The organism is Amycolatopsis kentuckyensis, assembly GCF_041679295.1.
In the GTDB taxonomy this organism is placed as follows: domain Bacteria; phylum Actinomycetota; class Actinomycetes; order Mycobacteriales; family Pseudonocardiaceae; genus Amycolatopsis; species Amycolatopsis kentuckyensis_A.
In genome coordinates this window covers 56,052-166,516 of record NZ_JBGDMD010000006.1, presented here as the reverse complement: position 1 = coordinate 166,516, position 110,465 = coordinate 56,052, and the positions used below count along the sequence as shown (strand labels likewise).

The window sequence follows — 110,465 nt, the reverse complement described above, 5'->3', positions numbered from 1 at the left end:
GTGGGCGGCGCCCACGACCCGGCGACGCCGCTGTCCTGGGCCCGCGGCCTGGCGGCGAGCATCGACGGCGCGGCCCTGCTCACCCGTACGGACGACGGTCACACGGGGCTGTTCAACTCCGCCTGCGCCCGGGAAGCCGAGGTGAACTACCTGGTGAGCGGGCTCACACCGGGTTTCCGCCAACTGTGCCGGCGAACCCGGGAACAAGAACCCGGACCGCCTCGTTAGGCTGGGTACAAAGGTTGAGCGCAGTCGACTCAAGTCCAGCTTGACGAGATGCGTGAAGGCCGGATAGAACTTGCCAGAGCCCCGCTCAAGGTGGGGACGAACGTGCAGGTCACGAACATAGCAGGCTTACACAGGAGGAAAGCACCATGGCGCGAGCGGTCGGCATCGACCTCGGCACGACCAACTCGGTCGTCGCCGTCCTTGAGGGCGGCGAGCCGACGGTCATCGCCAACTCGGAAGGCTCCCGGACCACCCCTTCGATCGTCGCCTTCGCCAAGAACGGTGAAGTGCTGACCGGTCAGCCGGCGAAGAACCAGGCCGTGACGAACGTCGACCGGACGATCCGGTCCGTGAAGCGGCACATCGGCACCGACTGGAAGACCGAGATCGACGGCAAGAACTACACGTCGCAGGAGATCAGCGCCCGGGTGCTGATGAAGCTCAAGCGTGACGCCGAGGCGTACCTGGGCGAGACCATCACCGACGCGGTGATCACCGTCCCGGCGTACTTCGAGGACGCGCAGCGGCAGGCCACCAAGGAGGCCGGGCAGATCGCCGGCCTGAACGTGCTCCGCATCGTCAACGAGCCGACCGCCGCCGCGCTGGCGTACGGCCTGGACAAGGGCGAGAAGGAGCAGACCATCCTGGTCTTCGACCTCGGTGGTGGCACTTTCGACGTCTCGCTGCTGGAGATCGGCGAGGGCGTCGTGGAGGTCCGCGCGACCTCCGGTGACAACCACCTCGGTGGTGACGACTGGGACGAGCGCATCGTCAAGTGGCTGGTCGACAAGTTCAAGGCCACGAACGGCATCGACCTGACCAAGGACAAGATGGCGCTGCAGCGCATCCGCGAGGCGGCGGAGAAGGCCAAGATCGAGCTGTCCAGCTCGAACTCGGCCGGCATCAACCTGCCGTACATCACCGTGGACGCGGACAAGAACCCGCTGTTCCTCGACGAGCAGCTTTCGCGCGCCGAGTTCCAGAAGATCACCTCGGACCTGCTCGACCGCACCAAGGCGCCGTTCAACAACGTCATCCGGGACGCGGGCATCTCCGTCGGCGACATCGACCACGTCGTGCTCGTCGGTGGTTCCACCCGCATGCCGGCCGTCGCCGAGCTGGTCAAGGAGCTGACCGGCGGCCGCGAGCCGAACAAGGGCGTGAACCCGGACGAGGTCGTCGCCGTCGGCGCCGCGCTGCAGGCCGGTGTCCTTAAGGGCGAGGTCAAGGACGTCCTGCTGCTGGACGTGACCCCGCTGTCGCTGGGCATCGAGACCAAGGGCGGCGTGTTCACCAAGCTCATCGAGCGCAACACCACGATCCCGACCAAGCGCTCGGAGATCTTCTCCACCGCGGACGACAACCAGCCGTCGGTGCAGATCCAGGTGTTCCAGGGTGAGCGCGAGATCGCCGCGCACAACAAGAAGCTCGGCATGTTCGAGCTGACCGGTCTCCCGCCCGCCCCGCGTGGCGTGCCGCAGATCGAGGTCACCTTCGACATCGACGCCAACGGCATCGTGCACGTGACCGCGAAGGACCTGGGCACGAACAAGGAGCAGTCGATGACGATCACCGGTGGCTCCGCGCTGCCGAAGGACGACATCGAGCGCATGGTCAAGGACGCCGAGGCGCACGCCGAGGAGGACAAGACCCGCCGCGAAGAGGCCGAGACCCGCAACCAGGCCGAGACGCTGGTCTACCAGACCGAGAAGTTCCTCAAGGACAACGACGACAAGCTGCCCGAGGACCTCAAGGGCAAGGTCAAGTCCGCGATCGACGAGTCGAACGAGGCGCTCAAGGGCACCGACTCGGCGAAGATCCGCGAGTCGATCGAGAAGCTGAACACCGCTTCGCAGGAGCTGGGCACGGCCCTGTACGCCAACGCGAACGCCGCTCAGCCGGGTGCCGAGGGTGCCGCGGGCGCGGGTGCGGCCGGGGACGCCGGTGCGGCCGGCGGCCAGGCCAAGGCCGATGACGTGGTGGACGCCGAGATCGTCGAAGAGGACGAGAAGAAGTGACCCACAGCTACGACGAATCCGAGAACCAGGGCCGAGGCCCCGAGGAGCCGGTGGTCGTGCGGGATCGGCGGCGGGTGGACCCCCAGACCGGGCAGGTCCGCCCGCCCGGTCCGGCCCACGCCGCGCCGGACCCCGACGAGGCGCCCGTGGAGCACGCGGGCCCCTCGCTCGGCGAGTCCATTGTGGACGAGTCGGTGTCGGTCGTCTCCGACGTCGAGAAGGAGCTGGCCGAGCGCACCGCCGACCTCCAGCGCCTGCAGGCGGAGTACGCCAACTACCGCAAGCGGGTCGAGCGCGACCGCGAGGCGGTCGTCCTCGGCGCGAAGGCGACCGTGGTGAACGATCTGCTGCCGCTGCTGGACGACCTCGAGCGGGCCGAGCAGCACGGTGACCTCACCGGCGCGTTCAAGGCGGTCGGCGACAAGCTGATCAGCGGCCTGCAGCGTGCGGGACTCGAGTCGTTCGGCACCGAGGGCGAGGCCTTCGACCCGAGCGTGCACGAGGCCGTGCAGCACAACACCTCGCCGGACGTGGCGGGCCCGACGGTCACCGTGGTCATGCGCCGCGGCTACCGCTTCGGGGACCGCGTACTGCGGGCGGCGCTGGTCGGCGTGACCGACCACGAGCCCGGTGCGGCCCCGGTGGACCCGTCCGTCGGTGGCGAGCTGCCACTCGACGGCGGAGTCGATGAACAGCACCAGTAGGAAAAACCAGGTGGGAGGAGGAGACGCCCGATGAGCGCACGGGAATGGATCGGTAAGGACTTCTACCGTGAGCTGGGCGTCTCCTCCGACGCCACGGCGGACGAGATCAAGAAGGCCTACCGCAAGCTGGCCAAGGAGAACCACCCGGACGCGAACGCCGGCAACGCGCAGGCGGAGCAGAAGTTCAAGGCGGTCTCCGAGGCCTACGGCGTGCTCTCCGACGCGAGCAAGCGCAAGGAGTACGACGAGGCGCGGCGCCTGTTCGGCGGCGGGGGCGGGTTCAACTTCCCCGGTGGCGGCGGTACCGGCGGCTTCGACATGGGCGACATCTTCGGCCAGGCCGGGGCCGGCCAGCAGGGCGGCTTCGGCGGGCTCGGCGACATCCTCGGCGGGCTGTTCGGCCGCGGCCGGACGACGGCTGGCGCGACGGCCAACCGGCCGCAGCGCGGCGCCGACGTCGAGACGGACGTCCGGATCGACTTCGTCGAGGCGGTCAAGGGCGCGACCCTGCCGTTGCGGCTGTCGAGCCCGGCGACCTGTTCGACGTGCGGCGGCAACGGCGCGAAGCCGGGCACGTCTCCGCGGACCTGCCCGACCTGTTCCGGGTCGGGGCTGGTCAGCCGCAGCCAGGGCGCCTTCGCCTTCTCCGAGCCGTGCCGCGACTGCCGCGGCCGCGGGACGATCATCGACGACCCGTGCCCGGAGTGCGGCGGCGAGGGCGTCAGCACGCGGACCCGCACGCTGACCGTCCGGATCCCGCCGGGCGTCGACGACGACCAGCGGATCCGGCTGGCGGGCCAGGGCGAGCCGGGCCGGGGTGGCGCGCAGGCGGGCGACCTGTACGTCCGGGTGCACGTGGCCCCGCACGCGCTGTTCGGCCGCAAGCCGAAGTCGCTCGACCTGACGCTCACCGTGCCGGTGGACTTCACCGAGCTGACGCTCGGCACCACGATCACGGTGCCGACGCTGGACGGCAAGGTCTCGCTCAAGGTGCCGCCGGGCACCGCGAGCGGGCGGGTGCTGCGCGTGCGCGGCAAGGGCATCGCGAAGCGCGACGGTTCGCAAGGTGACCTGCTCGTCACCCTCCAGGCGGCGATCCCCGCCAAACTGGACGACAAGGCGCGCGAGGCACTGCAGGCGTACGCCGAGGCGATGGCCGGGCACGACCCCCGGCCCGAGATCACTGAGCTGCTCGAAGGCAGGTGAGTGTGGTGTTCGGCGGGATTCCGCAGGAGGGCGACGAAGAGACGCCGGTGTTCGTCATCTCGGTGGCGGCCCAGCTTGCGGGGATGCACGCGCAGACGCTGCGCACGTACGACCGGCAGGGCCTGGTGTCGCCGGGCCGCACGGCCGGCGGCGGGCGGCGCTACTCGATGCGGGACATCGCGCTGCTGCGGGAGGTGCAACGTCTGTCGCAAGAGGACGGTGTGAACCTGGCGGGCATCAAGCGCATCATCGAGCTGGAGAACCAGGTCGACGCGCTGCGGGCCCGGCTTTCGGAGATCACGGAGGAACTGGCGGCGGCATACGCGGCGGCAGAACAGGCCGCGGCGGCGGCGCACGCGTCCTACCGGCGGGACCTGGTCCCGCTCAACCAGCAGACCGCGCTGGTGGTCTGGCGGCCCAAGCGCCGCTGACCACTGGAACGAAGAGGGCCTCCCCGGGCGACCGGGGAGGCCCTCTTGCGTGGGACGATCTGCGGGCCGGGCGGGCCCCTGCCGCCGGGCGACCTCAGAGCTCCAACCGGGGCCAGGCAGCCAGATCCGCCAGCATCCGGCGGTCGTGCGTTGCCACCACCACCGCGGCCGGGGTCGTCAGCAACGCCTCCGTCAGCTCCTCGACCAGCGTTGCCGACAGGTGGTTGGTCGGCTCGTCGAACACCAGCAAGTCCGGGCGTCCCGCCAGGCGCACCGCCAAATCCAGCCGGCGCTGCTGGCCCTGGGACATCCGGCCCACCGGCGTCCGCACCGCCTCCGCGTCGAGCAAGCCCATGGCCGAGAACGGAACTCCCTCGCGCTCGAACAGCCGGCGCGCCGTCCACTCCTCCGGCCACGCCGGGACTTCCTGCCCCACCAACGCGATCCGCGCGTCGCGAGCCCGGCGGACCGTGCCGCTCGTCGGGGTCAGCTCGCCGGTCAGGGCCGACAGGAACGTCGACTTGCCGGTGCCGTTGCCGCCCGTCACGAGCAGCCTGTCGCCGCGGGCGATGGTCAGGGTGATCGGCTTTCGGAGGCGGCCGGCCACCGATACCTCGTGCACGTCGACCAAAGGCCGGCGCGGTCCCGCGCCGAAATCGGGCCAGCGCAACGACAATGGTGGCTCCGGCACCGTCACGAGGTGTGCCTCCAGTGCCGCGCGCTCGCGGTTCAGCGCCTGGACCGCGCCGGGTGCGCGCGACTGGCGCTGGTGGCGTCCGGTGCCCTTGTCCGGCCGCCAGCCCGTGCTGAGCCGGTCGCGGGCCTGCGTCACCGCGAGCGTCAGCCGGCGGTGCGTGTCCTGCTGCTCCTCGAACTCCTGCAGCCAGCGCTCGCGGTCGCGGCGACGACCGTCCAGCCAGGCCTGGTAGCCGCCCGCATACACGCGCGGGCGGCCGTCCTGGCTGGGGTCGAGGTCGAGGTACTCCGCGGCGACGTCGGCGAGCAGCGCACGGTCGTGGCTGACCAGCGCGACGCCGCCGTCGTGCCCGCGCAGGCGGGCGGTGAGGAACGCGAGGCCGTCGGCGTCGAGGTGGTTGCCCGGCTCGTCGAGCAGCAGGAAGTCGTGCCGCGCGCCGAGCAGGCAGGCCAGGCGCACGCGGTAGCGCTGCCCCACCGAGAGCGTGCTCAGTTCGCGGGTCCGGTCGGTGCACGCGGCGAGGGCTTCGAGGGCGATGTCAACGCGGCGCTCGGCGTCCCACGCGTCGAGGCGTGTGGCCGCTTCGAGCGCCGTGGCGTAGTGGTCTTCGTCGAAGTCGAGAGCCGCCGCGTCGAGTGCGCGCAACGCTTCGTGGGACTCGCGCAGGGCTTCGGTGGTCAGCGTGCCGACGGTTTCGCCGGACCGGAACGGCAGCGCCTGCCGGGCGACGCCGACCGTGCCCGTCCGGTGGACGGTGCCGTGGTCGGGCTCCCGCAGCCCGGCGAGGACGTGCAGCAAGGTGGTCTTGCCGCGCCCGTTCTCGCCGACGATCGCCAGCCGGGACCGGGCCGACACGGTGACGCTCACGTCGTGCAGGACGCGGCGGGAGCCGAGCGTGACGCCGACGCCTTCCGCGCGCAGGTGGGCGTGTTCGGTCGCAAGGGGATTCAAAGGATGCTCCGCAGCTCTGGTGGGAGCCGGGCAGCACAAGAAGGGCCGCCCGGCGATGGCCGGAACGGCGGGCAGGGAAAAGGTTCGGTGCGCCGCCGCTAGCGGCGGTTGCGCAACCTCGCGAAGACGGCGAAGGAGAACATCATGATCGCGAGGCTAGCGCGCGGCGACGGGCGCGGCCAAGCGAATTAGGGGCGGCGGAGCGGGGCGGCTTGCGGGCAGGTGGGCGGGTGCCGGCCGAGGTGGGGTGGGCGGCCGGCGCGAGCAGGCAAGCGCGTGGCCGCGCCGGCACGGCGGCGCGCCGGGGTGGCGAACGGGCCGGTACGGCGGCGAACTCGCCAGCACGGCAGCGGGCGGCGGGGCGGCGAATGGACAGCAAGGCAGCGGGCGGCGAGGCGGCGAGGCGGCGAATGGACAGCAAGGCAGGTGGCGCGCGCGACAGCGGCGGGCGCCGCGATTGCGGCTGGGCGAAGCGGGTGGCGCGGGGCGACTGCGGCGGCCAGCCCAGCAGCGACTCGCCGCAAGCGCGACCGGCCGCGAGCAGCCGGGCAGGGGGCTGCTCGCGGCCGGCACTCCAGCGCCGCGGGGACGTCACACCTTGAAGTTCAGCAGCTGCTTCACCTCGGCGGTCCGCGACTCGATCACCCGGCGGGCCAGAGCACGGACCTGGGCGTTGACCCCGCCGTTCGCCGAGTTCTCCGTCTGGGCCAGCTCGACCGCTCCCTGCTGCTGGCCGGTCAGCACGTCGAGGAACTTGCGGGGGAACTCGGCGGCCGGGGCCGTGCGGAGTGCTCCCACCACGTCCGGCGACGTCATCTTCATGCCTCCGTGACCCGCGTGCGCCTGCGGGTTCATGTCCATCGTCTCCGGCTGGGACCAGGCGCGGAGCCAGTTCCGCATGTCGGCGATCTCCGTCTGCTGGGTCGACTCGATCGCCGCCGCCAGCTCCTTCAGCGCCGGCGGCAACGGACGGTCCGCCGCCAGCCGGACGATGTCGATGCCCTGCTGGTTCTGGGGGATCAGCATCTGCAGGAACATCACGTCGGCCGCGTTGTACGCGGGTGGAGCCGCCGTCGCGCTGCAACCCGTCAGCAGCAGCGCGACAGCGGCGAGCCATACCCTCACTGGCGCTGCCAGAGCGCCGGGGTGTTCGGCGGCTCCCAGCCCGCGATCGCCGTGTGCGGCTGGATGCAGCGGTAGCTCACCCCGTTGTAGGTGACCACGTCACCGACCTTGTACGCCGTCCCGGCCGCCCACGTGCCGCTCGACGGCGGCGTTGTCGGCGTGGTGGTCGGCGGGCGGGTCGTGGTCGGGGGCGCGGTCGTCGTGGTCGGCGGTGGGGTCGTGGTGCCACCTCCGCCGATCTGGAGGTCGACGCAGCTGTAGAACGCGTTGGCCGTGTCGGAGATGTTCCAGATCGCCAGCACCTTCACGCGGCCCGAATAACCGGCCAGGTTCACCGTGTGCGAGACGGTCGCCGGGGGCTGCTGGTTGTTGCCCGCGATGTTGGCGACGCGCGTGCCGCCGATGTAGTACTCGTAGCTCGCGGTGGCGTGCCGGGCGGTGAACACCCAGTTGAACGTCACCGTCGTGCCGACCGACTTGGCCGGCCACGGCTTCGACTCGTCGGCCAGCTCGGCGAACTGCCCCAGCCCGGCGTTGCAGCTGCGCAGGCCCTTGGGACCTTCGACGCTCTGGGGTTCGTAGACGATCTGACCGCAGTTCGGGACCTTCCCGGCCGCGCAGTTGGCCTGCCGGCTGGGCGGGTCGGAGATGTATCCGTGGGCGCTCGCGGTGGTGGCGGGGAGGACGACGACCAGCACCGGGGCGAGCAGGACACCGGCAGCGGCCGCGAAAAGCTTTCTGTTCCAGGTCATTTCGGCTCCTCGAGGGGGAACAGCTCTGTTCCAGGGGGAGGACGAACGAGCACATCCGGGGAAGATGTGGTCTAGACCATAAGTCGATTCGGGCACAACGGTCAACTGTGAGGCTTATTCAGCCGTCGGCCGGCGCAAGCTTCAGTTGGGCGCTGACCTGCGGTTTCGCGGCGCCGGCCTAACCAGAATAAGCCTCAAACTACAGCCGTTCGGCGAGATCGCTAGCCCGCTCGGCTCAGTGCGAAGGTCGGGCCGGTTGCTGCAGGTGTTCGCCGAAGAACGCCGTCACCCGGCGCCACGCGTCCTCGGACGCTTCGTGGTGGTAGGTGAACCCGACGACCTTGAGCAGCAGGTTCAGCGGCGCCGCCACCTCGATCTTGTTGGCGAACCCGTGGCTCGCGCCAGCGTACTCCTTGATGTCGTGCGGGATTTCACGCTCGGTGAGCGCCGTCTCCAGCTTCGCCGCCGCGCCGCGCAGCGAGAAGTCCTTCTTGCCGAAGCTCGCGACGATCGGGCACGCGTCGTCGAGCACCGACAGGTTCTTCGGCAGCTGCCCGTAGTAGGGCGCCGACGCCTCGAAGCCGCGTGACGCCGCCACCAGCGCGAAGCCGCCGCCCATGCAGAACCCGGCGATGCCGATCCGGCCCGACGCGTCCGGCCGGGCGGCCAGGAGCGCGCGCGAGGCCTCGATGTCGTCGAACGTCCGGCCCTGGTTCGCGAACATGTCCGAGAACACGCGACGCACGCAGCGGCGCATCCCGCCGCGCGAGTACAGGTCCGGGCTGAGCGCGAGGTAGCCCTCCGCGGCGAAGCGGTCGGTGATGTTCTTCGTGTCCTGGCTCAGCCCGAACGCGTCGTGGATGAGCACCACGCCCGGGTGCGGTCCCGCGCCGGCGGGCTCCGCCAGGTAGCCGCCGATCGTGCCGTCCGAAACCGGAATAGTCATCTCCATATCGGCGAAGATAGCGAGAATCGACGCCGGCCGCGCAGCCGGCTGAGAGCCGGCTCAGTCCATGGTGAACGGGTCGAACCGGATGCGCTCGAGCTCGACGCCGGCGGTCAGCAGCTTCGCGATCGTCGCCCGGATCATCTCGGGCGAGCCGGAGACGAGGACGTCGTGGTCTTTCCACGCGCCGCGCTGCGTCACCGCGTGGGCGAGGGTGCCGCGGTCGCCGCCGAGCACCGCGCCCTCCTCGGTGACCGGGGTGACCGTCAGCCACTTCGACACCGCGGTCAGCCGCCGGAGGTCGTCGAGCGCGTAGAGGTCCTCCGGTCTTCGGCCGCCGAAGAACAGGTGCACCGGCGGGTTGCGCTTCCAGTGCGCGAGGTCGTCGAGGATCGACACGAACGGCGTGACGCCGGTGCCGCCGGCGATCATCAGCAGCCGGTTCCGCGTCGCGGTCGGACGCACGTTGAGCGCGCCCATCGCCGGCCCGAGCCGCCAGACGTCCCCCGGCTTGGTGTGGTTGACGATGGTGCCGCTGACCCAGCCGCCGGGCACCGCGCGCACGTGGAACGTCATCTGGCCGTCGCCGCGCGGCGCGCTCGCCGGCGAGAGGTAGCGCCACATCCGCGGCCGCTGCGGCACCTCCACGCTCACGTAGCTGCCGGCCCGGTAGGGCAGCAGCCCTTCGGTCTGCACCCGCACCATCGCGACGTCCCGGGACAGCCGGCGGTGGTCGAGCACCCGCGCCGCCCAGGACGCCGGCCCGGTCTCGGCCTGCGCGGCCTCGCGCATGGTCTTGGCGATGAGCCCGTACGCCGTCGTCCACGCGCACTCCACCTCGTGCGTCCACTTCTGCTTGAGGAACCGTTTCAACGCGGCCAGCAGCGCGATCCCGACGGCGTCGTAGTGGCGGGTGACGACGGCGAACTTGCGGTGGTCGCGGCCCAGCTGCGCGAGGAAGGTGACCAGCTCGTCGGGCCGGTCGACCATCTGCACGACGTACACCAGCGCGCGCAGCAACCGGCTCCGCTGGCTCGCCATGGTGACCGGGAACATGTCGCGGCAATCGGGCGCGATGACGAACAACGCGCCGTAGAAGTACTGCGCGAGTTCGTCGGCTTTCGGTTCGATCTCCGCAAAACTTTCACGAATAAGACGGGCGAGTTCACGGCCTTCCACGGCCGAAACGGGAACGGTCGGGGGCACCGGGGAGACCTTCAGTGATTCGGCGTTCATCGGGAACGGTGTTCTCCAGTCGTGCAAAGGCTTTTTCATGCCGTGTGTGCGGCCTCGCCGTGCGGTGCCGCCCCCGAGGGTTCCCGACTGTAGGCGAATTCCCGTGCAGATGCGCGTGATTCCGCGCGGTCCGCTCGAACGGAGCAATTTCGCCACACGCGGTCAACCCCGTCTGGCGCAGCGTAAAAACGATCACCCGGACGGTTTACGCGAGATGCGTAACAATTCTCGTCGTTCGTTCGATTTGTGCGTCGGACCGGTGTGTCCGCAATTGTGGTGCTAGTCGATCGTGAACGGGTCGTACTGGATCTGGTCCAGCGCGCTGCCCGCGACCAGCATGCGCGACACCGTCGCGCGGATCATCGCCGGCGAACCGGAGACGAGGATGTCGTGGTTCGGCCAGGCGCCGTACCGCGTGACCGCCTCGGCCAGCGTGCCCTGCTCGAACCCGGGGACCTCGCCGCCGCGCTCGACGACCGGCGTCACGGTCAGCCAGGGGTTGACCGACGCGAGCGCGCGCAGCTCCTCGAGGTCGTACAGGTCTTCGCGGGCCGGGCCGCCGTAGAAGAGGTGCGTCTTCGGGTTCTCGCCCCAGAGCGCGAGGTGGTCGAGGATCGACCGCAGCGGGGCGACGCCCGTCCCGCCCGCGACCATCAAGACGCCCCGTGACGCTTCGCGGTCGACCGTCATCCGGCCGAGTGGCGGACCGAGCCGCCAGACGTCGCCCGGCTGGGTGTGGCTGACGATGGCGCGGGAGACCCAGCCGCCGTCGATCGCGCGGACGTGGAACTCGATGCCGCCGTCCTCGCGCGGCGCGTTCGCCGGGGAGAGGTAGCGCCACAGCCGCGGCCGCTGCGGGACTTCGACGCTGACGTACTGGCCCGGGTGGTAGGGCACCGGCTGGTCCGGCACGAGCCGGACGAGGGCGAGGTCCCAGGTCAGCCGCCGGTGCTCGACGACGGTGGCCGACCACGACGGCGGGTTGGTGTCCGCGGCGGCGGCGTCCTGCATGGCCCGCGCGGCGATGGTGAACGCCTCGGCCCACGCGCGCTCGACCTCGGGCGTCCACTCCCGGCCGAGGTGGTTCTTCAGCGACGCGAGCAGCGCCGTGCCGACGGCTTCGTAGTGCCGCGGGACCACGCCGAACTTGCGGTGGTCGCGCCCCAGCTGCCGCAGGAACGGCGCGAGGTCGTCGGGCCGGTCGACCATCTGCACGATGTGCACCAGCGCCCGCACCAGCCGGCCGCGCTGGATCTCCATGTTGATCGGGAAGAAGTCGCGGGTGGTCGGCGCGAGGGTGAACAGCATCCCGTAGAAGAACTGGGAGATTTCGGCGATGTAGGGCTCCGACTTGGCCCAGCTGTCCCGGATGAGCCGGACCATCGCGGTGACGGCCGCGGGGGCCTCACGCGGGGCCGAAGACCTGGGGAACGGGCTGACCGAGTCGGCGGTCATGGGTTGCGGCCGCCTCCTGGATCCATCGCCACTGCTGCACCTCATCACTCGACCGCGCCGCGCGCGCGGTCCGTCCGCAGGGTAGCCGCCGGGCGCCCTTTTGCTCGCATTGTTGCTCCGACCGGGTGTATTGCGGCCGGTGACGGCGTGGGCGACCTCACCGGACGGATCCTTGCTCGCGCAAGCGATCGGCAATAAACTTGTATTGCACAAGTATTACAGGGAGGGCCTGATGGGCTTCGACGACACCGACGACGACGTCCGGGTCGAGCTCATGCGTGAGCTGAAGACCGCGTCGCAGCTCCAGCACGCCTGGATCATGCAGGCCTGGCAGGACGAGCCGGGGTTGCACCCCGCGGCGGCGATGCTGCTGTCGGACCTCGCCAAGAACGGCGAAGCCAGGCCCTCCGAGCTGGCCAAGCGCCGGTTCGTCGACCTGTCCGTGGTCAGCAGGCAGATCACGCAGCTGTCCGCCGCCGGGCTGGTGGACCGCCGTCCCGCGCCCGAGGACGGCCGGGCCTCCCTGGTCAGCGTCTCCGAGAAGGGCCGGGCCGAGCTCGCGCGCTGGCGGGTCAACTACCTCGAGTTCATGGAAAAGGCGCTCGGCGGCTGGGACGACGAGCGCGTCACCGACCTCACCGGACGGCTCGCCGAGATGAACGCCGACCTCCGGCGGGCGCTCGGCAGCGCCGCCTGCCTGGCTGACACGAACAAGTGACGTCAGTGCCCGTGCAGTCGCACCGGCAGTTGCATTTCGCAAGGCGGAAAGTCTCCGTTCGGTCCTGACCCGGCGGTGTGTCGCAGAGTTAACGTCGGTGGGTGACGCGTAGCCGGGTCGCACTGCTGTGCGCGCTGGGGATCGACAACTTCGGCTCAGGTCTGTTCCTCCCGTTGGCGCTGGTCTACGTGACGCAGGTGGTCGGCGTGCCGCTCGCGATGGCGGGCACGGCCGTCACCCTCGGTACCATCGGCGGGCTGCTCGTGCCGCCGCTGGCCGGCCGGCTCGTCGACCGCGTCGGGCCGCGGACCGTCGTCATCGGCGCTCAGCTCCTGCAGGCCGCCGGCGCGGGCGCGTACCTGTTCGCGGACGCCGCCGGTCCGGTCGTGGCCGCCGCGGTGCTGCTCTCCACCGGGCAGCAGCTCTTCTACAGCTCCCTGTTCGTGCTCATCGCCGACGTCGCGGGCGACGTCCCGAAGGATCGGCCGTTCGCCGAGGTGGGGATGGTGCGGGCCGGCTGCTTCGGCCTCGGTGGACTCGTCGCGGGCGCGCTGCTGACCTGGCTCGGGACGGGCGGGTACCGGATCGCGCTCGTCCTCGACGCCCTGACGTTCTTCGTGGCCGCGTCGATCCTCGCCCTGTTCGTCCGGCTCGCGCGGCCGCACCAGCAGCAGTGCGAACGGTCGGTCAAGGTGCTGCGCGACCGGCCGTACCTGGCCTTGATCCTCTTCAGCGGGCTCTTCGGGCTCTCGCTCGACTTCTTCCTCATCGGCACGCCGGTGTTCGTGCTCGACCGGCTGCACGGCCCGGCCTGGCTGCCCGGCGCGATCCTCGCCCTGCTGACCGTGCTGACCAGCGTCGGTGGCACGCTCGCGCTGCGGCTCACCGCCGGGCTGACCCGGATCGCGGCGATGCGCGCGGGCTCGGCGCTGTTCGCCGCGTGGTGCCTGGTCACCCTCGGCGTGCTGCTCGTGCCGGACGGCTGGCAGGTGGCGTACCTGCTGGTGTCGACGCTCATCTTCGCCGCCGGTGACCTGGTCTTCGGCCCCCGTTCGGGTGCGCTCGCCGAAGCCGCGGCACCTCCGGTCGCCCGCGGCCGTTATCTGGCTGCGTACCAGTACGCGTTCACCGTGGCGCAGGTCCTCGCGCCCGCCGTGGTGGCGTTGTTCGCGGTCGCGGACTGGTTACCCTGGGTGCTGGTCGGGGCGTGTGCCGGCCTCGCCGTGGCCGGGCTCGGCACGCTGGGCTCCCGGTTGCCGGCGGGTGCCGTCGCCCCTGGTCAGAGTTGAGCGGAACAGACTCAAGTTTTCGTGCGTTAAGGATAGTGACGGGTCTCGGTCAGGCCTGTCACCAGGACTTTGAAGTACCGAGCATGAGGTGAGGGATGGACGCTTTCAACCCGACCACGAAGACCCAGCAGGCGATCTCGTCCGCGGCGCAGGCGGCCACCATGGCCGGCAACCCGCACGTGTCGGCCGCCCATCTGCTGGGCGCCCTGCTGGCGCAGGGTGAAGGGCTGACCGCACCGCTGCTGACCGCGGTCGGGGCCGACCCGGGGGTGGTGCACAAGGAGCTCGAGCCGCTGATCGCGGCGCTGCCGTCCGCGACCGGCGCGACGGTGTCGAGCCCGCAGTTCGACACCTATGCCGTGAAGTCGCTGACGCGCGCGCAGAAGCTGGCCACCGAGCTGGGCGACGAGTACGTCTCGACCGAGCACCTGCTCGTCGGGCTCGCCACCGAAGGCGGCCAGGTGGCCGACCTGCTCAAGCGCCACGGCGCGACGCCGGACGCGCTGCAGGAGGCGTTCGTCAAGGTCCGCGGCTCGGCCCGGATCACCAGCGAGGACCCGGAGAGCACGTTCAAGGCGCTGGAGAAGTACGGCGTCGACCTGACCGAACGCGCCCGGGGCGGCGAGCTGGACCCGGTGATCGGACGTGACACCGAGATCCGCCGCGTCGTGCAGGTGCTGTCGCGGCGCACGAAGAACAACCCGGTCCTGATCGGCGAGCCGGGCGTCGGCAAGACGGCCATCGTCGAGGGCCTGGCCCAGCGCATCGTCGCCGGGGACGTGCCCGAGTCGCTGCGCGGCAAGCGCGTCGTCGCCCTCGACCTCGGGTCGATGGTGGCCGGCGCGAAGTTCCGCGGCGAGTTCGAGGAGCGGCTGAAGGCCGTGCTCAAGGAGATCACCGACTCCGCGGGCGAGGTCATTACCTTCATCGACGAGCTGCACACGATCGTCGGCGCCGGCGCGACCGGCGAGGGCGCGATGGACGCGGGCAACATGATCAAGCCGATGCTCGCCCGCGGCGAGCTGCGGATGGTCGGCGCGACCACCCTCGACGAGTACCGCCAGCACATCGAGAAGGACGCCGCCCTGGAGCGGCGCTTCCAGCAGGTGCTCGTCGGCGAGCCCTCACCGGAGGACACGATCGCGATCCTGCGCGGGCTCAAGGAGCGCTACGAGGTGCACCACGGTGTCCGGATCACGGACGCTGCCCTGGTCGCCGCCGCGACGCTGTCCGACCGCTACATCACCGCGCGCTTCCTGCCGGACAAGGCCATCGACCTGGTCGACGAGGCCGCGTCCAAGCTGCGCATGGAGATCGACTCGCGGCCGGTGGAGATCGACGAGGTCGAGCGCGCTGTGCGTCGTCTCGAGATCGAGGAGATGGCGCTCGCGAAGGAGAGCGACGCCGCTTCTCGCGATCGTCTGGCGGCATTGCGTGCGGAGCTGGCGGAGAAGCGCGAGACGCTGACCGCGTTGACCGCGCGCTGGCAGAACGAGAAGGGCTCGATCGAGAAGGTCCGCGAGCTCAAGGAGCAGCTGGAGCAGCTGCGCGGCGAGTCCGAACGCGCCGAGCGCGACGGTGACCTGGGCAAGGCCGCCGAGCTGCGCTACGGCCGGATCCCGGCGCTGGAGAAGGAGTTCGAAGCGGCCACCGCGGCGAGCGAGGTCAGCCAGCAGAACGTGATGCTCAAGGAAGAGGTCGGCGCGGACGACGTCGCCGACGTCGTGAGCGCGTGGACCGGGATCCCGGCGGGCCGGCTGCTCGAGGGCGAGACCGGCAAGCTGCTCCGGATGGAGGAGGAGCTCGGCCGGCGGGTCATCGGGCAGGCCGAGGCCGTGCAGGTCGTCGCGGACGCGGTGCGCCGCAGCCGGGCCGGCGTCGCCGACCCCGACCGTCCGACCGGTTCGTTCCTGTTCCTCGGCCCGACCGGCGTCGGCAAGACCGAGCTGGCCAAGGCGCTGGCGGAGTTCCTGTTCGACGACGAGCGCGCGATGCAGCGCATCGACATGAGCGAGTACGCCGAGAAGCACTCGGTGGCGCGCCTGGTCGGTGCCCCGCCGGGGTACGTCGGCTACGACCAGGGCGGCCAGCTGACCGAGGCCGTCCGGCGGCGCCCGTACTCGGTGGTGCTGCTCGACGAGGTGGAGAAGGCTCACCCGGACGTCTTCGACGTGCTGCTGCAGGTCCTCGACGACGGGCGGCTGACCGACGGCCAGGGCCGGACGGTGGACTTCCGCAACACCATCCTGATCCTGACCTCGAACCTCGGGTCGCAGGCCATCGCCGACCCTTCGCTGGACGAACGCCAGCGGCGGGACGCGGTGCTGAACGTGGTGCAGCGGCAGTTCAAGCCGGAGTTCCTCAACCGGCTCGACGACATCGTCGTGTTCCACTCGCTCGGCACCGAGCAGCTGACGTCCATTGTGGACATCCAGATCGCCCGGCTGGCCAAGCGGCTGGAACAGCGGCGGCTGAACCTGGACGTCACCGACGGCGCCCGCGAGTGGCTGGCGCTGAACGGCTTCGACCCGATCTACGGCGCCCGCCCGCTGCGGCGCCTGGTCCAGTCGGCGATCGGCGACAAGCTGGCGAAGGCACTGCTGTCGGGCGACATCCGCGACGGCGACACGGTGCGCGTCGACATCCCGGAGCTGGAAGCCGGTGACTCGCTGACCGTCGAGCGCGTCTGAGGTTCGTGAAGGCCACCTTGAGTTCTCAAGGTGGCCTTCACGGCGTTTCGCGGGCGTCCACAGTGGTGCGTTGTGGCGATTTGTCGACCCGGGGACGGGGAATTGGTCCGAACGGGCCTGGCGACACGGGTACCGGCGATCATCTCTTCGGCGTAGCAGGCGATACCCTGCACGTCGTGGGTATTCCGGCGTGGATCTGGTTCGTCATCGCGGCCGTCGCCCTGGTGGCGGGCCTCGGGCTGCTCGCTGCCGACCGGGCGAAGGAGGGCTCGCGCAACCGCGAGCGCATGCGCTGGGCCCAGTTGCGCGGCTGGCAGTTCGTCGAAGAGGACGAACGGCTGCCGCAGCAGTGGTCCGGTGGGGCCATCGGCTACTTCGGCGCGGACGCCGCCGTGAACGTCGTCGCGGGGTCGACCTTCACCTCCGACGGCCGCCGGCCGGTGTTCATCTTCGACATCGAGTCCGAGGGGCAGATCCCGGCCGTCGTCGTCGCCGTGCGCTGCAACAAGAAGCACCGGATCCCCATCGAGATGTGGCTGTCCAGCGTGCCGTTCCAGCGCGCCGACATGCCCGAGATGCTCGGCCCGATCGGCTCCCGCTACGCCTTCGCGGACGACGCCGACGGCGCCCGCGTGGTCATCACCCAGGAGCTCGTCGACGCCGCGGACCAGCTCGGCGGCGACGTCGGCGTGGCCTGGCTGGAGGCCGAGTGGGTGCTCGCCAGCGTGGTCCCGACCGCCGGCCCGTCGCGGCTCGAGCGGCTGCTGCGCGACCTCGGCGAGATCGCGGACATCGTCGACCCGTTCGACGAGGACTACGACGCGGGCCGCCACCAGGCGAGCGCGCCGATCCCGTCCATCGGCGGCAACCCGCCGACCCCCGCCGCCGGGACGCCGATCCCGCCGCCCGCGGAGCCGCAGGACTAGAGCACCGGCTGGTCGAGCACGCTGGCCGCCAGCGTGCCGCGCAACGACGTCACGCCGCCCTGGACGTGGACCACGTGGTCGACCCCGAGGTCGCCGCTGAAGGAGCCCGACGTCGTCTTGACCAGGCCGGACGCCGGTCCGAGCTGACCGCCGAGCTCGTGCGCCTGCCCCACGTCGAGGTCACCCGCGAAGCTGCCGATCGCGTGCACTTCGGACGTCGTGCCGACCGCGCCCAGCTGACCGAGGTCCACGGCCTGCCCGGACGACCGCCGCAGGGCGGCCCCGCCCGTCAGGTCTCCGGTGAAGAGCCCGGCGTCGAGCTGCTCGGCGTTCTCGCTCAGGACGTCGACGCCGTGACCCAGCCAGACGCCCTGGCGGGCCCGCTCGACCGCACCCGCGCGGTCGCCCCTCGTGGCGACCGCCTCCGCCAGGTCGGACGCGACCCGGGCGTCGCCGAGCTGCTTGCCGACGAAGTCGCGGCGGCTCGCCGACAGCGTTTCGCCGTCGTTGTCGAGCGTCGTGGTGTGCCGGTGGTCGAGGGGCAGGGTCAGGTCGGCCGGGGACGCGAACGCCGTCGCGGGGGCCGCGAACAGGAGGGCCACGGGTGCGGCGACCTTGGGCAGGTAGCCGCTCTTGCGCCTGCTGTGCTTACCCATGCGCGGACGATAGCCCGACGCCGAAACGGCTGCACCCGGAGGCTCTGACCTGTGGGTATCGTTCACCCACATGACCACCACCGCTCTCATAACCGGTGCCACCGCGGGTATCGGCGCGCAGTTCGCGCGCACGCTCGCCGCCGAAAAGTACGACCTGGTGCTCGTCGCGCGCGACACCGCGCGGCTGGAGGCCTACGCCGCTGAGCTGCGGGAACAGCACGGGGTCGCCGTCGAGGTGCTCCCCGCCGATCTGTCCGAAGTGGACGGCCGGACGGCGGTCGAGGAGCGGCTCGCCGCCGGGCCGGTCGACCTGCTGGTGAACAACGCCGGGTTCGGGCTCAACGGCGACTTCTGGACCATCCCGCCGGACGCGCTGCAGCGCCAGCTCGACGTCAACGTCACCGCCGTCCTGCGGCTGACCCGGGCCGTGCTGCCCGGCATGATCCAGCGCGGCCGCGGCGACATCATCCAGGTCAGCAGCGTCGCGGGGTTCTTCAGCGGCCGCGGTTCGACGTACACGGCCAGCAAGAACTGGGTCACCTCGTTCACCGAAGGCATCGCCGCGTCGCTGCCCGACGGCGTCCGGATGATGGCGCTCTGCCCCGGTTTCACCGCGACGGAGTTCCACCAGCGGGCCGGTATCGGGAAGCCGGGCCCGAAAATCGCCTGGCTGGGTGTCGAACAGGTGGTCGGCGAGGCGCTCGCGGACCTGCGCCGCGGCAAGGTGATCTCGGTGCCGAGCCTGCAGTACAAGGCGGTCGTCGCGATCGGCGGCCTGCTGCCGCGCGCGGTGCTGCGCCGGATCAGCGGCGGCTTCGGCGGCAAGGGCCGCACCTGAGTAGGGCTGTCCCTACCCGGAAGACGCACGTGCGCACCAGGGTGATCCAGGGGCTGCCTCAATAGCGTTTCCGCATGACGAATGAGGCGGTGCGGCTCGAGGCCGTGCGCAAGGAGTACGGCGGCGTGGTCGCGCTGGACGGGGTTTCGATCTCGTTCCCGCGCGGCGGGTTCACGGCGGTGATGGGCCCGTCCGGGTCGGGCAAGAGCACGTTCCTGCACTGCGCGGCCGGGCTCGACCGGCCGACGTCGGGCCGGGTCGTGCTCGACGGCCAGGACCTCGACGGCAAGAACGAGACCTACCTGACGAAGCTGCGGCGCGACCGCGTCGGCTTCGTCTTCCAGGCGTTCAACCTGCTCCCGGCGCTGACGGTCGAGCAGAACGTCGTGCTGCCGCTGCAGCTGGCCGGCAAACGACCGGACAAGCGGCTGGTCGCGCGGATCCTCGCGCACGTCGGCCTCGACGGGCGCCGCAAGCACCTGCCCGGCCAGCTCTCCGGCGGGCAAGCGCAGCGCGTCGCGATCGCCCGGGCCCTGGTCACCGACCCGGCCGTGCTGTTCGCCGACGAGCCGACCGGCGCGCTCGACACCCGCACCGCCGCCGACGTGCTCGGCCTGCTGCGCGACTCCGTCCGGTCGTCCGGGCAGACGGTAATCATGGTGACGCACGACCCGGTCGCCGCGTCCTACGCCGACCAGGTCGTCTTCCTGGCCGACGGCCGGATCGCCGGCCGCCTGGAGCGGCCGACCGCGGAAGCCGTCGCCGAGCGGATGACCCACCTGGGCGCGTGGGGCCGGGTGGAGGCCTGATGTTCACGCTCGCGCTCCGGACGCTGCGCCTGCGCAAGGGCGCCTTCCTGGCGACGTTCGTCGCCGTGTTCTTCGGCGCGCTGATCGTCTCGGCGTGCGGTGGCCTGATGGAAACGGGCATCCGGTCGGAGACGCCGGTGCAGCGGCTGGCCGCGGCGCCGATCGTCGTCGGCGGGCAGCAAACGCTTGCGGTGCCCGAGGACGACCCGGCGACCCTCGACCCCGAGGACAAGCACAAGTACAAGAACGCGACCCTGCCCGAGCGCGTCCGGGTCGACGCGGGGCTGGCCGACCGCCTGCGCACAGTCCCCGGCGTGACGAACGTCGTCGGCGAAGTCAGCTTCCCGGTGCAGCTCGGCACGGCGAGCGCGCTCGGGCACGCGTGGGATTCCGCCGCGTTGACGCCGTACGCGCTGACGGGCGAAGCACCGAAGCCGGGTGAAGTGGTCGTTGACGCCGACATGGGGATCGCCGCCGGGACCACTCTGCCCGTCGCGGCCCACGGCACCGTGGGTCAGTACCGCGTTTCCGGCGTCGCGAAGGCGCCCCAGTCCATGCGGGACCCGGCGCTGTTCTTCGCGGCTTCGGACGCGGAAAGGCTGTCGGGACACCCCGGGCAGTTCGACGCGATCGGTGTCTTCGGCGGGGACGCGGCCGCGGTGTCGGCGGTCGTCGGCGACGACGGCGTCGTGCTGACCGGCGCCGACCGCGGTGCCCTGGAGTTCCCCGAGGTGGGCAAGAGCGGCGAGAACCTGATCGTGCTCGCCGCCGTCTCGGGTGGGTTGTCGGCGATGGTCATGGTGTTCGTCGTCGCGGGCACGCTCACCCTGTCGACGCAGCAGCGCCAGCGCGAACTCGCGCTGCTGCGCGCGATCGGCACGACCCCGCGGCAGCTGCGGCGGATGGTGCTGGGCGAGGCGCTCGTCGTCGGGCTGCTCGCGGTCGCCGCCGCGGTCGTGCTCGGGCCGGTGCTGGGGAACTGGCTGTTCGACCAGCTCGCGGCGAACCACGTCGTGCCGGACGTGCTGCGGTTCGAGCAGGGCTGGCTCCCGGCGATCGTCGCCGCGGGCGCGTCGCTGCTGGCCGTCTTCGCCGCGTCCTTCGTGGCCGGACGGCGGGCTTCGAAGGTCCGCCCGACCGAGGCGCTCGCCGAGGCCGCCGTCGAACGGCGCTGGCTGACGCCGATCCGGCTGATCACCGCGATCCTCTGCTTCGCGGGCGGGACGGCATTGGCGATCGTCACGGTCGCCGTCATGACCGGCCCGGTGGCGGCCAGCACGGCCGGCCCGGCGGTGATGCTGTGGGCGTTCGGCCTGGCGGCGCTCAGTCCGGGCGTCACCAAGGTGATGGCGATGCTGCTGCGCTGGCCGGTGCAGGCGCTGAGCGGCGTCACCGGCCGGGTCGCGCTGCGCAACACCCGCGTCGGCGCGGTGCGGACGGCGGGCGCGGTCACCCCGATCATGCTCGCGGTCGGCATCGCGACCGCCAACATCTACCTGCAGACGACCCAGGAAGCCGTCTCGAACCAGGCGTACACCGAGGACCTGCGCGCGGACGCCGTCGTGGCCGGCCCGGGCGGCTTGGACCCGTCGGTGCTGGGCCGCGTGCGCGCGACTCCCGGTGTCGCGAGTGCCTCGGAGTACGTCACGAGCACGGTGTTCATCGAGAAGCCGTTCGACTCGAACCACGACGAAGACGGCTGGCCCGCGCTCGGCGTCAGCGAGCTGGCCGGGAACGCGATCGAGGTGCCGGACACGCTCGGCCGCCACGTCGGCGACACGCTGTCGCTGCGGCTCGGCGACGGCTCGCCGGTGGACGTGCGGGTGGCCGCCGTCGTGAAGCAGCGCGCCGGGTTCGAGAAGCTCGTGCTGCCGGCCGGGCTGCTCGCGCCGCACACGACGGCCGGGCTCGCGCCGCAGCTGCTGGTGCGCGCGGCCGACGGCGTCGACAGTGCGACGTTGACTTCGCGGCTTCGCGAGGCGACAGCGGGATTGCCGGTCGTCATCGGTGACCGGGACGCGCTGATCGCGGCGCACGCGAAGGGCAACGAGGTCGGCGCGTGGGTCAACTACCTGCTCGTCGGGATGATCATCGCGTACACGGTGATCTCGGTGGTGAACACGCTGGTGATGGCGACGTCGCGGCGGCGGCGCGAGTTCGGGCTGCAGCGGCTGAGCGGGTTCACCCGCGGCCAGGTGCTGCGGATGGCCGGCGTCGAAGGCGGGCTGATCGCGACCATCGCGGTGCTGCTCGGGACGCTCGTCGCGGCGGGGTCGATAGTGCCGTTCTGCCTGGTGGTCAGCGGATCGGTGCTGCCGTCGGGGCCGCTCGCGATCTACCTGGTGGTGCTCGCGATCGCCGTGGTGCTCTCGCTCGTCGCGATCCTGGTCCCGGCCTGGGCGGCGACGCGCGGGCGTGCGGTCGACGCCACATCCATCGGGGAGTGAGGCGGGGCGTGTGTAAGACTCTCGGCCGTGGCGAACCCCGGGTTGGATCAAGCGGCGAAACTCGAACTGGCCAGGCTGGTCACCGATCTTTCCGTGGTGCACGGAAAAGTGACCTTGGCGTCCGGCAAGGAAGCCGACTACTACATCGATCTCCGGCGCGCGACGCTGCACCACGCGGCCGCGCCGCTGATCGGCAAGCTGCTGCGCCAGCTGACGGCGGACTGGGACTACGTGGCGGCCGGCGGCCTGACGCTCGGCGCCGACCCGGTAGCCCTGGCGATGCTGCACTCGGCGGCGACCGACGGCGTGGTGCTGGACGCGTTCGTCGTCCGGAAGTCCGTGAAGGAACACGGCATGCAGCGCCGCATCGAGGGCATGGAGGTCCGCGGCCAGCGGGTGCTGGCGGTCGAGGACACGTCGACGACGGGCGGCAGCGTGCTGGAGGCGGTCAAGGCCCTGCGCGAAGCGGGCGCGAACGTGATCGGTGTGGTGACGGTGGTCGATCGCGACACCGGGGCGCGGGAGGCCATCGAGAAGGAAGGCCTGGAGTACCGGTACATCCTGGGTAAGGACGACCTCGGCCTGGACTGACGCACCGGGGCCGGGGACCCGCGGGTCCCCGGCCCGCGCGGCTCATTTCTTGAACAGGTCCTTCGCGGCGTCCTTGACGTTCTCGACCGCGCCCTTCAGCCCGGCTTTCGCCTGATCGGCCTGGCCTTCGGCCCGCAGCTGCTCGTCGCCGGTGGCGGCCCCGGCCGTCTCCTTCGCCTTGCCGCCCAGCTCTTCGGCCTTGTTGCTGATCTTGTCGCCCAGCGACATCGCGCACCTCCCGTTCGGCCGGCGCCCCGGCGGGGCACCCTCGTGTCGGAAGGACCACCGGGGCGCGTGATCGTCACGGAGTCGCCGCGGTGACCCAGGTCACCGACAATCACCCCGTGACGTTTCCCGCCCGCCGGTGTCCTCCTCGCGAGGAGGTGCCGTGACGACCACCGCAACGCCGCTCGACGACGTGACCCTCGTCGGGCGCGCCAAGGACGGCGATGTCCGGGCCTACGAGCAGCTCGTGCTGCGCTACCAGGGCCCGATGTTCCGGCTCGCCGCGAAGATGCTCGCGCACCGCGGGGACGCCGAGGACGTCGTGCAGGAGGTGTTCCTCAACGCCTGGCGCAAGCTCGGCCAGCTCGGGGACGACGCCGCCTTCGTGGGCTGGCTCTACCGGGCCACCACGAACCGCTGCCTCAACACGATCCGCGCGCGCAAGCCGCAGGCCGACGTCGACCTCGACACCGCCGAGTCGCCGCGGACGGACCTGCAGCCCGAGCGGGCCGCGCAGGTGAGCGGCCAGCTCGCGGCGTTGAACGCGGCCTTGGCACAGCTGACGCCCGAACAACGGGCGTGCTGGCTGCTGCGGGAAGTGCACGGCCGGTCCTACGAAGAGATCGGCGAAGCCGTCGGCGCGAACGCGACCGCGGTGCGCGGCCGGATCGCGCGGGCCCGGGCTCAGCTGGCGGAGGTGATGAAGCCATGGCGGTGACGGACTACGAACTGCCCTGCGAACGCGACGTCGAGCAGGTGTGGGAACGGCTCGACGCGGTCGGCGCCGGGCTGGCCGACGAGCACGAGCTGACCTGCCCGCACTGCCGCGCCGCCCGGGAAAGCCTGCTGGCGCTGCGCGAAGCGACGTCGGAACTGGTGGCCGAGGACGACGTGCCGCCCGCCCTGTTCGGCCGGATCATGTCCGCCGTGCGGGCCGAGGTGCGGCGCGGCTCGATGGTGGCGCTGCCGACCCCGGAACCCGGGTTCGTCGAGATCAGCGAGCAGGCCGTCGCGGCCGTGCTGCGGTACGCGGCGGACACGGTCGACGGCGTCCGGGCCCGGCGCTGCCGGCTCCGCACCCTCGGCGAAGGCAGGGTCGAAGTCGAACTCACCCTCGCGGTGAGTCTCCGGAACGCTACCGGCGGTGAAGCGTTGGCGTTGGTGCGGGAGCGGGTGACCGCGGCGGCCGCGGCCCGGGTGGGACTGGCGCTGGCGAAGCTCGACCTGCTGGTCGACGACGTCTACGGGGAGTCAGAAGAATGAACGTCGAGTACGTCATCGCCGATCCGGTGATCGCCAGCGTGGCGGCGAAGGCGGCGATCACGACACCCGGCGTCGTGCGGCTCGAGCCGGGCCTGCGCGGCCTGGTGACGGCGTGGACGCGCGCCGCCCGCCAGCGCTGGAAGGGGCTCGACCCGGCGCCGGCCGACGGCGTCCGGGTCCGCACGGCCGATGGCCGGGTGAGCGTCGAGGTCGACCTGGTGACGTCGGCGGCCGACCAGGCCGCGGCGGTCGGCCGGGCGGTCCAGCGCTCGGTCGGCCGCTTCGTGACCGAGCAGACCGGCCTGGCCGTCGACGGCGTTTCGGTGTCCATCCTGGACATCGAGCCCCGGTGACCGGCGCCGAAGCCGTCGAGAAGATCGTCGGCGCCCTCGAAACCGTGGCCGGTCTCCGCCCCGCGACCCTGCTCTCCCCCGGAACGCCGTGGCTGCCGGTGGACCGGGCCGTCGATCTCTCGGCGGAGATCGTCGAGATCCGGCTCATCGCCACGCGGCTGCCGCTCCCGCCGCTGCTGGAGCAGGCCGCGGCGGCGGTGCGCCCGGTGCTGGCCGGGACGGAGTGGGAAGGCGCGCGGCTGCGGCTGGTCGTCACCGACCTCGACGGCGCGGCCTTCGGGAGACCCACGTCACAGTGATCACCTCCCGCCCCCGGGGTCCTTGTCTACGAAGGGATCGAGACATCCAGGGAGGACCACGATGACCGCGACGGCCGAGAAGACCGAGACCACCGCCCTCGTCACCAAGCAGGGCACCACCACGATCGCCGACACCGTCGTGCAGAAGATCGCCGGGCTCGCCGCGCGCGAGGTCAGCGGCGTGCACGACCTCGGCGGCGGCGCCGCGCGGGCGTTCGGCGCGCTGCGCGACCGCATCCCGGGCGCGTCGGCCAGTGCCGGCCAGGGCGTCTCGGTCGAGGTCGGCGAGAAGCAGGCCGCCGTCGACCTGCAGATCCTCGTCGACTACGGCGTCGCCATCGCCGACCTCGCGCGGTCGGTGCGCCGCAACGTCGTCACCTCGATCGAGCAGATGACCGGGCTGCAGGTCGTCGAGGTGAACATCAACGTCAGCGACGTCCACCTGCCCGGCGACGAGGCACCCGCGCCATCCGACCGGGTCAGCTGATCCGGCGTACCGTCGAGGGGGTGGAAGAGCCGTCGAAGCCCGACGAGCCGCCGGACCGGCCCGGGCACCAGCCGCCGTGGAAGAAGCCGCACCCGTACCCGCGCGAGGAGCCGACGCAGTACCCCGCGAAGCGCCCGCCGGAGTTCCCACCGGGCGTAACGCCTCCATCACCGCCCAGGTGAACGGGTTGCTCCGCTGGGTTAAACATCACACAGCCGGGCACTCTAGGGGGCGGCCGAATCCGATCAGCGGAGTAAAGTCGCTGGTAGGGGGTTCGGTGAAGGGGGCGTGTGGTGGCGAAGTTCCTGGCGGACGTGACCGTCGCGGTACACATCCTGGCCCTGCTGCTCATCGGTTTCGGCGGTTTCCTCGCTTGGCGCTGGCCCAAGCTGATCTTCGTGCACCTGCTGGGCGTGGCCTGGGGTGTCCTGGTCAACGTGGCGCCGGTGCCGTGCCCGTTCACCGCGCTGGAGAACTTCTTCCGGCACCAGCAGGGGCTCGGTGACCTGCCCGGCGGGTTCAACGCCTACTACCTCTACGACACGGTGTTCCCGAGGTCGTGGCTGCCGGTGATCGGCGTCGTCGCGATCGCGGTGGTCGTCTACTCCTACGTCGGCGTGTACCACCGCTGGCGCCACCGCGACCACGCCGAGGACGCCCGGACGCACCGGGTCCGGCTGGGCTGAGCGACAATCGGGAGGTGAGCACCTCCCCGGACGCCGGACCCACCGAGTGGGTCAGCCGCGAAGAGGTCGGCGTCGGCCCGTGGGCGGGTGAGTGGCCGTCGGACGAGCGGTACGACCCGGACCTGCTGCGCGACGGCGACCGCCGCAACGTCGTCGACGCCTACCGCTACTGGCGCCGCGAGGCGATCGTGTCCGATGTGGACGCCCGGCGGCACCCGTTCCACGTGGCGATCGAGAACTTCCAGCACGACCACAACATCGGCACGGTGGTCCGCACGGCGAACGCCTTCGCGGCGGCGGAGGTGCACATCGTCGGCCGCCGCCGCTGGAACCGCCGCGGCGCGATGGTGACCGACCGCTACCAGCACCTCCGCCACCACGACGACGTCTCCGGGCTGGTGTCGTTCGCCGCCGCGCAGGACTTGGCGGTGGTCGCGGTCGACAACACCCCGGGGTCCGAGCCGGTCGAGACGGCGTCGCTGCCGCGGTCGTGCGTGCTGGTGTTCGGCCAGGAGGGGCCGGGGCTGTCCGAGGCCACGCGGGACGCGGCGGCCCTGACGGTGTCGATCGCCCAGTTCGGCACGACCCGCTCGATCAACGCGGGCGTCGCGGCGGGGATCGTCATGCACGCGTGGATCCGGCAGCACGCCGACTTGTCGGCAGCCTGGTAGCTACGCCGGGGCGACCTCGACCGGGATGCCGTTCAGCACCGAGGTCCCCGACGGCACGTCGAGCAGCGTCTCGTCCGCGACCAGGTTCGAGTTGACGCCCGGGTTCGCGCTCGCGACGCGGGTCCGCGCGCCGTCGACGTCGTGGCCCCAGCCGTGCGGGATGCTCACTACGCCCGGCCGGACCTCGTCCGTCACCTCCACCGGCACCTCCAGCTTGCCGGCGCGCGAGGTCACCGACGCCAGCGCGCCGTCGGTGAGGCCCAGGCGCGTCGCGTCGGCCGGGTGCACCAGGACCGTGCAGCGGTTGCCGCCGCGGATCAGCGGCGCGAGGTTGTGCATCCACGAGTTGTTCGAGCTCAGGTGGCGACGGCCGATCAGCAGCAGGCCATCGTCCTGCTTCGCCAGGTCCTCGCGCAGCCGGGGGACGTCCGCGACGATCGTTCCGGGTGCCAGCTCGATCCGGCCGGACGCGGTGCACAGCACTTCCGGCATCCGCGGCTTGAGCGGCCCGAAGTCCATCCCGTGCGGCGCGGCTTCGAGGTCGGCGAGCGTGACGTCGTACGGTCCGGCGCGCAGCAGCAGGTCGACCAGCCGCGCGGGCCCGGTGCGGTCGTGGGTCACCTCGAGCTTGTTCCGGCGCGCGGTCTCGGCGGCGACGAAGTCGTCCAGCGCCGCGACGTCCGCTTCGGGGCCCTGACCGGTCACGATGCCGGTGAGCCGCAGCATCGTCTCCCACTCCTGCGGCAGCTCCGACGGCAGCGTCGCCGGCGTCCAGTTGGCGACGTTGCGCACCGAGAGCTGGTAGAACGCCAGGTCGAAGTGCGGCCGCTCGAGCGGCGACGGGCCGGGCAGGATGACGTCGGCCCGGCGGGACGTCTCGTTGAGGTAGACGTCGACCGAGACCATGAAGTCGAGGTTCTCGAGCGCCGCGGCCAGCCGCCCGGCGTTCGGCGTGCTCAAGCAGGGGTTGCCGCTGACCGTGATCAGCGCGCGGACCTGGCCGTCGCCCGGCGTCTCGATCTCGTCGGCGAGCGTCGCGACCGGCAGTTCGCCGACGACCTCGGGGTAGCCGCGCACGCGGCTGTGCCAGCGTCCGACCGCGAACGGCCGCCGGTTCCCGGTCGGCTGGCACGCGGCCAGCGGGAACATCGCGCCGCCGGGTGCGTCGAGGTTGCCGGTGAGCACGTTGAGGACGTCGACGAGCCAGCTCGCGACCGTGCCGAACGTCTGCGTGGTGGTGCCGATCCGGCCGTAGACGACGGCGTTTTCCGCTTCGGCCAGCTCTCGCGCGAGCCGTCGGATCTCCTCGGCGTCGATGCCGGTGCGCGGGGCGACGGCTTCGGGGGTGAACGGCTCGGCCAGCTCGCGGACGTCGTCGAGGCCGTTGAGGTGGTCTGCCAGCCGTCCGGGGGCGACGCGGTTTTCCGCGAACAGGACGTTGACCAGCGCGAACAGCAGCAGCGCGTCGGTGCCGGGCCGGATGGCGTGGTGCTCGTCGGCGAACGCGGCGGTGCGCGTGCGGCGCGGGTCGACGACCACGATCTTGCCGCCGCGCACGCGGATCCCGCGCAGCCGGCCGCGGATGTCCGGCGCGGTCATCAGGCTGCCGTTGGAGACGAGCGGGTTGGCGCCGAGGATCAGCAGGTGGCGCGTGCGGTCGAGGTCCGGGACCGGGATGGCGAGCGGGTCGCCGAACATCGTGCCGGCCGAGTAGTGCTTCGGCATCTGGTCGACCGAGGTCGCGCTGTAGAAGTTCTTGGTGCCCAACGCTTTGTAGAGCACGCGGCCGTAGAGCGTCAGCGCGATGTTGTGCACGCCGGGGTTGCCCGCGTACACGGCGACGGCGTCCCGGCCGTGCTCCTCGAGGATCGGCGGGAGGCGGCGGTCGATCTCGTCGTAGGCCTCCTGCCAGCTGACCTCGACGAACTCGCCGTCGCGCTTGAGCAGGGGCGCGGTCAGCCGGTCGGGGTCGTGGTGCAGCGCCCCGAGCGATGCGCCCTTCGGGCAGATGTAGCCCTTCGAGAAGACGTCGTCCTGGTCGCCCGTCACGCGCGTGACCTGCTGGTTCGCGTCGAGCGTCACGTCGAGGCCGCAGGTGGCTTCGCACAGCGGGCAGGTCACGTGTGCGGTCGTCATGGGCACCTCGCAGGCCATCGGGGTCCTTCAACATACCGAGCGGTATGTCGATGGGCAAGGCAGGATTGCGCCATGGACGTCTCGGCCGCCGAACGCGCGGTGACCTCGCGGCACCTGCGCCGCGTCTGGGGCCTGCCCGGCACGGTCCTGGGCCGCAGCGGCTGGCCGCCGTCGCCCGGGCAGCGGCTGCACTGGCACTGGAACTACTGGTGGCAGGCACACTTGCTGGACACTTTGGTCGACGCTCAGCTGCGTTCGCCGACTTCGGCACGGCTGGCCCTGATCCGCGCGTTCGCGCGCTCGGTGCGGCTGCGCAACTTCGGTCGCTGGACCAACGACTACTACGACGACATCGCGTGGCTCGGCCTTGCGCTGCAACGGGTCCAGTCCCTCGGCATCGACTTCGGCCCGGCGCTCGCGGCGATCGACACGCAGCTGCTGTCGGGCTGGACGCCGGCGGCGGGCGGCGGTATCTGGTGGCGCCGCGGCGACGACTTCAAGAACGCCCCGGCCAACGGCCCGGCGGCGATCTTCCACGCGCGGTCGGGGAACCTCTCCCGTGCCCGTGCGATGACGGACTGGCTGACGTCCACTTTGGTCGATCCGGCTTCCGGCTTGGTGTGGGACGGCATCCGCGCGGACACGGGCGAGCTGGTCAAGCACATTTACACGTACTGCCAAGGCGTTTACCTGGGCGCGTGCCTGGAACTGTCCTCAATGGAGAACGCGGCCCGGACGGTCCGCGCGGTGGCCGCACATTGCGCCCCGGACGGGGTGATCCGCGGCCAGGGCGGCGGCGACGGCGGCTTGTTCGGCGCGATCCTGGCGCGGTACCTGGCGTTGGCGGCCCGCGCGTTGCCCGGCCCGGAGGCCGCGATGGCCCGTTCCCTGGTGCTCGACTCGGCGGCGGCGTGCTGGTCGGGAGCGGCCGAAGGGCCGGTGTTCAGCGCGTACTGGAACCGCCCGGCGCCCTGGCCGTTGCCGGAAGACGCCCCGGAGCGGGACATGTCGGTGCAGGTGGGCGGCTGGATGCTCCTGGAGGCGGCGGCGACGCTGTCACCAGACGTCGCCGGCCCGCCAGTCGGCGGTTAGCTCCCCGTCCAGGTCGAGCGGGGCCTGGCCGGGGAAGACGTAGACACCGCCGTCGTCGTCCTCGGTGCGCTGGACGCCGGACGGCGTCAAGGCGAAGGTCGGCCCACGCCACAGCTGCCAGCCACGGCCCGCGTACAGCGGCGCCCCGGCCTTGGTCGCGCTCAGCGCGCCCACTTCGTACCCCGGCAGCAAGTCCTCCATCGCCGCCATCAACGCACTCGCGACCCCGCGCCGCCGGTGGTCCGGGTGCACCGCGACACCCTCGACGTAGCCCGTGTTCAGCACGCGGTCGCCGTGCAGCAGCCGGCGTTGCACGAGCGAGGCGTGGCCGATCAGCTCGGCGCCGTCGAAGCTGAGGGCGTGCATGCCACCGAGGGTGTTTTCCCAGCCCGGCGGATCGAAGTCCGCGAACGCGCCTTCGAGCAGAGCCCGGACGGCGAGCAGGTCGGCGGCCGGCAGCTGGGCGGTGTGCGCGAGTCTGACCATGGTGAGGATTGTCCGGTCCGGCGTCGAACCACGACAGGCGCACCGCCATGGTGGCGGTGCGCCTGTCTTCGGGTCCGGTGCGCTTCGCGGCTAGTTCGTCGGGTCGTCACGGAGCGCGGAATCGTCTTCGGTCTCGTCCTCCTTCGGTGTGTCGTCCGCGCGCTTCGGCTCGGTGTCCGGGCGGTCGGTGCCGTTCTGGATCGCGCGGATGATCGCCGCCGTTCCCGCGAGCACCGGCGGGACGCCGGCCAGCAGCCACGGGCTGGCACTGGCGAACAGCAGGATCGTGAACACCAGCGCCACCGCGACCGCGGCCGTGACCGGCACATTGTTTCGGCTTTCTCCCATGTCTGATTTCTACCGCGTGAAACCGCGGTGGAGAAATTTGGTACCTGAACACCCTTGGCAAGCGTCAAACGTGAACATGTCCAGGTCATTCGTCGATCCTCAGTCGGCGGGTGCAATACCTGGAACCTGGACGAATGGTGTCGATCATGAATTCCGGGTAACGGCGCGCAAGGTGCGGTACAGGTTGCGCAGGTCCTCTCGTGATCCTTTTCTGCCTTCGCGGTGCGGTGGCCGGGAGAAGTAGGGGAACTTGTCGTTGAGCTCTTTGACGAGGTCGCGGACGGCGCGGGCGCTGCTCTCGACGAACGACGTCTCGGCGCGGCCTCGCTCCGGTTCGGGCAGTGTCTTCAGCAACGGCGGGCGGGCGTCGAGCTCGCCCTCGAGCACGAGCACGAGGTGGTTCATCCCGGGCCGTTGCGGCAGTGGTCGGTACATCGCCTTGTACTTGGGATCCTCGTAGAGCAGGCGCCGTTGGTCGATGAACTCCTTGATCTCGTGCGCCTGGCCGATCGTGGTGATCCCCCAGAGCGACAGCTGGGCCCGCAGGTAGTCGAGAGACGCGCTGAGCTGGTCCTTCTTCGGCTGCGCGCCGGGCCGGTAGACCTCGAACAGGTCCACGGCGTCGAGGTCGCCGATCTCGGCGGCTTCGTGTGTGGCGCAAGCGTTTTCCAGGGCGAACTGGACACTCCGCTCCGCCAGGGCGTCGCCGGGGTGGACGACCTGCAGGACCCCCGCCGCGTACCACCTTCCCGTTCGCGAGTTCAACAGCTGCCGGCCGCTCGGGCGCTGCTGCCGGTACGCCTGGACGAGCTCCGTGATCTTGCGGTCCGTGGTGCGGAACCGGTGGAACGCCGCCGCCGTCGGCACCACGAGGACCAGGGACGGGAACATGCCGAGATCCCTGGCGACGACCTCGTCGATGGGGAGCAGCTGCGGGCGCACACCTCGCATCTGGCAGCGCAGGGCGATGGCGCGTCCCAGTTCCTCGCACTTCGGACCGTGGCCGTACACGATCAGCCAGGGCACCGCCAGATCGCCGGCCGTGGTCAGCCAGCTTGCGTCGGCGTGTTTCCCGGCAATGGCCGGCCGCTGCTCGACGCCGCCATTTCCGGTGTTGCTGCGCTGGACCCTCTCAGCGCCGACGCCGTCAATTTCGGTCATGCGGGCAATGATACGTAATCGTGCAACTACGGATTCGTAGTCGATCATTAATGACGTGTCGAATGCCTGATTCAGGATTGCCGGGTCATGTTCATGATTGACGAATAAGGAGCTGTGTTCATGAATAGGTGTTGTCATCGGCGTCCGGGGAGGCAACCATTGCGCCGTGGCCGATCAGATTATGACTCGCTTCGGTGCTCTCGATCGGGAGCTCGCGGAAGCGGTGCTGCACACGATGATCCTGGTCGCACGCGATGGCGTCCAGGCACTCGACGATGTGCACCACCGCCTGGAACACGCCGCCGTACCGGACGAACCGATCCGGCCGGGGCCGCCCGGTGAGCGGTGGCGAGTGCTGCTGGGGGAACTGTTCCGGACGAGGGTGCGCTACTCCGACTTGTCGGCGGCCGTCGCCGGTCGCCCACCCGACGTCGCGGACGACGAGCGGAGTGCCGAGGTGGTCGGCAGGCTGGTGGGCGCGGCCGGCGCGTTCCTCACCGCCGAATCGCTGGGGTTCGAGGAACGGCTGGAGCAGCACGCGCCCCCCGGCTTCCGGGATGTGATCGAGCAGGACGCCTCGGACTCCGAGACGGTCAGGTTGCGGCTCCTGGTCGACCAGGCGGCCACCGCCGCCGACGAAGTCCTCGACCACGCAGGCCCGCAGGGGTGGCCTGTCCTGCTCGAACGCTACCTGGTGCCGGTGCAGAGCCGTGCGGACTCGGGCCTTCCCGCTCCGGTCGGCTCGCCGTCGCCACCCGGGAGTCCGGTGCCGGGCACCCGGGCGGAGTTCCCGGTGGTGGTCCTCGCCGACCACGCGGGGCTCGGGGAGGTTGCGCTCGTCGTGCACCGGCAGATCCTGAAGCTCCGCGAACGCCACCGCGACCTGGACCTCGACGTGCGGTTCCGCTCGGCCCAGCACCTGTGCGAAGTGCTCGACGCCGCTCGTGACCGGGTGTGGGGCGATCTGGACGACCGGATCAGGTTTCGATGCGCCGCGGACAGCGAACCGGCCGAGCACCCCGGCACCCCGTGCCACCCGGTCACCGTGCAGTTCCGGCAATTGGTGCAGGACGACCGGCCACCGCGTCCCGGGCACCTCATCATCATCACGGACTGGGCGGGGGTGGTCCCGGATGCCACCCCCGCGGACCAGCAGCTGGCGGTGCTCGACCTCGACGCGCAGGACCTGCTGCCGGATCTCGACGACTGGACGGTCACGTGCGTCGGACCCGGCTCCGGTGCCTCGAACGACTGGCGGACGGGTTACCTCCGTGCGCTGTGCCTGGCGGGGGGCGCCCGCTCCTTCGAGTACGTGGCGGGGGTGCAGCCGCGTCTGCCGCAGCCCGGGCGCGTTCGTGAGCGAGCCGCGGATCCCGGCACCCACACCCCTTGTGAACAGCGCGGACTGCTCGGGAAGCGGCGGCGTGCCCAGCCCCCGCCCCGGGCGGTGACCGAGCCGGTCCGGGAACCCGCACCGCCGCGGGAGAACCCCGTCGCGGCCGGCCTCGTCCAGTCGCTCAGCACCCGGATCCGCTCCCTGCGCCAACAGTCGGCGCAGGTGCTGGAGGCCCACGTCGTCGGTCCGCACGGGCAGAACCTGACGGTGCGGGAAGCGCAGGCCAGAGCCGACCTCCTGGACGGCCGGATCGAGCTGGACCAGGTCCGGGGCAGCCTGCGCCACCGCCGGGTCTCCCGGTTGACGCGCGCGCTCGTCCTGCTGACGGTGACCCTCCTCGACCTCCCGATCGTGCTTTGGCTGACGATGTCCGGCATCAGCGGGGCGGTGGACGCTCCGACGTGGCTGGCCGGTACCGCCGGGACGCTGGTGGCGTTGTTCATCACCGGTGGCACGGCCGCCGGCCTGCACCAGCTGGGCCGCAACCAGCGGCAGCACAAGAACTTCCGCCGTCAGCTCGTTTGGGCGACCATGCCGGCGACGACCAAGGGCTTGCTGTGCGGCGTTTCCGTGCTGGCCACCTCGTTCGGGACGATCGCGGCCGCGAGGATCCACACCGACCTGGCCCGCTCCGGATTGGCGGCGGTGGGGGGATTGCTCGCCGGCCTGGCCGGCGCGGCCCTGATCGCGTCGGCCGTGCTCGTGTTCTGGGTGGCGTTCCGGGACGGTTCGCTCGAACACGACGATCTCCGCCACTACAGCGACTGCGTTCGTCCGCTGCTGCTGCAGAAAGCGCGGTACGACCGCGAAGAGTACGAGCTGCGGTGCGAGTACCGGCGGCTCGCCGAAACCGGGTCGTCTTCCGGCGATCCGGAGACCTCCCTCGATGATCTCCGAAGGCAAGCGGGTGACCCCACCGACGCGCAGCTGATGAACCGGAGTCTCGACGAGAACGGCGCGAGCCCGGTGCTCTTGGCCTACGCGGAGCAGTGCCGTCGGACGGATGCCGGTCAGCAGTTGCTCACGATGGTCCGCGACGCATCCGTGCAGGCCGTGCAGAACGTGCTCGCCGAGCACCAGCGGAGCCGGGTGTCCGGCCGGCGCCCGGTGTTGCCGACGGTCGACGGCCAGGTAACCGCTCATTCGGAATGAGTCAGCAGCCGCAAGAAGCTCCGTGCAGGAAGCGCGGGGTCAGTGACACCGATTCCGGCGGCCGGTCCGGGTCCGCCATCCGCGACAGCAGCAGCTGCACCGCCCGGCGCCCGAGGTCCGCGACCGGCTGGGCCAGCGTCGTGACCGCCGGGCTCACCCGGCGGGCCCACTCCATGTCGCCGTACCCGACCACCGCCAGCTCCGAGCCGATGCGGATGCCGCGCCGGTGGGCCTCGTACTGGACCCCGACCAGCATCGACTCGTCCGCGACGACCAGCGCCGTCGGGGACGGCCAGCCGTCCAGGAGCTTCGCCGTCGCGCGGGCCGCGCCGCCCGGGGTCGACAGGCCGCACTCCACCAGCTCGCGGTTGAACCGCAGCCCCGCCTGCTCCAGCCCCAGCCGGTAGCCGCGGACGCGCTCGCGGCTGGTCTCCAGGCCTTCGTCGCCCGAGATGAAGCCGATCTTCCGGTGCCGGCGCTCGGTCAGGTGGCGGACCAGCGACGCCACCGCGTGCACGTTCTCCGTGCCCACCTGGTCGACGTCGTTGCGGGCCGCCACCCGGTCGACCAGCACCGTCGGGACGCCCATCCGAACCAGGCCGTTGATCACCGCTTCGGCGCCCGCCGACGGCACCAGCAGCACGCCGTCCACGAGGTCCGCCCTCAGGGCGCGGACGACCGCCGCCTCGTCGCTGACCGTGTCGCCGGTGTCGGCGAGGGTGACGTCGCAGCCCGACTGGGCCGCGGCTGCCCTGATCGAGCGCAGCAGCTCACCCGAGTAGGGGTTCGCGTTCGTCCCCATCGCGACGCCGATCCGGTAGGTGACCGGGGGGTCCCACAACCGGAGCTCCGGCGATAGTGCGGTCATAAGCCCTCGCAGACGCTCAGCCGAAACGTATCCGCTGAACCTCCACGCCGTGCCGGTAAAACTGCAGAATCACTGATGTGAGTGAACCGACGGGCAGCCGCAGGACTCGCGGTGACGCAGAGTGGGTGCCAGGCGGACCGTTTCGGCTTTGCGCGCCGGGTCGTTGATCCGGGCCAGCAGCAGCCGGACCGCCTGCCGGCCGATCTCCTCGATCGGCTGCGCCATCGTCGTCAGCGGTGGGTCGACCAGGTCCGCCCACTCGACGTCGTCGTACACCACAACCGGCAGGTCACGGCCGATGCGCAGCCCGCGCCGCCGGGCTTCGTGCAGCACGCCGACCATCATGCTGTCGTTCCCGACGACCAGCGCCGTCGGCGGCTCGGGCAGCGCCAGCAGCGTGCTCAACGCCAGCGACCCGCCCTCGTGCGACGAGTTCCCGCAGGCCACGAGCTCGGACGACCACGTCAGCCCGGCCCGGCCGAGCCCCAGCCGATAGCCCAGCACGCGCTCCTCGCTCGTCGACAGCCCGGGCGCGCCGCTGATCATCCCGATCCGCCGGTGCCCGAGCGTCCCGAGGTGCGCGGTCAGCGCCGAGGTCGCCTGGATGTTCTCCGTGCCCACCTGGTCGACGTCGGTCCGGGTGGTCAGCCGGTCGATCAGCACCGTCGGTACGTCCAGCGACACGAGCTCGCCGATCACCGGGCCGTCGCCGGGCGCCGGGGTGATCAGCAGGCCGTCGACGCGACGGGAGCGCAGCGCCCGCACGGTGTCACGTTCCGTGTCCGCGGTGTCGTGCGTGTCGGCCAGCAGGACGGTGTACCCGTGCGCCGACGCCTCCCGCTCGATCGCCTGCATCAGCGTCGCGAAGTACGGGTTGGCGACCAGCGAGATCGCCATCCCGATCGACCGCGTCCCGCCGGTGACCAGCGACCGGGCGATCGCGTCGCCGGTGTAGCCGGTCGTCTCGATCGCCCGCAGGACGGCCGCCTTGGTGTCCTCCGCGACCGCCCGCGTCCCGTTGACGACGTGCGAGACGGTCGTGATCGAGACGCCGGCGAGCTCGGCGATGTCCCGCTGGGTCGGCCGCGATGATCTCGGCTGGGGCATGCCAATCCTTTCCGGCAAGCGTTTGCGCAAACGCTTGCGTCCACGGTGCAGTCTGTCTACCTTCCCGACCATCGGCAAGCTTCGACACGAACAAAGGGTGGGAACCCATGAGACAGCGAAGTCTCACCGCAGTCGTGCTGGCCGCCGTCCTCGCCGCGACGACCGGCTGCACGGTCGAACGCCACTGGGGCGGCAACACCAACACCGGCGGGAGCGGCAAGGCCAAGGTCGGCCTGGTCACGAAGACCGACACCAATCCCTACTTCGTCGAACTGCGCAACGCCGCGAGAGCGGCCGCGCAGGCCAACGGCGCCGACTTCAGCGCGCTCGCCGGCCAGTTCGACGGCGACAACGACGGCCAGGTCCGCGCCATCGAAAACCTGCGGCAGCAGGGCGCGAACACCATCCTCATCACGCCCAGCTCGTCGACCGGCGTGCTCAAGGCGATCAAGGACGCCCGCGACGCCGGCGTCCTGGTCATCGCCCTCGACACGGCCACCGAACCGGCCGACGCCGTCGACGCCACCTTCGCCACCGACAACTTCGCGGCGGGCGAGCAGCAGGGCACCTACGTCAAGGCCGCGCTGAACGGCACCCCGCCCAAGCTGCTGATGGTCGACGGCACGGCGGGCAGCACGGTCGACACCCAGCGCCACGGCGGTTTCCTCAAGGGCATCGGGCTGACCGACGGCTCGCCGGAGATCAAGGGCCACACCGCGGCCAACGGCGACCAGAGCCTCGCCCAGCAGGGCATGGAGAACCTGCTCCAGCGCAGCACCGACATCAACGCCGTCTACTCGATGAACGAGCCGATGGGCCGCGGCGCGTACGCGGCGCTCAAGGCCCGCGGGCTGAACGGGCAGATCGTGATGGGTTCGATCGACGGCGGCTGCGAAGGCGTCCAGAACGTCAAGGACGGCCAGTTCGCCGCCACCGTCATGCAGTTCCCGAAGAAGATGGCCGAGCAGGGGGTGCTCGCCGCCGTCGAGTACGCCAAGACCGGCAAGAAGCCGTCTGGCTTCGTGAACACCGGGTCCGCCGTGATCACCGACAAGCCCCTGCCCGGCATCGAGAGCCACGACTCCGCCTGGGGCCTGCAGAACTGCTGGGGAGGAAACAAATGACCACGGCGACCGCGTCCACCAGGGAGCGTGAGTCGCTCGGCGACTTCCTCCTCCGCGCCCCCGCGGTCGGCCCGGCGCTCGCGCTGGTCGTCGCGATCGTGGTGTTCTCGCTGGCCACGGACACGTTCTTCGACCTCGACAACCTGTCCACAGTGGTCCAGCAGTCGCTCGTCGTCGGAACGCTCGCATTAGGACAGACGCTCGTCATCCTCATCGCGGGCATCGACCTGTCGAACGCGGCCTCGATGGTCGTCGCGACGCTGATCATGGCGAAGCTCGCCGCGGCCGGCACGAACGGTTTCGTCGCGCTGCTCGCCGGCGTCGTGCTGACGATCATCGTCGGCATCTTCATCGGCGGGCTCGCCACGCGGATCAAGCTGCCGGCGTTCATCATCACGCTCGGCACGTTCACCATGCTGACCGCGGTGTCGAAGCTGATCGCCGGCGGCCAGGCCGTCCCGGTGACCGACGGGCTGCTGCAGTGGCTCGGCACCAAGCGCTACCTCTTCGGCGGCATCCCGATCACCTACGGCATGACGCTGGCGCTGCTGATGTACCTCGGCGTCTGGTACGCGCTCACGAAAACCGCGTGGGGCAAGCACGTCTACGCGGTCGGCAACGCGCCCGAGTCCGCGCGGCTGTCCGGCATCAAGGTCAACCGCACGGTGCTGTCGGTGTACATCGTGGCCGGCCTCACTTTCGGCATCGCGGCCTGGCAAGCGCTCGGCCGGACGCCGAACGCCGACCCGAACCAGTTCCAGCTCGGCAACCTCGACTCGATCACCGCCGTCGTCCTCGGCGGGACGAGCCTGTTCGGCGGCCGCGGCTCGGTGCTCGGGACGCTGATGGGTGCGCTGGTCGTGGCGGTGCTGCGGTCGGGGCTGACGCAGATGAACGTCGACGGCAACTACCAGGACCTCGCCACCGGTGCCCTGCTCATCGCCGCCGTCGTGGTGGACCGGATCGCGAGGAGGCAGCAGCAGTCATGACCGAACCGATCCTCCAGGCCCGCGGCCTGGTCAAGCGCTACGGCCGGGTGACCGCCATCGACGGCGCCGACTTCGACCTGCTCCCCGGCGAGGTGCTCGCCGTGGTCGGGGACAACGGCGCCGGGAAGTCGTCGCTCATCAAAGCTCTGTCCGGGGCGGTGATCCCGGACGAGGGAGAGATCAAAGTGGACGGTAAGACCGTCCACTTCAAGTCCCCTTTGGACGCTCGCCACTACGGCATCGAGACGGTGTACCAGGACCTCGCCGTCGCGCCCGCGCTCGACATCGCGTCGAACATGTTCCTGGGCCGGGAAAAGCGGCTCAAGGGCCCGTTCGGGCTGTTCCGCAAGCTCGACACCGCCACCATGCGGTCGGAGGCGCAGCGGATCCTCGACGAGCTGGGCATCAACATCAAGTCGATCTCCCAGCCCGTCGAGACGCTCTCTGGTGGTCAGCGCCAGGGTGTCGCCGTGGCCCGCGCGGCCGCGTTCGGCACCAAGGCCGTGATCATGGACGAGCCCACCGCCGCGCTCGGCGTCGCCGAGTCCGGCAAGGTGCTCGACCTGATCGGCCGGATCCGCGACCGCGGCCTGCCGGTGGTGCTGATCAGCCACAACATGCCGCACGTCTTCGACATCGCCGACCGCATCCACGTGCACCGCCTCGGCAAGCGCGTCGCGGTCGTCTCACCGAAGACGCACTCGATGAACCAGGTCGTCGGTCTGCTCACGGGTGCGTTGCGGCTCAACGAAAACGGTGAAGTCGAAGAAGCGGCTGCGGCGACCCATGTGGCCGGCTTGAAGTGAAAGTGCTGCTGGCGGGCTTGTGCACCGTGGACGTCGTCCAGCGGGTCGGCGAGCTCCCGGCACCGGGCGAGAAGGTGCAGTCGCTGCGGGTGGACGTCGCGGCCGGGGGGCCCGCGACGAACGCCGCGGTGACGGCCGCCGCGCTCGGCGCCGAGGCGACCCTGCTGACCGTCCTCGGTGCACACCCGCTGGCCGCGCTCGCCCGCGCCGACCTCGAAGCCTGCGGCGTCCGGCTGATCGACCTCGCGCCTTCGCTCGATGAGCCACCGCCGGTCAGCGCGGTCGCCGTCCGAGACCGCGACGGCGAGCGCACGGTCGTCTCCCGCAACGCCGGAGAGCGGCACTTTCACGTGAAAGCGGCGCTTCCGGAAGCTGATGTCGTTTTGCTCGATGGGCACTATCCGGAGCTGGCGCTGGCGGTGGCGAGAGGCGCGCAGGCGCCGGTCGTGCTCGACGCCGGGAGCTGGAAACCCGTGCTCGACGAGCTGCTGCCGCTGGTCGACGTCGCCGCCTGCTCCGCGCACTTCACCGCACCGGAGCCGGGGCTGCATGCGCGCGGCGTCCCCACCGTCATCACCACCGCGGGCCCCGGGCCGGTGCGGTGGTCCACTGCGGACGGCGGCTCGGGTGAGGTGCCTGTCGCGGACGTGGAAGCGCGGGACACACTAGGTGCGGGCGACGTCTGGCACGGCGCCTTCGCCGTCGCCGTGGCCCGCGAACCGACGGTGACGGACCGGATCCGCTTCGCCAACGAGGTGGCCGCCGAACGGGTGCGGCATGTGGGACCGCGGTCGTGGACGACCGCGATCGCAGGAAGGAACAGGACATGACGGCGTTCGACGACTTGCTGGCCAGGGCCGAGGGCCTGACCGTGCGTGGGCAGCGCAACGTGCTGGGCATCATCGGCGCGCCCGCGTCCGGCAAGACCACGCTCGCGTGGGCGCTGGCCAACGCGCTCGGCTCGCGCGCCGCGGTGGTCGGCATGGACGGCTTCCACCTCGCGCAGGTCGAGCTGCGCCGGCTGGAGCGCACCGAGCGCAAGGGCGCGCCCGACACGTTCGACGCGGCCGGCTACTTCCACATGATCAAGCGGCTCGCCGAAGGCCGCGAGACGGTCTACGCGCCGGAGTTCCGCCGCGAGATCGAGGAGCCGATCGCCGGCGCGGTGGCCGTGCCGCCGGAGGTCCAGCTGGTGATCACGGAGGGCAACTACCTGCTGCTGCCGGACGACCCGTGGAGCGGCATCCGGCCGCTGCTGACCGAGGCGTGGTTCCTCGCACCGGACGAGCCCGAGCGGATCGAACGGCTGGTGTCCCGCCACCGCCGCTACGGCCGTTCCCTGGTCGAGGCCCGCCGCCGCGCGCTCGGCTCGGACCAGCGCAACGCCGACCTGATCTCGCAGACCCGTGACCGCGCCGACCTGGTGCTGGAGAACCTGCCGCTGGCGAACTTCGCGATTTGACCCTCATCGTCACGGGTGGCAGCCGCGGGATCGGCGCGGCCGTCTGCACGCTGGCGGCTTCGCGCGGCTACGACGTCGTCGTGAACTACTCGGGCGATCCGGCCCCCGCGGAGGAGGTCGCTTCGCAGGTGCGGTCGCACGGTCGTCAGGCGCTGGCGGTGCGCGCGGACGTCTCGGTGGAGGACGACGTCCGCGCGCTGTTCGACGCGGCCGCGGAGCTGGGACCGGTGACCGCGCTGGTCAACAACGCGGCGATCGTCGGCAACACCCCCGGGCGGCTCGACTCCTACGACGTCGAGGTCGTCCGGCGCACGCTCGACGTCAACGTGACCGGGGTGTTCCTGTGCTGCCGCGAGGCGGTCCGCCGCATGTCGACCCGCTACGGCGGCGAGGGCGGCGCGATCGTCAACATCTCCTCGACGGCGGCGCGCACGGGGTCGGCCGGGGAGTGGGTGCACTACGCGGCGTCGAAGGCCGCCGTCGACACGTTGACGTTCGGGCTGGCCCAGGAGGTCGCGGGCGAGGGCGTGCGGATCAACGCGGTCGCGCCGGGGATGATCCACACCGGCCTGCACGCGGCCGCCGGCCTGCCGGACCGGATGGCGAAGTACGCGCCGCAGATCCCGATGGGGCGCGCGGGTGAGCCGGCCGAGATCGCCGAAGCGGTGTTGTTCCTGCTGTCGCCGGCGTCGTCCTTCACGACGGGAGCCGTGCTCGACGTCGGTGGCGGCCGCTGATCCTTGTGAACCGGCATTTCCCGGCTTTCGTGTGGTGAGCGTTCCCGAAACCGCGCGAAAGGTGAACAACCATGCGTACGTTCGAGCTGCCCTCTTCGGTAGGTGCGACGACAGCCGATCGAGTACTGGGCAGGCAACTGGTCCGGACCTGGGAGGACGACGGGATCTTCCAGGTCGCCGCCACGGCCGAGCAGGCCCGCGTCACCGAGAAAGCGCTCGCTGAAAGCCGCCGGTTCTTCGCGAGATCCTTGCCGGAGAAGAGCAAGTTCGTCAGCGACCTGACCTACAGCGGGTACATCGCCTCGGGTGAAGAGGTGACCGCGGGCGAAGCCGACTTCTCCGAGATCTTCACCGTCTGCCCGGACGTCCCGCTCACCGACCCCCGCGTCACGGGCGGCTGGCCGTGCCACGGACCGGTGCCGTGGCCGGACGAGGACTACCGGACGGCGATGACGGCCCACCTCCGCGAGGTCGGGGACATCGGCGAAAAGCTGCTGCAGCTCGTCGCGCTCGGGCTGGGCGTGGAGATCGACCGGCTGACCCGGCTCACCCGCGAAGGCTGGCACCACATGCGCGTGCTGCGGTTCCCCGCCCGGTCCACGACCACCGAACGCGGGATCGGCGCGCACACCGACTACGGACTGCTCGTGATCGCCGCGCAGGACGACGTCGGTGGCCTTTTGATCCGGCCGCCGGTGCCCGGCGAGGCCCGCAACCGCAACTGGCTGCCGGAGGAGAGCACGGCCGGGATGTACCAGGACGACGAGCCCTGGCACTTCGTCGAACCGGAGCCGGGCGTGTTCACCGTCTTTCCCGGTGACATCCTGCAGTTCCTCACCGGCGGCCGGCTCCTGTCGACACCGCACAAGGTCCGCCTCGCCACGCGCGAGCGGTACACGCTGGCGTACTTCCACGAGCCGTCGTTCGGCACCACCGTCCGGCCCCTGGCGGGTGGCGCGGAGGCCATCCACTACGGGACGCACTTCACGAACATGTTCACCCGCTGTTACCCGGATCGGGTGACGACCCGGCGCATCGAGCGCGAAGGCCGCCTGGCCGTCCTGGACCGCATTCGTAACCCATCGTAAGAAGTCAACTGCGCTCCGTGGGTTTTGTCCGCCTGCTGGGACACCGGGAGACGGCGAGATCACGATCGGACGCGGACTTGGTCACCTCGGTTTCGGCCGGCGAACGCTGTGCAACTCTGGGGAGCCGCCACCCGAAAGGACGGCTTCGGAAGCCATGGCAAAACTCATGTCCGTGCACCACCTCGCGCTCACCGTGACCGACGTGGACCGCAGCGTGCCCTGGTACGTGCGCGTCCTCGACCTCGAGGAGGTCACCCGGCGCGAAGAGCCGGACACGGGGCTGCGGAAGGTCGTCCTCCGGTCCGCCGGGGACGAGTTCTCCGTGGTGCTGGTCCAGCACGCGGACACCGGCAGACGCGGGTTCGACGAGCGCCGGACCGGGCTCGACCACGTCGCCTTCCGGGTGCAGTCGACCGCCGAGCTGGCCGAATGGGAGTGCCGCCTCGCGGAGTTCGGGGTGTCGTACCTGCCCGCCGCGCCGTCGCGGACCTTCGAGGGGTCGAAGGTCGTCGTGTTCCGCGATCCGGACGGCATCCAGCTCGAAATCTGGACCGACCCGGAGCTCTGACTCAGGCGCGGGCGTCGTCGCGTTCGTCGACCGGGCGGCGCATCTCCTGGCGGTAGCGCAGCACACCGTACCCGGTGCCGACCACGAAGAACGCGATGCTGATCCACAGCGCCGCCGTCTTCAGCCACGGCAGGGCGTCCAGCAGCCCGGCGCCGTAGTAGCCGAGCAGCACCAGCGTCGGAACCCACAGGAGCCCGCCCAACGCCGTCGCCGCCATGAAGCGGCGCGGGTCCATCCGGGCCGCGCCCGCGATCAGCGGGGCCAGCGTGCGGATCCACGGGATCCACCGGGCCGCCACGATCGCGAAGAACCCCTTGCGGTCCAAGAACCGCTGCGCGCGCTCCAGCGCCTGCCGGTTCAGCACCTTGCCGTCGCGCCTCGCGATCAGCTTGGTGCCGCTCGTGCGGCCGATGTAGTAGCCGATCTGGTTGCCGAGCACGGCGACGATCAGCGCGGCCCCCGACAGGAACCACGCGTTCGCGTCCGAACCGTGCTGGGCCAGCACCACGCCGGCCCCGAACAGCAGCGAATCACCGGGCAGGAACAACCCGATGATCAGCGCGCATTCGACCAGCACGAAGCTCAGCACGATCACCCAGACGAGCAGGGGCCCGGCGGTGTCCAGCCAGCTCACGCCGACGCCCGCGGCCTCGATGCTCACGACGTTCACACCGGAAGCCTACGTGGCCGAGGTGAACACCCCACGGCGAACGGTCGAATCGAGCTGTCCGAAATATTCAGGTTCTACGAACGGTGAAGGCCCCCTCACCAGCGGTGAGAGGGCCTTCCCGTACTAATGCGTCAGAACTGCGGCAGCGACTCGCCCTGCACCGCTTCGACGTCCAGCTCGACCTTCACGGTCGTGCCGACCGCCGCGACGCCGGCGCGGACCATCGCGCTGTAGTTGATCGCGAAGTCGTTCCGGTGCAGCGTCGTCTCGGCGTGGAACGCCACGCGCACGCCGCCCCACGGGTCCGGGCCCCAGCCGCCGTACGTCAGCTCCAGCTCGATCTCGCGGCGCTCGCCGTGCAGCGTCAGGTCGCCCACCAGCGTCCACGAGTCGACGCCGCGCTGGCGCAGCCCGGTGCTCGTGAACGTGATGACCGGGTGGACGTCGACGTCGAGGAAGTCCGGCGAGCGCAGGTGGTCGTCGCGCATCTTGATGTTCGTGTCGATGCTCGCCGCCTTGATCTCGGCGTGCACCGACGACCGCTCGGCCGGGCGGCCGATCTCGATCCGGCCGGACACGTCCGGGAACCGGGCCTTGATGCTCGCGATGCCCAGGTGCCGCGCGGTCGCGACCACCGACGAGTGCATCGGGTCGATCACCCACGGCCCGGCGGGCGGCAGGTCGATCGCCTCGGCGACCGGGGCCAGCACGACGTCGCCGAGCGAGCCGGAGCCGTCCGAAGCGATCTGGACCATCCGGGCGACCGGGGTGAACCCGGCCGCCGTGACGACGGCGGTGTAGGTGCCCGCCGGGAGGGCGTCGGTGACGACCTCCCCGCGGACGTCGGCGGCCTGCCGGGCGACCTGCCGCCCGGCCGGGTCGGTCACGGTGAGCACCGCGTGCTCCACCGCCCACCCCTCGGCCGTGCGGAAGGTCGCGCGCAGGCCGGTCATGACCGGTCGACCAGCTCGTCGAGGGCCTGGTCGTAGCTCAGCCGGACGTCGTGGCCCGCTTCGCCGCCGGTCAGCTCCACCTGGCTGGTCGCCGGCGGGTAGCCGCTCGCGACCACGGTGTACGCGCCCGCGGGCAGGTCGCTGACCAGGTACCGGCCTTCGGCGTCGGTCCGCGCCACAGCGGCGACGTTGCCCTCGGCGTCGAGCACGGTGATCCGCGCGTCCGGGACGACCCGGTCGCCCTCGGTCCGCGCGACGCCGCTGAGCTGCACCGAGCTGGCCAGCTCGAGGTCGTGGCGGAGCACGCCGCTGTCGGGCACGGTCAGCGTCACCGCGACGGGCCGGTGACCCGCGCCGCTGGCGACCAGGGTGTAGGCCCCGGCGCCGACCCCGACGAAGGCGTAGGTGCCGTCCGTGGTCGTGATGAACGCGCCGTTCACCTCGCCACGGCTGTCGGTCAGCGTGACCGTGACGTTCGCCAGCGGGGAGCCGGTGGCGGCCGCCCGGACGGTGCCGGTCAGCTCGCCGGACCCGGTGAGCGTGACGTCGACCGTCGTCGGCCCGTTGCTGATCACGACGCTGGAGGCCTGCGGCTGGTGGCCGTGGGCCGACACGATGAGGACGTAGGCGCCCGGGCCCTGGCTGGGCACCGAGTAGCTGCCGTCCGCCGCGCCGGTGGCCCGCGCGACCTGGCGGCCGCGCTGGTCGATCAGGGTCAGCGCCGCGCCGGAGACGTGGCTGCCGTCCTGCCGGCGGACGTGGCCGGTCACCGGCACGCCACCCGCGCCGACCGGGGTGTCCAGCTCGGCGTCGGAGACGGAGTTCGTGATCGGCAGCGCACCCGAGACGGCCTGGTAGTCACCGTGCCCGTTCGTGCTCAGCGCGTGCTTCCCGCCGCCGACCAGGGCCGGCTCGCGGTCGACCGGCTTGACCGGCTCGACGATCTCGGTCGGCGCGTCCGCGAGGCTGTCCTCCTCGAGCAGCGCCTCACCGCCCTCCATGGCCGCCGCGGCCGGGGCCGCGTTGGTCAGCGGGATCTCCTTCATGAACAGCAGCACGATCGTGGCCAGCAGCGCCACGCCACCCGCGATGTAGAAGACCGTCGTGATCGACTCGGTGAAGCCGATCAGCACCGGGGTCCGGATCGCCTCGGGCAGGTTCTGGATGCCGCTGGTGTTCTCCGACAGGTTGCCGATGCCCGCCCCGGCGCCGGCCGGGAGCTGGCCGCCGAACGCCTTGGTGATGTTCGGCAGCAGCGTGTTGAACAGGACCGTCAGGAAGATCGCGACACCGGCGGTACCACCGATCTGGCGGAAGAACGTCGCCGCCGCGGTCGAGACGCCCATGTCGCTGCGCGGGCCCGCGTTCTGCACCGCGATGATCAGCGTCTGCATGCACTGGCCGAGGCCGAGGCCGATGATGGCGGCCGCGACCAGCGGGTGCCACAGCGGCGAGTCGTACTTGACCTGCGCGAAGAAGAACGCGCCACCGGCGATCAGGATGGTGCCGATGATCGGGAAGATCTTGTAGCGCCCGGTCTTCCCGGTGAGCCGGCCGGAGACGATCGAGCTGGTCATGATGCCCGCCATCAGCGGCAGCATCAGCAGCCCGGACTGGGTCGGCGTGTAGCCCTGCACGACCTGCATGAACTGCGGGATCATCGTGATCGCGCCGAACATCGCGACACCGACGATGATGCCGCCGATGATCGCCACGGTGAACGTCGAGTTCTTGAACAGCCGCAGCGGGATCAGCGCGGCGTCCTTCATCAGCTTCTCGACCACGATGAACGCGATCACGCCGACGCCGCCGATGACGTAGCACCAGATGGCCTTCTGATCGCCCCAGCCCCACTTCTGGCCCTGCTCGGCGACGACCAGGAACGGCACGACCGCGACGACCAGCGTCAGCGCGCCCCACCAGTCGATCTTGTGCTTGTGCGGGGTGTGCGGCACGTTCAGGACCTTCGCCACGACGAACAGCGCGACGACGCCGATCGGGACGTTGATCAGGAAGACCCAGCGCCAGCCGGAGATGCCGGCCAGGGTGTCGAAGCCGGCGAAGAGGCCGCCCAGGACCGGGCCGAGCACGGTGGAGAGGCCGAAGACGGCCAGGATGTAACCCTGGTACTTCGCGCGTTCACGCGGCGGCACGATGTCGCCGAGGATGGTCATGGCCAGCGACATCAGACCGCCGGCGCCGAGCCCCTGCACCGCGCGGAACGCGGCGAGCTCGTACATCGACTGCGAGAACGTCGAGGCCAGCGAACCGGCGACGAAGATCGTGATCGCGGCCAGGTAGAACGGCTTGCGGCCGTAGATGTCGGAGAGCTTGCCGTAGATCGGCGTGACGATCGTCGAGGTGATCAGGTACGCCGTGGTCGCCCACGCCTGCAGGTCGAAGCCGTGCAGGTCGTTGGCGATCTTGACGATCGACGTGCCGACGATCGTCTGGTCGAGCGCGGCGAGGAACATGCCGCACATCAGGCCGCTCAGGATCGTGACGATCTGGCGGTGGCTCAGCCGTGGTGGTTCCTTCGCCACGGGTTGAGCCGCTTCGGTGGTGGTGCTCATGCGTTGGCCCCCTTGGCCGGTGCAGCGGCGGACGCCTGGGCGTCGGCCAGCTGTGGAGAGTGGTTCTCGATACCTGTGTTGAGCCGGCCGAACAGCGTGTTCAGGGTCTGGATCTCCCCTTCGGTCCAGTCCCCGAGCACTTCGGCCAGCCACTGGTTGCGCTGCTTGCGGTTCTCTTCGAACACCCGCATGCCCTCGGAGGTCGGGGCGAGCAGGCAGGCCCGGCCGTCTTCGGGATCGGCCTGGCGCTCGACCAGGCCGTGCTGGACGAGCGAGCTCGACTGCCTGCTGATCGTGGAGATCTCGGAGTGGAGCGACTCGGCGAGCCGGCTGGTGCGCTGCGGGCCCTCGTGGATGAGGGTGAAGAGGATCGCGTAGGCCGCCCGCTCGATGCCGTCGGGACCCTGCTTGGACACCTGGGACTTCGCCTTGTTGATCAGGCGGACCAGGCGCACGAGCTCGTGCCCGAGCTGGTCGGCGAGGTCCAGTTCGGCTTTGGGCCGGGTGGCGGAGTTGTTCGGTGCCATGGATGGGGTTCCTTCACGGCGTTGGTTGGCGGCTGCAACTAGTTGCCTCAGGCAAGGATGTGCCTTCACCACCGGTTATGCAAGCGGGAGCCGGGTCGATGTGTCGGAACCCACTTTAGTTGTCACACGCAAGCAGTTTCCCGGCGGCCCGCGGAACAAACGCGGCGGCACCCGGTTGGTACAGCTATGACGGACGACACAGCGCTGAAGGACTTCCTCGCCACGCGCCGCCACGGCGTGCTGGCCACGATCCGCCGCGACGGGCGGCCCCAGCTGTCCACGATCACGCACCTCTACGACGCGGGGACGAACACGATCACCGCGTCGATCACCGAGACCCGCGCGAAGACGAAGAACATGCGCCGCGACCCGCGGGTGACCTACCACGTGGGCAGCGAAGACGGCTGGAGCTACGTCGTCGCCGAGGGGACGGCGTCGCTCACGGCGCCGGCGGCTTCGCCGGACGACGAGACCGTCGAAGCGCTCGTCGACTACTACCGCCACGCGGCCGGCGAGCACCCCGACTGGGCCGAGTACCGCGCCGCGATGGTGAGCGACCAGCGCGTCCTGCTCCGCGTGCACGTGGACAAGCTGCTGGGACTGGTCCGGTAGGGGCGGTTTTGAAATAGAAGTTCCGCAGTGCGGAGTATTCGGGCTTACCATGAAAGCCATGAGCGACGAAGCTTTGGTCACCCGGCTGCGCGACCTGCTCGGCAAGAGCGCGGTGCTCACCGACACCGACGTCACGGCGTCGTACGCGCGCGACATGATGCCGCTGGCGCCCTCGGGGCGGCCCCTGGCGGTGGTGCTGCCCGCGAACGTCGAGGAGGTGCAGGCGGTCGTCAAGGCGTGCGCCGAGGCGGGGGTGCCGATCGTGCCGCGCGGGGCGGGCAGCGGCCTGTCCGGCGCGGCGAACGCCATCGACGGCTGCGTGACGCTGTCGCTGACCAAGCTGAACGAGATCGTCGAGATCGACCCGGGCAACCGGCTGGCGGTCGTCCAGCCGGGCGTGGTCAACCTGGACTTCCGCAACGCGGTGGAGAAGCACGGGCTGTTCTACCCACCGGACCCGTCGAGCTACGACTGGTGCACGATCGGTGGCAACCTGTCGACCAACGCGGGCGGCCTGTGCTGCGTGAAGTACGGCGTCACGACGGACTCGGTGCTGGGCCTGGAGGTCGTCCTGGCGGACGGGTCCCTGCTGAAGACGGGCCGCCGCACGGTGAAGGGCGTGGCGGGCTACGACCTGGCGCGGCTGTTCGTCGGCAGCGAGGGCACGCTGGGCGTGATCACGCAGGCGACGGTCCAGCTGAAGCCGCTGCCCCAGGCCCCGGCAACGCTGGTCGCGGGCTTCTCGACGACCGAGGCGGCCGGCGAGGCCGTGGCGCGGGTCGTGCGGGAGGGGCTGGTGCCGTCCCTGCTGGAGATCATGGACGCGTCGTCGATCAAGGCGTCCGAGACGTACTTGAAGACGGACTTGGGTGCCGGCTCGGACTGCCAGGCGTTGCTGCTGGGGCAGTCCGACGCGGGCGGCGAGGTCGCGCGCCGCGAGCTGGCGGCGCTGGAGCAGATCTGCGTGGACTGCGGGGCCGACCTGGCTTACACGACCGAGGACCTCGAAGAGGGGCGGATGCTGCTGCAGGCCCGTCGGGTGGTGCTGACGGCTTTGGAGACGTACGGGCAGTGGTTGACCGATGACGTCTGCGTGCCGCGGACGCGGATCGCCGAGCTGATCCGCGGGTGCGAGAAGATCAGCTCCGAGGTGGGGCTGCGAATCGCGGTGGTGGGGCACGCGGGCGACGGCAACATGCACCCGACGATCGTTTACCAGCCCGATGACGCCGACGAGTTCGCCCGTGCCCGGCGGGCGTTCGACGAGATCCTCGAGGTCGGGCTGTCCCTCGGTGGGACGGTGACCGGCGAGCACGGGGTCGGGAAGATCAAGCGCGAGTGGCTGGAGCGGGAGATCGGCCCGGTGGGAATGCGGGTGCACCGGCAGATCAAGGCGGCTTTGGACCCGGGGAACCTGTTCAACCCGGGGTCGATGTTCTCGATGACCTGAGCCGACCTGGGCCGACCTGAGCTGACCCCGAGCTGACCGCAGGGGTCCCCGCCCAGGGGACCCCTGTTTTCACGTTACCGCGGGGGTCCGACGAAAACGGCTGGTCGCGGGTCTGGCCGGCTCGCCGAACGACGTGAATGACTCATTCATGTCACCTGGCGACATGAATGACTCATTCATGTCGTGTGGCGACTGGGTCTCGGCGAAGGCGGGTCGGAGTGGCCGGTCTGGCGGCTGGCAACGTCATGAACGAGTCGTTCATCTCGCCGGATGCGGTGAACGGGTCGTTCATGACCGCCGAGACCCGGGGTCTCGGCGGAACGCCCGGTCGGCCTGGCGTCACTCGGCTGGCCGGGCCTCGGTGGTGGGGCCGCGTCCGTGAGCCGCCCCGCCTCACGTCGCCGGAGCCCGGTAACCAAACGACGTGAATGACTCATTCACGTCACCAGACGACATGAATGAGTCATTCACGTCATCGCAGCAGCGGCCGAAACGGAAAGGGCCCCACCGCCGACCGGTGGGGCCCTTCAAGTCCAGTACGTCAGTCCCGCACCCGCGGAATCCGCTGCGTGACCTCGGGGTCGGTCTCGGCGGGAGCCGACTTCTTCTCGCGCCGCGCCTTCAGGTACTCCAACACGATCGGCACCACCGACACGAGCACGATGAGCACGAAGATCGCGTCGACGTTGTTCGCGATGAACGACACCCCGCCGAGCAGCGATCCGAGCACCGTGATGCCCGCGGCCCACAGGATGCCGCCGATCACCGTGTACGTGAAGTAGCGCTTCGGGTCCATGCGGCCGATGCCCGCGATCCACGTGATGAACGTCCGGACGAACGGCACGAACCGGGCCAGCACCACCGCCTTGGGCCCGTGCTTCTCCAGGAACTCGTGCGTCTTGTCGACGTACTCCTTCTTGAAGAACTTCGAGTCCGGGCGGCTGAACAGCTTCGGCCCGACGAAGTAGCCGATGTAGTAACCGACCACGTTGCCGAGCAGCGCCGCGACCGTCACCAGCACGCAGACCAGCCACAACGGCGCGTCGAGAGTGCCGTTCGCGATGAACAGGCCCGCCGTGAACAGCAGGGAGTCACCGGGCAGCACCGGGAAGATGCTGCTCTCGATGAAGATGATCAGGCACAGCACCGCGATGACCGGCGTCGTCAGGCCGCTCAGCAGGTGCTGCGGGTCCAGCCATGACGGCAGCAGCGACATCGTGTTGACCGTGCTCTGGGCGAGAATCACCCCAAAAACGGTACAGGGTCACCCTGAGTCGTTACTGAGACCCGGTCAGACCAGCGTCAGCAGGCCCACCACGGACCCCGCGGCGAGGCCCAGCAGCACCGCCAGCAGCAGGATCCAGTACGCGGGCAGCTGCGCCGACTGGCGCGGCGGGGGCGGCGGTGGCGGTGAGTACGCCGTGGGCGCCTCGGAGGCCGCGTCCAGCGCCGCCCGCTCGCGCTCCAGCGAGTCCGCGCTCGCGCCCGAGAGCAGGCCGTACGCCGATGGCAGCTCGTTGGGCGCGACGGCGTCCTTCTCCTTCTCCCGCGACGGCGACGGCGACTGCGACGGCGACTGGGGCGGCGACGCCGAAGGGGCGAAGACGGCTTGCGCGCGAAGGGCGTCCGCCAGCAACTGCTCGGGGTCCTTCGGCTCGCTCATCTCCGCCCGTCTCCTCGAAGTCTCAGGTACTCAAGGTAGCCGTACCCACCTCGGCGACCCACTCACCCCGGCGCAGCACCTTCGCGGGCCGCAGGTCCTGGTCGAGGACGACGATGTCGGCCACGTACCCGGGGCACAGCATCCCCGTGCGGTCGGCGATGCCGAGCAGCTCCGCGGGCCGTTGCGACGTCGCGTGCACCGCGTCGAGGATGCCGAGTTTCGCACCCCCGACCAGATTGCGGAAGGCGGTGTCCATCGTCAGGGTGCTGCCGGCCAGCGAGCCGTTGTCGGCCAGCGTGGCGACGCCGTCGTGGACGTCGACCTCGAGGCGGCCCAGCGTGTAGCGGCCGTCGGCGGCGTCGGTGGCCGACATCGCGTCGGTGATCAGCACCGTCCGGTTGCGGCCCGCGTGCTTCGCGGCCAGCCGGACGACGGTCGGGTGCAGGTGGACGAGGTCGCAGATGAGCTCGATCGTGATGCGCTCGTCATCGAGCAGTGCCCCGACCGGCCCCGGCTCGCGGTGGTGCAGCGGCCGCATGCCGTTGAACAGGTGCGTCGCCACGGAAGCGCCCGCGTCGATGGCCGGCAGCAGCTGCTCCTCGACGCCGTCGGTGTGCCCGATGGCGGCGATGACGCCCGACTCGGCGAGCTGCCGGACGGCCTTGATGCCGCCGTGCAGCTCCGGGGCGATGGTGACCATCCGGATCGCGCCCTGGCCGGCGCGCAGGAGCTTGTCGACCGTGCCGGTGTCCGGCTCCAGGAGCGTCTCCGGGTCGTGCGCCCCGCAGCGGGCCTTCGAGATGAACGGCCCCTCCAGGTGGATGCCCGCGACCTCGCCGTCCTGGACGAGCTCACGCAGCGCCGCGACCTGGTCACGCAGGATGTCCACCGGGTCGGACACCAGGCTGGCGAGCATGGTCGTGGTGCCGTGACGGCGGTGCGCTCGCACCGCCGTCAGGAGTTCTTCGGGATCGAGGGAGGTGAAGGAAGCACCTCCCCCGCCGTGGCAGTGGGTGTCGATGAACCCGGGCACGACCAGTGCCCCACCGACGTCGACGTGCTCGCCCGACGGCGGGGTCCCGGAACCCACGCCGGCGATCCGCCCGTCGGAGACGGCTACCCAGCCGTCGTCGAGTACACGGTCCGGGGCAGCGACCCGGCCGCCCATGATCACGAAATCTCCGGCGCCTCTCACGCACCCCAGCATATATTGGTCTGGACCAAGCATGGTGATACGACTCAGTGATCGGAATGGTCCACCCGGGTCACTGTGGGGCCTGCATGGCCTTCTGTAGTGCCTCGAGCGCCCGGCTGGCGGTCGACTTAACGGTACCCTTGGAAATGCCTGCGGCCTCAGAGATTTCGGCTTCGCTCAGCCCACCGTAGTAACGCAGCACCAGCACTTCGCGCTGGCGGGGCGGCAGCTTGGACAACGCGCTGACCACCGCCTGGTGCTCGCTGGACAGCATCGCGAGGCTCTCCGCGGACCGCGCGTTGACCGCGTGCGGCGGCACGTACTCGCGGGCGGTCTTGCGGCGGCGCAGCACGCTGCGCGACCCGTTGACCACGGCCGTGCGCAGGTAGCCGACGGCGGCCGCCGCGTCCCGGAGCCGCCCCCAGTTGCGATGCAGGCCGGTGAAGGCCTCCTGGACGACGTCTTCCGCCGTCGCGGGCTCGTCGACCAGCAGAATCGCCAGCCGGACCAGCCGCATCCGGTGCTGGCGGTAGAGGTCTTCGAGGGTCAGCGGCGCGGCTGTCTGCGCCGGGGCCGGACCGTCCATGACCCGCAGGTGGCCGAGGGTCGCCTCGACGCTGCGTTCCGCATTGCCCTCGAGCATGAACCCCTGCCTGTCCTCGACCCCGGTTTGCACGGTGTGTCGCGTCAGCAGGTTCACGGTATTCACAGCGCTCACACAGGTACTGACGCACGCCCAGCCTATCGGGTTGGCTTGCCGTCGCCACAGATCGCCCGCCACGACACGGGTAGGTTCGGACGCGTACCGCCCGCCCGACCCCGGAGAGCCCCATGGCCTGGTTCCTCGTCGAAATCACCTACGTCCAGGAGAAGATGCCGGAGGTCCGGCCGCGGCACCGCGAGTTCCTGAGCAAGCTGGCCGGAGAAGGCCGCGTCGCGGTCGCCGGCCCGCTGGGCGACGGCACCGGCGGCCTCACGCTCTACCAGGCCGACGACGAGGCGCACCTCAAGGAGACGATCGACCGGGACCCGTACTTCCTGGAGGGCGTCGTCGCCGAGCGCAGCGTCCGCGAGTTCAAGCCGGTGATCGGCGCCTGGCTGCCCGCGGAGTCATAGGTCGAGCGCGGTGGTGCCGCGGTCGACGCAGATCCGCATCGACCCGCCGCCGGCCGTCGGCACCGCGCACGTCCCGCAGAAGCCCTGGCGGCACGAGTAGGGCGTGGCCGGGCGCGCTTCGAGGAGCACGTCCAACGCCGATCGGTCGCTTGGAACGTGCAGCACCTGCCCTGACCTGCGCAAAGTCAGCTCGAACGGCTCGCCGTCGACGATCGGCGGCGGGGCGAACCGTTCGAAGTGGACGGCTTCCGCGCGGGTCAGCGCCAAGTCGACGCGGACGCCGGTGATCATCGGCACCGGGCCGCAGCAGTACACCGCCGCCCCTTCGGGCAGATCTTCCAGCAGTTCCGCGCCGGACGCCGGGACGCCGTACTCGGTGTCCGGCCGGATCCGGACGCGGTCGTCGCCCTCCAGTGCGTCCAGGAACGGCATCGACTCCCGGCTGCGGCCGGTGTAGACCAGCCGCCAGTCCGCGCCTTTCGCCGCGGCCGCGCGGACCATCGGCAGGATCGGCGTGATCCCGATGCCGCCGGCGATGAAGAGGAACGGTCCGCCGCCGACGAAGGGGAACGCGGTGCGCGGGCCCCGGACGGTCACCCGCGTGCCCGGCTGCAGTGCGTGGACCTCGGCCGACGCGACGCCGATCTTCCGCACGGCAATGCGGTAATGATCCTTTTCGGACGGATCGCCGCAGAGGGAGTACTGCCGCACCAGGCCCGACGGCAGCACCAGGTCGAGGTGCGCCCCCGGCCGCCAGCCCGGCAACACCGACCCATTCCCGAGGCGCAGGCTGACCACGCCTTCGGCCTCAGGTTCGACGGCTTCGACGACCAGCGGCAGGTTCCGGTCGACTTCGCGCACGGGCGGCCGGCGGCGGCCGCTGAATCGCGACATCCGGCGGTAAACGCCCACGACACCGACCAAAGTGGACATCAGGTGGTCGGTCCGGCCGCTGCCGTCCAGCCGGGCGGGCCGGCCGAGCGTCACCCGGCCGCCCGGGCCGCCGGGGAACTCGCCAGGTACGCCACCGCCTGCTCGGTGTTCCCCGTCTCCGTCGGGTGGTACGACTTCCGGAAATACGGCCGGATCTCCCGCAGCAGCTGACGCCCGCTCGGCAGCAGGCCTCGGCGAGCGGCCCGGCGGTAACCCCGCAGCGACGCGCGTCCCGGGTGCGTCGGATCGTTATGCATCAGATATCGCGTGCCGCGGGCGAAGACCCACGCCAGCACCGGCGTCACCGCCGCCATGCTGCGCACGCGGCGCGTGTAGCGCCCGTCGAGGTGCATGAACAAGTCGAACGCGACCGACCGGTGCTCGACCTCCTCGGCGCCGTGCCAGCGCAGCAGGTCGAGCATCACCGGGTCGGCGCCCGCCTCCTCCAGGGGCGCGTCGAGCACCCACTGGCCGAGGAACGCCGTGTAGTGCTCGATCGCGGCGACGATCCCGAGCCGTTCGACCAGCCACTCCTCGGCCGCGCGCCCGGTCAGGTCGCGGTCGCCGAGCAGCTTCCGGAACAGCCACTCCATCTGCGCGACGAACGGCCGCACCGGGACGCCGGCGGCCTCGAGGTGCGCGGCCGCACCGTCGTGGGCCTCGGCGTGCACCGCCTCCTGGCCGATGAACCCCAGGACGTCGGCCTTGAGCCGCTCGTCGCGGATCAGTGGCACCGCCTGCTTGAACACCTCGACGAACCAGCGCTCACCCTCGGGCAGCGCCAGGTGCAGGACGTTGATGGTGTGCGTGGCCTGCGGTTCACCGGGGACCCAGTGCATCGGCAGCGCCGCCCAGTCGAACTTCACGTCCCGGGCGTGCAGCACCAGCTGCTCGTCCGGGGAGGTCACGACGCCCGGCCGGACAGCTCGTAGTCCGCGGGGTCGACCTTGCGCGTCTCCAGCCAGTAGCGCCAGGTGAAGCCGGGCCAGATCGTCCGGTTGACGCCCTTGGCGTCGAGGTACCAGCTCTTGCAGCCGCCCTGCGTCCAGACGCCCTTGACCAGCTTGTCCTGGATCTCCTGCTGGAACTTGTCCTGCACGCTCGGCCGGACGTCGAGCGCGGCGGCGTCCCGGGAGTCGGCGAGCTTGATCGCGTCGACGACGTACCGCGACTGCGACTCGATCATGAACACGACGGAGTTGTGGCCCAGCGCGGTGTTCGGGCCGAGCAGGAAGAAGAGGTTCGGGAAGCCGGAGACGCTGATGCCCTTGTGCGTCTGCATCCCTTCGGTGGCCCATTCCTTCGCGAGGTTGCGGCCGTCGACGCCGGTGATGTCGAGGTACTCCAGCGCGTCGGTGACCTTGAAGCCGGTGCCGTAGATGATCGCGTCGACTTCGTGCTCCACGCCCGCGGAGTCGACGATCGAGTGCGCCTTGACCTCCTTGATCCCGGAGGTGTTCACGTCGACGTTCGGCCGGTTCAGCGCCGGGTAGTAGTCGTTGGAGATCAGGACGCGCTTGCAGCCCATCGTGTAGTCCGGCGTGACCTTCTTGCGCAGCGCGCGGTCCTCGATGCCCTTGGCGATGTTGCGCTTCGCGATCAGCTCGCCGGCCTTCATGATCGCCGGGTGGCCGTTGAAGCCGATGGCTCGCGCTTCGAGCAGCCAGTACAGCGCGTTGCGGTAGAGGCGCTGAGTGCCGGCGACGCGCTTGAACAGCGTCTGCGCCCACGACGGCATCGCGTGGTCGGGCTTCGGCATGATCCACGGCGGCGTGCGCTGGAAGAGCGTCAGCTCGGCGACGTCGGGGGCGATCTTCGGGACGAACTGGACGGCGCTGGCGCCGGTCCCGACCACGGCGACCTTCTTGCCGCGCAGGTCGTATTCGTGGTTCCACTGCGCGGAGTGCCAGGTCTGGCCCTTGAACTTCGCGATCCCGGGCAGCTCGGGGACCTGCGGGATGTGCAGGCCGCCGACGCCGGAGACGAGGAACTGCGCGACGAACTCGCGGCCGTCCTTCGTGGTCGCCGTCCAGCGGCGTTCGCCCTCGTCCCAGTGCGCGCCGGTGAGCTCGACGCCGAACCGGATCTTCTCGCGCAGCCGGTACTTGTCCGCGACGCCCTTCAGGTAGCCGAAGATCTCCGGCTGCGGCGAGAACGACCGCGACCAATCGGGGTTCTGCTCGTACGAGAACGAGTACATGTGCGACTGCACGTCGCACGCGCACCCGGGGTAGGAGTTGTCGCGCCAGGTGCCGCCCACTTCGTCGGCCTTCTCCAGGATCACGTAGTCCCGGATGCCGGCCTTTTCGAGCTGGATCGCCTGGCCGAGCCCGGAGAACCCGGTGCCCACGATCACGACCTTGAACCGCTCGGTCATCTGTCGGCCTCCGCTGCTTCGAGGATGCTGCCCAGATGACGTTACCTCAGGTAACAGTTACTTGGAAGTACTCCCTACCGATCAGTACGTCCCACCGAGCTTGGTGTGGTCCCAGCTGACGATCTTCGTCGGGCGGAAGACCAGCCCGACGCGTTTCGGAGCCTGACCTGCGATGAAGCCCTTGAGTTCGGCGGGGACGGGGTCGCCGGGCTTGGCGCCGGCGTACCGCTGCATGAGCGTGATCCCCATCCGGGTGACTTCCTCGGTGTCCTCGATGATCTCGACGTCGGCTTCGAGCGAGACGCCGCGGAGCTTCTCGTAGCTGTCGCCGTCCTCGATGAGCACGGTCGCCTCCGGCAGACGGCGGAGGTTCTTCGCCTTCTGCGAAGTGCCGTACGTCCAGGTCGCGACGCCGCCGTCGTCATGGGGGTAGTACCAGAGCGGCGCGAGGTGCGGGCGGCCGTTGGGGCCGATGCTGGCGACGTTGATGACCTTCTGCTCGGCGAAGTACGCGCGCACCTCGTCGTCGGTCATCCGGATCTGGTCACGACGGGACATCTTCACCCCTTGGTGGCGGCCCGGCCGCCGTGGCCGGTGACCGCCGACTCGAACGCGCCGCGGGCCTCGATGTCGGCGAGCGCGGCCTTGTCCGCCGAAGGTACCCGGCTGCGGGAGCCGATTTCGATGATCGGCGGGAGGAACGCGCGGAGCAGCTTGAGCCCGCCGACCCAGCGCGGCACGTGGATGGTCCGGGCGCGCTTGAGGATGCCGGCTTCGAGGTCGTCGAGGGCGACGTCGAGCGGGTAGGTCTTGCCGATCAGGCCGGGCATCGACGCGCGGAGCTTGCCGAAGACGGGGTGCGCGTCGGCGCTTTCGACGAGGTCGGTGCGGATCCACGTCGGGTGCGCGACGCCGACCTTGACGCCCAGGTGGGCGACCTCGGCGCGGAGGCTGTTGGAGAAGGCTTCGACGCCGGCCTTGGCGGCGGCGTAGTTCGCCATGCCCGGCGCGTGCGTGATCGCGGCGAGGCTGGAGATGGCGAGCAGGTAGCCCTTGCGCTCGATGACGTGCGGGAGCGTGACGCGGAACGTGCGCCAGACGCCGAGCAGGTCGACCTCGATCACCTTCTCGAACGCGGCGCGGTCGACCGAGCGGACGAAGCCCGCGGTCGCGATGCCGGCGTTGGCGATGACGATGTCGATGCCGCCGAAGTGCTCGACGACGCCCTTCGTGGCTTTTTCGAGGGCGTCCCAGCTGGTGACGTCGGCTTCCCAGGCGTGCGCGTTGGGTCCGATGCGGTCGGCGACCTTCTTCTGCTCGTCGGCTTCGAGGCCGACGAGCGCGACCTTCGCGCCGCGCGCGGCGAGCCGTTCGGCCAGGCCGGCGCCGATGCCGCGGGCGGCGCCGGTGATCAGCACGACCTTGCCGTCGACCTTCTTGGTGCCGCTCAGCAGCGAAAACGGGTTGGCCACGGTGCCCTCCTAGACGTCACTTGAGGGCACCGTACCTCAACTTACCCGCAGTAAGCTACCTCGCAGTAAGTTAGCTTTCGCGGGAAAGCGCGGCCAGTTCGTCCGGGGTCAGCGTCAGGTCGACCGACGCGATGAGGTCGGTGAGCTGCTCGGTCGTGCGGGCGCTGGCGATCGGGGCGGCGACCGTCGGCTGCTGCCGCAGCCAGGCGAGCGAGACCGCGGCGACCGAGGTCTTGTGCGCTTCGGCGACTTCGTCCAGCTTCGCGAGCACGCGCTCGCCGCGTTCGTCCAAATAGGACTCGGCACGGGCGGCGCGCGGGCTGTCGACGCCGTGGTCCTTCGTGCGGTACTTGCCGGTCAGGAAGCCCTTCGCGAGCGCGAAGAAGGGCAGCGTGGCCAGGCCTTCGCGCTCGACGAGCGGGGCGAGGTCGCGCTCGTAGTCCCGCTCGACGAGGTTGTAGTGCGGCTGCAGCACGGCGTACCGCGCGAGGCCGTTCTGGTCCGAAATGGACAGTGCTGCGGCGAGCCGCTCGGCGCTGTAGTTGGACGCGCCGAGGTGGCGGACCTTGCCGGCGCGGACCAGCGCGTCGAAGGCGGTCAGCGTCTCCTCGAGCGGGGTGTCCGGGTCGTCCCGGTGCGCGTAGTAGAGGTCGATGTGGTCGGTTTTGAGGCGGCGCAACGAGTCCTCGGCCGCGGCCTGGATGTTCTTCGCGGAGAGGCCCGGCCGGCCGTCCCACATGCCGACCTTGGTCGCGACGACGACGTCGTCCCGGTTGCCGCGCGCGGCCAGCCAGTTGCCGAGGATCTCCTCGGAGCCGCCTCCGCCGCCGTAGAGGTCGGCGGTGTCCACGAAGTTGCCACCGGCCGCGGTGTACGCGTCGAGCACGGCGAAGGACTGCGGCTCGTCGGCCGTCCAGCCGAAGACGTTGCCGCCGAGGTTGAGCCCGTACACGTCGAGGTCGGTGTTTCCCAGCTTGGTCATGCCTTCGACAGTAATTCGCCGGACCCGGGAGGAAAATCGCCGTCTCACGCGTTGGAGTGTTCCATGGCAATCGAACTGGGCAAGATCGGTATCTGGCGGCACTACGCGCAGGTCGACGCGAGCTTCGCGGCCGAGGCGGAGAAGCTCGGCTACACCGCGATCTGGCTGGGCGGCTCACCCGGCGGCGACCTCGAATACGTCGACGACCTGCTCGGCGCGACGGACTCCCTGGTCGTCGCGACCGGCATCGTGAACATCTGGCAGGACGAACCGGCCTCGATCGCGAAGGCGTACGAGCGCATCGCCGGGAAGTACCCGGACCGCTTCCTGCTCGGCATCGGCGCGGGCCACCCCGAGCACACGCAGGAGTTCAAGAAGCCCTACGCGGCGATCGTCGAATACCTGGACGGCCTGGACGCGGCGGGCGTCCCGGTGGCCGGCCGCGCGCTGGCGGCCCTCGGGCCCAAGGTCGTCAAGCTGTCCGCCGACCGCACCGCGGGCGCACACCCCTACCTCGTGACGGCGGAGCACACGCGCGACGCCCGGGAGATCCTCGGCGCGGGCAAGCTGCTGGCGCCGGAGCACAAGGTCGTCCTGGGGACCGACGCCGCTGAGGCCCGCGCCATCGGCCGCAAGACCGTCAAGTTCTACCTGGGTCTGTCGAACTACGTCGCCAACCTGCGGAAACTCGGCTTCACCGACGAAGACCTCGCGGGCGAGGGCAGCGACCGCCTGGTGGACGCGCTGGCCCTGCACGGCGACGCGGCGACAATCGCGACCGGCCTGCGGGCGCACTTCGAGGCGGGGGCGGACCACGTCAACATCCAGGTGCTCAACGAGGACCCGTGGCCGGCCTACCGCGCGCTGGCCGCCGAGCTGCTGTGATCTCCGTCCGGCCGCCGGTTCCCCCCGGCGGCCGGACACACCTCCTTCTGAACCGATTCCACGTGCGGAAGAGTTTCTTCCCGGGGACCGGTGTGCGGCGGCGGTCCACCTCGTACGATGCGGTCGGGACCACCCTGTGCCAAGGAGGAGTAACGATGCCCATCGCCACCCCCGAGGTCTACGCGGAGATGCTCGACCGGGCCAAGGCGAACGAGTTCGCCTACCCGGCCATCAACGTGACCTCGTCCGAGACCGTGAACGCCGCCATCCGCGGGTTCGCCGAGGCGGAGAGCGACGGCATCATCCAGTTCTCCACCGGCGGCGCGGAGTTCGCGTCGGGCCAGAAGGTCAAGGACATGGTGACCGGCGCGACCGCGCTCGCGGAGTTCGCGCAGGTCGTCGCCGCGAAGTACGACGTCAACGTCGCGCTGCACACCGACCACTGCCCGAAGGACAAGCTGGACGGCTTCGTCCGCCCGCTGATCGAGATCTCGGCGGAGCGCGTCAAGAACGGCCAGAACCCGCTGTTCCAGTCCCACATGTGGGACGGCTCGGCGATCGACCTCGACGAGAACCTCGAGATCGCCGCGGAACTGCTCGCCAAGACGGCGGCCGCGAAGATCATCCTCGAGGTCGAGATCGGCGTCGTCGGCGGCGAAGAGGACGGCGTCGAGGCGGAGATCAACGAGAAGCTGTACACCGCCGAAGGCGACTTCCTGAAGACGATCGACGCGCTGGGTGCGGGCGACCGCGGCCGCTACCTGCTGGCGGCGACGTTCGGCAACGTCCACGGCGTGTACAAGCCGGGCAACGTGAAGCTGCGCCCGGACGTGCTCAAGGGCGGCCAGGAGGCGGCGGCGAAGAAGCTGGGCCTGTCCGAGGGTGCGAAGCCGTTCGAGCTGGTCTTCCACGGCGGCTCGGGTTCGCTGCCGGAGGAGATCCGCGAGGCGGTGTCGTACGGCGTGGTGAAGATGAACGTCGACACGGACACGCAGTACGCGTTCACGCGCCCGATCGTGGACCACTTCTTCAAGAACTACGACGGCGTGCTGAAGATCGACGGCGAGGTCGGCAACAAGAAGGTCTACGACCCGCGGTCGTACCTGAAGGCCGCTGAGGCCGGGATGGCGCAGCGGGTCGTCGAGGCCTGCCAGGCGCTGGGTTCGGCGGGGACGAAGCTCAAGTAGGACAACACGAAGGCCGCCACGAACTCTCGTGGCGGCCTTCGTCGTGTTCAGACCTCGACGACTTCCAGCAGGCTTTCGAGGCCTTTGAAGTCCTTCGCATTGCGGGTGTACAACGGCAAGCCGTGCACGGACGCGATCGCGGCGATCATCAGGTCCATTTTGCGTGGTCGCGGATCGCGCTTCGCCGCCACGGTGAGTGCTGCCAACGAGCCGAACCGTGTGGCGGCATCAGCGTCGAACGGTAGCGGCAGGTAGTCCACGATTGCCGCCGCAACGTCTTCCGTGCGCGCGGCTTTGGTGGCCGGGTTTTTCGCCAACACGACGCCCTGGTGGAGTTCGGCCATCGTGATTGTCGTGATCTGGTGGACAACCGGGAGGTTCGCCGGATCCAGGTCGACGAGGTCGAGGTAGACGCAGGTGTCGAGGACGCCCAGTTCGTGCCGGTCAGCCACGTGACCGTTCCCAGGGGTTGTCGTCATCGGTAAGGCGATCTTCACCGAAGAACTCGTCTGCGTCACGGCGCAACTCGGCCGCATTCACACGAGGCAAGCGCCGACGCCGGGCTATTATTTCCTCGGTGGTGAGCTGCCGCCGCTGGGTCAGCGGCCGCAGCTCGGCGATCTCCACGCCGTTGCGGGTGATGTGGAAGGTCTCGCCGGCTTCGACGGCGTCCATGACCGCCGCGGAGCCGTTGCGGAGTTCCCGCTGGCTGATGATCTTCACGGACCAAGTGTAGCGCGAGGTGCTACACCGAGACCTCGCCGAGCGGTCCACCTCTGGGTGAAGGGCCCCGCTGCCCAGAGGGCGAACACCCCCACCAGCACCACCAACGCCGTCCAGTACGCCACCGGCGGGGCCGACTCCGTGTGCGTGTCACCCAGCACCCACGGCCGGAACTGCGACTGCACCCACAACGCCCCGAAGCCGAACGCCGTCACCAGGAGCGCGCCCGCGCCGGCCTGTACGAAACCGGCCCCGACCGCGAACGCCAAGTCCACCGCCAAGCCGACGAACAGCAGGTAGAACGGCACCGTCGACACCGGGAACCCCAGCCCCAGCAGCAGCGGCCACATCACCGACCGGTAGGCCACGTACGCGAGTGCCACCGCGGAAGCCGCCCAGCGGAAACCCAACGTCCTGCGCGCCAGGACCAGGATCAACGCCATCACCCCGATGCCCCACAGCGGGTACACCCACTCCGGGATCGGCATCGTGAAGTGCATGACCGCGGTCCGGTCGACCGGGTGCCCGATCTGGTTCGCCGCGAAGTCCAGCAGCGACGGCTCGGCCTCCGGCGTCCCGCGCTCCCACGCGCGCAGGCCCAGGATCCCGTACTCCTGCTGGCCGTTCGGGAAGAACGTGTTCTCCAGGAAGAACGCCCACAGCGCCAGCAGCACGCCGGTCCGGAAGCGGCCCGGCGGGGACAGCCGGAGCCAGCCCAGCAGCACGCCCGCCTGCATGATGCCCGTGCCCAGGTACAACATCATGTGGGACGGGCTCCACGCGGTCAGGTCCAGGCCGTTGACGCGGTGGTTGATCACGTCCAGCGGCGCCGCCACCAGGAACACCAGCAGGCCGGCCTGCATCAGGCGCAGCGACGTCTTGTCCGCACCCAGGCCCGTGTAGCTGTGGATCGCCACCAGCACGACGATGATCACCGTGCCGACCGTGTTGATCAGGTGCGGCGGAGCCAGGTCGTCGCGCAGCCACATGAAGTGCCACGACATGTCCCACGACGAGCCCAGCAGCTTGAACGCGAACGCCGCCAGCCACATCCCGTAGCAGAACCGGAGCACCCAGTCCGGGGTCGGCTGGCCGGGGGCGCCGCGGTGCCAGTGCCGCGTGAAGAACAGCCGCGTCTTGCCGATCGGGCTGCGCGGGATCACGTCCACCGGGACGTCGACTGCCTTGGCCATGCCGGACATCATGGCCGGTCATGGTCACGAGTGGGTCAGGACAGTGGCAAAGACCGCCAAAATCGGGATTCACCCCTAAGGGTGGACGACTTGCTTTCGGCGTGCGCGGGTTGGCATGGTGTCGCGCCATGATGCCGAAACGAGTTGTGGCCGCCGTCCTCGTCGGTGCCCTGGTCCTGGCCGGTGGTGGGGTTCTCGCGGGCCTGTTCTTCTGACCCGCGTGCAGAATGGGCGGCATGACGCACAACCTGCTCGGCCCCGAGCCGACGCTGCTGCCCGAGCACACCGCCGCCCAGGCCGCGCTCGACGCCGGGACCGACCCGGCCGCCGTCGCGGCCGAACACCCCGACTACAGCGAGGCGTGGGCCTCGCTGGCCGAGAAGGCCCTGGAGGCGGGCGAGACCGTCGCCGCGTACGCGTACGCCCGCACCGGCTACCACCGGGGTCTCGACCAGCTGCGCCGCGCCGGCTGGAAGGGCTTCGGCCCGGTGCCGTGGTCCCACCGCCCCAACCAGGGGTTCCTGCGCGCCCTCGCCGTCCTCGGCAAGGCCGCCGGGAAGATCGGCGAGACCGAGGAGTACGACCGCTGCCGCACGTTCCTCGCCGACTCCGACCCCGCCGCCGCGGAAGCCACCGGCCTCAAGTGACCCACCGGTCGTGAGTGAGAAACAGTGTTCTAACCCTGTTTCTCACTCACGACCGAGCTGCGGCAGACCTCAGAACAGGCCGCAGTTGCTCAGAGCGGGGAGGCCGGCGAAGCGGCCTTCCAGCCACGCGAACGCCTCCGGGAACGCGCGCACCGCGGTGAGCACGTGCGTGGGCACCAGTGACGTGCTGAACTGCACCTTCACGCCCTTGCCGCACCACGTCCGGCCCAGGTCGCGGTCCTGCGCGTAGGGCACGATGTCGTCGAGCGCGCTGTGGACGATCAGCACCGGCACCGACGGCTTCAACGTTCCGATCTTCTGCTCCGCCACCCGCGACGCGTACGGCTCCTCACCGAGGTACGCGGTGAGCGAGCGGCCATCGGTCGTCAACGTCGACGACTGCGTGAACGCGTGCGCCGCGATCGCCTCCACCGTGCACTCGGTCCGGACCTGCTCGAACAGCTGCTTGCCACGCGCGTTGAGCAGCGCCGGGATGTTCAGCTCCGGGTACGCGTAGTTCATGCTCACCAGCGCGAAGCCGAGGAAGCCGACCGCGTAGTGGCCGTCGAGGTTTTTCGCCACCGAAGCGAGGTCCGCCGGCACCGCGCCCGCGTACGCGCCCTTCAGCTTCAGCTCGGGTGCGTAGCTCGGCTGCAGCTCCGCCGCCGCGGCCGACGCGCCGCCGCCCTGGGAGTAGCCCGCGATCGCGACCGGGCCGTCGTCCGGCAGCCCCGCCTCCGGCAGCCGCTGCGCCGCGCGGATCGCGTCGAGCACCGCGTGCCCCTCGGCGGCCCGGTTGACGTACGTGTGGTCGCCCGGCGTGCCGAGCCCTTCGTAGTCGGTGACGACGACGCCGTAGCCCCGCGTCAGCAGCCCCGCGATGAACGGGCCCTCGTACTCGAACCCGGCGGCAAGCGCTTTCGACGGCGCGCAGTCGTCACCCTCGCCCTGCGTGCCGACGGCGTAGGAAACGATCGGGCGCACGCCGGCGCCGTGCCACGCCGAGCGCGGGGTCAGCACCGTGCCGGTGACGGCGATCGGTGAACCGTGCGTGTCGGTGCTGCGGTACATGATCCGCTGCACGCTCGCGTCGGCCTTGATCAGCTTGACCGGGTCGATGTAGAACGTCGACGTCTCGTGCCGGATGACGTCGCCGTTGCTCCCGGCCGGCAGGGGTGAAGGGGGATCGTAGAAGGACGCGGCGGAGGCGCCGGGTGCCACCAGGACCAGGACGGAAACCGTGGCGACCGCCGCGCACAGGGCGCGGCGAGAGAAGATACGCATGCTTGCTCCTCGTTGAGCAGGTCGAGTGCGCGGGGAACACCTTTTTGGACAGAGGTGTCGGAAAAAGAGTCACGTGAGGTGGACCACATGTCAAGCCCGGCTCCGCGCGGGCGGCCGCGCAAGCTCCCGGTCGGGGAGCAGCGCGCCCGCGTCCTGCACGCGACGGCGAAGGTCGTCGCGCAGCACGGGATGCAGGGCGCGACGATCGAGCAGATCGCGCGCGAAGCCGGCGTTTCCCGCCAGGCCGTCTACGAGCAGTTCGGTGACCGCGCGACGCTGTTTTCCGAGGTCGTGGCCGTGACGGAGGAGCAGGCGTTCGCCGCCATCGCGGGCCCGTCGGTGACCGACCCGCAGCCCGGCCTGCGGGCCTGGGCGCGGGCCAACTACGCCAACATGGTGACCTTCGTCGCGGACAGCCCGGAGGCCTACGGCGTGCTCCGCGCGGCCGAGCGCGCGGGCGACCCCGCCCTCACCCGGTTGAGGGAGAGGCTGGCCGTCGTCTACGCCGGCGCGGCCCGCAAGCGGTGGGCGGCCCACGGCATCGACTCCGGCCGCGCCGACCGCGCGCTCGTCACGCTCTTCTTCGCGATGACGGAGTCACTGGTGCAGGCGACGTGGGACGGCGAGCCACCCGACCAGGAAGCCCTGATCGACCTGCTCACCGAATTCACGGTCGGCGGCGTCGCCCGCCTCCAGACGAAGGCGAGCGACGTCATCGACCGGCTGCGCTAAGCCGCGGCGAGGGCCGCTTCCGCGGACCCCACCACCCGATTTCGCCCGCCGTGCTTGGCCGCGTACACGGCCGCGTCGGCGGACGCCATCACTTCCTCGATCGACGACCCGTCGAGCGGGTAGGCGGCGACGCCGATCGACGCCGTCTGGCGTTGGATGTCGACGGCGGCGCCTTCGTTGGTCTTCGTGCTGATGATCAGCTCGCTGACCCGTTGCCGGATCCGTTCCGCGGTCACGATCGCGTCCTCTTTGGACGTCGCGGGCAGCAGCGCGACGAACTCCTCGCCGCCGAACCGGCCGACCAGGTCGTGCGCGCGCGTCTCCTGCTTGACCACGGCGGCGACCGCCTTGAGCACGTCGTCCCCCGCGAGGTGCCCGTAGGTGTCGTTGATCCGCTTGAAGTGGTCGAGGTCGATCATCATGGCGCCGAAGCTGCCGTTGTCGCGCTCGGCGCGCGAGATCTCCCGCTGTGCCCCGTCCTGCCAGGTCGTCGCGTTGAGCAGCTGCGTCTTCTGGTCGGTGGTGGCCAGCTCCTCGAGCCGCTTGATCAGCACCGACCGCTGCAGCACGTACAGCGGGAGGATGACCAGCACCGAGAGCAGCGGCTCCTGGCCGAGCACCATCACCAGCAGCCCGCCGACGCACAGCGTGGACAGCTCGAGGAGGTTGTCGTCCATGCCCCCCAGGCAGCTCTCGACGGTCGCCTCCTCCGGGTTGGCGAGGTAGAGACCGAGGCCGGTGAGGGCCGCGTTGACCACGAAGTAGACCGCCACCGCGAGGGTGACGGCCGGGACGCTCAGCCCCGTCGAGAAGTGCGTGACCAGCCCCGCCGAGCAGGCCGACAGCGTCGCGCTGGTGGCGTTCGCCGCGACCCGGTGCGGCTGGCCGGGACGGGTGCCCGACCAGCTGCGCAGCGCCAGGCCGACGTACAGCGTCACCCCGAGCAAGGTGACCAGCTGCGTCGGCAGCAGGAGCGCGGCGGGCAGCAGCCACACCGACGTCATGTTCATGTGCGGGCCGTCGCTCAGGATGCGCCGCTGGCGCTCGATCCGACGGCTGACCTCGGTCTGCGCCAGGGCGAGCGCGGCCAGCAGGCCGAGGATGCCCAGGTGCTTCAGCGTGATCGTGGTGGTGACCGTGGCGACGGCCGTCCAGCCCACCAGTACTGCGATCGCCGCGAGCGTGACAGCGATCCAGCGGGGCGGCCGCCGCCACAGCGCCCAGCCCGCAACACCAGAAATCACGCCTTGTCCAGACCGTTCCCCCAATGTGACCATTTTTCCCCCAAACCCTTGCGCTCGGTGGTGGTGATGAACCACTCACGGACAGTTTCAGCCCGTTTGCCGTCTGTCCACAAGGGCCTTAGGTGTGTACATTTTCCGGGACGCCGGATCGAAGGGTGGCCAGCGATGCGTTCCAGAGATCAGTGAGCCGGAGCCGCGCCGCAAGGTCGCGATGACGAAGCCAGCGTGTCGAGCGTGCTCAGGCGTGTTCGGCGCGCTGGGTCTCATAGTCATGCCCGCCTTCGCCCGCCCCTGAAAGCCGCGAGCGCCGCCACGCGAGCGCGAGCGGAGCCGTAAGTATCAATCCGGCAACGCCGAAGATGCCGACGGTCGTCTGCGCCCCGACGAAGTCCGTCAGCACCCCGCCGATGAGCGGGCTGACGCCGAGCATCGTCGTCAACCCCGTGTTCGACAGGCCCATGGTCTGGGCTCGGTTCTCGTCGGGCACCGCGAGCGTCAACGACGCCGTCGCCTGCAGCAGCGCGACCGAGCCGAACGCGCCGGACAGGACGAAGAGGGCGATCGACACCCACGGGTTCGGCTGCGCGAAGCCGACCAGCATGGGCACCGCGCACAGCGCCGACAGCGGCCCGATCAGCTTCGGCCGCGCCGCCGCGGGCACCCACCGCGTGAAGACGAACGTGCCGAGGACGCTGCCCACCGGGTCGGCCGCGAGCAGGAGCCCGACGAGCTCGGGGCCGCCGCCCGCCGACGAGACGTACGGCGCGGCGATCCCCTCGTAGACCGGCAGCAGGCCCATCAGCCAGGTGAACAGGACGAGCGCGCGCAGCGCGGGGTTGGCGAACGCCACCCGGCCGCCGGTGCCGATCGTGGCGAAGAAGGACTTCCGCTTCTCGGCGTTCGCGGCCGGCGGCCGCGAACGCACGCCGAACCGGACGAAGGCGGCGGACAGCAGGAACGTGACGGCGTCGAGCACGAGGGCCAGGTGCGGGTCGAGCGCCAGCAGCAGCGCACCGCCGCCGGCGAACCCGAGCAGCTGCGCCGACTGCACGGTCATGGTCCGCACGCCCATGCCGACGACGAACCGGTCGCCTTCGAGGATCTGCGGCAGCAGCGCCAGCTGCGCGGCCTTGAACGGCGGGTTGAGCAGCGAGACGCCGGCGACGAAGACGCAGACCACCCAGAACGGCAGCGACGGGATGGCGACGAGCAGGATCAGCCCGGCCCGCACGAGGTCGACGACGACCATCACGGTCCGGCGCGAGAACCGGTCGGCGAGGCCGGTCAGGAAGATGCCGCCGAGCAGCGAAGGGGCGAAGGTCAGGGCGTAGGTGAGGCCGGTCAGCGTGGCCGAGCCGGTGGCGGTGAAGACGAGGATGGACAGCGCGACCCTGGCCAGCTGGTCCCCGGTGATCGAGAGCAGTTCCCCGAACCACAGCGCGCGGAACTCGGCGATCCCGAACACCTCGCGGAACGTGACGCGATCCCGCGGAGCTGCCATGCGCTTTCTCCCGACCTCTTGTGCAGACCGCGCCCCTCGCATGACCGATGGTGACGAAAGGATCGTTCGGTCATGGGGCAGTCACGGTACGTGAGTTACCTCAGCCAGTGTCCCGTGACGGTTGGTAAATCTCTAGGTTCTTTCGCCGGTATCCAAGGTGTCACGGAGCTTTCCTGGACGGGTCAGACGATAGCCCGCAGTGTCTGGCCGGTCGCCCAGGAGTCACCAATGGATCATTCCGTACCCGATGGGCGGAGGACCAGAGGCAAAAGTAGCCACCTCGCGTTCGCGAGGTGGCTACTGGGTTCCTGCAGGTGGGCGCGGGTCAGCCGTCGACGGCCAGGGCGTCCTCCGCCGGGGTCCGGATCGCCTTGGCGGCGCGCTCGGCGTCCCTCTTGGCGACCTCTTCCCGGACGATCGGGATCACGTACCGGCCGAAGTCGATCGTGTCGCCGAGCATGTCGTAGCCCCGCGCCGACAGGATCTCGACGCCCAGGTCGTAGTAGTCCAGCAACGCCTGCGCCACCGTCTCCGGCGTCCCCACCAGCGCGTTCGAGTTGCCCGCGCCGCCGGTCGCGGCCGCCGTCGGGGTCCACAGCGCGCGGTCGAACCGTTCACCCTGGGCCGCCACCGCCAGCAGCCGCTGGGAGCCCGTGTTCTCCGGCTCGGTCAGCTTGTGCCGCCGGGTCAGCGGCTGGCCGCCCTTCGTCCGGTCCTTGATCGCCCCGACCGTCGCGTACGCCTTTTCCCAGGCCAGCTCCTCGGTCGGCGCGATGATCGGGCGGAACGCCACCTGGATCCGCGGCACGTCCGTGCGGCCGGCCGCCAGCGCCGCGGTCTTCACCGACTCGATCTGCTCCGCGGTCTGGGCCAGCGGCTCGCCCCACAGGCAGTAGATGTCCGCTTCGGCGCCCCCGGCGGCGTACGCGGCCGGTGACGAGCCTCCGAACGACACGCCCGGACGCGGCTGCTGCACCGGCTTGACGTCGGAGACGTAGTCGGCGAAGCGGTAGTACTCGCCTTCGAAGCCGAAGGGCTCGTCTGACGTCCACGCCTTCTTGATGATCTGGATGGCTTCGCGGGTCCGGGCGTAGCGCTGGTCCTTCGTCAGGTAGTCGCCTTCGCGCTGCTGCTCGTGGTCGTTGCCGCCGGTGATGAAGTGGACCGTCAGGCGGCCGTCGGAGATCTGGTCGAGCGTCGCGAACGTCTTCGCCGCGAATGTCGGGTACGAGACGTTCGGGCGGTGCGCGAGCAGGATCTGCAGCTTGTCGAGCTTCGTGGCGACGTACGCGGCCGCCTGCGCCGGGTCCGGCGAGCCGGAGCCGTAGGCGAACAGCACCCGGTCCCAGCCGAAGTCCTCGTGCGCGCGGGCCAGGCGCAGCGTGTACTCCTTGTCGAACACCCCACCCGACCGGGCGTGCGTCTCCGACCCGTCGTGCGTGCCCCCGATGCCCAGGAACTCCACCGGCATTCCGTCCTCCATCCATGCCCCCGCCGCCGCCCTCAAAGGAGGCGCTGCGCGCCGCTGGCCGATTCTCTTCCACGTCGGTATCGCCAGAGCTACGCCTCGCGTGAAAGAGCGGCAACGGAGTCCGCAGGGTGGAACTAACGCCGATGCGCCTCGATCACCTCGATCGACGCGCGGACCTGCTCGAAGGTGGGCGGGGCCGCCCGGTTGAACACGACGGTCAGGGACCGGCGCGGGATGACCACGAACTCGACGTCGACCCCGGCCGCCTCCGAAGCGGCCTCGACGACGTCCCGCCAGTGCTTCGGGTCGATCCCGTCCGGATCGGCCCACTCGTGCGCGAAGATCGCCCAGTTGCCCCTGAGCAGGGTGCCGACCACGTCCTGCGCGGTGTGGACGCGGTGCGGCGGACCTATCTCAGCGGCCAAGTCTTCGTCGTCGGAACAACACTGCGAAGGCCGCGGCGCCTCGGTGGACAACGGACAAATCCGCTCCTCTCGCCAACCTGCCCGGGGATTCGGCGCCGCTCGCCGGAGTGTTTGGTTTTATTCCCGGAATTCCGGAGTATGGGACGGACGTCCCGCGCCGGATCCCACGCGTAGCTTCGGTCGGGTGGCCGATCGTGCGCCGTTCACCCTCGCTGTCGTGGGCGCCGGACCCCGGGGGGTCGGCGTCCTCGAGCGGCTCGGCGCGAACGCGGGCCTGCCGCGCGACCGGCGGCTCGAGGTGCACCTGATCGACCCGTTCCCGCCCGGGCCCGGCCGCGTGTGGCGGTACGACCAGTCGCCGCTGCTGCGGATGAACTCCATGCCCGAAGACGTCACGATGTTCACCGACGAGTCGGTGAAGATGGCGGGCCCGGTCCGGCCGGGGCCGACGCTGCTGGAATGGGCGCGAAAGGTGCGTGACGGCGCGCTCGACGCCGAAGTCCCGCCCGACGTCGTCGCCGAGCTGACCGCCCTCGACAGTTTCGACTTCCCGACCCGGCGGCTGCAGAGCGCCTACCTGACCTGGGTCTACCGCACGGTCCTCGCCGACCTGCCCGAAGGCATCGACGTCGTCGAGCACGCGGCGCGCGCGGTCGGGGTCGACGGCTACGACGTCAGCCTGTCCGACGGCACGACCGTGCGAGCGGACGCCGTCGTCTTCACCGTCGGGCACCTCGACGCCGAGCCGGACGAGCGCGAGCGCGAACTCGTCGAATTCGCCGCGCGGCACGGCCTCGCCTACTACCCGGCCGGCTACACCGCCGACGTCGACTACTCCGGCATCGCGCCGGGCGAAACCGTGCTGGTGCGCGGGTTCGGGCTGGCGTTCGTCGACCTGATGCTGCTGCTCACCGAGGGCCGCGGCGGCCGCTTCGAAGAGCTGTCGTCCGGTGGCCTGCGCTACCACCCGAGCGGCGCCGAGCCGGTGCTGCACGTCGGCTCGCGGCGCGGAGTGCCCTACCACGCGAAGATCGGCTACCGGCTGCGCGGGAAACCGTTGCGGCTGCCCAGGTTCTTCGACGCCTACGCGATGGACAGCCTCGCCGGCGCGGCGCTCGACTTCCGCGCGGACGTCTGGCCGCTGATCGCGAAGGAACTGGCCTGGGGCTACTACAGCGAGCTGTTCACCGGGCACCCCGACCGCGTGCGGCTGGACTTCGCGGTGTTCGCCGACGCGTTCGCCGACCTGCCGTGGGATTCGCCGGGCATGCGCGACCTCGTGGCGCGCGCGGTGCCCGCCGAGGCCGACCGCCTCGACCTCGACCGGCTGGACCGGCCCCTGCACGGCCGCGAGTTCGGCACGGCGGAGGAGTTCGGCAAGGAGCTGCGCGAATACGTCGAAGCCGACCTCGCGCGCCGGGCCGACCAGGAGTTCAGCGCCGACCTCGGCGCGTTCATGGCGTTGCTGTCGGTGTACGGCCAGCTGCCGGCGCTGGTCCAAAAAGGACGGCTCGTCGCGTCATCGCAAGTGTCCGATATGGACGGCTGGTTTCACGGCTTCTTTTCGTACTACGCCAGCGGGCCGCCACCGCGCCGGTTGGAGGAGCTGCTGGCGCTGCACGAGGCCGGCGTGGTTTCCTTCGCCGGCGCCGAAATGCAGGTGACGACGGACGGCGGCGCGTTCGTCGCGACCACCGCCAGCTACCCGGGGACGGTTTCGGCGCGGACGCTCGTCGAGGCGCGGCTCCCGGGCCCGAGCGTCACGCGCGCGGCCGACGGCCTGCTCCGGCAGCTGCGTGACGCGGGCGAACTGGCCGAGGAGACGGTGGCGGACCCGGTGACCGGCGCATTGCTGCCGTCGGGCCGGATCCACACGCGCGTGTCGGACTCCCGCCTGCTCGACGGCACGGGCCGCCCGCACCCGCACCGGTTCGCGGTGGGCCCGCACACGAGCGCCCGCTCGGCGGCGGCGTTCACCCGCCCCCGCACGAACGCGTCGAGCTTCCGCCAGAACGACGCCGTGGCGCGCGAGATCCTGGCCCTCGTGCGCGGGAAACAGGGTTAGAACACGGTTTCCCACTCACGAGGCCCAGGCGACCACCTCGGCCAGGACCTGCTCGACCGGCGGCATTTCCGCGATCTCGGCCGCGATGCCCCGGGCGATGTCGCGGGGTTTCGGGTCGGTGAGCAGCTCGCGGGCCGCCGCCTCGATCGCCGGAATCCGGACCTCGTCGCCCACCAGGGCCTTCGCCACGCCCAGCGCCGAGAGCGTCTCGGCGTTGGCGAACTGGTCGGCGCCCTGCGGCAGGATCAGCTGCGGCAGTCCCGCCGCCAGCGAGGCGAGCACCGTGCCGGTGCCGCCGTGGTGCACCACCAGCCCCGCGTGCGCCAGCACCGCGGCCTGCGGCACGAACCCAGCCACCCGCACCCGCTCCGGGAGGTCGCCGAGCAAGCTGGGATCGCCGGGGCCGAGCGCGACCAGGACGTCGACGTCGAGCTTCGTCAACGCGCGGATGGCGCCGCGCAGGACGTCGGTCGCGCCGTAGACCACCGTGCCGAGCGTCAGGTAGGCGAAGCCGTCTTCCGGCAGGGGCGGCAGCGGGACGTCGGGGTCGTACGGCGTCGGGCGCATCCGGAACACCTTCGGGACGGCCGCGGTGCCCGGGTCGCGGACGCTGTCCGGCCAGACGTCGACGCAGGCGTCGCCGAAGAGTGCGTCCGAGGGGAGCGTGCCCCAGAGCGGCCGCAGCCGTTCGGTGGCGACGGCCAGGAGCTCCGGCGGCATCGACCGCCCGATCACGACGGCGACAGCGGGGATCCCGGCGCGGCGGGCCGCGATCCCGGCGCCGACGTCGCTCATCTCGTAGACGACCAGGTCGGGACGGAGTTCGGGGAGCAGCGGCGTCAGCTCTTCGAGCAGCGACTGCGGCAGCAGCTCGGCGAACATCGTGATGCCGACGTCCATGAACCCGGCGTCCTCGCCGTGCCGCTTCTTGGCTTCGGCCTCCGCCTCGCCGATGCCGATCCCGGCGCGGTGGACGTCGAACCCGAGGTCACGCACCTTGGGCACGAACGCCTCACCGGTGCCGAAGACGACGTCGTGGCCGGCCGCTTTCGCCGCGTTCGCCAGCGGTAGCAAGGGGAACAGGTGGCCGTAGGCCGGGCGGCACGTGAAGAGGATGCGCACCACCCGAGCGTACTGCTCAGCCCTTGACGACCGGAGCGATTTGCTGCGCCCACTGCTGCGGCGCCGACGTCCCGCCGGGCAGGGAGTTGAAGTACTCCCAGCCGTCGATGCCGCCGAAGTCCGCGTACTTGCCCTTGAGGCTCCGCACGGTCGACTGGAGGGTCGACATGTCCACGTATCCACTGCAGTTGGCGGGGTTGGTGACGGTCCCGGCGACGACCTTGCTCGCGGGCACGACGCCGCGGCGGATGATGTTGTCGTAGCCGGAGGTACTGCTCAGGGAGCCCCAGCCGCAGTAGAACTGCGCGTTGAACCAGGAGATCTGCGCGCCGCGGTCGCGGTAGAGGGTGTCGTAGCTGAGGCCGGAGAGCCCGCCGCCGCCGCTGAGTTCGGTGGCGACCGGGGCGAGGGTGATCAGGAACGAACTGCCGAAGTCCGCGCGCAGGGCGTCGATCACCTTGTTGAGGGCGGCGTTCGACATGTGCTCTTCGATGTCCAGGTCGATGCCGGAGAGGGAGTAGGTGCGGATGAGGTTCCGCAGCACCGGGTAGTAGGTGTCGAACTGGGTTTCGAGCCGCTGGAAGCTGCCCGCGGCGGCCCCGCCGACGAAGGCGAGGACGTGCACGCCCTGGCCGCGCAGGGTGGCGAGGTCCTGCCACATCCGCGTGAACTTGGCGGCGTTGGGCGGATCGTCGTTGAGGTGGACGACGCTGTTGGCGTCGAGGTGGATGGCCCCGACGATGACGTCCGTGGCCCCGGCGTCGCGCAGCGGGAGCGGCGAGACGTAGGTGGAGCCGTTGTAGATGGTCTGGTAGTAGACGACAACCCTGCGCCCGGCGGCGGCCGAAGCCGGCACCGCACCCGAAATCATCAGCACCAAGGCCACGAAGGCCACGCCGATCCTCCGCATGGTCCAGACCATACGTCGCTCGGTGCAGTGGGAAAAGCACTCACCGTCGATCCTGTCCGGTTTCTGTCTCAGCCGACCTCCTGGACCGACCGCCCGGGAATCGCGGCCAGCAGCTCCTTCGTGTACTCCGCCCGGGGCTCCTCCAAAACCTGCGCCACCGGTCCCAGCTCCACCAGCTTGCCCTCCCGCATCACCCCCACCTGGTCCGCCAGCTGCCGCACCACCGCCAAGTCATGCGAGATGAACAGGTACGACAACCCCAGCGACGACTGCAACTCCGCCAGCAACGCCAAGATCTGCGCCTGCACCGAAACATCCAACGCCGACACCGGTTCGTCGCACACCACGAGATCCGGCCGCAACGCCAGCGCACGGGCGATCGCCACCCGCTGGCGCTGGCCACCCGACAGCTCCGCCGGCTTGCGGCGCGCCACCGACGCCGGCAGCGCCACCTGGTCGAGCAGCTCCGGCACCCGGTTGCGCGGCAGCTTGAACGCCCGCAGCGGCTCCGCCACCACGTCCTCGACCGAAAACTTCGGGTTCAGCGACGCGTACGGGTTCTGGTACACGATTTGCATCCGCCGCCGCAGCCGGCGCAGCTCCTCGCCCGACAAACCAGTGATGTCCTGGCCGTCGAACGACACCGATCCGGACGACGGCGTCTCCAACCGCAGCAGCAGCCGGGCCGTCGTCGACTTGCCCGAGCCCGACTCGCCCACCAACGCCAGCGTCTGGCCGCGGGGGATGTCGAACGAGACCCCGTCGACGGCGCGGATCCCGTCGAACGACTTCGCGAGGTCCCGCACGGACACGAGCGGCGAGGCCACCGGTACGGGCGGACGCAGCGTGCTCGACAAGCTCGGCGCCGCCGCGATCAGCTGCCGCGTGTACGGGTGCGTCGGCGCGCTCACCACCGACGAACCCTCCTCGACCACCGACCCCTGCGACAGCACCACGATCCGCGACGCCCGATCCGCCGCGACGCCGAGGTCGTGCGTGATCAGCAGGATCGCCGTCCCCGACTCGGCGGCCAGCGACGTCAGGTGGTCGAGGATGCGCCGCTGGACCGTGACGTCCAGCGCCGACGTCGGCTCGTCCGCGATGATCAGCTTCGGCCGCCCGGCCAGCGCCGACGCGATCAGCACCCGCTGGCGCAACCCGCCCGACAACTGGTGCGGGTACTGCCGCGCTCGCAGCTCCGGCGAGGGGACACCCGCGCGCTCCAGCAAGGAAATCGCTTCCAGGGACGCCGACCGCCGGTCCGCGAGGCCGTGGATCTTCAGGACCTCCGCGACCTGGTCGCCGATCCGGTGCACCGGGTTCAGCGACACCGCCGGGTCCTGCGGGACCAGCGCGATCTCGCGCCCGCGCACCGAACGCCACTGCCGGGACGACAGCTTGAGCAGGTCCCGGCCGTCGAAGGTGATCGAGCCGCCGTCGACGCGGCCGCCGCGCGGGAGCAGGCCGATCGCCGCGTGCGCGGTCGTCGACTTGCCCGAACCCGATTCGCCGACGACGGCGACCACTTCGCCCGCGCCGACGTCGAACCCGACGTCACGGACGGCCGGCACCCCCTGGTACGACACGGCCAGGTCCGAAATCCGCAGCAGGCTCATCGGTCTCCTCCGTCCAGCGCGCGGGACAGCCGGTTCGCGGCGAGCACCACCGCCGCGACCGTCAGCCCCGGGAACGTCGTCATCCACCACGCGGTGGCCAGGAAGCTGCGCCCGCCCGCGACGAGCGAGCCCCACTCCGGCGTCGGCGGCGTCGCGCCGAAGCCGAGGAAGCTCAGCGCCGACACCTCGAGCACCGCCGTGCCGAGGGTCAAGGTCGCCAGCGCGAGCACCGGGCCCGCCGCGTTCGGCAGGACGTGCCGCAGCAGCACACCCGACCAGCGCACTCCGGAGGCCCGTGCCGCTTCGACGAACACGCCGTTTCGCACGCGAAGCACCTCCGCGCGCATAACTCGCGCGAAGGACGCCAGGTTCGCGATTCCGACGGCGATCGCGACGTTCGTCGTGCCGAAGCCCAGCGCCGTGACCAGGGCCAGCGACAGCAGGATCGGCGGGATGGCGAGGAAGACGTCGACGACCCGCATGATCACCGTGTCCGCCCAGCCACCGCGGAAGCCGGCGAGCAGGCCGAGCGCCGAGCCCGCGACGAGCGCCACGAGCACGGCGATCGCGGTCGCCCGCAGCGAGAGCGACGCGCCGTGGATCACGCGCGCGTAGACGTCACGGCCGGTCTCGTCGGTGCCGAACAAGTGCTGCAGCGATGGCCCTTGCAGCCGTTCGACCGGGACGCCGGTGATCGGGTCGTAGCCGGTCAGCAGCCCCGGCACGAAGGCTGCGAGCAGCACGAACGCCAGTACGGCGATCGCGAGCACGAGACCCGGGCGGCGCACCACGCGAGCCGGGGCGGCGAGGTCAACCACGTGCCACCTCCGGCGTCCGGGCGATGCGTGGGTCGAGCAGCGGGTACAGCAGGTCGACGACCAGGTTGAGCACGACGAACACCAGCGCGGCCAGCACGATCACCGCCTGCACGACCGGGACGTCCTGCGCGGTGACGGCGGCCGCGGTGATCCGGCCGACGCCGTCGCGCGAGAACACCGTCTCGGTGATCACCGACCCCGCGACGAGGTTGCCCGCCACCACACCGGCAATGGTCAGCGTCGGCACGGCGGCGTTGCGCAGCAGGTGTCCGAAGTGGACGCGCCAGCGGCTCGCGCCCTTGGCCGCGGCGATCTCCGCGTACGGCTCCTCCTGCTGCGTCGCCAGGCTCTTGGCCAGCACCTGCCCGATGATCGCGCCGGTCGGCAGGGCCAGGGTGATCGCGGGCAGGATGATCGTCTCGAAGCCCTGCGTGCCGAGCGCCGGCAGCAGCCGCAGGCGGAACGAGAAGAACTGGATCAGCAGCAGCCCGACCCAGAACGGCGGCAGCGAGATCGCCAGCGACGGCAGGGAAAGCAAAGCCTGCCGCAGCCAGCGGAACCGCGTGAACGTGCCGAGGAACGCCGACCCGCCGCCGAACAGCACCGCGAACACGAGCGCCAGCCCGGTCACGGCGAGCGTCGGCGGCAACGCCGTGACGACCATGTGCGACGCGTCGTCGCCGGTCGCGATGCTGCGCCCGAAGTCGCCGTGCAGGGCCGAGACCAGCCGTTTCAGGTACTGGACCGGCAACGGCGAGTCGAGGCCGTACTCCGCGCGGGCGGCGGCGAGCTGCTCGGGCGTCGCCGACGAACCCGCCTCGCCGGTGGCGAGCTTCGCCGAAACGGCGTCACCCGGCAGCAGGTAGAGGATCAGGAACGACAGCGTGAACGCCGCCCACAGCACGAACACCGCCTGCCCGACGCGGCGGAGGAGGTAACGCCTCACGACAGCCACGCGTCGAACAGCTGCAGCCGTGACGACGCTTCGAAGTCGACGGCGTGCGCCTTCGAGCCGAGCGCGACGACCTGGGTCAGCTCGAACACCGGCACCGCGTAGGCGTGGTCGATGATGAGCTTCTGCGCCTCGTCGGCGGACGGCTTGCGCTTGGCGTTGTCCACAGTGGACGACTGCGCGTCGAGTGCGACGTCGAGCGGGTTGCCCGGCGTCAGCTTGCTGCGGTTGCCGGCCTTGGTGGAGAACTGGCCGCGCAGGATGTCCGGGTCGGCGCGGGTGACGTTGTACCAGAGGAAGTCGTAGTTGCCGGCCAGCTGGATCTGCGTGGTCTCGGCCGTCGTGTGCTGCTCGATCCGCAGGTCGAAGCCGATCTTGCGGAGCTGCTGCTGGATCAGCTCCAGCACGCTGCGGTTCTGGTTGAACACCGGTGAGAACACGACGGACGCGCTCAGTTTCTGGCCGTTCTTGACCCGGATCCCGTCGGGGCCGGGCGCCCAGCCGTCGCCGTCCAGCAGCGCGGCCGCGCCCTTCTGGTCGTACGCGAGCTGCTGCGAGAGATCGCTGACCAGCGGCGTCGCCGAGCCGAGGATGCTCGTGGCGGCCTTGTAGCTCGGCGTCAGCACGGTGTTCACGACTTCGGCGCGGTCGACACCCTTGAGCACGGCCTGGCGCACCTTTTCGTCGGTGAGCACGCCGCGGGTGGTGTTGGCGTGCAGGTTGAACACGACGCCGGGGTTCGGCCGAATGTTCTCGCTGAAGCCGTTGCCCTTGAACTGCGGCTCGTCGACCGGCTGGATGTCGGTGGCGGCGTCGAGCTGGCCGGAGGCGAGGCTGCCGGTGCGGACGCCGGGCTCGGGCACGATCTTGTAGTCGATCTTGTCGAGGTAGGCCTCGCCCTGGTGCTTGAACAGCGACGAACCCCAGGCGTAACCCTTGCGCTTGGCCAGGACGATCTCCTGGTTCTGCTTCAGGCTCTCGAAAACGAACGGCCCGGAGCCGATCAGGCCGGCGCCCTGGCAGCGCTGCTCCGGCGTCTTCCGGAACGCCGCGGGCGCGAGGACGCCGAGCGAGACCGTCGAGCTGGCCTGCAGGAACTGGGCGCTGGGCGCGGAGAACTCGAGGCGCACGGTCTGCGGGTCGACGACTGCCGACGCCTTGTACGCGGCGAGGTAGCCGTAGCCGAGCTGGGCCTTGGTGCCGAGGGCCTTGATGCCGTCGAAGCTGGTCTTGACCGCGGCGGCGTCGACCGGGCTGCCGTCGGAGAAGGTCGCGCCGGAGCGCAGGTGGAAGGTGAACGCCGTCGAATCGGCGTTGCTCTCCCACTTTTCGGCGAGCCACGGCTTGATCTCGCCGGTCTTCGGGTCCTGGTCGGTGAGCGAATCGACGAGCTGGCGCGCGACGTTGATCGACGCGTTCGTGGCGACCTGCTGCGGGTCGATGCAGTCGGGCGCGGACGAGATGCCCAGGCGCAGCGTGCCACCGGCCTTCGGCGGGCCGGCGTCGGCGGCTTGTTCGGTGCCCGCGGCGGAGCAGGCGGTCAGCAGCACGGGCAGGGCGAGCAGGGCCGCGGCGTTGCGGGCGCGGAAGAGTGGGGACACCGGACGGCCTCCAGCGGGGAGCGGTTGCGTCTTCAACCAGCGACGCTAACCACGCACTGAAGGCCGTCCCACCAGGCGAACCGCGATCTCAAACTCTGACACCGCGACGATTCGGCCTTGACAGCTTTCAGCAGCGGCCGAGCATGTCCGTCAACGCGGACTTCTCCGCGGTGTTGATCGTCAGCTTGAACTTGTACTTCACCGCGACCCACATCTTCGCGTAGGTGCACCAGTAGCTCGTGAGCGGCGGCTTCCACTGGTCGGGCGACTTGTCGCCCTTCTCCTGGTTGACGTTGTCCGTCACGGCGATCAGCTGCGGGTCGGACAGGTCGTTCGCGTACGCCTGGCGCTGCGCGGTCGTCCACGACGACGCGCCGGTGCGCCACGCGTCGGCCAGCGGCACGACGTGGTCGATGTCCACATCGGACGCCGCGGTCCAGGTCTCGCCGTCGTACGGGCTCTTCCAGGTGCCGGAGGTCGCCGCGCAGGCGGAGTCGGTGACCACGTTCGTGCCGTCCCGCTTGAGCACCACTTCGCGGGTGTTGCAGCTGTTGCCCTGGTCGATCCAGTGCGGGAACTTGTCCCGGCTGTAGCCGGTCTGCGAACCGTCGGCCTTGACGGTCAGGGACGCGAGCTCGCTCTTCGCCGTGGTCGCCGACGGGATGCCCGGCGGGGTGGCCTCGGCGACGCTGACCAGCGTCCCGGAGAGCACGGCGGTGGCCGCGAGAATGGTGAACGAATGACGAACAGCACGCCTGGTTGGCATTTTGCTGCCTCCGGTTCAGGTGTGGGGACAGCTAACCCTGATACACCGGAGTGGCGAGTGCAACACGTATAGGTGACATGTTGCTGCCCGTTGGTGAACGCTGCGTTGCCGACAGCTCACTCAACCGTGAAACTAGCAGGTCAGGCCGGTCCGCGGACCAGCCGAAGGTCTTGGGTGTGCCGGTACCAGGTCCACTTGGTCACCGCGCGCTCGTGGACCACGTCGTCGCTGACGGGCCGCGTCGGGATGCACCCGATCTGGAACGCGCGCGCGTAGAACGTCGTCGGCCGCTTGAAGATGGTCCCCTTCACGACGCGGATCGCCAGGCCGGGCCCGCCCGGGTCCGGCGTCACCTCCACCGAGGACGCGGGCCCGCGCAGCGCCACCTGCTCGTCGGCGTAGGCCACCCCGCGGACCAGCCGCAGCTCGCCGCGCCCGACGAGCACGCCACCGACGTCGTCGCGGATCAGCGGCACCGGGTCGACCTCGCCGCGCAGCGCGAGCGCGACGGCCTGCAGCGGCGTCTTCGGCAGCCCCCAGAGCGCGGCGACCGACGAGTCCGGCGACGACGGCACGTACCCGACCGACACGCCGGAAAGCGCGTCCTTCCGCAGCAGGCGCAGCACGACCGCGGCGAGGTCCGCGTCCGTGCCCGACACGACCAGGTGATCGTGTTCGCCCAGCAAGGGGTCGATTTCCGCCTTGCCGGGACGGCTGGGCACCCGGACGGATTCGACGTCGTCGACTTCTTCGAAGCCGGCCGCGCCGTCGCCACAGGCCACCACGATTCCGCGCACCCGCAGGTCCTCCGTTACAGTCATGCACCGGCATTTCCTCAGCGCCACCGGTGTCCGTCCGGGACACTAAACCTCAGTCGTCGAACACCTGGAGTGTCACATGCCGGCCATCGTGCTCATCGGTGCCCAATGGGGAGACGAAGGCAAGGGCAAGGCCACCGACCTGATGGGTGACCGCGTCCAGTGGGTCGTCCGCTACCAGGGTGGCAACAACGCCGGTCACACGGTCGTCCTGCCGAACGGCGAGAACTTCGCCCTGCACCTCATCCCTTCGGGCATCCTGACGCCGGGCGTGACGAACGTCATCGGCAACGGCGTGGTGGTCGACCCGGGTGTGCTGCTCGACGAGCTCTCCGGCCTCGAAGCGCGGGACGTCGACACGTCCAAGCTGCTGATCTCGGCCGACGCGCACTTGATCATGCCGTACCACGTGGCCATCGACAAAGTCACCGAGCGGTACCTCGGCAGCCGCAAGATCGGCACCACCGGCCGCGGCATCGGCCCGTGCTACCAGGACAAGATCGCCCGCGTCGGCGTCCGCGTGCAGGACCTGCTCGACGAGAAGATCTTCCGCCAGAAGGTCGAAGCCGCGCTGGAGTTCAAGAACCAGGTGCTCGTGAAGGTCTACAACCGCAAGGCGCTCGACGCGAACGAGGTCGCCGACGAGGTACTGGCGGCCGGCGAGAAGTTCGCGCACCGCATCGCGGACACGCGGCTGCAGCTCAACCAGGCCCTCGAGCGCGGCGAAACGGTGCTGCTGGAGGGGTCGCAGGGCACGCTGCTCGACGTCGACCACGGCACGTACCCGTTCGTGACGTCGTCGAACCCGACGTCCGGCGGCGCGAGCGCGGGGTCGGGCATCGGCCCGGGCCGGATCACGACGGTCCTCGGCATCCTCAAGGCGTACACGACCCGCGTCGGCTCGGGCCCGTTCCCGACCGAGCTGCACGACGAGTCGGGCGAGTACCTGCGCAAGCAGGGCGGCGAATTCGGCGTGACGACGGGCCGCTCGCGCCGCACGGGCTGGTTCGACGCGGTGATCGCGCGCTACGCGGTGCGCGTCAACGGCATCACCGACTACTTCCTCACGAAGCTGGACGTGCTGTCCGGGCTGGAGAAGGTCCCGGTGTGCGTCGGGTACGAGGTCGACGGCTTCCGCACGCCGGACATGCCGATGACCCAGACCGACGTGCACCACGCGATCCCGATCTACGAAGAGCACCCGGGCTGGTTCGAGGACATCTCGGCGTGCCGCACGTTCGAGGAGCTCCCGGCGAACGCGCGCGCGTACGTCGAGCGCCTGGAAGAGCTGTCGGGTGCCCGGATTTCGGCGATCGGCGTGGGCCCGGGCCGGGACCAGACGATCGTCCGGCACACGTTTGTATAAGACGCTGTCGTCTAAGTCAGCTTGGTGCTGACCGGCGTCTCGTTGCGGAAGAGGTCGAGCACCGGGCAGTGCTCGTCGACCTCGCGCTTGAGGTCTTCGTAGCGCTCCCGGCTCGCGGGGCCTTCGAGCTCGACGGACACGCGCACGTCCCCGAAGCCGGGGCGGGTGTTGAAGGAGAAGCCGAAGAAGCCGTGCAGGTCGAGGTCGCCGTCGACGGTGACCTTGACGGAGTCGAGCGGAATGCCGCGCTTGGCTGCCCAGAACTGATAGGTGATGACCTGGCAGGAGCCGAGCGCGGCGAGGGCGTATTCGACGGGGTTGGCGGCCTGGTCGGTGCCCCCGAGCGCGGGCGGCTCGTCGACGGTGAAGCTGTGGTCCCGGACGTTGACGTGGACTTCGGTCTTGGTACCGGTCTTGAGGGTGTTGGAGACGGAGAAGGAGACGGCGGCGTTGTGCGGGTCAGCGTCGACGGCCTTGCGGGTGCCTTCGATGACGTCGGTCAGCGACATGGGTGCTCCTCGGTGATCGGTGATCACCACAGGGTGGGCGAATCTCGCGGGAGGCGCGCGGGTTCTCAATTCCTGGGAAGCCGGAAAGCGGTGGCGGGCCTCGCTAGCTTGGGTTCATGACCATCGGAGTCACGCTTCCCGCCGGCGACACCGGCGCCGCGCCCAACCTCGTCGACGAGCTGCTCGCCCAGGCCCGGCAAGCCGCCGAGGCCGGCCTGAAGTCCGTCTGGTTCTCGCAGCTGCCCCTCAGCCAGGACGCCATTGCCGTCGCCGCGCTGGCCGGGCGGGAAAACCCCGGTCTCGAGGTCGGTACCTCCGTCGTCCCGACCTACCCCCGGCATCCGCTGCTCGTCGCCAGTGCCGCGCAGACCGCGCAAGCCGCCGCCCACGGGAACTTCACCCTCGGCATCGGGCTCGGCTCGAGAGGCTTCCTCGGGCCCGTCTACGGCCTCGGCTACCCGCCGCCCATCCGGCACCTCCGCGAGTACCTCACTGTCCTGAAGCAGGTCTTCGCCGGGGAAGCCGTCGACTTCGAGGGCGAGACGGTCACGGCGAAACCCCTGGGACCGTCCACTGTGGCCGGAGGCGGCGATATCCCGATCATCGTCGCCGCCATGGGGCCGCAGGCGCTGAAAGTCACCGCCGAGCTCGCCGACGGCACCCTGCCCTTCCTCGCCGGTCCGAGAGCGCTTTCCGAACAGATCGTGCCGGCCATGGCCGGCAAGCGGATCATCGCCGCCGTTCCCGCCATCGTCACCGATGAACCCGACGAAGTCCGGGCGAAAGCCGTCGAACAGATGTCCTTCTACGGCCAGATTCCCTCCTACCGGCGGATCCTCGACGTCGAAGGCGTCGACCACGCGGCCGACCTCGCCATCATCGGCGACGAAAAAACCGTCGTAGCAGGCCTCCAGCGCTACTACGACGCCGGCGTCACCGATGTCCTCGTCTCCCAGACCGGCATCCGGTCGAGCACCGAACGCCGGCGGACCTGGGAGGTCATCAGCTCAATCGGTTCGTGAGGGTCGCCGTCACGGACATTTCCTCGAGGTCCAGTTCGCGCAACACCTTCTGCAGGACGTCGTCGTCGAGGCGGCCGGCCCGGTTCTCCTCGATCATCGCCTTGCGCTGGATGATCAGCAGCTCCTTGCGGGCCTTCGCGAACTGGGCCTGCGGGGTGCCGGGACGGTCCTCGCCCGACAGCTTGATCGTGGCTTCGGCGAACCGGTAGCGCGTGTCCACCAGCCGTTGCAGCCGGTCCTTGAGCTGCTGGACCTTTTCGGGCGGCAGGTCCAGCGACGCCAGCCGCTCGCGGCTGATCTCGCGCAGCCGGTCGTGCGCCGCCTTCTTCGCGACCTCTCGCGCGGCCAGCTCCTCCGCCTCGTCGCGTGACGCTTCCGACGGGTCCTGCACCTTCAGCACCCGGATCAACGGCGGCAGCGTCAGCCCCTGGATCAGCACCGTCCCGATCGCCACCACGTACGCGAACAGCTGGATCTCCTCGCGTCCCGGCGTTCCGGCGGGGACACCGGCCGCCGCGGCCAGCGTGACGACGCCGCGCATGCCCGTCCACGACAGCACCGCCAGCGACCGCCACGACGGGGCTTCGCGCCCGCGGCCGAACAGCCGCATCGCGCGCGGCAGGTACGCGAAGACGAACACCGCCGGGATCCGCACCGCCATCGTCACGAGCAGCACGACCACCGCGACGAGCACGAGCGTCCCGTTGTCGCGGGCCGCGTGCTGGGCGCCGTCGAGCACGAACGGCAGCTGCAGCCCCATCAGCGCGAACACCAGCGCCTCCAGCAGGACGTCGATGGACGCCCACACCGATCTGTCCTGCATGCGCGTCGCCGGGGACGCGTACAGCGAGCGCGCCCCCAGGTAGAGGCCGGCCGCGACGACCGCCAGGACGCCGGACCCGCTGAACTCCGCCCCGAACGGGTGCAGGTGCTCCGCGGTGACGTACGCGCCGAACGGCACGATGATCCCGAACGCCGACTCCATCAGCGGGTCGTCGAGCAGGCGCCGCACCAGCACGACGGCCGCGCCGATCGCCAGGCCGACCGCGATGCCGAGCACCGTCGCCACGCCGAACACCGCGAACCCGTGCCCCGCCGAGCCCGCCGTGCCCGCGACCGCGGCGAGCGCGACCTTGTAGAGCGTCAGCGCGGCGGCGTCGTTCACCAGGCTTTCCCCGGTCAGCACGGTCATCAGCCGCCGCGGCAGGCCGAGCTTGCGCCCGATCGCCACCGCCGTCACCGCGTCCGGCGGCGCCACCACCGCGCCGAGGACCAGCGCCGACGCGAACGGCACGTCCGGCAGCAGCAGGTGCACGACGAAGGCGACGACCACCGCGGTCACCGCGACCAGCACCACGCCGAGCGCCACGATCGGCCGCAGGCTGTTCTTGAAGTGCGACAGCGAGCTTTCCAGTGACGTCGAATAGAGCAGCGGCGGCAGCACGACGGTGAGCACCAGCTCGGGTTCCAGCTCGAACCGCGGGACGCCCGGGATCAGCGCGACCCCGAGCGCGACGACCACCACGAGCAGCGGCGCCGACAGGTTGTAGCGCCGCGCGAGCGCGGTCAGGGCGAGTGAGCCCGCGAGCACGCCCATCAGCGTCAGGATTTCCACTCGCGTGATCTTCCCGCAGGTAGCAGGCCCGCGCTTGGCTTCCGCCCAGTGGAAGTGAGCTGGTTTGTGTCGTACCCCCGGTGCATACTTGTGCGCAATCCGCACACCTGTGCGGATCACGTGCACCGACGCACATCCGGAGGTTCCCCATGTCCCCTGGCACCCGCTCCTGGGTCGTGCCCCTGGCCTGGACCGCCGTCCTGCTCGACGGGTTCGACCTGGTCGTGCTCGGCACCGTGCTGCCCGTGCTGCTGCGCGACCACGTCTGGGGCCTGACGCCCGCCGTGGCGTCGGTCGTCTCGACGGTCGGGCTGGCCGGGATGATGCTCGGCGGGCTGGCCATCGGCACCATCACCGACGTCATCGGCCGCCGGAAGTCGCTGATCATCTCCGTGGCGCTGTTCTCGCTGTGCACGCTGCTGTGCGCGTTCGCGCCCTCGACGTTCGTCTTCGGGCTGCTGCGGTTCGTCGCCGGCCTGGGCCTCGGCGGCTGCCTGCCGACGGCCATCACGCTCGTCACCGAGTACGCGCGCCAAGGCAAGTCCGGCAGCGCGACGACCACGGTGATGACCGGCTACCACGTCGGCGCGGTGCTGACGGCGCTGCTGGGCATCGTGCTGATCTCGCCGCTCGGCTGGCGCGCGATGTTCGTCGCCGGGGCGCTCCCCGCCGTCGTGCTGATCCCGCTGATGCTGAAGTTCCTGCCGGAGTCCGAGTTGTTCCAGCGGGTCCGCGAGACCGAGCGGTCGGCCGGGCACGCCGTCGCCGGCCTGTTCCGCGGCGGCCTGCTGCGCGCGACGATCGCGTTCTGGGTGACGTCGTTCATGGGGCTGCTGCTGGTGTACGGGCTGAACACCTGGCTGCCGGAGATCATGCGCCAGGCCGGTTACCCGCTGGGCGCGGCGCTGAGCCTGCTGCTGACGCTGAACGTCGGCGGCATCGTCGGGCTGCTCGTCGCGGGGCGCGTGGCCGACCGCGTCGGCATCCGGCCGTCGGCGATCGTGTGGTTCTGCGCGGGCGCGGTGTTCTTGGCTTTGCTGAGCGTGAAGCTGCCCGCCGTCGGGCTGTACGCGGCGGTGTTCCTGACCGGCTGCTTCGTGTTCAGCGCGCAGGTGCTGGTGTACGCGTACATCGGCCGGATCTACCCGGACGCGATCCGCGCGACCGGCCTCGGCTGGTCGGCCGGCATCGGCCGCATCGGCGCGATCTCCGGCCCGCTCCTCGGCGGCGCGCTGCTGACGGCCGGAATCGCGTACCCGTGGGGCTTCTACGCGTTCGCGGGCGTCGGCGCCCTGGGAGCGGCGGCCGTGACGGTGGTCCGCCCCGGCCGCCGCTCCCCGGCGACGACGAGCGAGCCGGACGTCGAACCCGCCCCGGTCGCGGAATCTCGTACTCGCGATCCCCTAAGGCCGTGAGGGCCTCCTTCACGGCGTCGCAGCTCGTGGCGCCGCGCCCTTGACGGATGCTGTCGGCGTGTCCGTGGCGTCCGAAGGCCGGTAGCCGCATCCACGCAGGACGGACGGGCTACCGGCGCCAGACCGGGTCAGCCGAGTTCCTTGAGCTCCTGTTCCACCGCGGCGAGCTCGGCGGCCGAGCCCTGGACCTTCGGGCCCGTGAACCACTTGCGGGCCGAAAGCACCCACCACAGGGCCGCGCCGCCGAGCACGACCAGGAACGCGATCGGCGTGTAGTTGAACGAATCCACCGTCACCGGTGACACCTGCGGCAGCATGAACAGGAAGAAGATCAGCACGACCCAGATCGTCGCGATGATGCCGACCGGCTTGCCCCACTTGCCGAGCGTCCACGGTCCCGGCTCGAACGAGTCGCCGCGGCGGACGCGCAGGAACACCGGGATCACGTACGCCACGTACAGCCCGACCACGGCGATCGACGTCACCGCCGCGTAGGCCGTCGCGCTCCACAGGTACGGCAGCGCCAGGATCAGCGCGCCGCCCGCGGCGAGCCAGACGGCGTTGGTCGGCGTCTGCGTGCGCTTGTTGATCTTGTGCCAGAAGCCCGATCCCGGGATCGCGCCGTCGCGGGCGAACGCGTAGATCATCCGCGAGTTCGCCGTCACCGACGCCATCCCGCAGAACAGCTGCGCGCCGATGCAGATCAGCAGCAGGAACTTGCCGGTGACCGCGCCGGTCGCGTCGATGAAGATCTGCGCGGGCGGCACGCCGGTGGCCGAGCCGACCGCGCCGTCGTAGTCCTGGATCGCGAACGTCAGGCCGATCAGCAGGATCCAGCCCGCGACGAGCGAGACGACGATCGACATGACGATGCCGCGCGGCCCGGCCGTCGCCGCGCTCTTCGTCTCCTCGGTCATGTGCGCCGAAGCGTCGTAGCCGGTCAACGTGTACTGCGCGACCAGCAACCCCAGCGCGAAGACGTAGAAGGTCGAGCCCCAGCCCGTCTGGTTCACGAAGCTGCCGAAGACGAACGACGCGTCCTGGTGCTTGGCGGGCACGAAGACCAGCACGCCGACGATCACCAGCACGCCGATGAGGTGCCACCACACGCTGACGTTGTTGAGGATCGCGACGATCCGGACGCCGAAGGTGTTCAGCAGGCCGTGCACCACGAGGATGATCGCGAGTAGCAGGATCGTGTGCCCCGGCGTCGCGGCGAAGCCCCACTGCAGGTCGAGGAACGCGTTGAGGAACAGCGCCGCGCCGAAGTCGATGCCGGCGGTGACCGCGATCTGCCCGATGAGGTTGAACCAGCCGGTGAACCACGACCACACCGGGCCGGACTTGTCCGGCGCCAGCTTCGCCGCCCAGTAGTAGAGGCCGCCCGCGGTCGGGTAGCTGGAGCAGACCTCGGCCATGCCGAGGCCGACCAGGATGACGAACACCCCGACCAGCGGCCAGCCCCAGATCATCGCGGCGGGCCCGCCGGTCTTCATGCCGAAGCCGTAGAGCGTCAGGCAGCCGGAGAGGATCGAGATGATCGTGAACGAGACGGCGAAGTTGGAGAACGCGGACATCGTCCGTTTGAGCTCTTGCGCGTACCCGAGCTGGTGCAGGCGCGCGCTGTCTTCGTCGGCGTGGTCGGGAGTGGTCTGCTGGTCGGAAACGTCCATCGGGCACCTCTTGAAAGGTATGCGGCCAGACCATTGAATTCGCCGAAGGTAGCCCCGGTCCCGAAGGGTGTCAAGCCTTCGTCAAATACTCGTCCAGCTGCTTGAGCAGGGGCCCGCCACCTCGGTGGTCGTTCGAGATCAGCGTCGCGGTGACGCCCGATGACGGCTGGTGGTTGCTCCGGAACGTGACGCCGTGGTCGCCGCCCTCCAGCCGCACCACGCCCGGCCGCGGCAGGAAGAAGCCGAGGCCGTAGCCGTCTCCGCGCAGCATCCGGTCCACCCACTCGCGCGGGACGATCCGGCCGTCGAGGAACGCGGGCCAGAACTTCCGGAAATCGGGCGCGGAGCTGTAGATGCCGCCGTCGCCGAAGCCCACCACCGGCAGGCTGAACACGTTGGTGCGGCCGTCTTCGAGGTAGCCGGTGGCCGTTCGCGCGGGCAGCGCGTCCGAGCGGAGGAACGCGGTGTCGGCCATCCCGGCGGGTTCGGTCACGCGGGTCCGGACGAGTTCGGCGAAAGGTATGCCCGCGACCCGTTCGGCGATCAGGCTCAGGACGGCGAAGGCGCCGTTGTTGTAGTTGAACCGTTCGCCCGGCGGGAACTTCTGCGGGTAGCCGTCGAGCGCGGCGAGGTAGTCGGCCGACGTGGCGAGCAGGGGCGTGGGCGGCGGGTCTCCGTCTTCGTCGCAGTAGTCGCCGATGCCGGACGTGTGCGTCAGCAGGTGCTCGACGGTCACGCGGTCGTCGATCAGTGGCAGGTCGTCGCCGAGGACATCACGCGCTTTCGTCGAGAGTTCGAGGCGGCCCTCGGCGACCAGGCCGACGACGACCAGCGCCGTGAACCCCTTGGTACCGCTGGCGATCGCGAACCGCGTGTCGACGGTGTTTTCGATGCCATGGGCGATGTGCGCGTAGCCGGACGCCTCGGCGACCAGCGTTTCGTCGCCGCGGCTGACCAGGATGACACCGGAAAAGGGCGCTTCCACGGACTCAGCGTCCACGGAAGCGCCCTTCGCGGCAACGGGATTACCGGCCCAGGAACGCGTGCAGCGACTCGAGGGCGGTGTCCGGCTGGTCGGCGAAGAAGCCGTCGACGCCGGCCTTGAGGAACGCGGCCTCCTCGGTGAAGACGTCCCCGTAGGCGTCCGGCTCGGCCGACGAGCGCAGGTTCGCCGGCAGGAACGGGTTTTCGTTCCGGAACGTGTACGGCTGCACCTTCAGGCCCGCCTTGTGCGCGTCGGCGACGAGCGCGGTCGGCGAGGTCAGGTTCCCGGCGGCGTCCAGCGGGATGATCTGGCCCTTCTCCGGGCCGAGGTACTTCGCGTACTTCGCGATGTCACGCAGGCCCTGCGGCGTCACGATGTCCTTGTACGTCCGCGGGTCGCCCTTCGCGACGAAGTCCGCCGGAGCGCCGGTCGCCGACGTCAGCTGCAGCAGCGGCGTCCGGACCTGCTTGTGCAGCTCGATCAGGTTCGAGACCTCGAACGACTGGATGATCGCGGGCGCGTCCGGCCGGTCGAGGCCGTTGCGCTTGAGGGCCGTCACCAGCTTCGGCTCGGTCGGGTTGCCGATCGAGGCGAAGAACGTCGAGTGCTTGACCTCGGGGTAGGTGCCGAGCGTCCGGTGCAGCTCCGTGCCGAGCCGCTTGGTCAGGTCGAGCACCTCCTGGAAGGTGGCGATCTGGTAGCGGCCGTTGTAGAGCGTGTTGTGCGGGCGGTTCTGCGGGATCCGCTCGACGGCGCGCAGCGTCTTCAGCTCGGCGAGCGTGAAGTCCTGGGTGAACCAGCCGGTGGTCGAGACGCCGTCGATGACGAGCGTCTTCTTGCGGTCGGCGAACTCCGGGTGCTTCGCGACGTCGGTGGTGCCGCCGATCTCGGGCTCGTGCCGGGCGACGAGCCGGCCGTCCTTGGTGGGCACGAGGTCGACGTCCACGTAGCTGACGCCCATCCGGTAGGCGAGCTCGTAGGAGGCGAGGGTGTGCTCCGGCCGGTAGCCGGGGGCACCGCGGTGTCCGACGATCACGGGGTCATCGTGGCCCCGCCCGTGCGCGGCCGCATCGGCGGACCCCCCGCTTTCCGACGCGCTCGCCGACCCGACGGCCAGCCCGGTGACGCTCAGCAACGCCAGTCCGGCGAGTGCGAGTACGCCGACACGTTTGCGCTTCATCTGGTGACCTCTTTTCACGCAGGGTGTGCCCTGGATGTACTCGCGCCACCCTTGATGTCGCAAGCGTCCGAAGTGCGTATCCGGGCGAACCGGGCGGTGAACGCCGGGTGGACTCCTGCTCGCGCCGGTGTGGCCCGGCGCACGACTCGGGTGCCCGCGCGGCTCGGGTGGTGAACGACTCGTTCACTTCACCTGGTGCTTCGCCTGGTGCGATGAAGGGGTCTTTCATGACGTCTGGTGCGCTCGCGGCCGTGAATCGCGCGCGGCCTCCTGCTCCGCACGGCACCCCCGGCCCTCCCCGGGCAGAGGCTCCGGCAAGTCGCGCCGGCGCACTCCGCCGCGGTTCCGCCAACGTCTTGAATGAGTCATTCAGGACCTCCGAAGACCTGAATGACTCATTCAAGACGTCTGGTGGGCCGGCCACCGGCGGCGGAGTGGCCTGGCCGCGAGACTTCGCCGGGGACCTTGCCCGCCGGGGACCTTGCCCGCGGGGACTCTGCTGGCGGGACCCAGCTGGCGGGGCTCGGCTTGCGCGGGGTTCCTGCCTGCTGGAGCGCTGCCTGCCGGAGTCCTGCCTGCCGGAGTCCTGCCTGCCGGAGCTCTGCCCGCCGCAGCGGCCTGCCTGCCGGAGCTCTGCCCGCCGCAGCGGCCTGCCTGCCGGAGCTCTGCCCGCCGCAGCGGCCCGCCCGCAGCAGCCCGCCCTCCCTGGGGGAACCCCCGCTTCCAGCGTATCGGCGCCCTCGGACGGAACTTCCGGATCGCCGGGGCCGGGGACCGACTTGTCCACACCGGCGGTGACTTGTGGACAAGCCCGTCGGCCGCCTCCTCGCCCGGGCCGACCGACGGCGCGACCGACGGCGAAATGTCCTCCGCGAACCCGGCCGGATACGCTGTGCTGCGTGCGCGTACTGGTAATCGGCTCCGGCGCCCGTGAGCATGCCCTCGTCCTCGCGGCCTCGGGTGACCCCGCGGTCACCGCGCTGGCCTGTGCGCCCGGCAACGCCGGGACCGCCGCCGTGGCCGAGCAGCTCGGTGTCGACGCCGCCGATCCCGAGGGCGTTGCCGCGCTCGCGAAGAGCTGGCAGGCCGACCTCGTCGTCGTCGGGCCCGAGGTGCCGCTCGTCGCCGGGGTCGCCGATGCCGTGCGCAAGGCCGGCATCGCCTGCTTCGGGCCCTCCGCCGCCGCCGCGCGGATCGAAGGGTCGAAGGCCTTCGCGAAGGACGTCATGGCCGCCGCGAACGTGCCGACCGCGCGCAGCGAGGTGGTCGACAACCCGGCCCGCCTCGACGCCGCGCTCGCCCGCTTCGGCCCGACCTGGGTGGTCAAGGACGACGGCCTCGCCGCCGGCAAGGGCGTCGTCGTCACGACCGACTACGACGTCGCGCGCAAGCACGCCATCATGCTGCTCGACGGCGGTCACCCGGTTCTCCTGGAGTCCTTTTTGGACGGTCCGGAGGCCTCGCTGTTCTGCTTCGTCGACGGCAACACGGTCGTCCCGCTGCTGCCGGCGCAGGACTTCAAGCGCGTCGGCGACGACGACGCCGGCCCGAACACCGGTGGCATGGGTGCCTACGCGCCGCTGCCCTGGGCGCCCGAAAACCTGGTCGACGAGCTGGTCGAGCGGGTCGTCCAGCCGGTCGCCGACGAGCTGGTGAACCGGGGCGCGCCGTTCTCCGGCCTGCTCTACGCCGGGCTCGCGCTGACGTCCGACGGCCCGCAGGTCATCGAGTTCAACTGCCGCTTCGGCGACCCGGAGACGCAGGTCGTGCTGGCCCTGCTGCGCAGCCCGATCGCCGGGCTGATGCACGCCACCGCCACCGGCAAGCTCGCCGAGCACCCGCCGCTGGAGTGGGCGAGCGGCGCCGCGGTCACCGTCGTGATCGCCGCCGACGGCTACCCCGGCAAGCCGCGCACCGGCGACGTCATCGGCGGCGCCGAGCTGGAGGGCGTGCTGCACGCGGGCACCCGCCGCCGCGACGACGGCGCCGTCGTCTCCTCCGGTGGCCGCGTGCTCTCGGTCGTCGGCACCGGCAAGACGCTGAAGTCGGCGCGCAAGCACGCGTACGAGACCGTCGAGAAGGTCCACCTCGCGGGCTCGCACCACCGCACGGACATCGCCCTCAAGGCGGCGAACGGCGAGGTCGGCGCCCCGGCGAAACAGCGCGCCTGACGGGCGGAACCGGCGGCCTCCGGTCTTCGTCCAACCACAGGCCATCGCTACACGTGGGTTGGTAACCTCGACGGGAAGTCGGCCGGTCACTGTCCGCATGACGTCAGGGGAGAGCATGTCAGGACCCTCGTACGACCTCAGCCCGGCCGTCCCCGTGGCTCCGGCCGCCGCGGACGTCCTGGTCCACCCGGACAAGCTGCTCGACGTCGCCCGGATCGTCGAAGAGCAGGCCAACGCGCTCGAAGACCAGCTGCTCACCAAGCTCGGCCTGCTGCGGATCGACGCGCCGTCGGCCGACGTGATCAGCACCCAGTCCATCGAGGCCTGGAACTCCCTCATCGCCGACGGCGACCGCTCCTACGCGGGCCAGGTCCGCGAGTACGTCGCCGGTCTGAAGCGCCTGGTCTCGCAGCTGCGGGACGCCGCGAAGGACTACAAGGTCAGCGACGAGGAGAAGGCGGCGGTGTTCGGTGACCGCGCGAAGCACGGTGCGTAGCCGGACGCTGCGGATCACCGGGGGCGTGCTCGCGACGGCGGCGCTCGCCGGCTGCTCGGCGGGCACCGAAGGCACCCCGTACCCGGTCGAGACGGCCGCGACCGCGGCGTCGCAGAGCGCCAAGGCGGCCCAGCTGCCGCAGCGCCCGGCCGACCTGCCGCTGCAGGGCGTCAACCTGTGCGAGGTCTTCCCGCAGGTGCAGCTCGACGCGCTGAAGATCACCAGCACGCCCCGCGAAGGCCCGTCGGAGGACGGGGCGACGTGCGTGTTCGACGCCGACGGCGCCGAGCCGGTGCACGCCTACCACGTCCGGGCCGTGACGGCGGACCTCGAGGAGTGGATCACCGGGGCCCGCAAGAAGAACAGCATGACCACCGAGCCGAAGACGATCGGCGGCTACCCGGCGCTGACGAACTACCGCGCGGCGGGCGACCCCGCCGACTGCGAGGCGCTCGTCGGCGTCGCGCGGGGCCAGACGCTGGCCGTCCAGACCTTCGCCATCACCCGCGGCAAGCTCACGCAGCCGCAGCTGTGCGAGATGTCGGTGCACGCCGCCGACATCGCGTTGCAGACCCTGAAAGCACGCAACTAGGGAGGGCGCGTGGAATTCTCCGAGCTCGCGGCCGGCATCCAGAACCACCGGTTCGACGGCTGGACCAACACCGCGATCGCCGACCAGATCACGCGGATGGTCAACGGCGACGGCACCGGCAGCATCGGCACGGCCGTCGACGCGCTGAAGGCCGTCGCGACCGCCCTCGCCCACACCGACCAGACGCTGCGCGCGCAGCTGCTGAAGCTCGGCGTCGAGTGGCAGAGCCAGGCGGGCGGGGCGGCCAGCCAGGTCCTCACCGAGCAGGCCGGGTTCTCCCAGGACGCCACGACGAAGGTCGCGCACGCCGCCGAAATGGTGTTCGAGCAGGGCGAGTCCTTCAACCGCACCAAGTACAAGCTGCCGGACGCCGAGACCGTCCGGAAGGGCGCGGGCGGCTACACGCTCACCGACGGCCTGCTGCTGTCCCTGATCGGCTTCGAGACCGACCACGCGCGTCAGGTCGAGGCGGCGAACGACGCCAAGGAGCAGGCGAAGCAGGCACTCAACGAGTACGCGCAGGAAAGCGGCACCAACCTGCTCTCGACGCAGTCGCTGTCCGACCCCGAGTCGCTGAAGCTGGCCGCGCCCGGGATCACGCCGGGCGTGCTGGACGTCGCGGGCGCCGCCGTCGCGGTGACGCCGGACGGCGGCGTGAAACCCGCTTCGGACAAGGTCCGCTCGGTGCACGTCGACCCGCCGGTGGTGCAACCGGTGTCGCACACGGTCCACGCCGACCCGCCGACCCCGGTCTACGGCGTCGCGGCGCAGCAGCCGTCCCGGCCCGCCCCGCAGCCACCGCGCCAGACCGGCTCGGTGACCGCGCCGGCCGCCCAGCACACGACGCCGTCCTCGTCGACGACTCCGGCGGGCGTGAAGCCGCCGACGTCGACGCCCGCGCCCGGCTGGGTCAACGCCCCGGGCCGCGGCACGGCGTCCGGCGACTCGACGCACTTTTCGCCCGGTCTCTCGGTCGGAGCCGGCGGCGAGCAGTTCGTCCCGCCGGGGGCGCCCGGCTCGCTGCCGCCCGGCTCGTCGCCGGCGACCGCGCCCATCAAGTCGCTCGGCGGCGGGGGCGCGTCCGGCGGCGGAGGCGGCCTCGACAGCTCGGCGGGCCGCGGCCCGGACGGGCTGCTGGCCAAGGGCCGCACGGTGGGCTCGATGCCGCAGCCGCCGCTCCCGCCCGGCCAGTTCACGGCCGAACGCGGGTTCCCGGTCAAGCCCGGCGCGACCCCCGGCGAAATCGGCGCGGGCGCGGCGGCGATCGGCGCGGGCGCGGCCGGTGGCGCGCTGAGCGGCGACAAGGAGCGTCAGCGACGCGAGAAGGGGCCGGCGAAGGGACCGGTGCGGCCGCTGCCGGTCGGCGAGCTGCCCGAGGAGGAGGCCGCCGCGCTGCGCAAGTCGGAGCAGATCAGCCCGAAGCAGAAGCCCGGCGAGGCGAAGTTCCTCAACGAGGCGGCCCCGCGCGAGGACGACGCCGAGCACGTCCGCCGCTTCGGCGTCGACGACCAGGACCTGTTCGCCGACCAGCGGATGGTCTCGCCCGACGTGATCGGCGACCACGACGGGGACGGGCGCTGACCGTGTCGCTGGTGCTGTCCGCGCACGAGTTCGATGTGCTCTGGGAGTCGCTCGAACTGCCCCGCCGCCACGTCGCGCTGGACGTGCCGAGCGAGGGAATGACCCACGCCGAACGGCGCGAGCTGGTGGACGCGGCGTGGGCGTCGCTGAGCGAGCGGCGCCTGGCCCGCAACCGCCGGGTGACCGGCGAAGTGGCCGACCAGCTGCACCTGCTGGCCCGCCCGCAGTACGGCATCGACGTCTGGGTCTGGGCCGAGCGCGAGATCCGCGGCCGCGCGGTGAGCGCCCGCGGCCAGGCCGTCCTCGCGGTGGTGGACCACGGCGAGGTCTGGCTGATCCCGGCGACCGAGGACGGCCTCGCGGAGACGGCGGTCTCGGTGGCGGGCGACCTCGGGCCGGGCATCGGCCAGACGGTGAGCATCCCGTACGACGTCCTCCGCGCGGCCGACTCGGCGGCGAAGGGCGACGCGAAGGCGCTGGTCACGGCGTTGGAGGACCGCGGCGTGGAGCTGTTCCACGCACAGGAGCTGTCGGGGATGCTGCTGGGCCAGGAGGCCCGCGGCCAGTTCGGCGCGGAACGCGTCGGCCGCGACGGCGTCGTCCACCGGGCGGGCCGTGTGGTGGCGTTCTTCGACACGGACGCGGGCCGGTACCTGTTCCAGGTGGTGTCGGACCGCGAAGGCCGCGAGTGGGCGACCGTGACCCCGGCCGACAACGCCCTGCTGGCGACCCGGATCCGCGAGCTGGTGGCGGAGGCCTGAGCCCCGCCGGGTGGAAGTTGGCCGGGATCCGTACGCGCGCCCCCCGGGAAGTCATAAAGTAAGCGCGGGAACCGTCCCGGTCACGGCGACGTCTGATCGGGCGGATACGAGTTTCCGAAGGGGATGACGAACCGTGCCTGTCTACGACACCGAATCGATGGCCATCGCGGCCGGCCAGGTGGAGAAGCTGAAGGACGAGTTCGAGAAGTCCAAGCAGAAGGTCACCGGCCTGGACCACGAAAAGGAAAGCCCCTTCGGCGGCATGGACGAGACGGGCGACGCCCACGGCGCGGTCGGCAAGTTCAAGGACGGCGTGCACAGCCAGTTCGACGCCGCGGGCAAGCACATGGAGGCGCTGGGGTTCGCCATGCGCAAGGCCGCCGGGCTGATCGCCGAGACCGACCAGGTCGGGGCGAGCGACCTCAAGCTGCACGTCGACAAGTGAACTGAGCAGGGGGCACGAGAGTGGGCTTGAACGGGAACGGCGCCGGAACGCCGGACAATTGGGACACCTTCATGAAGAAGGTCGACCAGGTCGAAAAGGTGGATCTGGGAAAAATCACCGCGGCGGCCGCGCAGTTCCGGGAGGCGGGCAAGAACGCGGGTGACCACACCGCCTCCCTGAAGAGCTCCACGGACGCGCTGGACGCGAAGGTGTGGGCCGGCCCGGCCGCCGACCAGTTCTTCACCTACGTCCGCCAGGTCCGCGACGCCGGCACCAAGGTGCAGACCCACCTCGAAGACGTCGCCAAGGACCTCGACAGCCTCGCGTCGACCCTCGAACAGATCAAGAAGAACGTCGGGGACAAGCAGCTGGCCGCGGAGAAGGCGGTCAACGAGCGCAACCAGCAGGCCCAGACCGCGATGGACGCGGCGGACCGGGCGGCCGCGGCGCACCAGCAGGACCCGAACAAGCCCGCACCCGCCCAGACCTCCGCGGAGATCAAGGCGAAGGCCGCGACCGACATCCACACCATCACCGCGGGCTTCGACGGTGACGTGACGGGCCTGCAGACCCAGGCCGACACGGCGATCAAGGCGTCGCAGAAGCTGATGTCCCAGCAGATCGAGGGCGGCTACGACCAGGTCCCGCTCCCGGCCAGCACCCCGGCGGCACCGAAGAGCACCGGCGGTATCCACAGCAACGGCTCCTCCCACCACGGCGGTGGCGGTGGCGGAGGAGGCGGCGGAGGCGGCGGCCTCGGCCCGAGTGGCGGCCCGCCGTCGTCCCCGCCCCCGGGGAACGTGCAGCAGTGGATCCAGGAGGCCATCAAGGCCCTGCAGGCCGCCGGCGTGCCGGTGACCGACGCCGACATCCCCAACATCTGGGCGATCATCCAGCACGAGTCGGGCGGGAATCCCAACGCCATCAACAACTGGGACTGCGTGCCGCTGGACACGCAGATCCTGACCCGGCGTGGGTTCCTGAAGCACGACGCGGTCGAGGTCGGCGACGAGACGATCGGCTTCAACCCGGCCACCGGGTGCAGCGAGTGGACGCGGATCACCCGGGTCGTCCACCACGAGGACGCCGAGCTGGTCCGGATGGGCAATTCGCGCTGGGAGGCGACCACGACGCCGAACCACCGCTGGCTCAACCTGCCGCGGGTGCACGTCCGGCGCACCGGTCTGCCGATCGTCTGCCCGGAGTGCGGCTGGGAGCCGCGCGCGGAGCACCAGCCCGAGAACGGCGTCGCGGTCCATCGGCGCAAGAAGCACAACATCGCTTCGCCGAAGCAGGAGAACCGGTACGAGACCCAACCCGGCTTCGTCACGACCGCGGAAGTCCGCTCGCGCGACCGCATCCTCCTCTCGGCGCCCGCCACGACCGAGTCGACTCTGGACGTCAGCGTGCCGGAAGCGGCGATCCTCGGGTGGATCGCCGGTGACGGTCACGTCGAGACCCGGCGGCACCGCCGGACCATGTCCATCGCGCAGTCGAAGCCCGAAATGGTGGCGAAGATCCGCCGGCTCCTCGACGGCGTGCCGCACGCGGTGTACGTCGACGACCGGGGTGGGTGCGGGCCGCGGCACCAGTTCCGGCTGGACCACGACTACGCCCAGGACCTGCTGGCGCGGGCGGGGAACCCCAAGTCCGACGCCGTCACGCAAGTGCTGGCGATGTCCGACGGCCAGCGTGCGGCGTGGCTCGAAGCGATCATCGACGCCGAGGGCACCCGGTACCTGCGGCCCGGCTACTCCGAACCGCAGGTGGTCGTCTACCAGGCGCCCGGTGCCGTCCTCGAGGCGATCGTGCTGGCCGGCTACCTGTCCGGGTCGCGGCCGCGGGTGCTTCCGGTGGAGCGGACGAACCAGCCGGAAACCTGGCAAGCCGAGTTCGCCGTGCACCTGAACAACCCGATCGTCACCGGAGCGTTCCTGCGCAAGGAAGCCGCCGGGCGGGCCGACGTGTGGTGCGTGACGACGGAACTGGGCACGTGGACGGCCCAGGAAGGTGATCACCTCTTCCTGACCGGCAACTCGAACGCCGCCGCCGGGCACCCGTCCAAGGGGCTCATGCAGTGCATCGACTCGACGTTCAACGCCCACAAGCTGCCCGGCCACGACAACATCTACAACCCGGTCGACAACATCATCGCGGGCGTCCGGTACTCCTACGACCGCTACGGCGGCCTCGACAACGTGCCGGGCATCAAGGCCATGGCCCACGGAGGTGCCTACCGGGGCTACTAGCCTGGCCGCATGGCCGACCTCGAGGCGGGGCCCGCGCTGCGGGCCGGCGTGCCGCCCTTCCACGTCATGGACGTCCTCTCCGCGGCGGGCGCCCGGCAGCGCAGTCACGGCGATCTCGTGTCGCTCGCCGCCGGGCAGCCCTCCGCACCCGCGCCCAAGCCCGTGCTCGAGGCCGCGCAAAAAGCCCTGCAAGACAGCACCCTCGGCTACACCGAACAGCTCGGCATCCCCGAGCTGCGCGAGGCCGTCGCCGGGCACTACCGGGGGAAGTACGGCCTCGACGTCGCCGCCCAGGACGTTGTCATGACCACCGGGTCGTCCGGGGGCTTCCTGCTCGCCTTCCTCAGCGCCTTCGACCCCGGCGCCAAGGTCGCGATGGCCCGGCCGGGCTACCCCGCGTACCGGAACCTGCTGTCGGTCCTCGGCTGCGAGGTCGTCGAGTTCGCGACCACCGCCGAGACGAACTTCCAGCCGACCGTCGCGCTGCTCGACGAGCTCGGCCCGATCGACGGCCTGATCGTCGCCAGCCCGAGCAACCCCACCGGGACCGTGCTGCCGCCCGGCGAGCTGGCCGCCATCACCGGCTGGTGCTCCTCGCACGGCGTGCAGCTGATCAGCGACGAGATCTACCACGGCATCTCCTACGGCGCCGAGCTCGACTGCGCGTGGCAGTACGGGCGCGAGCCGCTCGTGCTCGGCAGCTTCTCGAAGTACTTCGCGATGACCGGCTGGCGGCTCGGCTGGATGCTCGTGCCGCAGCGGCTGCACCGCGCCGTCGACGTCCTGACCGGGAACTTCACCATCTGCCCGCCCGCGGTGTCGCAGTACGCCGCGCTCGCCGCCTTCACGCCGGAGGCGTACGCGGAGGCCGACGCGCACGTCGAGCACTACCGCGCCAACCGCGACCGGCTCTTCGCGGGCCTGCAGGGCATCGGCCTCGACAAGCTCGCCCCCGCCGATGGCGCCTTCTACGCGTACGCCGACGTCAGCGCGTACACCGAGGACAGCCTGAGCTGGTGCCAGCGGCTGCTCGCCGACACGGGCCTCGCCATCACGCCCGGCGTCGACTTCGACCCGGTGGACGGCGGCAAGTACGTCCGGTTCTCCTTCGCCGGCAGCGCCGAGGACATCGACGAAGGCGTCCGGCGGCTCGGGGGGTGGCTGCGCCAGGGGGAACCCTGATTCATCCCTGAACGTTGGCTCGGCAAGGGGAGTTTCTCCCACCGAGGTGCCACAGTGGAGGCATCGGGCCGCCAGCGGCCACGGGAGCAATCGGAGGAAGCCATGTTCTGGAAGATCGTCGGCGGCCTGATCGTCGCCTGGGTGGCGTTCATGGTGCTGGGCGCCGTGATCGGCTTCGTGTTCAAGGCCGTCCTGTGGATCGCCATCATCGGCGGCATCGCGTTCCTCGGCGCGGCCGGCTACCGCGCGATCACCAGCGGCCGCAAGGACCCGCGCCGCATCAACCGCTACTGAGGGATTCGCGCGACCCCGCCCAGCGACGTCCAGTTGACCGGCGTCAGCGGGGCGAGGCGCGGCCCGTCCGGCCACCACAGGTGCGGCGCGGTCAACCCGGGCTCGAGCAGGTCGAGGCCGTCGAAGAACGACGCGATCTCGGCCCGCGTGCGGTAGAGCGTGTCGAGCCCGGTGCCGCTGAACCGCTGCTGCAGTTGCGTCGCGACGCCGGCCGCTTCGGAGCCGTCGTCCGGGTTGTGCTGGTGCAGCAGGACCAGGTACGACCCCGGCGCCATCGCGCCGACGTAGGACTTGACCACCTGCCGCGCCTGCTCCAGATCCGCGATGTGGTGGACGATCGCGCACAGCACGAGCCCGACCGGCCGGTCGAAGTCGATGAACCGCTGCACGTCCGCGAGGGTCTCGCCGGGACGCAGCAGGTCGTTGCCCGAGATGTGCGTGAAGTCGTTGTCGACGAGCAACGCCCGGCCGTGCGCCTGCACGACCGGGTCGTTGTCGACGTAGACGACGTGCGCCTCCGGGTTGTACTTCTGCGCCACCTGGTGGGTGTTTTCGACCGTCGGGAAGCCCGAGCCGAGGTCGAGGAACTGGTCGACGCCGAGCCGTTCGGTCAGGTACCGCACGGCGCGCACCAGCCACTGCCGCACTTCCTGCGCCATCGCCGGTGACTCCGGCGCGATTTCGAGGATCTCCCGCAGCACCGCGCGATCGGCTTCGTAGTTGTCCGTGCCGCCCATCAGGGCGTCGAAGACGCGGGCGATGCTCGGCCGGTCGAAGTCGACGCGGGCCGACGGTCGTTCGCTCGTCATGGCGGCCTACCGGGGAGTCGGGGTTGGCGTGCAGCCTAGGCCACGAACGATCACCACCGGTAGGCGGACGTGCGGTGCGGGTGAGATCAGTCGAGCCAGGCGCGCGCCGCGTCGGCGCCGTTCCAGACCTCGGCCTTCAGCCCCACCGCCCGCGCACCCTCCACATTGGACGGCCGGTCGTCGAAGAACAGGCAGTCGGCCGGCTCTGCGCCCAGCTCGTCGAGCAGGAGGCGGAAGATCTTCGCGTCCGGCTTCACGCAGCGGACGTCGCCCGAGAAGAGCGTCACGCGGAAGTGGCGGACCCACTCCTGCGCGCGGACCCACTCGCCGAACACCACCGGGGCGTTCGACAGCAACGCCAGCGATGCGCCCGCCTCGGAAAGCGCTTCGAGCAGCGCCTGCGACGACGGTTCCAGGTGACCCCAGCCCTCGACGTCGACGCGCGTCAGCTCGGCCGACAGCTCCTCGTCGACGGACACGCCGAGCGCGTCGCCGACCGTCTGCCAGTACTCGAGCGGCGTGCTCCCGGCGTCGTACGGGATCCGGTAGTCCCAGTACGCCTTCTCGAACTCCGGCAGCGGCACGCCCATGCGCGCGGCCAGGTCCGGCCGGGCCAGGCTCGGCTTGCTCAGCACGTCGCCGTAGTCGAACACGATCCAGTTCACGATTCCCCCAGGGAGTTCACGCGCCGGTCTTGATCCGGCGCAAGGCTTCTTCGACGTCGGCCGCGCTCAGGTCCCGGTGCGTCACGAACCGGACCCGGCCGGCCATCGGTACCGCGCGGATGCCGAGCGAGTCGAGCCAGGCGAGCGCGGTCGGGATGTCCGGGACGTCGGCGAGGACGATGTTGGTATCCGGCTCGTTTGTCGGCCAGCCGTGCTCGCGCAGGCCCTCGGCGAGCCGGCTCGCGTTCTCGTGCGACTCGGCCAGGTCGGGGATCCGGTCCAGCGCGACCAGGCAGGCCGCGGCCAGGACGCCGCCCTGCCGGACGCCGCCGCCGAGCATCTGGCGCATCCGGCGGGCCCGCTCGACGAACGCGACGCTGCCCGCGACGACCGAGCCGACCGGCGCGCCGAGGCCCTTGCTGAAGCAGGCCGACACGCTGTCGACGCCGACGGTCAGCGCGGCGGGCGGCACCTCCAGCGCGACCGCGGCCTGCCAGAGCCGGGCGCCGTCGAGGTGCACGGTCAGGCCGGCTTCCTTCGCGACGGACAGCAGCTGGGCGTGCTCGTCGGGCGGGGTCACCGCGCCGCCGGCCGCGTTGTGCGTGTTCTCGAGGCAGAGCAGCGATGTCCGTAATGTGAAGTACGGCCCGGGTTGTCCGATCGCGGCCGCGAGGGCGTCGGGCGATGGGCGGCCCGGGCCGCCGTCGTGCTCCAGGATGTCCGGCATCCCGCCGGCCAGCCACGCCGCCGAGCCCAGCTCGTTCGACAGCACGTGGGCCCCGCGCGTGGCGAGGAACCGGTCGCCGCGCTGCAGGTGGAGGCTCAGCGCGACGAGGTTCGCCATGGTCCCGCTCGGCACCCACAGTGCGGCCGGCATGCCCAGGACGTGCGCGGCGCGTTCCTCCAGCGCCTGGACCGTCGGGTCGCGCTCGAGGACGTTGTCCCCGACTTCGGCGGACGCCATCGCCGCGCGCATCGTGTCATCCGGACGGGTGACGGTGTCGGAACGGAAGTCCAGCGGCGGCAGCGTGAAGGTCACGGAGCGATCACATCACACCCACCGGATGAGGATCAATGAGCCCTCGGGTGGTCGAACCCCGTCGGTCCGTGCAACCGTGGACGCCCCTGATTCCGTCCTACCCACCGACGACAACAGAGCGGAGCACGACTGCGCGTGGACCAGCGCGACGAGGAGGAGTTCGCGGAGTACTTCGCCGCCAGGCGGGACGCCGTGCGCCGGACCGCGTACATGCTCTGCGGCGACTGGCACCGGGCGGACGACCTCGCGCAGACGGCGTTCGTCGCGCTGCACCGGAGGTGGAAGAAGATCAGGGATCCCGCGGCGACCGACGCGTACGTGCGCAAGACGCTCGTGCGGGCGTCGATCGACGAATCGCGGCGGCCGTGGCGGCGTGAGTGGCAGACCGAGACGCTCCCCGAGCCCGCCGACGACACGCCCGGCCTCGACGACCTCGTCGCGACCAGGGAAGACCTGCTCGCGGCGTTGAAGGAAGTGCCGCCCAAGCAGCGGGCGGTGCTGGTCATGCGGTTCTTCGAAGGGCTCGACGTGACCGGCGCGGCGAAGGCGCTGGGCTGCAGCGAAGGCAACGTGAAGAGCCAGACCGCGCGCGGGCTGGCGAACCTCAGGCAGGTCCTGGAGAGGGAGGTGGAGACCAATGGATGAGCAGGAGCTGCGGTCGTTGTTCTCCGCCGCGCCGCCGGACGCGCCTGAACCGGGCTTCACGCAGGACGACGTCGTCCGCGAGTCCCGCCGCCAGACCGTGCGGCGCCGCAACCGGATCACCACCGGCGTAAGCGCCGCGGCGCTGGTCGTCGTCGGCTTCGGCGCATACGGGCTGCTGTCCGGGGGTACCCCCGAATCGATGACGGCCGCGGACAACGGCGCGCTGTCGTCGCAATCCGCTCCGGGCTCGGGGCAACCCGGCATCGGCCCGGCACGTCCTGAGATCGGTGGGGAGTCACCGAACTTCTCGTCCGAACCACCTCGGCAGGGAGGTGACCAGGGCGGGAAGACCGGCCCTCTGGCCGAAGGCGCCTCCGGGTGCGAAGAGGTGGACGGGGAGCTCGCCATTGCCCTCGCTGGCGAGCTCCCCGGCCACGTCGCCGGTACCCCGGCCGTGCCGGGCGGCGCCTGTTCGACGGCGGCGCGCTCCGCCGGGTTCCCGGTTCCGGGCGGCGAGGTCGCCGCGGCGCTGTACCCGAAGGGCATCCCCGTGGTCTTCAAGTCCCAGCCCGCCGGCACGGTCACGGCCCAGGTGGCGACCGCGTCCGGGGGTTCGCTGGTGCTGGTCAGCGTGCCGTCTTCGGGCGCGACGGCGCCGTACGCGGGGCAGGTGGAGACGTTCGCGCACGATCTCGCGGCCCGCTTCTGAGCCCGGGTCCGCCCGGTTGGCAGAATGACCGGTCATGACCGCTGCGACCACCCCGAAGGGGGAGCGACGGCGCGCCGCGCTCGTCGAGGCCGCCGCGAAGCTGCTCGTCGAGGGCGGGTTCGACGCCGTCCGGCACCGGGCGGTCGCCGAGCGCGCCGGGCTGCCGCTCGCCTCGACGACGTACTACTTCGACTCGCTGGAAGACCTGGTCGCGGCGGCCGTCGAGCACCACGGGCAGGGAGAGCTGGAGACCGGCCGCCGCCGGCTGGAGGAGCTGGCGACGCGCAACCGCGGCGTCCAGGCGACCGTCGAGCTGGTGCTGGAGATGCTGCTGGGCCCGGAGACCGACGACCCGGAGGCGGACGCGGAGGCGGTGCTGCTGCGGTACGAGCGGCTGGTCGCCACCGGCCGCCGGCCGTACCTGCGGCCGCTGATGCGGACGTTGTCGGCGCAGCTCAACGAGCTGCTGACGGAGATCTTCGCCCGCTCCGGCACGCCGGTCTCCGCTGACGAACTCGAGAGGCTGATCGCCCTGGTCGACGGCGCCGTCGTCAACGCGCTGATCGCGGTCGACCCGGCCCCGCGCGCGGCGGCGTCGCGCATGCTCCAGAACGCACTCGACGGCACCTGATTCGTTACTGTCGTGCAGGTGGACTTGAACCTGCTGACGGCGTTGGACGCGTTGCTGGAGGAGAACTCCGTCCAGGCGGCGGCCGACCGGCTGCACCTGACCCCGCCGGCGATGAGCCGCACGCTGGCCCGCATCCGCGCGACGACGGGCGACGACATCCTGGTGCGCACCGGCCGCACGATGACCCCGACCCCGCGTGCGCTGGCGATGCGCGACGAGGTCCGGACGCTGGTGGCGCGGGCCAACCGGGTGCTGGCCCCGGCCCGCACGGTGGACCCGGCGACGCTGCGGCGCACGTTCACGATCCAGGGGCACGACGCTTTGCTGGCGGCGCTGTTCCCGGCGCTGCTTCGGACGGCGTCGGCCGAGGCGCCGGGAATCGGCTTGCGGTTGCTGGCGGAGGCGCCGGTGGACACGCCGGATCTGGCCCGCGGACACGTGGACCTGGAGCTCGGGGCGTCGGTGCCGGCGTCGCCGGAGATCAGCCATCTCGTGGTGGGTGAGGACCGGCTGGTGCTGGTCACGCGCGCCGGGCGCGAGCTGGACATCGAGGAGTTCGCGGCGGCGGAGCACGTGATCGTGTCCCGTCGCGGCCGGCTGCGCGACGGTGTCGACAAGGTGCTGGCAGAGCTGGGGTTGCGCCGCCGCGTGGTGGCGGCGCTCCCGACGGCGGCGCTGGCGTTGCAGGCGATCGCGCACAGCGACGTCGTGGCCGTGCTGGCTGACCGGTCCACCGCCCAGGCCCGCGCCGACGTCGGCTTGCGCGCCGCGGAACTGCCATTCGACCCGCCCAGTGCCCCGGTGGTGCTGAGCTGGCACAGCCGGTACGACAGCGACCCGGCCCACGAATGGCTGCGCGCCCACTGCCGCACCGCGGTCACCGACGTGCTGGAAGGTCTTGAATGAGTCATTCAGGACCTCCGAAGACCTGAATGACTCATTCAAGACGTTCGCGCTCACTTGGGGAGGGCCACCAGGACTTCGCCGCGCGGCCCGTTCTCCGCCGCGTCGAGCATGGCCGCCGCCACCGTCGCGTGGCTGATCGTCGCCGGGAACAGGCGGCGCGGCACCGCGGCGAGCGTCACCGAGCGCCGGGCCGGGCTGATCGGGCCGCTCTTCATCGGGCCGACGTGCACCACCGTTCCGCCCATCCCGAGGATCGCCGTGTCCGCGCCGACCTTGTCCGGCAGTTCGGCCTTCAGCAGCCGCGAAACCACGGTCCGGCTCAGCCAGCCGGCCGCCGCGGCCGACGGCCCGGTGCCGAGCGCTCCCACCGACACCGCCCGCGCCGGAGCCGCGGCCACCACCGCGCGGGCGCCCGCTGTCAGCACACCGGGCGGATCACCCTTCCGCAATCCCAAAGCGTCGAGCACGATCTCGTTGCCCCGCAACGCGTCCGCGATCCCCGCGGCGTCGTGGACATCGGCCGCGACGGACGTCAGCCGCTCGCCGGTAGCCGACGCGCGACGGCTGATGGCCACCACTTCGTGTCCGCGCTCGAGCGCCTGCTTCACCAGTTCACTGCCGACCGCGCCCGACGCGCCGAGCACCGCCACCCGGCTCACGCGAGCACCTCCAGCGCGGCGGCGTGCAAACCCGGTGCGGCCACGAGGATGTCGGCCGAGTTGACGTCCCAGGCGCCACCCGACAGGTCCGAGACGACCGCGCCCGCCTCAAGCGCCAGCAGGGAGCCGGCCGCGCTGCCGGGCAGGTCGGGTTCGTACTGCCAGAACACGTCGTACTGCCCGGCGGCCAGCCCCAGCAACGGGAACGTCGTCGGAATCGTGTTGCGCACCAACAGTGCCTTCGAAGCCATGGCGGTGAAAGCGTCCGCGAACCGCGCGAAGACCGCCGGGGAGCTGCCCGCCTGGCTCGCCGTCACCGCGGCGGCCGACAAATCCGTCTTGGCCGACACCCGCAACGGCGAACCGTTCAGGAACGCACCTTGCCCGCGTGAAGCCGTGTACGTCAGATCTCCGATCGGCTGGCGGACGACCGTCAGCTCCGGCTGCCCGTCCGTGACCAGCGTGATCGTCACCGCCCACTCCGGCAGGCCGTGCACGTGGTTGACCGCTCCCTCGGTGCCGTCGACCACCCACCACCGCCCGGCCGGCACGACCCGGCCGCGCTCGTCCTCGTCCCACCACTTCACGCCGTCGACGCCGTCGAGCGCCGATCGCACCACCGAAGTCGAGGTCGCCTCGAGCTTGGTGCCGAGCGCGTACATCGCCTCCCGGTCCGGTGGGCGGCTCGCCGGGTCGAACGAAGCCAGCAAAGCACTCGCGGCCTCCGAGGCCGCGGCAACCATCGTGTTCAGAACGTCAGTCATGAACCCATTACGACACGACCGGAAGCCTGATTCAAATGCAACTTTGTTACTCGACGAGTTACCCTCGTGCAGGCTTCCGCTGAGCCTTCGCGAGGTCGTCGCGGGACTTCGTGACGAGCGCGAGCATCGCCTGCTCGGCCGCTGTCGGGTCGCCGGCCACGATCGCGTCGAAGACCTTGCGGTGGCTCGGCACCGGGTCCTCCGCCGTCGGCGCGCCGTGCACGAGCTTGTCGCGCTCGGCCAGCCCGATCGCGATGATCCGTTCCATCCGCATCAGGAAGTTGTTGTGCGTGGCGGTCATCAGCCGCCGGTGGAAGGCCAGGTCGGCCTGGACGCTCGCTTCGGCGTCGTCGCCCGCCGCGGCCATGTCGGCCAGCGCCTCCCGCAGCGACTCGAGGTCCTCGTCGGACGCCCGCTCGGCCGCGATCCGCGCCGCGGCCGGCTCGACGACCGCGCGGACCTCGGTCAGCTCGTCGAGCAGCCCCGGGTCGTCGGCGGCCGCGGTCTGCCAGCGCATGACGTCGGCGTCGAGCATGTTCCACTTCTCGCGCGGCTGGACGAACGTGCCGCGCTTCTGCCGGGCGTCGATCATCCCCTTCGCGGCCAGCACCTTCAGCGCTTCGCGCAGCGCGGTCAGGCTGATGTCGAGCTCTTCGCGCAGCGCGGGCAGGTCCAGGACGGTGCCCTCGCCCCACTCGTCGGAGAGGATCCGGCTGGCCAGTGCCTCCACGGTCTGGCCGTGCAGCCCGCGTGGCCGGTGTTCGGTCAATGGAGGGCCCTCTCGACTGGTGGTTCGTGGTCGGGCCATCCTACGCTGCGACCGAATTCGTCATAAATTATGAATACATCTTGACACCGGCGGCGCCCGGTTGCACTCTTTGGCAGCAGTCACGCCCGTGCGGGCGCCACAGACAAAGGGGTCACGACATGACGAGTGCCGGCCTGTCCCGCCGTCGTTTCCTGCGCAACGCGAGCCTCGCCGGGCTGGGCGCCATCGGCTCGGGCAGCTTCCTCGCCGCCTGCGCCACTTCCGCGAACTCCGGCCCGGTCAAGCAGGCCGCCGGCGCGGTCACCGTCCAGTCGAACCTGTCCTCGCCCGAAGCCAAGAAGGCGATCGAAGCGCTCGCCCAGGCCTTCGGCGCGAAGGGTGGTGCGACGGCGACCGTCAACACCGTCGCGTCGGAAACCTTCCGCACCCAGCTGCCCAGCTACCTGACCGCGGCCAACCCGCCGGACACCTTCACGTGGTACCCGGGTTCGCTGCTCTCCGGCTACGCGCGCAAGGGCCTGCTCCTCGACGTCGGCGACGTCTGGCAGACCATGGGCGACTACAGCGCCGCGTTCCGCACCCTCTCCGGCGACGGCGCCGGCCACCAGGTCTTCATCCCGACCTCGTACTACTGGTGGGGTTTCTTCTACCGGAAGTCCAACTTCGCGAAGTGGGGCGTCCAGCCGCCGACCAACTGGACCGAGTTCCTCGCGCTCTGCGAAACCTTGAAGGGCAAGGGAATCGCGCCGATCGGGCTCGGCGCGGGCGGCAACACGCCGTGGACCGCGTCGGCGTGGTTCGACTACCTGAACATCCGGATCAACGGCGCGCCCTTCCACCGCGAACTCCTGGCCGGCAAGCAGCGCTTCGACGACCCGCGCGTCAAGAAGATCTTCGACCCGTGGCGCCAGGCCCTGCCGTACTTCGACCCGAACGGCACCGCGATCGCGTTCCAGGACGCCACCACCGTGCTGCTGCAGGGCCGCACCGGCATGGTCCTGACCGGCACGTTCTTCGCCGACGCCGCCCCGAAGGACGCGCTCGGCGACCTCGACTTCTTCCAGTTCCCGATCCTCGACCCGGCCGTGCCGGTCGCCGAGGAAGGCCCGACCGACGGCTTCTTCGCCAGCGCGCGCACCCCGCACGTCGCCGACGTCAAGGAGTGGTTCAAGTACGTCGCGACGGCCGAGGCGCAGGAGCTCTACATCAAGAACTCCTCCGGCACGGTCCTGCCGACCAACCCGAAGGCCAAGGACAACGGCACCCCGATGGTCCAAAAGGGACGCAAGATGCTCGCGGACGCCAAGGAGATCACGCAGTTCTTCAACCGCGACTCCTCCGACGCGCTGCAGCCGACCGCCGACGCCGCGCTGATCCGGTTCATCCAGAAGCCGAACGAGCTGGATTCGATCCTGAGCGACTGGCAGACCGCCGCGCAGAAGGTCTGGCAGTCCTGACATGGCGGTGCTGACCGCGGAACGGCCGAAGACCGCCGCGCGGGCGTCCAAACGCCGTCGCCGGATCTCGCCGGTACTGCTGGCGTTCGTCCTGGTGCCCCTCGTCGTCGAGGGGTTCTGGGTGTTCTGGCCCGCGCTGCAAGGCTTCTACCTGGCGCTGACGAACTGGGACGGCG

The 110,465-nt window shown here is 70.7% G+C and carries 110 protein-coding genes and 2 pseudogenes (2 of these 112 cut by a window edge); 57 read left to right on the top strand and 55 right to left on the bottom strand.

Annotation, left to right across the window (positions count from 1 at the left end):
- From ACERZO_RS25975 to ACERZO_RS25955, 5 genes are all read left to right on the top strand, one after another.
- Nucleotides 1–228, top strand: partial view of an alpha/beta hydrolase gene (locus ACERZO_RS25975; RefSeq protein ID WP_372667378.1) — the 3' end only. 1,251 nt of this gene lie to the left of the window's left edge; 228 of the gene's 1,479 nt are visible here — the last part of the coding sequence; its start codon lies off the left edge, out of view; its stop codon occupies nucleotides 226–228.
- Between the two features lie 146 nt (nucleotides 229–374).
- Complete coding sequence (dnaK, locus tag ACERZO_RS25970) at nucleotides 375–2,246, top strand: molecular chaperone DnaK (protein ID WP_372667377.1); 1,872 nt, start codon at nucleotides 375–377, stop codon at nucleotides 2,244–2,246.
- Entirely contained in the window at nucleotides 2,243–2,950 is a 708-nt protein-coding gene (gene grpE, locus ACERZO_RS25965; RefSeq protein WP_372667376.1) for a nucleotide exchange factor GrpE, read from the top strand. The genes dnaK and grpE overlap by 4 nt, the downstream gene beginning before the upstream one ends.
- 30 nt (nucleotides 2,951–2,980) lie before the next feature.
- Nucleotides 2,981–4,156: a molecular chaperone DnaJ gene (gene dnaJ / locus ACERZO_RS25960; RefSeq protein WP_372667375.1), complete on the top strand. Its 1,176-nt coding sequence runs from the start codon at nucleotides 2,981–2,983 to the stop codon at nucleotides 4,154–4,156.
- 5 nt (nucleotides 4,157–4,161) lie between these two features.
- On the top strand, nucleotides 4,162–4,587 hold the full coding sequence (locus ACERZO_RS25955; protein WP_372667885.1) for a heat shock protein transcriptional repressor HspR: 426 nt from the start codon (nucleotides 4,162–4,164) through the stop codon (nucleotides 4,585–4,587).
- A 94-nt stretch (nucleotides 4,588–4,681) separates the two neighbouring features.
- Here the strand turns inward: ACERZO_RS25955 and ACERZO_RS25950 are convergent, their stop codons facing one another.
- From ACERZO_RS25950 to ACERZO_RS25925, 6 genes are all read right to left on the bottom strand, one after another.
- Nucleotides 4,682–6,235, bottom strand: a complete 1,554-nt coding sequence (locus tag ACERZO_RS25950) for an ATP-binding cassette domain-containing protein (RefSeq protein WP_372667374.1) — start codon at nucleotides 6,233–6,235, stop codon at nucleotides 4,682–4,684.
- Nucleotides 6,236–6,826: 591 nt separating this feature from the next.
- A complete protein-coding gene (locus ACERZO_RS25945) occupies nucleotides 6,827–7,360 on the bottom strand; it encodes a DUF305 domain-containing protein (protein WP_372667373.1) in 534 nt (177 codons plus the stop codon).
- The gene (locus ACERZO_RS25940) at nucleotides 7,357–8,112 is read right to left on the bottom strand and encodes a lytic polysaccharide monooxygenase (RefSeq protein WP_372667372.1); all 756 of its coding nucleotides are present in this window, start codon (nucleotides 8,110–8,112) and stop codon (nucleotides 7,357–7,359) included. Before ACERZO_RS25940 ends, ACERZO_RS25945 begins: the two co-directional genes overlap by 4 nt.
- A gap of 235 nt (nucleotides 8,113–8,347) precedes the next feature.
- Entirely contained in the window at nucleotides 8,348–9,064 is a 717-nt protein-coding gene (locus ACERZO_RS25935; RefSeq protein WP_372667371.1) for a dienelactone hydrolase family protein, read from the bottom strand.
- A gap of 54 nt (nucleotides 9,065–9,118) precedes the next feature.
- Complete coding sequence (locus ACERZO_RS25930) at nucleotides 9,119–10,294, bottom strand: globin domain-containing protein (protein ID WP_372667370.1); 1,176 nt, start codon at nucleotides 10,292–10,294, stop codon at nucleotides 9,119–9,121.
- A 279-nt stretch (nucleotides 10,295–10,573) separates the two neighbouring features.
- The gene (locus tag ACERZO_RS25925; RefSeq protein ID WP_372667369.1) at nucleotides 10,574–11,749 is read right to left on the bottom strand and encodes a globin domain-containing protein; all 1,176 of its coding nucleotides are present in this window, start codon (nucleotides 11,747–11,749) and stop codon (nucleotides 10,574–10,576) included.
- Nucleotides 11,750–11,981: 232 nt separating this feature from the next.
- Here ACERZO_RS25925 and ACERZO_RS25920 point away from each other — a divergent pair, with 232 nt between their 5' ends.
- The 4 genes from ACERZO_RS25920 (at nucleotide 11,982) to ACERZO_RS25905 (ending at nucleotide 17,372) form a co-directional block, all read left to right on the top strand.
- Nucleotides 11,982–12,467 (top strand): MarR family winged helix-turn-helix transcriptional regulator, encoded by a 486-nt coding sequence (locus ACERZO_RS25920; RefSeq protein WP_372667368.1) that lies wholly within the window; start codon nucleotides 11,982–11,984, stop codon nucleotides 12,465–12,467.
- 101 nt (nucleotides 12,468–12,568) lie between these two features.
- Nucleotides 12,569–13,756 (top strand): MFS transporter, encoded by a 1,188-nt coding sequence (locus ACERZO_RS25915; protein ID WP_372667367.1) that lies wholly within the window; start codon nucleotides 12,569–12,571, stop codon nucleotides 13,754–13,756.
- A gap of 95 nt (nucleotides 13,757–13,851) precedes the next feature.
- Complete coding sequence (gene clpB / locus ACERZO_RS25910) at nucleotides 13,852–16,446, top strand: ATP-dependent chaperone ClpB (RefSeq protein WP_372667366.1); 2,595 nt, start codon at nucleotides 13,852–13,854, stop codon at nucleotides 16,444–16,446.
- A gap of 176 nt (nucleotides 16,447–16,622) precedes the next feature.
- Entirely contained in the window at nucleotides 16,623–17,372 is a 750-nt protein-coding gene (locus tag ACERZO_RS25905; protein ID WP_372667365.1) for a hypothetical protein, read from the top strand.
- Here the strand turns inward: ACERZO_RS25905 and ACERZO_RS25900 are convergent.
- Complete coding sequence (locus ACERZO_RS25900) at nucleotides 17,369–18,028, bottom strand: hypothetical protein (protein WP_372667364.1); 660 nt, start codon at nucleotides 18,026–18,028, stop codon at nucleotides 17,369–17,371. The genes ACERZO_RS25905 and ACERZO_RS25900 overlap by 4 nt on opposite strands.
- A 70-nt stretch (nucleotides 18,029–18,098) precedes the next feature.
- Between ACERZO_RS25900 and ACERZO_RS25895 the strand changes: the two genes are divergently transcribed.
- From ACERZO_RS25895 to pyrE, 4 genes are all read left to right on the top strand, one after another.
- Nucleotides 18,099–18,866: an SDR family NAD(P)-dependent oxidoreductase gene (locus tag ACERZO_RS25895; protein WP_372667363.1), complete on the top strand. Its 768-nt coding sequence runs from the start codon at nucleotides 18,099–18,101 to the stop codon at nucleotides 18,864–18,866.
- 74 nt (nucleotides 18,867–18,940) lie between these two features.
- On the top strand, nucleotides 18,941–19,675 hold the full coding sequence (locus ACERZO_RS25890; protein WP_372667362.1) for an ABC transporter ATP-binding protein: 735 nt from the start codon (nucleotides 18,941–18,943) through the stop codon (nucleotides 19,673–19,675).
- Complete coding sequence (locus tag ACERZO_RS25885; RefSeq protein WP_372667361.1) at nucleotides 19,675–22,122, top strand: ABC transporter permease; 2,448 nt, start codon at nucleotides 19,675–19,677, stop codon at nucleotides 22,120–22,122. Before ACERZO_RS25890 ends, ACERZO_RS25885 begins: the two co-directional genes overlap by 1 nt.
- Nucleotides 22,123–22,149: 27 nt before the next feature.
- Entirely contained in the window at nucleotides 22,150–22,713 is a 564-nt protein-coding gene (gene pyrE, locus ACERZO_RS25880; protein WP_372667360.1) for an orotate phosphoribosyltransferase, read from the top strand.
- Between the two features lie 42 nt (nucleotides 22,714–22,755).
- On the opposite strand, the gene ACERZO_RS25875 is transcribed toward pyrE, so the two are convergent.
- Nucleotides 22,756–22,941, bottom strand: coding sequence for a CsbD family protein (locus ACERZO_RS25875; RefSeq protein ID WP_372667359.1), 186 nt, complete (start codon nucleotides 22,939–22,941; stop codon nucleotides 22,756–22,758).
- A gap of 160 nt (nucleotides 22,942–23,101) precedes the next feature.
- On the opposite strand from ACERZO_RS25875, the gene ACERZO_RS25870 reads away from it, so the two are divergent.
- From ACERZO_RS25870 to ACERZO_RS25840, 7 genes are all read left to right on the top strand, one after another.
- The gene (locus tag ACERZO_RS25870; protein ID WP_372667358.1) at nucleotides 23,102–23,656 is read left to right on the top strand and encodes an RNA polymerase sigma factor; all 555 of its coding nucleotides are present in this window, start codon (nucleotides 23,102–23,104) and stop codon (nucleotides 23,654–23,656) included.
- Nucleotides 23,647–24,201, top strand: a complete 555-nt coding sequence (locus ACERZO_RS25865; RefSeq protein WP_372667357.1) for an Asp23/Gls24 family envelope stress response protein — start codon at nucleotides 23,647–23,649, stop codon at nucleotides 24,199–24,201. Before ACERZO_RS25870 ends, ACERZO_RS25865 begins: the two co-directional genes overlap by 10 nt.
- Nucleotides 24,198–24,554 carry an Asp23/Gls24 family envelope stress response protein gene (locus ACERZO_RS25860; RefSeq protein WP_372667356.1) on the top strand — a complete coding sequence of 119 codons (357 nt, stop codon included), beginning with the start codon at nucleotides 24,198–24,200 and terminating at the stop codon, nucleotides 24,552–24,554. Before ACERZO_RS25865 ends, ACERZO_RS25860 begins: the two co-directional genes overlap by 4 nt.
- A complete protein-coding gene (locus ACERZO_RS25855; RefSeq protein WP_372667355.1) occupies nucleotides 24,551–24,853 on the top strand; it encodes a hypothetical protein in 303 nt (100 codons plus the stop codon). The genes ACERZO_RS25860 and ACERZO_RS25855 overlap by 4 nt, the downstream gene beginning before the upstream one ends.
- 61 nt (nucleotides 24,854–24,914) lie before the next feature.
- Nucleotides 24,915–25,340, top strand: coding sequence for an Asp23/Gls24 family envelope stress response protein (locus tag ACERZO_RS25850; protein ID WP_372667354.1), 426 nt, complete (start codon nucleotides 24,915–24,917; stop codon nucleotides 25,338–25,340).
- Nucleotides 25,341–25,633: 293 nt separating this feature from the next.
- Nucleotides 25,634–26,026 carry a DUF2784 domain-containing protein gene (locus ACERZO_RS25845; protein ID WP_372667353.1) on the top strand — a complete coding sequence of 131 codons (393 nt, stop codon included), beginning with the start codon at nucleotides 25,634–25,636 and terminating at the stop codon, nucleotides 26,024–26,026.
- A gap of 14 nt (nucleotides 26,027–26,040) precedes the next feature.
- Nucleotides 26,041–26,697: a TrmH family RNA methyltransferase gene (locus ACERZO_RS25840; protein WP_372667352.1), complete on the top strand. Its 657-nt coding sequence runs from the start codon at nucleotides 26,041–26,043 to the stop codon at nucleotides 26,695–26,697.
- On the opposite strand, the gene ACERZO_RS25835 is transcribed toward ACERZO_RS25840, so the two are convergent.
- Nucleotides 26,698–28,833 (bottom strand): molybdopterin-dependent oxidoreductase, encoded by a 2,136-nt coding sequence (locus ACERZO_RS25835; RefSeq protein WP_372667351.1) that lies wholly within the window; start codon nucleotides 28,831–28,833, stop codon nucleotides 26,698–26,700.
- A gap of 72 nt (nucleotides 28,834–28,905) precedes the next feature.
- Between ACERZO_RS25835 and ACERZO_RS25830 the strand changes: the two genes are divergently transcribed.
- On the top strand, nucleotides 28,906–29,925 hold the full coding sequence (locus ACERZO_RS25830) for a glycoside hydrolase family 76 protein (RefSeq protein ID WP_372667350.1): 1,020 nt from the start codon (nucleotides 28,906–28,908) through the stop codon (nucleotides 29,923–29,925).
- On the opposite strand, the gene ACERZO_RS25825 is transcribed toward ACERZO_RS25830, so the two are convergent.
- The 3 genes from ACERZO_RS25825 to ACERZO_RS25815 all read right to left on the bottom strand — a co-directional run bounded on the left by ACERZO_RS25825 (nucleotide 29,890) and on the right by ACERZO_RS25815 (nucleotide 31,920).
- Complete coding sequence (locus ACERZO_RS25825) at nucleotides 29,890–30,411, bottom strand: GNAT family N-acetyltransferase (RefSeq protein WP_372667349.1); 522 nt, start codon at nucleotides 30,409–30,411, stop codon at nucleotides 29,890–29,892. The genes ACERZO_RS25830 and ACERZO_RS25825 overlap by 36 nt on opposite strands.
- A gap of 90 nt (nucleotides 30,412–30,501) precedes the next feature.
- A complete protein-coding gene (locus ACERZO_RS25820; protein ID WP_372667348.1) occupies nucleotides 30,502–30,759 on the bottom strand; it encodes a hypothetical protein in 258 nt (85 codons plus the stop codon).
- 144 nt (nucleotides 30,760–30,903) lie between these two features.
- Complete coding sequence (locus ACERZO_RS25815) at nucleotides 30,904–31,920, bottom strand: hypothetical protein (protein WP_372667347.1); 1,017 nt, start codon at nucleotides 31,918–31,920, stop codon at nucleotides 30,904–30,906.
- Nucleotides 31,921–32,086: 166 nt separating this feature from the next.
- Here ACERZO_RS25815 and ACERZO_RS25810 point away from each other — a divergent pair, with 166 nt between their 5' ends.
- Nucleotides 32,087–34,468 carry a hypothetical protein gene (locus tag ACERZO_RS25810; protein WP_372667346.1) on the top strand — a complete coding sequence of 794 codons (2,382 nt, stop codon included), beginning with the start codon at nucleotides 32,087–32,089 and terminating at the stop codon, nucleotides 34,466–34,468.
- A gap of 1 nt (nucleotide 34,469) precedes the next feature.
- Here ACERZO_RS25810 and ACERZO_RS25805 read toward each other — a convergent pair whose 3' ends face one another.
- Together ACERZO_RS25805 and ACERZO_RS25800 are read right to left on the bottom strand one after the other, a co-directional pair.
- Nucleotides 34,470–35,336: a LacI family DNA-binding transcriptional regulator gene (locus ACERZO_RS25805; RefSeq protein WP_372667345.1), complete on the bottom strand. Its 867-nt coding sequence runs from the start codon at nucleotides 35,334–35,336 to the stop codon at nucleotides 34,470–34,472.
- 69 nt (nucleotides 35,337–35,405) lie between these two features.
- On the bottom strand, nucleotides 35,406–36,443 hold the full coding sequence (locus tag ACERZO_RS25800; protein ID WP_372667344.1) for a LacI family DNA-binding transcriptional regulator: 1,038 nt from the start codon (nucleotides 36,441–36,443) through the stop codon (nucleotides 35,406–35,408).
- Between the two features lie 107 nt (nucleotides 36,444–36,550).
- On the opposite strand from ACERZO_RS25800, the gene ACERZO_RS25795 reads away from it, so the two are divergent.
- The 8 genes from ACERZO_RS25795 (at nucleotide 36,551) to ACERZO_RS25760 (ending at nucleotide 43,217) form a co-directional block, all read left to right on the top strand.
- Nucleotides 36,551–37,567 carry a substrate-binding domain-containing protein gene (locus ACERZO_RS25795; RefSeq protein ID WP_372667343.1) on the top strand — a complete coding sequence of 339 codons (1,017 nt, stop codon included), beginning with the start codon at nucleotides 36,551–36,553 and terminating at the stop codon, nucleotides 37,565–37,567.
- Nucleotides 37,564–38,556, top strand: coding sequence for an ABC transporter permease (locus tag ACERZO_RS25790; RefSeq protein ID WP_372667342.1), 993 nt, complete (start codon nucleotides 37,564–37,566; stop codon nucleotides 38,554–38,556). The genes ACERZO_RS25795 and ACERZO_RS25790 overlap by 4 nt, the downstream gene beginning before the upstream one ends.
- Nucleotides 38,553–39,362: an ATP-binding cassette domain-containing protein gene (locus ACERZO_RS25785; RefSeq protein WP_372667341.1), complete on the top strand. Its 810-nt coding sequence runs from the start codon at nucleotides 38,553–38,555 to the stop codon at nucleotides 39,360–39,362. Before ACERZO_RS25790 ends, ACERZO_RS25785 begins: the two co-directional genes overlap by 4 nt.
- Complete coding sequence (locus tag ACERZO_RS25780; protein WP_372667340.1) at nucleotides 39,359–40,192, top strand: PfkB family carbohydrate kinase; 834 nt, start codon at nucleotides 39,359–39,361, stop codon at nucleotides 40,190–40,192. The genes ACERZO_RS25785 and ACERZO_RS25780 overlap by 4 nt, the downstream gene beginning before the upstream one ends.
- Nucleotides 40,189–40,824 (top strand): nucleoside/nucleotide kinase family protein, encoded by a 636-nt coding sequence (locus ACERZO_RS25775; RefSeq protein WP_086862402.1) that lies wholly within the window; start codon nucleotides 40,189–40,191, stop codon nucleotides 40,822–40,824. Before ACERZO_RS25780 ends, ACERZO_RS25775 begins: the two co-directional genes overlap by 4 nt.
- Nucleotides 40,821–41,561, top strand: coding sequence for an SDR family oxidoreductase (locus ACERZO_RS25770; protein ID WP_372667339.1), 741 nt, complete (start codon nucleotides 40,821–40,823; stop codon nucleotides 41,559–41,561). Before ACERZO_RS25775 ends, ACERZO_RS25770 begins: the two co-directional genes overlap by 4 nt.
- 71 nt (nucleotides 41,562–41,632) lie before the next feature.
- Entirely contained in the window at nucleotides 41,633–42,649 is a 1,017-nt protein-coding gene (locus tag ACERZO_RS25765; protein ID WP_372667338.1) for an isopenicillin N synthase family dioxygenase, read from the top strand.
- A 154-nt stretch (nucleotides 42,650–42,803) separates the two neighbouring features.
- A complete protein-coding gene (locus tag ACERZO_RS25760) occupies nucleotides 42,804–43,217 on the top strand; it encodes a VOC family protein (RefSeq protein WP_372667337.1) in 414 nt (137 codons plus the stop codon).
- Between the two features lies 1 nt (nucleotide 43,218).
- Here the strand turns inward: ACERZO_RS25760 and ACERZO_RS25755 are convergent, their stop codons facing one another.
- The 4 genes from ACERZO_RS25755 to ACERZO_RS25740 form a co-directional block, all read right to left on the bottom strand.
- A complete protein-coding gene (locus ACERZO_RS25755) occupies nucleotides 43,219–43,887 on the bottom strand; it encodes a DedA family protein (protein ID WP_372667336.1) in 669 nt (222 codons plus the stop codon).
- A 131-nt stretch (nucleotides 43,888–44,018) separates the two neighbouring features.
- Entirely contained in the window at nucleotides 44,019–44,840 is an 822-nt protein-coding gene (locus tag ACERZO_RS25750; protein WP_372667335.1) for a YceI family protein, read from the bottom strand.
- Nucleotides 44,837–47,413 (bottom strand): MFS transporter, encoded by a 2,577-nt coding sequence (locus tag ACERZO_RS25745; RefSeq protein WP_372667334.1) that lies wholly within the window; start codon nucleotides 47,411–47,413, stop codon nucleotides 44,837–44,839. The genes ACERZO_RS25750 and ACERZO_RS25745 overlap by 4 nt, the downstream gene beginning before the upstream one ends.
- The gene (locus ACERZO_RS25740) at nucleotides 47,410–47,940 is read right to left on the bottom strand and encodes a MarR family winged helix-turn-helix transcriptional regulator (RefSeq protein ID WP_372667333.1); all 531 of its coding nucleotides are present in this window, start codon (nucleotides 47,938–47,940) and stop codon (nucleotides 47,410–47,412) included. Before ACERZO_RS25740 ends, ACERZO_RS25745 begins: the two co-directional genes overlap by 4 nt.
- A gap of 186 nt (nucleotides 47,941–48,126) precedes the next feature.
- On the opposite strand from ACERZO_RS25740, the gene ACERZO_RS25735 reads away from it, so the two are divergent.
- Nucleotides 48,127–48,552 (top strand): PPOX class F420-dependent oxidoreductase, encoded by a 426-nt coding sequence (locus ACERZO_RS25735; RefSeq protein WP_372667332.1) that lies wholly within the window; start codon nucleotides 48,127–48,129, stop codon nucleotides 48,550–48,552.
- A gap of 58 nt (nucleotides 48,553–48,610) precedes the next feature.
- Entirely contained in the window at nucleotides 48,611–50,002 is a 1,392-nt protein-coding gene (locus ACERZO_RS25730; RefSeq protein WP_372667331.1) for an FAD-binding oxidoreductase, read from the top strand.
- Between the two features lie 541 nt (nucleotides 50,003–50,543).
- On the opposite strand, the gene ACERZO_RS25725 is transcribed toward ACERZO_RS25730, so the two are convergent.
- The 4 genes from ACERZO_RS25725 to ACERZO_RS25710 all read right to left on the bottom strand — a co-directional run bounded on the left by ACERZO_RS25725 (nucleotide 50,544) and on the right by ACERZO_RS25710 (nucleotide 53,503).
- On the bottom strand, nucleotides 50,544–51,248 hold the full coding sequence (locus ACERZO_RS25725; protein WP_372667330.1) for a DedA family protein: 705 nt from the start codon (nucleotides 51,246–51,248) through the stop codon (nucleotides 50,544–50,546).
- Between the two features lie 45 nt (nucleotides 51,249–51,293).
- Nucleotides 51,294–51,665, bottom strand: coding sequence for a hypothetical protein (locus ACERZO_RS25720; RefSeq protein WP_372667329.1), 372 nt, complete (start codon nucleotides 51,663–51,665; stop codon nucleotides 51,294–51,296).
- Between the two features lie 22 nt (nucleotides 51,666–51,687).
- On the bottom strand, nucleotides 51,688–52,839 hold the full coding sequence (gene nagA / locus ACERZO_RS25715) for an N-acetylglucosamine-6-phosphate deacetylase (protein ID WP_372667884.1): 1,152 nt from the start codon (nucleotides 52,837–52,839) through the stop codon (nucleotides 51,688–51,690).
- Between the two features lie 91 nt (nucleotides 52,840–52,930).
- The gene (locus ACERZO_RS25710) at nucleotides 52,931–53,503 is read right to left on the bottom strand and encodes an RNA polymerase sigma factor (protein ID WP_163046624.1); all 573 of its coding nucleotides are present in this window, start codon (nucleotides 53,501–53,503) and stop codon (nucleotides 52,931–52,933) included.
- 188 nt (nucleotides 53,504–53,691) lie between these two features.
- On the opposite strand from ACERZO_RS25710, the gene ACERZO_RS25705 reads away from it, so the two are divergent.
- On the top strand, nucleotides 53,692–53,976 hold the full coding sequence (locus ACERZO_RS25705) for a YciI family protein (protein ID WP_372667328.1): 285 nt from the start codon (nucleotides 53,692–53,694) through the stop codon (nucleotides 53,974–53,976).
- Here the strand turns inward: ACERZO_RS25705 and ACERZO_RS25700 are convergent.
- From ACERZO_RS25700 to ACERZO_RS25675, 6 genes are all read right to left on the bottom strand, one after another.
- On the bottom strand, nucleotides 53,971–54,909 hold the full coding sequence (locus ACERZO_RS25700; protein WP_372667883.1) for a PDR/VanB family oxidoreductase: 939 nt from the start codon (nucleotides 54,907–54,909) through the stop codon (nucleotides 53,971–53,973). The two genes, ACERZO_RS25705 and ACERZO_RS25700, sit on opposite strands and share 6 nt — an antisense overlap.
- Nucleotides 54,910–54,959: 50 nt before the next feature.
- Nucleotides 54,960–55,817: a metal-dependent hydrolase gene (locus ACERZO_RS25695; RefSeq protein ID WP_372667327.1), complete on the bottom strand. Its 858-nt coding sequence runs from the start codon at nucleotides 55,815–55,817 to the stop codon at nucleotides 54,960–54,962.
- Nucleotides 55,814–57,286 carry a flavin-containing monooxygenase gene (locus tag ACERZO_RS25690; RefSeq protein WP_372667326.1) on the bottom strand — a complete coding sequence of 491 codons (1,473 nt, stop codon included), beginning with the start codon at nucleotides 57,284–57,286 and terminating at the stop codon, nucleotides 55,814–55,816. Before ACERZO_RS25690 ends, ACERZO_RS25695 begins: the two co-directional genes overlap by 4 nt.
- A gap of 81 nt (nucleotides 57,287–57,367) precedes the next feature.
- Nucleotides 57,368–57,844 carry a pyridoxamine 5'-phosphate oxidase family protein gene (locus ACERZO_RS25685; RefSeq protein WP_372667325.1) on the bottom strand — a complete coding sequence of 159 codons (477 nt, stop codon included), beginning with the start codon at nucleotides 57,842–57,844 and terminating at the stop codon, nucleotides 57,368–57,370.
- A gap of 2 nt (nucleotides 57,845–57,846) precedes the next feature.
- Nucleotides 57,847–58,758: an SDR family oxidoreductase gene (locus ACERZO_RS25680; protein ID WP_372667324.1), complete on the bottom strand. Its 912-nt coding sequence runs from the start codon at nucleotides 58,756–58,758 to the stop codon at nucleotides 57,847–57,849.
- Nucleotides 58,759–58,828: 70 nt separating this feature from the next.
- Nucleotides 58,829–59,740 carry an aldo/keto reductase gene (locus ACERZO_RS25675; protein WP_372667323.1) on the bottom strand — a complete coding sequence of 304 codons (912 nt, stop codon included), beginning with the start codon at nucleotides 59,738–59,740 and terminating at the stop codon, nucleotides 58,829–58,831.
- Between the two features lie 63 nt (nucleotides 59,741–59,803).
- Between ACERZO_RS25675 and ACERZO_RS25670 the strand changes: the two genes are divergently transcribed.
- Together ACERZO_RS25670 and fbaA are read left to right on the top strand one after the other, a co-directional pair.
- Entirely contained in the window at nucleotides 59,804–60,625 is an 822-nt protein-coding gene (locus tag ACERZO_RS25670) for an LLM class F420-dependent oxidoreductase (RefSeq protein ID WP_372667322.1), read from the top strand.
- Nucleotides 60,626–60,780: 155 nt separating this feature from the next.
- Nucleotides 60,781–61,812, top strand: a complete 1,032-nt coding sequence (gene fbaA, locus ACERZO_RS25665; protein WP_372667321.1) for a class II fructose-bisphosphate aldolase — start codon at nucleotides 60,781–60,783, stop codon at nucleotides 61,810–61,812.
- 47 nt (nucleotides 61,813–61,859) lie between these two features.
- Here the strand turns inward: fbaA and ACERZO_RS25660 are convergent, their stop codons facing one another.
- Genes ACERZO_RS25660 through ACERZO_RS25650 form a run of 3 tightly spaced genes read right to left on the bottom strand, consistent with a single transcriptional unit; the run spans nucleotide 61,860 to nucleotide 63,728 of the window.
- On the bottom strand, nucleotides 61,860–62,264 hold the full coding sequence (locus ACERZO_RS25660) for a type II toxin-antitoxin system VapC family toxin (RefSeq protein WP_372667914.1): 405 nt from the start codon (nucleotides 62,262–62,264) through the stop codon (nucleotides 61,860–61,862).
- Nucleotides 62,257–62,535, bottom strand: a complete 279-nt coding sequence (locus ACERZO_RS25655) for a type II toxin-antitoxin system Phd/YefM family antitoxin (RefSeq protein WP_372667320.1) — start codon at nucleotides 62,533–62,535, stop codon at nucleotides 62,257–62,259. Before ACERZO_RS25655 ends, ACERZO_RS25660 begins: the two co-directional genes overlap by 8 nt.
- On the bottom strand, nucleotides 62,532–63,728 hold the full coding sequence (locus ACERZO_RS25650) for a hypothetical protein (RefSeq protein WP_372667319.1): 1,197 nt from the start codon (nucleotides 63,726–63,728) through the stop codon (nucleotides 62,532–62,534). The genes ACERZO_RS25655 and ACERZO_RS25650 overlap by 4 nt, the downstream gene beginning before the upstream one ends.
- Before the next feature lie 236 nt (nucleotides 63,729–63,964).
- Between ACERZO_RS25650 and ACERZO_RS25645 the strand changes: the two genes are divergently transcribed.
- Nucleotides 63,965–64,375, top strand: a complete 411-nt coding sequence (locus tag ACERZO_RS25645; RefSeq protein ID WP_372667318.1) for a DUF3151 domain-containing protein — start codon at nucleotides 63,965–63,967, stop codon at nucleotides 64,373–64,375.
- 69 nt (nucleotides 64,376–64,444) lie between these two features.
- Here ACERZO_RS25645 and ACERZO_RS25640 read toward each other — a convergent pair whose 3' ends face one another.
- Entirely contained in the window at nucleotides 64,445–65,659 is a 1,215-nt protein-coding gene (locus tag ACERZO_RS25640) for a lipase family protein (protein ID WP_372667317.1), read from the bottom strand.
- Nucleotides 65,660–65,746: 87 nt separating this feature from the next.
- Here ACERZO_RS25640 and ACERZO_RS25635 point away from each other — a divergent pair, with 87 nt between their 5' ends.
- Complete coding sequence (locus ACERZO_RS25635) at nucleotides 65,747–66,391, top strand: TetR/AcrR family transcriptional regulator (protein ID WP_372667316.1); 645 nt, start codon at nucleotides 65,747–65,749, stop codon at nucleotides 66,389–66,391.
- On the opposite strand, the gene ACERZO_RS25630 is transcribed toward ACERZO_RS25635, so the two are convergent.
- From ACERZO_RS25630 to ACERZO_RS25615, 4 genes are all read right to left on the bottom strand, one after another.
- Nucleotides 66,388–67,551 carry a GGDEF domain-containing protein gene (locus ACERZO_RS25630; protein ID WP_372667882.1) on the bottom strand — a complete coding sequence of 388 codons (1,164 nt, stop codon included), beginning with the start codon at nucleotides 67,549–67,551 and terminating at the stop codon, nucleotides 66,388–66,390. The genes ACERZO_RS25635 and ACERZO_RS25630 overlap by 4 nt on opposite strands.
- A gap of 322 nt (nucleotides 67,552–67,873) precedes the next feature.
- Nucleotides 67,874–69,136: an MFS transporter gene (locus ACERZO_RS25625; protein ID WP_372667315.1), complete on the bottom strand. Its 1,263-nt coding sequence runs from the start codon at nucleotides 69,134–69,136 to the stop codon at nucleotides 67,874–67,876.
- 325 nt (nucleotides 69,137–69,461) lie between these two features.
- Nucleotides 69,462–70,607 (bottom strand): LLM class flavin-dependent oxidoreductase, encoded by a 1,146-nt coding sequence (locus ACERZO_RS25620; protein WP_372667314.1) that lies wholly within the window; start codon nucleotides 70,605–70,607, stop codon nucleotides 69,462–69,464.
- A 134-nt stretch (nucleotides 70,608–70,741) separates the two neighbouring features.
- Nucleotides 70,742–71,032, bottom strand: coding sequence for a hypothetical protein (locus tag ACERZO_RS25615; RefSeq protein ID WP_372667313.1), 291 nt, complete (start codon nucleotides 71,030–71,032; stop codon nucleotides 70,742–70,744).
- Nucleotides 71,033–71,216: 184 nt separating this feature from the next.
- On the opposite strand from ACERZO_RS25615, the gene ACERZO_RS25610 reads away from it, so the two are divergent.
- Nucleotides 71,217–73,097, top strand: a complete 1,881-nt coding sequence (locus ACERZO_RS25610; protein ID WP_372667312.1) for an FAD/NAD(P)-binding protein — start codon at nucleotides 71,217–71,219, stop codon at nucleotides 73,095–73,097.
- Between the two features lie 15 nt (nucleotides 73,098–73,112).
- On the opposite strand, the gene ACERZO_RS25605 is transcribed toward ACERZO_RS25610, so the two are convergent.
- The 8 genes from ACERZO_RS25605 to ACERZO_RS25570 all read right to left on the bottom strand — a co-directional run bounded on the left by ACERZO_RS25605 (nucleotide 73,113) and on the right by ACERZO_RS25570 (nucleotide 81,703).
- Nucleotides 73,113–74,219: a glycosyltransferase gene (locus ACERZO_RS25605; protein ID WP_372667311.1), complete on the bottom strand. Its 1,107-nt coding sequence runs from the start codon at nucleotides 74,217–74,219 to the stop codon at nucleotides 73,113–73,115.
- 16 nt (nucleotides 74,220–74,235) lie between these two features.
- Entirely contained in the window at nucleotides 74,236–75,129 is an 894-nt protein-coding gene (locus ACERZO_RS25600) for a glycosyl hydrolase family 18 protein (protein ID WP_372667310.1), read from the bottom strand.
- 68 nt (nucleotides 75,130–75,197) lie between these two features.
- Nucleotides 75,198–76,745 (bottom strand): dipeptide ABC transporter ATP-binding protein, encoded by a 1,548-nt coding sequence (locus tag ACERZO_RS25595; protein ID WP_372667309.1) that lies wholly within the window; start codon nucleotides 76,743–76,745, stop codon nucleotides 75,198–75,200.
- A complete protein-coding gene (locus tag ACERZO_RS25590) occupies nucleotides 76,742–77,563 on the bottom strand; it encodes an ABC transporter permease (protein ID WP_372667308.1) in 822 nt (273 codons plus the stop codon). The genes ACERZO_RS25595 and ACERZO_RS25590 overlap by 4 nt, the downstream gene beginning before the upstream one ends.
- Complete coding sequence (locus ACERZO_RS25585) at nucleotides 77,556–78,509, bottom strand: ABC transporter permease (protein WP_372667307.1); 954 nt, start codon at nucleotides 78,507–78,509, stop codon at nucleotides 77,556–77,558. Before ACERZO_RS25585 ends, ACERZO_RS25590 begins: the two co-directional genes overlap by 8 nt.
- On the bottom strand, nucleotides 78,506–80,116 hold the full coding sequence (locus ACERZO_RS25580) for an ABC transporter substrate-binding protein (RefSeq protein ID WP_372667306.1): 1,611 nt from the start codon (nucleotides 80,114–80,116) through the stop codon (nucleotides 78,506–78,508). Before ACERZO_RS25580 ends, ACERZO_RS25585 begins: the two co-directional genes overlap by 4 nt.
- Nucleotides 80,117–80,243: 127 nt before the next feature.
- A complete protein-coding gene (locus ACERZO_RS25575; RefSeq protein ID WP_372667305.1) occupies nucleotides 80,244–80,882 on the bottom strand; it encodes an HNH endonuclease family protein in 639 nt (212 codons plus the stop codon).
- Nucleotides 80,883–81,022: 140 nt separating this feature from the next.
- Nucleotides 81,023–81,703 (bottom strand): hypothetical protein, encoded by a 681-nt coding sequence (locus ACERZO_RS25570; protein WP_372667304.1) that lies wholly within the window; start codon nucleotides 81,701–81,703, stop codon nucleotides 81,023–81,025.
- 76 nt (nucleotides 81,704–81,779) lie between these two features.
- Between ACERZO_RS25570 and ACERZO_RS25565 the strand changes: the two genes are divergently transcribed.
- A complete protein-coding gene (locus ACERZO_RS25565) occupies nucleotides 81,780–83,066 on the top strand; it encodes an adenylosuccinate synthase (RefSeq protein WP_372667303.1) in 1,287 nt (428 codons plus the stop codon).
- Nucleotides 83,067–83,077: 11 nt separating this feature from the next.
- Here the strand turns inward: ACERZO_RS25565 and ACERZO_RS25560 are convergent, their stop codons facing one another.
- Nucleotides 83,078–83,575, bottom strand: a complete 498-nt coding sequence (locus ACERZO_RS25560) for an OsmC family protein (RefSeq protein ID WP_372667302.1) — start codon at nucleotides 83,573–83,575, stop codon at nucleotides 83,078–83,080.
- A gap of 116 nt (nucleotides 83,576–83,691) precedes the next feature.
- Here ACERZO_RS25560 and ACERZO_RS25555 point away from each other — a divergent pair, with 116 nt between their 5' ends.
- Nucleotides 83,692–84,597 (top strand): TIGR03564 family F420-dependent LLM class oxidoreductase, encoded by a 906-nt coding sequence (locus ACERZO_RS25555; protein WP_372667301.1) that lies wholly within the window; start codon nucleotides 83,692–83,694, stop codon nucleotides 84,595–84,597.
- Here the strand turns inward: ACERZO_RS25555 and ACERZO_RS25550 are convergent.
- Nucleotides 84,578–86,212, bottom strand: coding sequence for a Na+/H+ antiporter (locus tag ACERZO_RS25550; RefSeq protein WP_372667300.1), 1,635 nt, complete (start codon nucleotides 86,210–86,212; stop codon nucleotides 84,578–84,580). The two genes, ACERZO_RS25555 and ACERZO_RS25550, sit on opposite strands and share 20 nt — an antisense overlap.
- Before the next feature lie 149 nt (nucleotides 86,213–86,361).
- On the opposite strand from ACERZO_RS25550, the gene ACERZO_RS25545 reads away from it, so the two are divergent.
- A complete protein-coding gene (locus ACERZO_RS25545) occupies nucleotides 86,362–87,627 on the top strand; it encodes an MFS transporter (RefSeq protein ID WP_372667299.1) in 1,266 nt (421 codons plus the stop codon).
- 128 nt (nucleotides 87,628–87,755) lie between these two features.
- On the opposite strand, the gene ACERZO_RS25540 is transcribed toward ACERZO_RS25545, so the two are convergent.
- From ACERZO_RS25540 to ACERZO_RS25530, 3 genes are all read right to left on the bottom strand, one after another.
- Nucleotides 87,756–89,300, bottom strand: coding sequence for an amino acid permease (locus tag ACERZO_RS25540; protein ID WP_372667298.1), 1,545 nt, complete (start codon nucleotides 89,298–89,300; stop codon nucleotides 87,756–87,758).
- 70 nt (nucleotides 89,301–89,370) lie between these two features.
- Complete coding sequence (locus ACERZO_RS25535; RefSeq protein ID WP_372667297.1) at nucleotides 89,371–90,300, bottom strand: serine hydrolase domain-containing protein; 930 nt, start codon at nucleotides 90,298–90,300, stop codon at nucleotides 89,371–89,373.
- A 25-nt stretch (nucleotides 90,301–90,325) separates the two neighbouring features.
- The gene (locus tag ACERZO_RS25530; protein WP_372667296.1) at nucleotides 90,326–91,465 is read right to left on the bottom strand and encodes a glycerophosphodiester phosphodiesterase; all 1,140 of its coding nucleotides are present in this window, start codon (nucleotides 91,463–91,465) and stop codon (nucleotides 90,326–90,328) included.
- 899 nt (nucleotides 91,466–92,364) lie between these two features.
- On the opposite strand from ACERZO_RS25530, the gene purD reads away from it, so the two are divergent.
- From purD to ACERZO_RS25480, 10 genes and pseudogenes are all read left to right on the top strand, one after another.
- Nucleotides 92,365–93,636 (top strand): phosphoribosylamine--glycine ligase, encoded by a 1,272-nt coding sequence (gene purD, locus ACERZO_RS25525; RefSeq protein WP_372667295.1) that lies wholly within the window; start codon nucleotides 92,365–92,367, stop codon nucleotides 93,634–93,636.
- 115 nt (nucleotides 93,637–93,751) lie between these two features.
- Nucleotides 93,752–94,132 carry a hypothetical protein gene (locus ACERZO_RS25520; RefSeq protein ID WP_372667294.1) on the top strand — a complete coding sequence of 127 codons (381 nt, stop codon included), beginning with the start codon at nucleotides 93,752–93,754 and terminating at the stop codon, nucleotides 94,130–94,132.
- 25 nt (nucleotides 94,133–94,157) lie between these two features.
- The gene (locus tag ACERZO_RS25515) at nucleotides 94,158–94,724 is read left to right on the top strand and encodes a DUF3558 domain-containing protein (protein ID WP_372667881.1); all 567 of its coding nucleotides are present in this window, start codon (nucleotides 94,158–94,160) and stop codon (nucleotides 94,722–94,724) included.
- Between the two features lie 9 nt (nucleotides 94,725–94,733).
- Complete coding sequence (locus tag ACERZO_RS25510) at nucleotides 94,734–96,305, top strand: hypothetical protein (RefSeq protein WP_372667293.1); 1,572 nt, start codon at nucleotides 94,734–94,736, stop codon at nucleotides 96,303–96,305.
- Between the two features lie 2 nt (nucleotides 96,306–96,307).
- Nucleotides 96,308–97,066, top strand: coding sequence for an ESX secretion-associated protein EspG (locus tag ACERZO_RS25505; RefSeq protein ID WP_372667292.1), 759 nt, complete (start codon nucleotides 96,308–96,310; stop codon nucleotides 97,064–97,066).
- 133 nt (nucleotides 97,067–97,199) lie between these two features.
- Nucleotides 97,200–97,511: a hypothetical protein gene (locus ACERZO_RS25500; protein WP_372667291.1), complete on the top strand. Its 312-nt coding sequence runs from the start codon at nucleotides 97,200–97,202 to the stop codon at nucleotides 97,509–97,511.
- Between the two features lie 71 nt (nucleotides 97,512–97,582).
- Nucleotides 97,583–97,840: pseudogene (locus ACERZO_RS25495) on the top strand (WXG100 family type VII secretion target); the annotation flags it as partial.
- 1,704 nt (nucleotides 97,841–99,544) lie between these two features.
- Nucleotides 99,545–99,760 (top strand): annotated as a pseudogene (locus tag ACERZO_RS25490) (transglycosylase SLT domain-containing protein); the annotation flags it as partial.
- Nucleotides 99,761–99,769: 9 nt separating this feature from the next.
- Nucleotides 99,770–100,942 carry a pyridoxal phosphate-dependent aminotransferase gene (locus ACERZO_RS25485; protein WP_372667290.1) on the top strand — a complete coding sequence of 391 codons (1,173 nt, stop codon included), beginning with the start codon at nucleotides 99,770–99,772 and terminating at the stop codon, nucleotides 100,940–100,942.
- Nucleotides 100,943–101,044: 102 nt separating this feature from the next.
- A complete protein-coding gene (locus ACERZO_RS25480; RefSeq protein WP_372667289.1) occupies nucleotides 101,045–101,236 on the top strand; it encodes a hypothetical protein in 192 nt (63 codons plus the stop codon).
- On the opposite strand, the gene ACERZO_RS25475 is transcribed toward ACERZO_RS25480, so the two are convergent.
- The 3 genes from ACERZO_RS25475 to ACERZO_RS25465 form a co-directional block, all read right to left on the bottom strand.
- Nucleotides 101,230–102,045, bottom strand: coding sequence for an SAM-dependent methyltransferase (locus tag ACERZO_RS25475; protein WP_372667288.1), 816 nt, complete (start codon nucleotides 102,043–102,045; stop codon nucleotides 101,230–101,232). The genes ACERZO_RS25480 and ACERZO_RS25475 overlap by 7 nt on opposite strands.
- A gap of 86 nt (nucleotides 102,046–102,131) precedes the next feature.
- Entirely contained in the window at nucleotides 102,132–102,710 is a 579-nt protein-coding gene (locus ACERZO_RS25470) for an HAD family hydrolase (protein ID WP_372667287.1), read from the bottom strand.
- A gap of 16 nt (nucleotides 102,711–102,726) precedes the next feature.
- Nucleotides 102,727–103,749 (bottom strand): threonine aldolase family protein, encoded by a 1,023-nt coding sequence (locus ACERZO_RS25465; RefSeq protein ID WP_372667286.1) that lies wholly within the window; start codon nucleotides 103,747–103,749, stop codon nucleotides 102,727–102,729.
- Between the two features lie 135 nt (nucleotides 103,750–103,884).
- Between ACERZO_RS25465 and ACERZO_RS25460 the strand changes: the two genes are divergently transcribed.
- From ACERZO_RS25460 to ACERZO_RS25445, 4 genes are read left to right on the top strand one after another with little or no spacing between them, the layout of a single operon-like run.
- Nucleotides 103,885–104,394 carry a SigE family RNA polymerase sigma factor gene (locus ACERZO_RS25460; protein ID WP_372667285.1) on the top strand — a complete coding sequence of 170 codons (510 nt, stop codon included), beginning with the start codon at nucleotides 103,885–103,887 and terminating at the stop codon, nucleotides 104,392–104,394.
- Nucleotides 104,387–105,103 carry a hypothetical protein gene (locus ACERZO_RS25455; protein WP_372667284.1) on the top strand — a complete coding sequence of 239 codons (717 nt, stop codon included), beginning with the start codon at nucleotides 104,387–104,389 and terminating at the stop codon, nucleotides 105,101–105,103. Before ACERZO_RS25460 ends, ACERZO_RS25455 begins: the two co-directional genes overlap by 8 nt.
- A gap of 34 nt (nucleotides 105,104–105,137) precedes the next feature.
- The gene (locus ACERZO_RS25450; RefSeq protein WP_372667283.1) at nucleotides 105,138–105,734 is read left to right on the top strand and encodes a TetR/AcrR family transcriptional regulator; all 597 of its coding nucleotides are present in this window, start codon (nucleotides 105,138–105,140) and stop codon (nucleotides 105,732–105,734) included.
- A gap of 18 nt (nucleotides 105,735–105,752) precedes the next feature.
- Nucleotides 105,753–106,640 (top strand): LysR family transcriptional regulator, encoded by an 888-nt coding sequence (locus ACERZO_RS25445; RefSeq protein WP_372667282.1) that lies wholly within the window; start codon nucleotides 105,753–105,755, stop codon nucleotides 106,638–106,640.
- 50 nt (nucleotides 106,641–106,690) lie between these two features.
- On the opposite strand, the gene ACERZO_RS25440 is transcribed toward ACERZO_RS25445, so the two are convergent.
- Genes ACERZO_RS25440 through ACERZO_RS25430 form a run of 3 tightly spaced genes read right to left on the bottom strand, consistent with a single transcriptional unit; the run spans nucleotide 106,691 to nucleotide 108,832 of the window.
- The gene (locus tag ACERZO_RS25440; RefSeq protein ID WP_372667281.1) at nucleotides 106,691–107,299 is read right to left on the bottom strand and encodes an NAD(P)-dependent oxidoreductase; all 609 of its coding nucleotides are present in this window, start codon (nucleotides 107,297–107,299) and stop codon (nucleotides 106,691–106,693) included.
- Nucleotides 107,296–108,063, bottom strand: a complete 768-nt coding sequence (locus tag ACERZO_RS25435; RefSeq protein ID WP_372667280.1) for an inositol monophosphatase family protein — start codon at nucleotides 108,061–108,063, stop codon at nucleotides 107,296–107,298. Before ACERZO_RS25435 ends, ACERZO_RS25440 begins: the two co-directional genes overlap by 4 nt.
- Nucleotides 108,064–108,121: 58 nt before the next feature.
- The gene (locus ACERZO_RS25430) at nucleotides 108,122–108,832 is read right to left on the bottom strand and encodes a FadR/GntR family transcriptional regulator (protein WP_372667279.1); all 711 of its coding nucleotides are present in this window, start codon (nucleotides 108,830–108,832) and stop codon (nucleotides 108,122–108,124) included.
- Nucleotides 108,833–108,990: 158 nt separating this feature from the next.
- Between ACERZO_RS25430 and ACERZO_RS25425 the strand changes: the two genes are divergently transcribed.
- Together ACERZO_RS25425 and ACERZO_RS25420 are read left to right on the top strand one after the other, a co-directional pair.
- Nucleotides 108,991–110,289: an ABC transporter substrate-binding protein gene (locus tag ACERZO_RS25425; RefSeq protein ID WP_372667278.1), complete on the top strand. Its 1,299-nt coding sequence runs from the start codon at nucleotides 108,991–108,993 to the stop codon at nucleotides 110,287–110,289.
- 1 nt (nucleotide 110,290) lies between these two features.
- Nucleotides 110,291–110,465 carry the 5' portion of a carbohydrate ABC transporter permease gene (locus ACERZO_RS25420; protein ID WP_372667277.1) on the top strand. 743 nt of this gene lie beyond the right edge of the window, so the window shows 175 of its 918 coding nt (coding positions 1–175); its start codon is at nucleotides 110,291–110,293; its stop codon lies beyond the right edge, outside the window.

What these genes read in the sequence shown, in the direction of transcription:
- dnaK (WP_372667377.1), top strand. Translation starts at nt 375, where the DNA reads ATGGCGCGAGCGGTCGGCATCGACCTCGGCACGACCAACTCGGTCGTC.
- dnaJ (WP_372667375.1), top strand. Translation starts at nt 2,981, where the DNA reads ATGAGCGCACGGGAATGGATCGGTAAGGACTTCTACCGTGAGCTGGGC.
- ACERZO_RS25940 (WP_372667372.1), bottom strand. Translation starts at nt 8,112, where the DNA reads ATGACCTGGAACAGAAAGCTTTTCGCGGCCGCTGCCGGTGTCCTGCTC.
- ACERZO_RS25935 (WP_372667371.1), bottom strand. Translation starts at nt 9,064, where the DNA reads ATGGAGATGACTATTCCGGTTTCGGACGGCACGATCGGCGGCTACCTG.
- ACERZO_RS25930 (WP_372667370.1), bottom strand. Translation starts at nt 10,294, where the DNA reads ATGAACGCCGAATCACTGAAGGTCTCCCCGGTGCCCCCGACCGTTCCC.
- ACERZO_RS25925 (WP_372667369.1), bottom strand. Translation starts at nt 11,749, where the DNA reads ATGACCGCCGACTCGGTCAGCCCGTTCCCCAGGTCTTCGGCCCCGCGT.
- ACERZO_RS25920 (WP_372667368.1), top strand. Translation starts at nt 11,982, where the DNA reads ATGGGCTTCGACGACACCGACGACGACGTCCGGGTCGAGCTCATGCGT.
- clpB (WP_372667366.1), top strand. Translation starts at nt 13,852, where the DNA reads ATGGACGCTTTCAACCCGACCACGAAGACCCAGCAGGCGATCTCGTCC.
- ACERZO_RS25900 (WP_372667364.1), bottom strand. Translation starts at nt 18,028, where the DNA reads ATGGGTAAGCACAGCAGGCGCAAGAGCGGCTACCTGCCCAAGGTCGCC.
- ACERZO_RS25895 (WP_372667363.1), top strand. Translation starts at nt 18,099, where the DNA reads ATGACCACCACCGCTCTCATAACCGGTGCCACCGCGGGTATCGGCGCG.
- ACERZO_RS25890 (WP_372667362.1), top strand. Translation starts at nt 18,941, where the DNA reads ATGACGAATGAGGCGGTGCGGCTCGAGGCCGTGCGCAAGGAGTACGGC.
- ACERZO_RS25885 (WP_372667361.1), top strand. Translation starts at nt 19,675, where the DNA reads ATGTTCACGCTCGCGCTCCGGACGCTGCGCCTGCGCAAGGGCGCCTTC.
- ACERZO_RS25875 (WP_372667359.1), bottom strand. Translation starts at nt 22,941, where the DNA reads ATGTCGCTGGGCGACAAGATCAGCAACAAGGCCGAAGAGCTGGGCGGC.
- ACERZO_RS25865 (WP_372667357.1), top strand. Translation starts at nt 23,647, where the DNA reads ATGGCGGTGACGGACTACGAACTGCCCTGCGAACGCGACGTCGAGCAG.
- ACERZO_RS25860 (WP_372667356.1), top strand. Translation starts at nt 24,198, where the DNA reads ATGAACGTCGAGTACGTCATCGCCGATCCGGTGATCGCCAGCGTGGCG.
- ACERZO_RS25850 (WP_372667354.1), top strand. Translation starts at nt 24,915, where the DNA reads ATGACCGCGACGGCCGAGAAGACCGAGACCACCGCCCTCGTCACCAAG.
- ACERZO_RS25835 (WP_372667351.1), bottom strand. Translation starts at nt 28,833, where the DNA reads ATGACGACCGCACACGTGACCTGCCCGCTGTGCGAAGCCACCTGCGGC.
- ACERZO_RS25830 (WP_372667350.1), top strand. Translation starts at nt 28,906, where the DNA reads ATGGACGTCTCGGCCGCCGAACGCGCGGTGACCTCGCGGCACCTGCGC.
- ACERZO_RS25825 (WP_372667349.1), bottom strand. Translation starts at nt 30,411, where the DNA reads ATGGTCAGACTCGCGCACACCGCCCAGCTGCCGGCCGCCGACCTGCTC.
- ACERZO_RS25820 (WP_372667348.1), bottom strand. Translation starts at nt 30,759, where the DNA reads ATGGGAGAAAGCCGAAACAATGTGCCGGTCACGGCCGCGGTCGCGGTG.
- ACERZO_RS25815 (WP_372667347.1), bottom strand. Translation starts at nt 31,920, where the DNA reads ATGACCGAAATTGACGGCGTCGGCGCTGAGAGGGTCCAGCGCAGCAAC.
- ACERZO_RS25805 (WP_372667345.1), bottom strand. Translation starts at nt 35,336, where the DNA reads ATGACCGCACTATCGCCGGAGCTCCGGTTGTGGGACCCCCCGGTCACC.
- ACERZO_RS25800 (WP_372667344.1), bottom strand. Translation starts at nt 36,443, where the DNA reads ATGCCCCAGCCGAGATCATCGCGGCCGACCCAGCGGGACATCGCCGAG.
- ACERZO_RS25795 (WP_372667343.1), top strand. Translation starts at nt 36,551, where the DNA reads ATGAGACAGCGAAGTCTCACCGCAGTCGTGCTGGCCGCCGTCCTCGCC.
- ACERZO_RS25790 (WP_372667342.1), top strand. Translation starts at nt 37,564, where the DNA reads ATGACCACGGCGACCGCGTCCACCAGGGAGCGTGAGTCGCTCGGCGAC.
- ACERZO_RS25785 (WP_372667341.1), top strand. Translation starts at nt 38,553, where the DNA reads ATGACCGAACCGATCCTCCAGGCCCGCGGCCTGGTCAAGCGCTACGGC.
- ACERZO_RS25775 (WP_086862402.1), top strand. Translation starts at nt 40,189, where the DNA reads ATGACGGCGTTCGACGACTTGCTGGCCAGGGCCGAGGGCCTGACCGTG.
- ACERZO_RS25765 (WP_372667338.1), top strand. Translation starts at nt 41,633, where the DNA reads ATGCGTACGTTCGAGCTGCCCTCTTCGGTAGGTGCGACGACAGCCGAT.
- ACERZO_RS25760 (WP_372667337.1), top strand. Translation starts at nt 42,804, where the DNA reads ATGGCAAAACTCATGTCCGTGCACCACCTCGCGCTCACCGTGACCGAC.
- ACERZO_RS25750 (WP_372667335.1), bottom strand. Translation starts at nt 44,840, where the DNA reads ATGACCGGCCTGCGCGCGACCTTCCGCACGGCCGAGGGGTGGGCGGTG.
- ACERZO_RS25745 (WP_372667334.1), bottom strand. Translation starts at nt 47,413, where the DNA reads ATGAGCACCACCACCGAAGCGGCTCAACCCGTGGCGAAGGAACCACCA.
- ACERZO_RS25740 (WP_372667333.1), bottom strand. Translation starts at nt 47,940, where the DNA reads ATGGCACCGAACAACTCCGCCACCCGGCCCAAAGCCGAACTGGACCTC.
- ACERZO_RS25735 (WP_372667332.1), top strand. Translation starts at nt 48,127, where the DNA reads ATGACGGACGACACAGCGCTGAAGGACTTCCTCGCCACGCGCCGCCAC.
- ACERZO_RS25730 (WP_372667331.1), top strand. Translation starts at nt 48,611, where the DNA reads ATGAGCGACGAAGCTTTGGTCACCCGGCTGCGCGACCTGCTCGGCAAG.
- ACERZO_RS25720 (WP_372667329.1), bottom strand. Translation starts at nt 51,665, where the DNA reads ATGAGCGAGCCGAAGGACCCCGAGCAGTTGCTGGCGGACGCCCTTCGC.
- ACERZO_RS25710 (WP_163046624.1), bottom strand. Translation starts at nt 53,503, where the DNA reads ATGCTCGAGGGCAATGCGGAACGCAGCGTCGAGGCGACCCTCGGCCAC.
- ACERZO_RS25705 (WP_372667328.1), top strand. Translation starts at nt 53,692, where the DNA reads ATGGCCTGGTTCCTCGTCGAAATCACCTACGTCCAGGAGAAGATGCCG.
- ACERZO_RS25700 (WP_372667883.1), bottom strand. Translation starts at nt 54,909, where the DNA reads ATGTCCACTTTGGTCGGTGTCGTGGGCGTTTACCGCCGGATGTCGCGA.
- ACERZO_RS25690 (WP_372667326.1), bottom strand. Translation starts at nt 57,286, where the DNA reads ATGACCGAGCGGTTCAAGGTCGTGATCGTGGGCACCGGGTTCTCCGGG.
- ACERZO_RS25685 (WP_372667325.1), bottom strand. Translation starts at nt 57,844, where the DNA reads ATGTCCCGTCGTGACCAGATCCGGATGACCGACGACGAGGTGCGCGCG.
- ACERZO_RS25675 (WP_372667323.1), bottom strand. Translation starts at nt 59,740, where the DNA reads ATGACCAAGCTGGGAAACACCGACCTCGACGTGTACGGGCTCAACCTC.
- ACERZO_RS25670 (WP_372667322.1), top strand. Translation starts at nt 59,804, where the DNA reads ATGGCAATCGAACTGGGCAAGATCGGTATCTGGCGGCACTACGCGCAG.
- fbaA (WP_372667321.1), top strand. Translation starts at nt 60,781, where the DNA reads ATGCCCATCGCCACCCCCGAGGTCTACGCGGAGATGCTCGACCGGGCC.
- ACERZO_RS25650 (WP_372667319.1), bottom strand. Translation starts at nt 63,728, where the DNA reads ATGGCCAAGGCAGTCGACGTCCCGGTGGACGTGATCCCGCGCAGCCCG.
- ACERZO_RS25645 (WP_372667318.1), top strand. Translation starts at nt 63,965, where the DNA reads ATGACGCACAACCTGCTCGGCCCCGAGCCGACGCTGCTGCCCGAGCAC.
- ACERZO_RS25640 (WP_372667317.1), bottom strand. Translation starts at nt 65,659, where the DNA reads ATGCGTATCTTCTCTCGCCGCGCCCTGTGCGCGGCGGTCGCCACGGTT.
- ACERZO_RS25635 (WP_372667316.1), top strand. Translation starts at nt 65,747, where the DNA reads ATGTCAAGCCCGGCTCCGCGCGGGCGGCCGCGCAAGCTCCCGGTCGGG.
- ACERZO_RS25625 (WP_372667315.1), bottom strand. Translation starts at nt 69,136, where the DNA reads ATGGCAGCTCCGCGGGATCGCGTCACGTTCCGCGAGGTGTTCGGGATC.
- ACERZO_RS25620 (WP_372667314.1), bottom strand. Translation starts at nt 70,607, where the DNA reads ATGCCGGTGGAGTTCCTGGGCATCGGGGGCACGCACGACGGGTCGGAG.
- ACERZO_RS25600 (WP_372667310.1), bottom strand. Translation starts at nt 75,129, where the DNA reads ATGCGGAGGATCGGCGTGGCCTTCGTGGCCTTGGTGCTGATGATTTCG.
- ACERZO_RS25595 (WP_372667309.1), bottom strand. Translation starts at nt 76,745, where the DNA reads ATGAGCCTGCTGCGGATTTCGGACCTGGCCGTGTCGTACCAGGGGGTG.
- ACERZO_RS25575 (WP_372667305.1), bottom strand. Translation starts at nt 80,882, where the DNA reads ATGCCAACCAGGCGTGCTGTTCGTCATTCGTTCACCATTCTCGCGGCC.
- ACERZO_RS25570 (WP_372667304.1), bottom strand. Translation starts at nt 81,703, where the DNA reads ATGACTGTAACGGAGGACCTGCGGGTGCGCGGAATCGTGGTGGCCTGT.
- ACERZO_RS25565 (WP_372667303.1), top strand. Translation starts at nt 81,780, where the DNA reads ATGCCGGCCATCGTGCTCATCGGTGCCCAATGGGGAGACGAAGGCAAG.
- ACERZO_RS25560 (WP_372667302.1), bottom strand. Translation starts at nt 83,575, where the DNA reads ATGTCGCTGACCGACGTCATCGAAGGCACCCGCAAGGCCGTCGACGCT.
- ACERZO_RS25555 (WP_372667301.1), top strand. Translation starts at nt 83,692, where the DNA reads ATGACCATCGGAGTCACGCTTCCCGCCGGCGACACCGGCGCCGCGCCC.
- ACERZO_RS25545 (WP_372667299.1), top strand. Translation starts at nt 86,362, where the DNA reads ATGTCCCCTGGCACCCGCTCCTGGGTCGTGCCCCTGGCCTGGACCGCC.
- ACERZO_RS25540 (WP_372667298.1), bottom strand. Translation starts at nt 89,300, where the DNA reads ATGGACGTTTCCGACCAGCAGACCACTCCCGACCACGCCGACGAAGAC.
- ACERZO_RS25530 (WP_372667296.1), bottom strand. Translation starts at nt 91,465, where the DNA reads ATGAAGCGCAAACGTGTCGGCGTACTCGCACTCGCCGGACTGGCGTTG.
- ACERZO_RS25520 (WP_372667294.1), top strand. Translation starts at nt 93,752, where the DNA reads ATGTCAGGACCCTCGTACGACCTCAGCCCGGCCGTCCCCGTGGCTCCG.
- ACERZO_RS25485 (WP_372667290.1), top strand. Translation starts at nt 99,770, where the DNA reads ATGGCCGACCTCGAGGCGGGGCCCGCGCTGCGGGCCGGCGTGCCGCCC.
- ACERZO_RS25480 (WP_372667289.1), top strand. Translation starts at nt 101,045, where the DNA reads ATGTTCTGGAAGATCGTCGGCGGCCTGATCGTCGCCTGGGTGGCGTTC.
- ACERZO_RS25475 (WP_372667288.1), bottom strand. Translation starts at nt 102,045, where the DNA reads ATGACGAGCGAACGACCGTCGGCCCGCGTCGACTTCGACCGGCCGAGC.
- ACERZO_RS25455 (WP_372667284.1), top strand. Translation starts at nt 104,387, where the DNA reads ATGGATGAGCAGGAGCTGCGGTCGTTGTTCTCCGCCGCGCCGCCGGAC.
- ACERZO_RS25450 (WP_372667283.1), top strand. Translation starts at nt 105,138, where the DNA reads ATGACCGCTGCGACCACCCCGAAGGGGGAGCGACGGCGCGCCGCGCTC.
- ACERZO_RS25435 (WP_372667280.1), bottom strand. Translation starts at nt 108,063, where the DNA reads ATGACTGACGTTCTGAACACGATGGTTGCCGCGGCCTCGGAGGCCGCG.
- ACERZO_RS25425 (WP_372667278.1), top strand. Translation starts at nt 108,991, where the DNA reads ATGACGAGTGCCGGCCTGTCCCGCCGTCGTTTCCTGCGCAACGCGAGC.